This is a genomic window from Paraburkholderia sp. J10-1 (genome assembly GCF_905220165.1).
Classification (GTDB): Bacteria; Pseudomonadota; Gammaproteobacteria; order Burkholderiales; family Burkholderiaceae; genus Paraburkholderia.
In genome coordinates this window covers 282442-379253 of the sequence record NZ_CAJMYW010000009.1, presented here as the reverse complement: position 1 = coordinate 379253, position 96812 = coordinate 282442, and the positions used below count along the sequence as shown (strand labels likewise).

The following is a 96812-nucleotide window of genomic DNA, read 5'->3' as shown; positions in this document are numbered from 1 at the left end:
TGCATCGACCGGTTGAATCCGCCGCCGCATTGCGTCTCATGACTCAACGCGGCGAGCGTATCGGCAGCTCTCGGCCGCGTCAGCCGATGCAAACGGTCGGCAGTGCGGTCTCGATTACCGAATTCGCGTCACGGTAGACCCTATGCGCTGTCGATCCCGGTCGCCATGAGAATACGCGGTCGATAGAGGCGCCCTCGTACAGAACCGCCGAAAAATCGTCAATGGCAATCGAATCAGGAATCGCACTAGCCTGGAGGGCGGCGTGTAGCGACGCGCGTCTCTTCGGGTCGCTGTTGTAGTGAACAGCGCAGCCGCCCGGTAGTAAGCCCAAACAGTTGAGCGGTCGGTACGTCGGCCCCCAGAATGAGTCAGTGAGACCGGCCTCAAACCAGCACATGGCACCAGCGCTCATGCCCGCAACTAGAACGCCGTTTTCCCAAGCCTTCCGCACCGCCGTGTCGACTCCCCACTCGCGCCAGACGGCGAGCGCAGACCTGGTATTGCCGCCACCAACGAATATTGCGTCCTGATCTAGAAGTCGTGCAGGAAAATCGGCGACGGGAATAGACCTGGCCTCGGGTTGGCGAAAGAATGCAAGGTGGGAAGTGTCGCTGCCTAAGTCGCCGTAGGCGGCGTGGAAGTTGTCCAAATGCGCCGGGAGGTCACCACTGGGCGTCGCGAGATAGCAAATGTTTGGTCGTGCCTTTCCTGTGAGGCTGACGATGTGTTTGTCGATGGGCGATGGCCCTTCTTCCATCATGAACCCACCACCACCTATGGCAAGGATGCGGCGCATGGATGCTCCGGTCGTTGATTGACGGTCGTAGTCAGCCCTTGAGGCCGACTAGTCTGGCGATTGTCAGCGATTTAGGTGTCTGCGTCGAATGTCCCAAACTGGCCGGCTAGCGCCCGATGTCCGAGCCCGGCGGTCGCCACGGCCGCGGACTCTCATGCAAAAGGCATAAAGCGACCCTCAAGAGACACTGAGCAATCCCGATAACGGACATTCCTCTAGCCCTGCGAGCAGGAGTTTACGGTTCCCTAAATGGCTATCCCAGTCTCGGCGAACCGTTTCTTGAACTCTGGCAACTTTGCAATGATCCTATCGAGATCGTCCGTGCGTTTGGGAAACAGCGTGTTGAAATCGTCGCTTTGATAACGCTCGACAAAATCAAAATCCCCGTACAGGATGTGAGCGATACAAACCATCACCCCCTTGAATTTTTCCATCTGATCGTAAGGCGAGTTGACATGGCGCGTCGTGTACTTCGCTGGCAAGCCTTTCAACAAACCATCCTCACTACCAAGTTCGTAGTGGTTGTCAATGAACGCAATTCCATCCTGCATCGTCGCAATCAATGCGCAACGTGCCTCCGTAATATCCAATATCCTGCCTTGAGCGATCTGGCTTGGCTGACCAACGGATAGAAATTCCTTGCGATCCTGCACAATCCAAAATCCTAAGCGCAGTTCTTCTGGTGTTTGCTGGAGCAGATGTGAAACGGTCTGGAGATTAACAATCGAGGTAGACGCGTTGGCCCCAAAGACGTATTTGCACAACTTTTGCGCGCGTTTGTTGTCGATGCACACGCTCGGTTGCACAGGCGTCGTTCCGCGCTCAAAGCCAAACCCGGGGTCTATAACTAAATCCGTATGCTTCAAAGTCCTATTCTTGAACTGTCCGGACACAAAGCTCCAACCAGAAAACTGAGAAGAAACCTCGTCACAAATTTCGTAAAGTTGAGCTTTGAAAGTTCTCATAGTCCTTAGATTTCTAGCCGGCACAAGGGTTTCGAACGTAACTTTACGCAAATTTCGATCACCAGCGATCAGCTACTACTAGCAGGAATCGGATCGTTTGTCGACAAGCTACATGGGGTTTCGAATGTCTCTTCATGCCGCCGACTGATGCTATATGAGCGGCGCCGGATATAGCGACCATGGTGGCGTCAAAACGCTCTCCAGACCTCGGAGCCAACGAATGCGTAGTGTTCCGGCCCGGAGGCTGGCCCAAGTAGAACTGCGGGCCATTCGATGCACGGATGGTAGATATACATGGGCAGGGCGAAGTACAGGCTGCGTCTCACATCGACGATTGTCGTCAGCCTTTCGAACTTACGCTCCATCCAACTGAATGCTACGAAACTCGAGCAAGCAGACATCGAGAATATGCAGCCCCACGCGTAGCCGGGCAACTGGCGGCCGTCCACTATGGCCGTGTGAAACGAGTCGCCATGCGGCGGTTCCCCTTCATATTTCAGTGCTATCTCGTAGCTGCCGTCCGGCGGTAGTAGTACATATTCACCCATGCCAGCCCAGTGGCTAAGCTCTTTCTCCGTAAACTGGATTTTGTGCGATTCCATCTAGGTTCTTGAACACCGCGAATAAAGAAGATAGAGGATTGTCGACGATTTCCGCGGCGGCGTCGAAGGACCGCTTGTGGCCGCTCGCGGTTAGTTGGTGATGTTTTCGCGTATCGATTTTGGATCTTTCGGTTCCCAGTATCCACCACTGCCGTGATACGTTTCTGCGTGCAACCAGAACTTCTCATCGCAATGCAGGCAGCGAAAATGGTACTCGACGACGTCGTCCCACACCGCGCCTTTCGCGAGTTCAACGAACGAGACAGAGACACAAGGGCTTTCGGGAATCACTTCTGCGATTGTTTTATCGGCGATGTTCTCTCCAGCGATCTGTATCGCTTTGCGTAGCTCGCGAGGATGTCTGATTGCGTAACGAACGCAAAGGTCCGCACATTGATTACATGCCACAGAAGGCTCCGTCAGGATTCCGGTACTTTTAGCGGGGGAAATCGGTCGGTATAAGCGAAGGCGATGCGCGGAATTGTCGACGATTTGAGGGACCATGTCGACTGACCGCTCCTGGCCGGCTAGCGCCCGATGTCCGAGCCCGGCGGTCGCCACGGCCGCGGACTCTCATGCAAAAGGCATAAAGCGACCCGGAGCGGTCTTTCGATAAAACCAAAAGCGGCCACTCCTCGGACGCATCGACTCCATCGCTCCGAAGACCCTGAGCGCCGAATCAGCCTCGTTTGGCCGGCACGCTGAAGTTGCCAGAGGGGGCGCTCCGGCCACAGAAACTGCGACTGTTGGCTCATCCACAGACGCGACGTCAACAATATGATTTAGACAAAGGGCGGCCCAGTGCCTGTATGGGCCGGGATAGTCGGCACAGGCCCACGAAGCTCGCTTGAGATACTCCAGGTAGGTGGACGACTTATATTCAACAAAGAGACGACCGGTGCAGATGGAAGTCTCCGGCTCCGGCAACGCGAAGCTTTCATTAAGCACGGAATAGCCGACGTAGCTACGCCACGTGATGTCGAAGATACGGCAACCGCTGCAATGCTCGATCGTTCTCGCCTGAGCGAGTATCTCCTTCACGGGTTCAAGTGGTTGTGCATCAAGGATCGCCGTCGGTACCGGACCGCCGTCCGTGGCCTCAAGCACTCGCATTGCTAGCTGATTGTCGGCTGGTTCAAGCAGCTTATCGAGATAGAGGTATTTGCAGTCGGCAAAAATATCGGTCAAGTGCGGCATCGGTAGTAGTTCCAACTGGCATTGGTCGAGGTGATTTTCGTCGATTTTCGGCGACACGTCGAACGGCCGCTCCTGGCCCGCACCATGTCTTACGGGCGATCGTGCGTATTCACGCTAATTTCGTAATTTTATGCACCAGCTCGCCATCCAGGATGGAATCCATTGCCACGCCCGCGATATGGTCCGTGGTCTGCGGTAGCGACCTGATAAATTTCTGCACTGCGTCGGGTGCCACGTTGTAGGTAGGCTTCCTTACGCGTAATACGTATCCGTCTTCACTTAGGGGTGCAAGGATCTCGTTCACACTGTTCTGAAGGACCAGGCATTTGTCTTTCTGGTGAACCCCATTGGCCAGTACCGGTGCGAGTTCATCCCTAATGATAAGCAGCATATCGACCTCAGGAATGAGTTCTGGAATCCCGTCGCCCCAGACTACGACCGTGTGTAGTTCTACTCCGATCCATATCTCACCTTCGACCCAATCTCCGCTGCGTATAAACCTCTGGGGCCTAGCCTCGCAAAAGACCTTGATTCCGAAGTCTATGGCCCACACCTCCGGCGTCGCAAAGACGACGTCTGCAATGACGTTGTAGACGGAAGCGTGTTTCCTCTCGCATTGCATTACACGCGTGGAAGAAGGCACCAGCGCCGAGCCTTTGAACTCAAGGGCAAGTTTGTACGATTCCCCGACCTGGAAGTCACCGTAATTTCCGTCCTGGATAATTCACGAGTTAAGGCCGACGACGAGTTCGTTCACTTGCACTGAATGGCTGATTTGATGGGACGATTGTACCTGTTGCGGCTGTAGCGACTGCCATGTCGTCTGAAAACGTCGATCGGCGTCGATTGTTAGCGATCTACATAGCGCCGTCGAACGTCCTGTAGTGGCCGGACAGCGTCCGCGCGCTGTCCGGGGCTCCAGCTTCGAGTGACCGAGCAGCAGCTGCACCGCCCGCAGGTTCTTCGTACGGCGGTAGATCAGCGAAGCCTTTGTGCGTCGCATTGTATGCGTTCCGTAAGCAGCGTCGTCCAGTCCGATCGACCGGATCCAGCGATGTACCAGCCGGGCGTACTGGCGTGTCGACACATGCGGCGATCCGTGGATTCGGCTCGGAAACAGATAGTCACCCGACGCGAGAGCTGCCGCCTGGATCCACGCTTCCACGCTCGCACGTGTCTGTTCGGTGATTTCAAACTGCACCGGCCGCTGCGTCTTCTGCTGCATGACGGTTGCTCGCGCCGCCACACGTGAGCCGTGACAAACGTCTGAGACGCGCAGCCTTGTGAGATCGCATGCCCGAAGCTTGCTGTCGATCGCCAGATTGAACATTGCCAGGCCCCGTGTGCTTCCCGCGAGTTGCAAACGGATACGAATCGCCCAGATCTCTTTGAGTTTCAGCGGTGGCTTCTGGCCGGTCAGCTTTCCCTTGTTCCAAGGCACGCGCCGCGCGCTGCCGACGTCAATGGCTTCCATGACGATTCTCCTTTCGACGGAAGGAGGTTCAGTCTGAGGCAATCGTCGGCGGACGATATCCGACCCGGAGCGGTCCCTCGCTTTTCCCAAGACCGGTCATTGGGGCAACGCGAGTCGTTGGCGGATCGCGCTGAGTCACTCGGGTAGTGGTTGATCGCCCTGCCAATTGATGTACGCGGAGGTACCCATCGCCTCAATATTGGGCATTTCACTGACATGCACGTGCTGGAAAAAATCCAAGCAATGGCGCCAAGATGATTTTCCGGGGTCGGCCTCGATCCAGCACGAATATCCGAAGTGCTTCCAATCTAGCGAACCATCGTCATTGCAGCGCCGAAGAAGCTCATGCGCGATTGCCTCACCCCAAACCAAGGCTTCTTCCGCTGATGCTGCTTTGATAAAAATTCCGCTCGTCGATTCATAGTCTTCAATCAATCCGCGCTCGAAGAGTTGCCGGGGTTCAGGCTCGTGGTACTGGAAAATGACGAGGTATTCGTGTGTCATGTAGCAGAAGGTCGGTTTAACAACTTCAAATCATTGTCCTGCCGTAGATTGCAGATGATTTCCACAGACGAGTCGTCCGACTGATTGTGGCCGAACCCGCCTGATGTGGCTCTATTGCACTACACCGCGTGTTTCATTCTTCACACGGAGAAGAGTCCGCCGGGACGATGGTCCAATGGTATCGCTCGACCAGTTGCGTGGCTGCGGACCGCACTCTATCGTTCCACTGCGCTTCAGCCGCCCGGATACGGACATCTTCACGCGCTAAAGCTTCAGGCGCCCAGTAGGCTCTAACTTCGCCAACAGGCAGGTCGTCAGTCTCCGACGCGATCGCACGGAATAATTGAAATTCCGGCTCTTCTTCGACCTTGGTCCATCGTGCTAATGGCAGCATGGCCCTCGCTGTTTCAATGACACCCAGACGACCTTCAAGAAAATCTGACGCTCTAGCGCGAATCTTTCGGCAATGCTTGCGCCAACGCTGTTCGTTCGTAATTCCGCTAGGGATTTCTATCTCACGATCCATGGTGGAAGGGCCGCTCGATTCAAGCAAGGGATTGGGTACTTGCAGGACATCAGCTATGCCGATAAGCCTTGCACCCTCCGCTACTTCAATGCGTCGACCAATCCAAAAGGATTGAGGGTATGCCTCCGGCGAGAGAAGCCACACCTCCGCGTGAGCCTGCTGTCCTGTCTCAACGCGCGAAACATCCATGAATTCGTGGTGGGCAGACGACCAGTAATCGGGCTTCACCTTGTAGATTGGTTTGTAACCAGAAATCACGTACTTCGGCGAGGCATCCGCTCTGAGCGCTGTCAGGGCGAAGTTAACAATCAGGTCAGGCGAACGGGGCGGGCGAGTCATGTCTATGCCTCTGTTCAGTACGAGCGTCTACCAATTGTCGCCAATCTACGACTGGCTGTCGAACGTCGCATATTGGCCGTGAAGACTCACTCGTCAATAGCGAGAGGAGACATTCGCTGGCACCGGTTTGCGAATGTCCGTGAAGCGAACTTCAGCCGCCGCACAGCCGTTGATCGGCGGCCGTCGGCTTTGGCCGATGGCGTGCGTATCGCATCCGTCAGGTTCCGCCTGAGTATTGCAGCGATTCAAACGGCAGGTTTCCCCGCTGGCGGAACGGCAGGTCATGGCCCGGTTCACGACTTGGCGGACGGAAGGGACGCGCGCTCTCCTATCCGGGTCTATTCTCGCTATCCAGTGCTGAAAATGCTTCCTGGAGTAGCGCTTCCTGATCGGCAAAGCGCTGCTTGTCGCGTGTGCGAAGTTTGCGCAGGTTTTCGATCTTCCAGCGTATCGCGGGCATGTCGCTCAGATGGGCGTAGGGCATCAGTGCCCAGTCCGGGGCCAGTCTGACGAGGGATAGGAGAAATTCACGATGCTTCGCGCTCAGCGCGCGTGGCAGATCGTGGTGAAGCTGTGCCTGGACTTCCTCGAGCCGGGAAAGGCTGACCTCGTCGACGGTCATGCCCACGAATCCTGCCTCGTATTCGTGCGCCAGTGAATGTGGCTTCGCAAACAGAACTTCGTGAACGGGGCGGTTGTGGCCAGCGAGGTAGCCAACGAACGCGGCAACGCAATCATCGCACAGGCCACCGTACGTCTCGTACATGTGCTGCACATCGAAGATGTCACGCGGATGCTGGCGGTCCAGCGCCGCAACCAGCTTGCTGCCGTACAGTTCTGCGTCGGCGAGCGTGGGCACTTCGAAGTCGACGCGGAACATTTCCTGTGCGCGCGGAACGACCGGGCGCATGAAGGTTGGCATCAGGGTGCCCCGGAAGACATAGTTCACTTCCACCTTGACCTGCGTATCGGCGGAAGCCACTGTCAATTTCACGTCATCGCCCTTGTTCTTGCCGCTGGCGCCAGCGACCGTGACGTGATAACCCTGCCGCTCAATCGCCTGTTTTGCGCGCGCAAGTTCCGTGTTGATGATCGCCAGTGCTTCGGCCCGGTCGGGGTCGTGCGAGCGCATAATCACGTCGATATCGACAGACAGGCGGGGCAGGTCCTGCACGAACATGTTAATCGCCGTTCCGCCCTTCATGGCGAAATGCGGCGTGTCGAAAACGTCGGGCGCGATCGCCAGCATAAGGCGAACGGTGTTGAGGTACTGATCGTTCATCTGTTCACATCTGATTGGAAATGGGCACGCTATGCCTTCAGGTTCAATGAAGGCGTGCCCTTGCGGCTGCTGGACCAACGCTTACCGGGGCCAAGCCTGTCGACGTGGCGCTGCAGATCCTTGCCCCAGGCAAAGCCGCTGGCTTCTCCAAGATCCCGCACCAGCTTGACGACCTTCACCCTTGTGCAATGGGATAGCAGGGTATCCAGTACCTTTGGGCGCAGGTTGCGCAACGACGATGCGATATTGATGGCCTCTTCGAGGGACTGTCCTTTTGCGAGGCGCTTGCCGACATCGCTCGCGAGCTCGAGCAGGGCACGCTCGGGCTCGGCAACGAGGATCGAGGGATCCTGGTTGGGAAGCGGCGAGATCGCAAAGCCTTCCGGCAGATTGTCATCGAACAGGCGCGTCGTCTGCAGCGTATGGGGCATGTGCTCGCCGACCCACTCGGGTATGACGTAGGGACGTTGGGCCCAGAGCACGACACGCTCGCGAAAACTCATGTTGTGCCGCACGCCCTGCCAGTCGAGCGCCGTCCTGCCGCCGACATGCAGGCCCTTCACATGCCGGCTGAGGTACGCGAGTACGCCGTCGCGCGTCGGCGTGTCCCCCGCAAGGAGGTAGGCGCCTTTCGAAAGGCGCTGAAGCCACCCGGCGCTCACCAGGTAGGTGGTCTGCTGGGCGCTGACGCCGCAGTCGCGGAGCATCTGTGGATCAAGCGGCTGTCCTCGGGGGACGCCTTCCATGAGCCGCTGGAGTGTTTTGCTGGCCATAATCGTCGGGGGGGCATGATTTTTTTGTGACTACACAAAGAAATCAGCAGTTAAGGACATTAAATCATGCAAAATCCGGAGATGGATCGCTGTGTCGACGTCCGGGAGACGCGTAATCAGTGTATTCGATCGGGACGAAAGGCGCATGATTTATTCGATGTTCTGTCGGTAAAATTTGTATTTAGATAGAAAAAATCATGAAATGCGTGAACCGGCCAAAGCTGGCGCGAGGTGCCAGGCGCAAAGGGACGGTTGATTGAAACGAATAATCGGTGGCCCGCTAGAAAGGTGGCGCCTTCGGCGGCAGGCATTCCCCGGCAACTGCCGAACGCGGACCGTCGCACGTCCCCGAAGCCGGTTTACGCGAGGCTGGCCTCATTCGTGGAATGGGCAAACGCATCGTATTTGGCGCCATTCGCGCCGGGCCAGCTGGACGAATGCGACCAGGCGCTCTTCCCGTTCACCTGGCAGGGCGGCCGGCTCTGACCTGAGCATTTCTCCTGGGTTCTCCTCACGAGCGATATGTAATGTGGAGATTCGCATGGTGAACAGCTTGAGGCGTCATGCACGCCAGGAGAGTCGGCGGTCTGGACGCCTGCTGGCTTGCAAGGCGACGGACGCCCAGTGGGACGTGTATGGGGGAGGGGCGGCCATTGCGTACAGTCGATCGACGACGGGTCATCGATTGCGGACGTTCAAATGTCGCCGTTCGTAAGGCCGCATCAGGTCGCTCTTCAGTCAATCACACCGGTGCGACTCTATGAATGTCAGTTCTCACTGTGATCCGATGCGTACTCTCGACCCGGTGCGGATAAGCAAGACGGGGTTCTGCACCGGCTGTTAGCGACCGCGCGAGCAAGCCAGCGGTTGGAGACAGGTGGCGGACCATCGGCGGCACCAGATGCTCAATGATAAGTCTCATCGCGCAGCAAAGCTTCGGCATGAGGCACCAACATGCGCGCAGAAATTCGCGCGTCCTTGCCCACTGCGTGAATGCCGGCAACCTGACTGTCCTGGGAGACTGGGCGGCGACCTCTGCTTCAGTCGCCGCCGTTTGCGCTCATGGCAATGTGATCTTGCGGGTGAATTCGGCCGTCACGTTGGCATTCGTGGCGACGCCGAATAAGGGGTAAATAGTTTTGGGTCCACTAGCGGCCAGACCCATGTAGTCGCCGAGGAAATGGCCACCCGCTACGGGTGCGTCAAGGATGTTGAACGAGGCGTCAGTCAGTTTCCGTTCGTTACCCCAATTGGCGGAGTTCGTGCACGCAGTGGCGGTCGAGCAGAACACCGCGAAATAGTCGCTGCCCTCGAAGCCCACAGGCGTGTTCGTGTCATTACGAAAGTCGTAGTAGGTCACCACGATCGTATTGCCGTCGCCGGACGGCACTATCGCCGGAATGTAAGCCTGCTGACGGCAGGGGTTCGTACCGTTCGGCGGCGTCTTGTTGATCATCACGGGTGTTGACCAGGTCGCCCCGCCGTCATCCGACTCGCTGAAGACGATCCCGACGATCGGAATCGATCCGGTGGACGTGGTGCAGGTCCCGGACGAAAAGCGGTCGTCCTGCCAGGCAAGATAGATAGCCCCCGAAACCGGGTTCACAGCGACACTGTAGAGAATGGCGGCGTCGCGTATCGACTGACCGCTGTCAGGTGTCACCACGCCGGTGACCACGCCGCCGACCGTATGAATATCGTTGGTGAACGTCGGCCCCGACCAGTTCGCGCCTTTGTCCGTCGACTTGATATAGCCGATGCTCAGGGGCGATGGCGTGACGTTGATCGCGGTGAAGAAGTCGAGCAGGGTACCATCAGGCAGCACGCGCACCATGTTGTCGATTGTCTGCGCGTTCGTGCCCGGCTGGTAGATCGGTGCGGCTGTGCTCCATGTCACTCCATTGTCGGTGGACCGTGAGAAGAAGCTCGGGCCGGTGAAACTGAATTTGGAGAAGGGGGCACCACCCGCGCACGGCGGGGTCCCACATGTCGAAGAAAGGCCCGCCAATTGGCGCGCGATCTCAACACCGTCATTTTGAGCGAGCAGTTGGGCGCCTTCCTTCGTTGGCGGGAACACGCTCAGCTGATCCCAGACCGCATAGACGTATTTGTTCGCGGTCGGATCCGCAGTGAGCGAGTTCTTGTCATTGAGCATGTGCGGCGAGTTGGTGCGGATCAGCGTAACGGGAGGCTGCCACGTCGCGCCGTGGTCGGTGGAGCGGCTGACCAGCATCCCGCTATTTCGGGCTCCGAAAGGAGTCGTCGGCTGCGCGGGGTCCAGTACCAGAGAGAAGAAGAAGGCCGTTCCGTCTTGCGCAAAATCTACCCAGGGATCGGAAGCTCGCCGGAAATTGCCTCCGGTGCACGCAGTCACGCCGGACGGAATCGAATTCGACCAGGAACTGCCCGCATCGCTGGAGACGACGCCGACAAGCCCGCGTGATCCGCCGTCGATCCAGCGATCCTGCTGGTGGCCGACGAGGAGGCGAGACGGGTCGGTCGGATCGACCGCAATCCATGGCTCGATTGAGGTTGCAGGATACAGGACGCTGCCGAATGCCGACTGTTGCGCGTTCACCTTGTCTGCCGTGCATCCGCTAAATGGGTCGCCCGCAGCTACCTGTACTAGCGAACCCAGCGTTTGCGCATGTGCGCCTGGGCCGATCGAGCACACCAACGCAATGACGCAACCGCCTGCCATGCCATTGAAAGTTGATCGGGATAAGCGTCTGATATTGATTTTCATTCTGAGCCTCGCGAAAAGGGGAAAACGCCTGTGCATTGCCCACCGCAAAACCAACGCTTGCTACCGTCCACCAGGACATACAGCGATGCATCTACCAAAACACACTAGGTCGAGAGAGCAGAATTTGTGTGAAAAAATCATTACGGATTCCGGTTCATCACATGGCGCCCCCGCTACGATTGGCGTGGTACGAGGTTTGCAGAACAACCGTCAAAGCATGTATGCGCTTGCAGAAGCATGTCACTTGATATTCACAGGGTTTGCTTGCACCGATAGTTTATTCGGAGTACGTATTTAATATTGAATCGAAGCGTTCTGCATTGAACGGTCCATTTCGACTGCAGCCGGGTTGTAGATGATTGTGACTTCGATTACGGCTCCGACCTCCGCGACCTCGACACACGGCGTTTTGCCGTAGCATCGGCGTTTTTTTGCTGCCCGAGGGTGACGAACGGATGGCATTGAAACCTGGCGTTCGTGGTCGCAGAAAGCGGCCTCGGGTACCTGCCTTTGAAACTACGACGAGCCGACTGTCGGCAATGGGGCGTAAGTACGCGTTCGCCGATGTGAGAGTCGCCGCTCTGGAGCCGGATCGGGCGAACGGCCGGTTAGCACCGTGCAGTCGCCCGACGAGGGGCGATAGCTGGACGTCCGGCTTCCTCTGCGGGGGTGGGACACCGCATCGAAACCGACGAGCGCGAAGAACACCACGGCCGAGCCGCGCCGCTCATGCCAAAAGCTCCCGAACTGACCGATGTTCGCCAGAATGAATGGATGCTGATTGAAGGTGCCCGTCGCGGTCGTGCCATCGGCGAGCTTGGCGACGGTGCCGGACGAGGCGTCCAGATCAGGCGGAATATTGATGCTGGCGTTATACGGCAGATCAGCAACGAGTTCGTCCGTGACACCCATCATGCGCCGCGGCGGCAAAGCTGCTGACAACGCACGGCACCGTGGACCAGACCGTCAGCACGCGGGCAACAGGGATCTACTACCAGTGCTTGCTGATCAGGATGGGCTTCGAGTCGTTCGTGCGTTTCTATGGGATTGCCGGGTTGCAGCACGCAGTGGGCACCGAGTTCAACGCTTCGTGGGATTCGCTCACAACGCTGCAGAACTTGGTCGAGCACGGGACGGCGCCGGTGCACCGGCTGGTCACCGATACCACAGGTGTGCCAGGCCGCGCGCGGCCGCTGTCGCGTGCGAGGCTGTATCGATGGGTAATCAATTGTAGTTTTCAATATAAGGCATATTTACGGATTGCATTTGATGGATCGGCGAAGGCCGGCTAGTTCCCGACCTTCTCCGATTCGACCACCAGGTCCAGCACATAAACGACCGATGGCCCGTCGATGGGTGAGTTAGTGACGGTGTAGCGCATTACGCGCAGGACATTGCGAATTCCAGGGGTGTGGGTATAGCCCTCGATATCCTGATACAGCGATTGCCATTCACCAGGCGTGCCGGTGGCCAAACCCTGTTCGTCGAAGTGACGTTCGCGTACCAGCAAACATTGCTTGTCCGGAAACAGTGGATGCTGGCACGGTACGGACTGTGCGGCCACTTCGAGGAAGGTCATTTCACCGGGGCCGCCGAAACGCGTCTGCGCCGTGGGTACGCCGGTGAAACTCAACGTGTCGCCACGGTCGGTAACTAGCTGCATGCGCGGTGTGTTGCCACGTGTCAGCAGGTTCATGCTGAGGCTGCCCTGCAGCCGCTGTGCAATGGCGCTATCGAGCGCGGCGCGGGCGGGATCCGGGCACGCCACCATGGTGCTCACCATCTGGCCAATTTGCAGCCGTCCTTTCTTGATGCTGTAACTGGCGCCCATGTTGTTGCAACTATTGACCACGTTCAGCCGGTCAGCGCTGAAGTCCAACTGCACGGGCTTGTTCGTGTCGGCGAACAACGCATCGATGCGTTTGCCTTTGCTATCGAATGCGTCGTTGAGTTGCCAGTGGTACTGGGTGAGGATCCCGGTGCCGACTGTCGACGCCGCGCTTGTGGGGACGGGGGCGGAAGCAGACGTTATCGCTGGCGTAGCCGGGGCACCCGTTTCATGGATCGGCGAGCAGGCGGCAATAGCGAATGTCAGCAAGAGCAGGTGGCATTTCACGTCGGTACCTCTGCTGGTCCAGTGGGTGTTACAGGCGGCTCGGATCGCTCACCGGAAGAACTGACGATCTAACGCATGGTACAACCCGGAGCCGCCGCACCGGGTTGACATAGCCTCCACGTCCCGTGCCCCTGGTCGCCATCGGATCCGATGCCCGAACAAAAATAAAAATGCAATTAGGGTTCAGGCCACTTGCCTCACCATTTTCAGTGCCTAAAACTTCGCCTTAATCCGGTTAATCAGACACGTGTCCGGTATATCGGACAATGTGGATGCATAAGCCAGTGGGTTCCGAGGCCTGCCGAGAGCGCTGGAACCGACGCATCCGTGCCGGAATACCCACCTCCGATTAGGGCCTGTACATGAAACTTGCAAAACACGGCGTCAAGACTGCCTTCCTGTTCGCTGTTGCTGGACTGCTCGCGTTGACGGGCTGCACCAAGGTGTCTACGCCCGGACAAGCCGGGGCGGCCTCCTCGTCGACGCTACAGGCCGTGCTGCAGCGTGGCACGCTGCGCGTTGGCGATTGCCTGACGTTCGCGCCCTTCGGTTTCTATGACAAAGACGGTCAACCCGACGGCTACGACGTGGATCTCGCAAAGGAACTCGCCAAAGAAATGGGCGTAAAGCTCGAGATCGTAAACACGACGAGCGCGAACCGCATTCCGAACCTGCAGACGAGCAAGGTCGATGTCGTGTTCTGCAATTTCACGCGCAATCTCGAGCGCGCAAAGGTCGTCGAATTCACGACGCCCTATGTCGTCGCCAGTGAGGCGCTGCTGGTCAAGAAGAGCAGCGGGATTCAGTCCATCAAGGATATGAGCAATCGCACGATCGCCACGGTCAAGGGTTCGACGAATGGCGACGAAGTGCGGGCGTTGAACATGGCGGTCAAGATTCAGGAATACGACAGCTCGCAGGCCGCGATCCTCGCCGTGAAGCAGGGCCAGGCTGACGCGATGATCGAAGACAACAATTTCCTGGCCTATCAGGCGAAGCTCGACCCTGAACTCGCTGTCACCAATGAATCTCTCGTTCCGCTCGAGTACAACGCGTTTGGCGTCAAGTCCGGAGACCAGGCGTGGGTCAATTACCTGAACCTGTTCCTCTTCAACATCAATGCGTCGAAGCTGAACGCGCAACTTTACAAGAAGTGGTTCGGCACCGACCCGCGCTACGCGCTGAATCCGCAGCTCTAAGTGGCGCGTGATGCTAGCAGCGCAAGAGACTCAAACGAGTTGGAGAGGGAAATGAGTTACGAATGGCTGACACTATGGGGCTACGTGCCTGACTTTCTGCGGGCAGGCTGGCTGACGCTGCAGGTGACCCTGCTTGCGTTCGTATTGGCGGTGTCGCTCGGCCTGCTGGCCGCGCTTGCCAGCATCAGTCCGGTCGCGCCGTTTCGATGGTTCGCTCGCGGCTATGTCGAAATCATCCGCAATACGCCTGTCCTGTTGCAGATTTTCATTGTGTTCTTTGGCTTGCCTTCGGCTGGCATTTCACTGGACGCGTACTGGGCTGGCGTGATTGCGCTGGGGCTCAACGTCGGCGCCTACCTGTCGGAAGTGTTTCGTGCGGGCATCCAGTCTGTGCCGCGTGGCCAGCTGGAGGCCGCCGGCATTCTCGGGCTGGAGCGCAGGCAAATTTTCACGGAAATCGTGCTGCCGCAAGCCGCGCGGGCGGTATATCCCGCCATCGTCAACTACCTGATTCAGTTGCTGCTCGGCACATCGCTCCTGTCCGCCATCGCGCTTCCGGAGTTGACTGGAACCGCGACCGTGATCAACTCGCGAACCCTTCTCTACATTCAGACGTTCGCTGTGACGCTTGTCGCCTATCTCGTGCTCAGCAACGCACTGTCCTGGTTGGCGAGCCAACTCGGAGCGCGCATGTTTCATCCCCCCCTTCTCATCCGGCCTCGCGCCCGCTCAGGGGGCTTCTGGATCCGCCGAACCAACCGAGCTTGATCTTCGCATCGGAGCTGGATTATGTCCGTTGAACTGCTGAAAACCAGTCTTTCCATCCTGCTGCAAGGGTTGGTGACGACACTGCTGCTTTCCGTGGCGGCCATCGTATGCAGTACCCTGATTGGCCTTTTCGCCGCTGTTTTGAGGTCGTTCGGACCGTGGGGCACGTCCCGCATCGCGAAGCTCTATACGGAGCTGTTTCGCGGTACACCCGTGCTCATCACCTTGATGTTCATCTACTTCGGAGTGTCCTACTTCGGGTACGCCATCGACGTGTTCGCGGCCGGGGTAATCGGGTTGAGCGTGTATCAGGGCGCCTACATTGCCGAGGTGTTCCGGTCCGGCATCGAATCCGTGCCCAAAGGGCAGTGGGAGGTGTCGCAAATTCTCGGTCTCTCGAAGGTCCAGGCGTTTTCCTCAGTTGTGCTGCCCCAGACCGGGCGGATTGTGCTGCCCCCGCTCGTTGGTCAATATCTTTCGCTCATCAAAGACACGTCGATCGTCAGCATGATTGGTATGTCCGAACTGATGCACGGTGGCCAGGCCATCGTGGACCGGGTTGGGAAGCCTGTCGAAATTTACGGACTCGTCGCACTCATTTACTTTGCCGTGTGCTTCCCGCTCTCACAGTGGGTGCGCCACCATGACCGCAGGAGACTGTCGTGAGCGATCAAACTCAAACCAGGCCCATCATTTCACTCACGGGCGTCAGCAAGTCGTTCAGTTCGACCCGGGTGCTGAGGGAAATCAATCTCGATGTCCGGTCAGGCGAAGTTCTGGTGCTGATCGGAGCGTCTGGCTCCGGCAAGAGTACGGTGCTGCGCATCATGGCGGGACTCGAAACGTCGGATTCGGGCGAAGTTTGGGTCAACGACGTTCCGCTTCATGACCCGCGCCGTGCACGCGAAATTCGTGGTCACGTAGGCATGGTTTTCCAGCAGTTCAATCTTTTTCCGCACAAGACTGCGCTTGGGAACGTCACGCTCGCGCTCATCAAGGCTCGCAAGATGAATCCCGCCGACGCGCGCAAGCGCGCGATGGAAGCGCTTGACCGTGTTGGTCTCGCGGAACGCGCAGAGCACTATCCGAGTCAGTTGTCGGGTGGCCAGCAACAGCGGGTAGCCATTGCCAGAGCGCTTGCGGTCGAGCCAGGCATCATGTTTTTCGACGAGGCGACATCGGCACTCGACCCGGAACTGGTTGGCGAGGTCACTGAAGTCATGCGCGGCCTGGCGCGCGACGGCATGACGATGGTGGTTGTCACCCACGAAATGGGCTTTGCTCGCAAGACCGCGGACCGCGTTGTGTTCATGGACAAGGGCGTGATCGCCGAGCAGGGCCCGCCCGAGCAGATTTTCGTCAATCCTTCGAACGAGCGCACGAAACAGTTTCTTCACAGGGTACTCGACCATTGACGCTGAAACCCGCACGTCGCTCTTGCGAAGGTTCGCGTACGGTAAACTCAGCTGTGTTTTCAGTGAATCGACTTTACGAACGCCTTGATGGAGTGAATGCATGGCTGTTGGAGAATCATCGCGCGCCAGAGGCGTAGACCGCGTCGTCGAAATTTTTCGGCAATTGCATATAGCCCAGCGGCCAATGACGATGCGCGAGTTGATCGATGCAACCGGTGCGCCTCGTTCGAGCATCTATGAACTGGTTACGATTCTCACCGGGGTTGGCTGGCTCGAGACCACCGCGGATGGTAGCGTGTTTTTTGGGCGCGAAATGCACTACTACGGGTCTGACTATGCAACTCACAACGATTTGATCAGCCGCTCTCATCAAGCCATTCTGGCGTTGGTCAGGAAGTATGAGGAGACTACGCAGTTGTGCATGCTCGAGGGCAATAAATATACCGTCGTGTTGTCGGAGAGCAGCGCGCGTCCTTTCAACATTAGTTCGGACATTGGCGTGAGGGTGCCGATTCCATGGACCGCGACCGGACGCCTGTTGCTTGGCCACCTGAATGCGGACGAGATCCGGGAGCTAATTCCCGGCGACGATTTCGTCCTCGACAACGGGGTTCGCATCGACTTTAACGGGTTCTTTCAGGAAGTGCAGCTCGCGAAAGAGCAGGGCTATTGCTGCACAGAGGGTTTGTCGAATGCTTTTCGGCTCTGCATGGCGGCGCCTGTCCGCGACCGCGCAGGCTTTCCGATTGCGGCGCTCTGTTTCATGACGAGTCGCGACACGAGCCCGGAGAGGCGATCCGCGATGCTCGAAGACCTTCTGCAGTCGGCGAAGGCGTTATCGCTTAGATAGTCCCGGGTGCGTTGAAAGCAGCTCGGCCATCAATCAGACAAGGTGAGAAGGAGTGAGAGTGTGAAGCGTTATGGCGTAGAGGGCGGTAAAGGAACGGGTGGCCAGCACATGCCATTTGCACGTGCTGTCGAGGCGAATGGCTGGTTATTCGTTTCCGGTCAGACGCCGATGGAAAACGGCGAAGTCATTAATGGTGGCATCGTTGAGCAATCGCATCAGGCGCTGAAGAACGTATTCGCGATCCTGCACGAAGCGGGGTATGGTGCGGAACACGTCGTGCGCTGCGGGGTTTGGCTCGATGACCCGCGCGACTTCGCTTCTTTCAACAAGGTGTTTCGTGAGTACTTTGGCGAGTATCCGCCCGCACGCGCGGCGGTCGTTTCGAGCATGGTGATCGACTGCAAGGTGGAAGTCGATTGCGTAGCCTATAAAGCACCACAAATCTAAAAGCGCGAGTGATCGCCGGCACCGCATCAACCCGGCATGCGCGTCTCGCCAACGCGCAAGGCCGGTACCCGGTATTGCGTCAAGCCAACACACTAAAGCTTCGTTGACTTCTGCGTGACACGCAGGCCCGTGATGCTCCAGAATGAAGCTGTGTCGTTGCGGCCCGCGGTGCGACGGCGGGTCGACTCGCGCTGGCCGCATTCTCCCGTTCACTGGTGAGAGGGCGCTGGTTGCGCGGCGCCAATCGACAAACCATTGACGTGGCCAGCGCGCGGCTCGGGAAGCACAGGAAGAGGACCGCTGGCGCCTTTGGACGTCAGCAACACGCGACGATGTGGTTCGTTGACCGCGAGTCGGGACTCTCGCTCGAAGAGGCGAACGTGATGATTCGCGAGCTGAAAACCTGGCCTTTGCTCGATGGCTGTCGCGGGCGGCAGAATGGCGATGTTTCCGCGCTCGCGTCGGCGATCGTAGCTTTCTCGCCGATGGCGTTACTCGGCGATACGCTGCTCGAGGCAGAAATCAACCCGATCTTCGTGCTTGCCGAAGGGCAGGGCGTGCGGGTGGCAGATGGCGTTGCCGTTCTTGCAGACACAAGCCACGCGGGCTGAAAAATCACACAGTTCGTAGCAGGTGACGACCGGCCTCGGCCGGTCGATATTCCCGCCCGCGCTAGTGCAGTATCTTCGAGAGGAAATCCTTCGCGCGGTCGGACTTCGGGCGCTCGAAGAACGCCTCCTTGAGGTCGTCTTCCACGATATTCCCGCGGTCCATGAAGATCACCCGATTCGCGACTTTCCTGGCGAAGCCCATCTCGTGTGTGACGCACATCATCGTCATGCCTTCCTGCGCCAGTTCCACCATCACGTCCAGAACCTCATTGATCATCTCAGGATCGAGTGCCGAAGTGGGCTCGTCGAACAGCATCGCAATGGGATCCATCGACAACGCGCGGGCAATCGCCACACGCTGCTGCTGTCCGCCGGAGAGCTGAGCGGGATACTTGTCCGCATGGGCGCGCAGGCCAACACGGTGCAGTAGCCGCAGCGCCTTGTCGGCCGCCTCATCACGCCCTCTGCCCAGGACCTTCATTTGCGCCAGCGTCAGGTTCCCCGTAATCGACATGTGCGGAAACAGTTCGAAGTGCTGAAAAACCATCCCGACTTTCGAGCGCAGCCGGGAGAGGTTGGTCGTTCGATCGCCCACTGACTCGCCGTTGATCCTGATCTCGCCGTTCTGGAACGGCTCGAGTCCATTGACCGTCTTGATGAGCGTAGATTTGCCAGAGCCCGACGGGCCGCATACGACGACCACTTCGCCCTTTTTCACTTCAGTTGTACAGTCGGTCAGCACCTGAAACTGACCATACCACTTGGAAACATTGCTGATAGAGATCATTTTGAAACCTGCGTCTGGGCGTGTTGGCTAGGCAGTGTCGCGTTTTTACGTTGAGTTCACCGATGCCGGCCGGCCTGGTAGCGATGCTCGAGCGTGCGCGCATACCAGGTGAGCGGAAAGCACATCGCGAAGTACAGCAGCGCGACCATCGCGTAGATCGGGAACGGACGGAACGCGGCGTTCGTGATCATGGTGCCGGTCTTGGTCAACTCGGTGAGCCCGATGATCGATGTCAGCGCGGTGCTCTTCACGACCTGCACAAGAAAGCCGACGGTGGGCGGCACGGCGATCTTCCATGCCTGCGGCCACACCACGTAACGCAACTGCTGGGGCCACGTCATCCCGAGACTAGCCGCCGCCGCCCATTGCCCTCGCGGTATGGCATCGACACACCCGCGCCAGATGTCGGCAAGATAAGCGCCCGTATACAACGTGAGCGTCACGGTGGCGGCGAGCCAGGGCGACACGTCCACACCGAGCAGAGGCAAGCCGAAGAATCCGAGAAACAACTGCATCAGCAGCGGGGTACCTTGAAACACCTCGACGTACAGCATCACGACGCGTCTCAGCCACGGCACCGGCGACACTCGCATTGCCAGCAGCACGAGACCCGTCAAACCACCGCCGACGAAGGCAGCGAGCGAAAGCAGGACCGTCCAGCGCGCGGCGAACAGCAGATTGCGCGCGATGTCCCATAAGGTGAACTCGACCATTACGAACGCTCCGTTGGAAGAGGGGAGGCTGCCGCGCGGGCGCGCAACGAAAGCAGTGTGCGCAGACGCCCGCGCGGTGTGCTGCCCGCGCCGCGAAGCGCCTTGCCAGCAAAGAGGCCTTTGCCCAGCCGGTTGATCAACAGCCGCATCACGATGGAGAGCAGGAGATAGATGACTGTGACGATCACGTAGCTCTCGAACGAGCGGAAATTGCGCGACTGGATATAGTTTGCTGCGTAGGTCAGGTCGGGCACCGAGATCTGAGACACGACGGCGGAACCGAGCATGACGATCAACACCTGGCCGAGCAGCGCCGGGAAGACGTTGGCAAGCGCCTGAGGCAGCACGACGTAGCGGAACACCTGGCGGCCCCGCAGGCCGAGCGCCATCGCAGCCTGACTCTGCACGCGCGGAATCGAGTCGATGCCGGCACGCACGATCTCCGTCGCGTAGGCGCCCAGATTGACCGTCATGGCCAATACCGCCGCCTGCATCTCGTCGATCTGTACCCCAAGACTCGGCAGTCCGAAAAATACGAAAAAGAGCTGCACGAGAAAAGGCGTATTGCGTATCAGCTCGACATAGGACGCAATCAACGCGCGGCTCCACTTCGGTCCCGCGACGGCAATGCTCGCGCCCACGATGCCGACCACGCCGCCCAGTATCGTGGAGACGGCCGTGAGGCCAAGCGTTACCTCGACGCCACGCGCGAGCATGCCCGCGTACAGACCGAAGTCACTGAAATCAAACGTATAGGTCATCGCGGCGCCTTCCGTATTTCAGGGGAGGAAAACACGTCCAACATTAAAGATTCGTCGGCAGCGGAGCGCGCAGCCACTTCTGCGAAATCGCATTCATCGTGCCGTCTTTCTTCGAAGTGGCGATGGCCTCGTCGACTTTCTGCATCAGGCGCGGCTCGTTCTTGTTCATGCCGACGTGATCCGGCGAACTGAAGAGCGAGAACTTCTGTTCGGGATCGTTGGCCGGATGACGCGCCATGATGGTTGCGCCGACGTCGTTGCCAACCACGAGCAATTGCGCCTGACCGGACAGAAACGCGGAGATCGCGCCGTTCTGATCGTCAAAGCGCTTGATGGTCGCCGTGGGCGGAGCCACTTTCGACACGCTCAGGTCTTCGAGTGTGCCGCGCGCGACAGCTACTGTCTTGCCGGCCAGGTCTGCCGCATTCTTCACGGGCAGCGCCTTGGGGCCGAATACCGCGAGATAGTAGGGCGCGTAAGGCTGCGAGAAGTCGATCACCTTGGCGCGCTCAGGGGTCTGGCCAACCGAAAGCAGCAGGTCGGTCTTGTGATCCGCGAGGTATGCCATGCGGTTGTCGCCTGTCACCTGTACGAGTTCCACCTTCGCGTTCAGCGCCTTGCCGATCAGGTTGGCCACATCGATGTCGTAGCCTTGCGGCTTCATGTCGGGGCCGATCGAACCAAATGGCGGATAGTCCTCAAAGACGCCGATACGCACGACGCCCGATTTCGCGATCGTATCGAGCGCGTCGGCATGCGCGAGCGGGGCGAACGTGCAAAGGCCGGCCATGCCGGTAAGCGCCACGCAAGCGGCGGTGCGCGCCAGCAGGCGCTGCATGGGAAGAGTGATGAAGGCCGGGGTGTTCATGACGGTATGGCTCCTGTGACTGCTCTATTGAGGGGAAATAGCGTTCAGTGGACGCTGCGCGCCGCAATCAGCCTGCAGGCGTGGGCTGGCAACTCCGCAAGCACGGGTATGCCGATCGCGATGTCGGGCGTCTCGCGCGGCGTTGTCGCCGCAGTCAGCGTGAAGCCGTCGCAGTCGATGGTCGCCTCGATCGATGCGCCCACATCGCGCACGAACAAGACCTTGCCGGCCACCGTATTCGGCCCCGGGGGCGACGCCGCGGGGCGCACACAGATGTCCTCCGGCCGGATCAGCAGGCGGATATCGCCTGCCGGTCCCCGCGCACGCGATGCGGCGCTCACGGCGATCGTCCGGCCGCCGGGCAGTGCGATCCGGTCCGTGCCATCGAGCGTCACCGGCAGGATGTTGCCGAGACCGATAAAGTCTGCGACGAATTCATTGACGGGATCGCGGTAGATGTCGAGAGGCCTGCCGACCTGTGCAATGCGGCCCTTTTCCATCACGACGATCTCGTCGGCCATCGTCATTGCTTCGCGCTGGTCGTGCGTGACCATGATCGTCGTGATGCCAAGCCGCTGCTGCAACAAGCGGATCTCGACCTGCATCGCTTCGCGAAGCTTCGCATCCAGTGCCGACAGCGGCTCGTCGAGCAGCAGCAGTCTGGGCGCCGAGGCGATCGCACGAGCGATCGCGACGCGCTGCCGCTGCCCGCCCGAGAGCTGCGTAACGGGCCGGTTCGTCATATGCGGGAGCTGGATCATCTCGAGCAGTTCGGCGACGCGCTTCGCCTGTGCGCCGCGCTCGACGCCGCGCAGTCGTAACGGATACGCAACGTTCTCGGCGACGGTCATATGCGGGAACAGCGCGAGTGACTGGAACACCATCCCGAAGTCGCGCCGGTTCGCTGGCACGTGGGTCAGATCACGGTTCGAGAACATCACGGAGCCCGAGGTCGGCGTCTCGAGCCCCGCGATCATCCGCAGCAACGTCGTCTTGCCGCAACCGGACGGTCCGAGGAAAGAGACCAGTTTGCCGTCCGCGACGCTCAGGTCGACGTGATCGACGGCAAACGTGTTGTGGAAGCGCTTCGTGACGGCCTGGAGTGAGAGTTGGGTCATGAGAACTCCTTATTGCGCATTCATGTACGGGCGCGGATCAGATTGCGACGCCTTTGTCGCCGACGAGCTTTTCCAGCAGCCAGATCAGAGCAAAGTCGACCATCACGATCACAACGGCGAACGAGAACACGGTCGGGTCCAGCGAAGAGACGGTCCGGCTGTAGAGCCACACGGGCAACGTCATCGTGTTGATGCTGTACAGAAAGAACGTCACCGTGAATTCGTTGAACGAGATGATGAACGCGAACAGCATGCCGGCGAGGATGCCCGGGCGCATGAGCGGGAGCACGACATCGAGGAGTGCGCGATGCGGACTCGCGCCCATCACGAACGCGGCTTCCTCGAACTCGGCGCCGACTGACGCGACCGAGGCAGCGCAGTTCTTCACGGTGAACGGCAGGGCGAGGATCACGTGCGCGATGATGAGCCGAAGCACGCCGAGGTCCGTCGGCAACACATTGAAGACCAGCAGGAGCGAAAGGCCCAGCATCACCAGCGGATACACGAGCGGCAGCGCGACCAGTTGCTCGACGATTGCCTTGCCGCGAAAGCGGTAGCGCGACAGCGCATACGCAGCCGGCACCGATACGGCGGTTGCGATCAGCATCGTCGAGACGGCGACGATTAGGCTGGTCGTCAACGCGGTGCCCATCGAAAGCGCGTCCCCCGCGTCTGGCGACACGAACGTGTGCCACGCCGCGTGATACCAGCGCAGGCTGAGGCTCTGCGGCGGAAATTCGAGCGTGTCTGAATTGCCGAACGACATGGTGATCAACGTCAGTATCGGCAATGCGGCGAGAAAGAGCACGATCGTCGCAAGGAGACTGGTGACTCGCCCGAGCCGGCCGGGCATCGTCGCGGGAATACGAAGGGTGCTCATGCGCGGGACTCCCCATGACGTTGGAGTCTGTGTGCGAGCCGCTGCGAGATCGCCATCACCGTGAGCGTCGCGACCATCAGCACGACGCCCGATGTCGACGCGGCGGGCCAGTTCAGCAGCGGTGCGACCTGGTCGTGCACGAGCACGGCAAGCATCGGTACACGGCGTCCGCCGAGCAGCAGCGGCACCGCGAATGCGCTCGCGTTATACGCGAACACGAGCAGCGCGCCGGACACGAGCCCCGGCATGGCGAGCGGCAGCATGACGTGGCGCAGCGTCTGCCAGCGCGTGGCGCCCATGGTCGCCGCCGCCTCTTCGTACGACTGCGAGATCGCACGCATGGCGCTCGATATCGGCAGTACGGCGAGCGGGAACGCGGTCTGGATCAGGCCGAGCAGCACGCCGTTCTCGCGATACAGCCACAGTATCGGCCGCTGGATGACCCCGGCGGACAGCAGCACGTGATTGACGAGCCCCGCCGGCCCGAGCATGACGAGCCAGCCGTAACCCTGCAGCAGCAGGTTGACGAGCAGCGGCAACAGCACACCGGCCAGCAGGAGCCGCCGCGCGAGCCGCGACTGCGTGCGCGCCATGGCCAGCGCGACCGGAATCGCGAGCACCACGGCGCACACCATGCTCTGGAACGCGAGCTTGAGCGTGAGCCACAGCGAGCGCAGGAAATACGTGTCGCCGAGGTCCACATAGTTTTGCAGCGTCCACGTATGCCACTCGTTGCCCGATACGCCGAAGCTCATGCGCAGGACCACGATCGTGGCGGCGACGAGCACGGCGAGAAACGCGAGAATGGGCGCGAGCAGCAGCAACGGTGGCACGCGGGGAAGTGCAGGCGGCATGTCGTGTTGCGCGCGGGCGTCGTCGCTGGATGCCGCTGCGCCCGCGCGGCTCGAAGAGAGTGCTGGCATGACCGTCAGGCCGCAAAGAGCTCGGTATAGCGCTTGATCCACGCGGACTGAACGGCGGCCAGCGCCTTGTCGTCGTGCAGCACCGCCTTCTCGGCAATCTGCTGGGGCGACGGCACGAACGCACGGCTTTCCACCGGGATCATCGCTTTGCCGTTCACGGGACCGTTGAGCACGTCCGCGGCCATGCGGCCCTGAACGCCCGCATCGAGCGAATGGTTGATGAACGCATGAATCAGGTCGATGTCGCCGGGGTGCGCCTTCGGAATCACCGTGAACATCAACTGGGTCGCGAAGCCCTCCTTCATGCCGTAGGTCACGCCCATCTTGTACTCCGGCTTGCGGATCTGATCGGGGAAGAACGCCGGGGAATAGATGCCGCCGATATCGAGCGAGCCGGTGCGGAACAGATCGGCCACCTGGTTCGGGTTCTCGCCGAGCGTCATGACGCGATCCTTCAGTTGCGCGAGCTTCGCGAACCCAGGTTCGATGTTCTGCTGCGAGCCCCCGTTCATCTTCGCCGCGATGATCGCGAGATCCACGGCCTCGGCCCATTCGGGTGGCGGCAGGAACAGGCGTCCTGAATATTTCGGATCCCATAGCGCCTCGTAGCTCGCGGGAGGCGCCTTGACGGTCGACGTGTTGTAGATCAACCCGTCCGACCAGAGCAGGTAGCCCACGCCGAATCCGTTCGCGCCCGTGCGGTACTGCGGCGCGACCTCCTTGAGGTTCGGCAGCTTGTCCAGGTCCGGCTTCGTCAGCAGGCCAGCTTCGCCGAGACCCGACGCGCCGACGCCGGCCAGCGTGATCACATCGTAGGTCGGCCGATCGCCGGAGGCTTTCACCTTGGCGACCATGCCGGAGGTGCCGTCCGCGCGGTCGGCGATCACCTGCGCGCCGGTTTTCGCGCTGAATGTGTTGGCTATGTTGCGCAGGGCGGCAGCACCGGTGTCGTCGGACCACGTCAGCAGTCGCAGCGTCTTGCCGGCAAAGTGCTTCTCCTGTGCCTTCGCGGTGCGGATAAGCGGCATCGGCAGCGCGGACACTGCCAGCGCAGCCCCCAAAGTCTTGATGGCTTTCCTTCTAGTCAATTTGGAGTCCTGCATGATTGTCTCCTGGATCAATCGTGTGTCTGGGTGTCCGCTCTGGCCGCCATTCGGTAACGCGGCGGGTCAATCAACTGTAGGTGGGTCAAAAACACGCAGCAAACGAAATCTCTGCATGCGCGCCATGACGTAAGCTCATGCGCCGCCGCTGTTCTGCGCCGCGTGAGGCGGCTCCGCTGCTGGCATCAGGATTTGTTTGATTTCCTGGAACGCCGCGAGCCCGAACGGACCCAGTTCGCGGCCAACGCTGCTGCGCTTGTAGCCGCCCCATGAGGTCTGAGGAAAGATCAATTGTGGTGCATTGATCCAGACGACGCCGGCTTCGAGTTCGCCGGCGATCTTTTTGCCGCGTTCGGCGTCCCCGGTGACGATCGTCGCGACGAGGCCAAACTCGGTGTCGTTCGCGGCGCAGACGGCCGCTTCGTCCGTGTCGAAGCTGCGCACGCAGAGCACAGGCCCGAAGATCTCCTCGCGCCACAACACGCTGTCGACCGGGACGTCGACAAATATCGTCGGCTTCACGAAGTATCCGGGACCGGCCGGCGCCTCGCCCTCGATGACGAGGCGCGCGCCGTCGGCTTTGCCGCGCTCGATGAATCGCTTGACGCGCTCATACTGGGTGCGATTCGTGAGCGGCCCCATTTGCACACCTGCCGTGAACGGATCGCCGACCACGGTGCGCGTCGCACGATCGGCGAGACGAGCGACAAGCTCGGCCTGGACCGATCGATCGACGAGCACGCGCGACGTCGCAGAACACATCTGCCCCGCGTTGAAGAATCCGCCCGCCATGACGAGATCGGCGGCCATCTCGAGGTCCGCGTCCGCGAACACGATGATTGACGACTTGCCGCCGAGTTCGAGCCCGACGCCCTTGATCGTATCGGCTGCTGTCTTCATCACTTGCGTACCCACAGCGGTGCTGCCCGTGAACGAGACTTTCGCAATGAGCGGGTGCGCGGCAAGGGGCGCGCCGACCTCCGTTCCGGTGCCGGTCAGGACGTTCACGACGCCGCGAGGGACACCGGCCTGCTCGATGATGGCGGCAAGCTCCAGTTCGGGCAGCGGCGTCACCTCGGAGGGTTTCAGCACCGCGGTGCAGCCCGCGGCGAGCGCCGGCGCGAGCTTCCAGGCGGTGGTCACCATCGGGAAGTTCCACGGCACGATCAGCGCGACTACGCCGGCCGGTTCTCGGCGGATCTGCGCCTGGTAGGCGCTGCTGGGGATCGCGATGCCGGATGCGCCGGTTTGATCCAGTTGTTCCGCGAGCTCCGCGTAGTAGTTGAACGTGGCGACGACGTCATCGACATCGATCTGCGCCTCGGCCAAGGGTTTGCCGTTGTTCAGCGACTGAAGCGAGGCGAGACAGGCGCGATGCGCCTCGACGCCGTGCGCGATCGCCCGAAGGACAGACGCCCGTGCGGCACCCGTCGTGCGCTTCCAGGCAGGCAGCGCACGGGCCGCCGCCCGTACCGCGCAATCGACGTCATCGGGGCCGGCCGCCTCGACCTCGGCAATGATCTGCTCAGTCGACGGATTGACGACAGGCAGACGGCGCCCGCTTTCCGCCGCGCACCAGTAGCCGTCGATATAGAGCTGGGTGCGCAGCGAGCCTGATGGCTCTAGAGCCGCCCGCGCTAAACTTTCTGCGTTCATGCCGGCACCTTTGCAAACCATTCGGCTTCGCTGACCTCGATCACGGTCGGTACATCACGCACCGCCGCGTGCCGCAGTTGCGCGGCCAGGGACTCGGGGCTGTCTGCCTGGCAGGCAGCGCATCCAAAGCCGCGCGCGAGCGCGATGAAGTCGGGCGTATGAATGTCGACGCCAACCGGAACGATGTTGCGTGCAGTCATGTACTTGCGGATCTCGCCATAGCCGAAGTTGTTCCACAACACCACGACGGCCGGGACTCTCGCTTCAACTGCGCTCGCGAGTTCTGGTAACGTGAACTGCAGTCCACCGTCGCCGATCAGGCATACGACGGGTCGCTCAGGTGCCGCGAGCTTGGCGCCGATGGCCGCGGGCAGGCCGTAGCCGAGCGTCCCGTAGCCGGTCGACGAATTGAACCAGGAGCGCGGTGCCGGTGCGTCATGCACGAAGTTGCCGGCGTAGACGGGACTTGTCGAATCCCCGGCGATGATGACGTCGGGGAGCGCATCGACGATGGTGTCGATGAGGCGCCGCTGCGCAATCGTTGGGGCATCCCACGTGGCGGCAAGCGCGCCGCGAACGGCCGCCACGCGGGCCGCCCCCCAGTCGCCGCCTTCCCCGGCGCGCACCGTGCGTTCATGGAGCCTCATCGAGAGACTGCCTAGCGCTTGTTGTGCGTCGCTTGTGATAGGCACGTCCGCACGGAAGTTGCGCGCCAGTTGCTGAGCGTCGATATCAATGCGGATCAGGCGGCCGTCGATCGCGAAGCCGCCATCGAACACCACGTCATAGTCGGTTTCGCCCAGTTCGGTGCCGACCGCGAGCACCACGTCCGCTTCCCGGATCAATGCGCGGGTGGGCGGCAAAGACTGCGTCGAACCAACCAGCAGCGCATGGGAAGGGGGCAGCAGGCCCTTGGCATTGGTCGTGAGTGCGACTGGCGCCTGCAGGCGTTCGGCAAGTTCACGCAGTTCCGCTGCGGCGCCTACCGCTCCGCCACCCGCGAGGATCAGCGGCCGGCGCGCACTGGCAAGCAGGTCGGCGGCCGCGGCGAGGGCGGCTGCGCTCGCTGCGGGTTTCGCTGGCAATGCGGCGCGGCGGCCGGGAACGCGGGCCGCCGGCGCAACGATCACATCGAGGGGGATTTCGATGTGCACCGGCCTTGGCCGCGCGCTTTCGAATACGGCGAACGCGCGGGCCAGAACCTCAGGCAATTCGGCGGCATCGAAAAGCGTGTGAGAGAACGCCGCCAGACCCGCGAATACGTCGCGCTGTGACGGTAACTCGTGCAGACGTCCGGCTCCCGTGCCCAACTCGCGTCGCGCGTTGACGCTCGAAATCACGAGCATCGGGATCGAGTCGGAGTAGGCCTGGGCCATCGCCGTTGCGATGTTCGTCATGCCCGGTCCGGTGATGATGAAGCACACGCCCGGCTTGCCGGTCACGCGCGCATAACCGTCGGCCATGAAGCCCGCGCCTTGTTCGTGGCGTGGCGTCACGTGCCGGATTGCCGAGGCTGCGAGGCCCCGATACAGTTCGACTGTATGCACGCCGGGAATCCCAAACACGTATTCGACGCCATATGCCTCGAGTAGGGAGACCAGTGCTTCGCCACAGGTTTGGTCGGGTATAGGCAGCCGATTCGTCGTGCGATTGCCGGCCTCATCCAGGCGGGCAGGGTTGTCGGGGTAATTCATCGGCTGTCGCGTTCCTGTCTGGTGTGAGCCGGCAGGGGGTGCCGGTGGATATTGCCCGATACCTGCTCAGGGGCGCATGCACGCGCGATGGATGCCGATCCACTAGCCTTGAGCATGTACACCGTTTTGCTGAGGCCATTTTCAGCGCCGGCGTGGGTGCGAACAATCGATAAGTTTTCATGAGGTGCATGAACTTGCCTCATGGACTGATGAAAACCCGTATGGTGGATTTCTTCACGCGCATCGGGGCGCGTGGGGGCGTTAACAACGAGAAACCCATGCCGAAGATGGCGTGCCAAGGCCTGCGGAGATCGTCGATTGGCGATTTGGCTCGAACACAGACAGACAATGTTGCCCAAAATTTTTCAACGAATATAAGAATCGCGCCCCATCATCCAGTTGACGCTTGGGCAATTCGGTTCGGCGGTTCAAGCGGAGATGGTCCGTCCTGTTCCCTCGAGGATGGCCAGAAAGACAAGCTGCTGATCAACGAAGACTGTGCCGCGGTGCCCGGAAGATCAGGGCGCAATTCGGCCTCGATCTGATGGATGCTCGGCAAGCTGGTTCCGCGCGCTCCTGAGCGCCTTCCGCCAACGCCAGGAAATTAAAGATGTAGGGATCCTTCAATGCTTCTCGGGCAAGAGCGGATTGAGGTGTGGAGGCAGGCGTTCGGCGATATTCGTAACAGCATTGCCAGCCCGGCTACATGCATCCGTTTCGACCTGCGCGACGAGCATAGCCCTCGATCAACCGTGTTCGAGCGTCTTGGTGGCGTACCAATCGCGTTGGACGGGGTCCTTGACCTTGTCAGGCAAGGTGCAAAGGTGCCGCCAGGGCAATTGTGCAGCAGGCTGCTGCACAAATTGCGGGTCCGGCCAGGCTTGGGCGAGCGCGCGCATGTGTTTCAGGTTGCGCGGCGAGAAACCCCGCATATCCGGAAAGGCGACCTTCAGGTCACGTGCAAGCTGTTCGACGATGCCGGCTCCCCATCCCTGGCTGCCAGTACAGCTTAGTCAGTTCGCAGTTGCACGCTCGACGCGCAGCTTCAACTCGTACAGCCAGCGGCGGTAATCTTCACTCGCAGCGAGGTTTTTTGAGGTCATCTGACATGCATTCCTGACTTCGCGCCGCCGATCGGTGCCGTCAAGCTTGACTACCGCAACCCGCAGTCGTCTTGATGGGGCTGGATGATAGCGCCAGAGAACATTATGTTAATTAATTATTCAGACCGTTGTTTTGGACTGCCTCACGCCAGTTGAGGCATTGGACGAGCCTGCCCGCGTGCGGGGGGCATATTCCTTCTATTAAAATTTCAGGGACAGAATGTCCGTCTGAAGCTATGTCCGTGCGGGAAATATGGCAAACTATGTGCATGGTTCATGCACATAGGAGGTGCACATGAATAATACGCCTGTGGTGCAACCCGATGCCATCAAGCGGGCCGCTAAAGCACACGCCCCATCAAAGGTTACGCGCAAACCCACCAACGTTTCGCTTCCGACGGATCTGCTCGAGCGTGCCAGGGAACTGAACGTCAACGTTTCGCGGGCAAGCGAACGCGGCTTGCGCGAAGAGGTTCAGGCGGCCGAGGCTCGTGCCTGGGCGGAACGGAACGCGGACTTCATCGCGGAAATGAATGCACGTATCGAGCGTGACGGCTTGCCCCTGGAAGAATATCGGATGTTTTGATGGCGCGTTTTGATCTATACAACAACCCCTCGACAAGATCCGGGACCAGGTCACCGTTCCTGCTCGACGTGCAAAGCGATCATCTCGGTAATCTCATATCGCGCGTAGTCATTCCATTAACGCGCGTAGCCGGAAATTACACAGCGAGCAAGGTTGCGCAGGATCTCTCGCCCATCATTGAGATCGAGGGAGAATCGTTCGTGCTGGAAACGCCGTTGCTCGGCGCGTTCAGGACGATTGATCTCGGCCCCGCAATTGGCACGCTCAAGGATGAACAAAGCCGGATCAGTGCCGCGCTTGACCGTCTCTTCGGCGCTTACTGATCCCACTTAATCACCGTCGACAACGCAAAAGTGATAGCGGCAGCATCGGCGACCGGCCCCTGCCATGTCACGGTACCAATGCTTGCCGTGACACGGCCCCACCTGGGGGCGGCGTGTCCAATACCCAGATTCGATTGACCTGTTCCGAAGCGGTCTTCAGCGTAGCGCCTGGTCATGTTCAACGCTGTCGGCGAGCGCGAGCAACAAGGCCGCGCCATCGCCGCGCCATCGCGGCGACCAGTCGAGCTGTTGAAACCTGGCCAGACAAACGCAGCAAGCCGCCTCATCAGATTTTCAGGCGCGAAACCTTGGTGCCGGAGAGCGACACGTCGCCCATCAGACCGGCATTGGTCAGCACGATCACTTCGACGGGTGCGGTGGCCGTCGTCGTATCGATCTCTCCATTCGCACCGACCTTCAGCAGCGCGACTGACCCTTCGCCGCCGACCGACCAGCCTTTGGAATTGCGAAAGCTGTTGAGCGCGTCATGGGTCATGAAGAGGAAGATGACGTCCTTTTGCGCAGCGGATGGTCATTCGCAACGAGTGCGACCAATCGGAAGCAGAGCAACGGGTGAAAGTCGACGCCGTGTTCGCCATCCCGCAGGCTTGATGTCCGATGCCTGCCGGATGGCGACGGCCAGCACGCGATCCACGACCGCCAGGCAGATCCTCCGTACCGGAGAAGGCCGGATGCGGGGCAGAGCGGGTTCAGCCAGTTTCGCATGCGATACTGTCGATGCGAGGATGCGATGGTCGATACGCAAACACTGCTGACCTGCATTGCCTTTCTCGTGGTTGCGCTGCTTTACGCCAGCACCGGCCAGGCTGGGGCTTCAGGATACATCGCCGTAATGGCACTGGTCGGATACGAGCCTGACAGCATCAAGCCCACTGCGCTTGTCCTGAATATCCTGGTTTCCCTTGTCGTAAGTTGGCGCTTCATTCGAGACGGGCATTTCAACTGGCAATCGTTCTGGCCGTTTGCTTTGCCCGCCGTGCCCATGGCGTTATTAGGTGGCTATATAACGCTGGAAAAGACCTGGTTCGAATATCTACTTGGCGCACTTCTCTTAGTCGCTGGCACGCTGTCGCTGGTGCGCAGGCCAATGGGCGACGACATTGTGCGACCACCCCGCAAGCCCGTCGCGGTGGCTTGCGGAGCAGTTATCGGCCTTGCCTCGGGGCTAACCGGGGTTGGCGGCGGCGTCCTGATAGCACCGCTCCTGATCTTCTTTCGGTGGTCAACCATGCGTGCGGCTGCATCCGTTTCCGCGCTGTTCATCTTCTGCAATTCGATTGCGGCGCTGGCCGGTAATTGGAGCGCCACAAATCACCTTCCACATGGAATCGGTCGACTGGCGTTGATGGTGATCATCGGAAGCTGGCTAGGAGCACATCTGGGTAGCCGTTGGCTATCGACTCGTCAAATTCGTGTCCTGCTGGGTGTTGTATTGATCTGCGCCAGCGTGAAGCTGCTCCTGCCTGTTTGAATCACTGCAGCTGATTGACTGCTTCGTCCGCCGAAATGCGATGCAGATAGGCGATACGTCAGTGACGGCTGCTGGAGCGGCGACGCTGATGCGAGTCCATCGACCCTGCTATGCAAATGGCAACGGGCCTTCGAAAAGCCCGATGTAACACAGATGCGAAACCGCTGGCTGGCTGTGTCCAGCCCAACGGTGCAGCAGGTATGCGGGTGGTTCGAGATAAGAAGCGGGCTCCGCGTCTGCTTCGACGCGCAACGCGATCTGCGTTGTCGTGCTTGGGCACGTGAGTACGGGAACGTTCCCAAGGCGCGTCTGCATGGACCGATGCACGTGCCCGGCGAGAATTCGATCGACATTGTCATGGCGTGCAAGAACCTTTGCCAATGCGTCCGTGCTTCGCAAACCGTAGACGTCCAGATAGGGGATGCCCGTCATGAACGGCGGGTGGTGCATGACGACGACGACCGGTCGATCTCGATGCCTGGAGAGTTCAGTGTCCAGCCAGGTCAGGGTGTTGGCGTCCAGTTCACCGTGATGTAGCCCTGGAACGGATGTATCTAGTGCCACGAGGCGTAGTTCGCCTACGTCTATCGCGAACGACAGCGTCCCCTCCTTGGGTAGCCACGCGTGATCCGAAAACGCGGCCCGCAGACGGTCACGGTTATCGTGATTACCTGGTAAAACCACGAACGGATGCTTCAGCGCGCCAAGCAATTCTCGAAGCTTCAGATACTCAGCGGCGGTACCTTCGTCCGTGAGATCGCCTGAGATGACTACGAGGTCCGGCTTGGGTCGCACGCGGTTCAGCGAATCGACCGCTGCCGAAAACATGGCATTTGAGTCCACGGCATCCTGGTACAGCGCGCCGTGTGAACGGACGTGAATATCGGATACTTGTGCAATGACTGTCACTCGGCTCTCCGGTGGTTTCGACGGGCATGTACGTGGACGAAGAGCGATTTTAGGTCGGACAAAATACCTTATCGAGCGAGCTTTGGCGGGCAGTGTCACGACTCCACGCGTTCTCTATCGCGTGATCGAGCGGCCGATTCGGTACGACGAGCGGACATCGGGAGGTGTTGCACGAAAGCCCCCTTGTGGCCGACCGCTGCCTGATGCGGTCGGCAGCGGTCTATCTCGAACGGACTTCCGGGCTACCATGGCACGAATGGATCTTTGAGGGGCCTTGCGGCGCGAACTAAAGCGTTCTCGTTGAACGACGCCTAACAGAGAGAAATTTGACGTTCGATCGACTGTAAGTTAGGGCTCCATATAGCGACGAGCCAGCGCCTCATACAATGGAGGCGCAAACAGCTTTGACACCTGGCTCGAAATCAACGCGGTGGCCATCAACGAGATCACCAGCGCATGTCCGTTGATCATTTCGATCACGATGACGAATGCCGTGATCGGGCTCTGCGTGACGGCGGCGAGATACCCGACCATGCCCAGCGCGATCAGCATCGGCAACTGCATCTGACCGGAGATCATGTGCAGCGCGTTGCCGATGCCCGCGCCGATCGCCAGCGACGGCGCGAATAGCCCACCCGGTGTGCCTGGCAGATACGAACCTACCATCGACGCCATCTTCAGCACCGGATACGTGGCGCCGAGCTGAGAATGACCTTCGAGCATGCCACGCGCTTCCGCATAGCCGCTGCCAAACAGATGACCGCCGCTGGCCACGCCGACTACGGCAATGAACAGACCGCATAGCGCGCCGAACACCACCGGGCGTTCGCTTCGGAGCGCCAACAGCTGGGCGGGCATCCACCGCCTGGTGTTGAGCAGCAGCCAGCAGAACACGCCGCCCGCGAGTCCAGTGATCACACCCACCACAACCACCGCGACCGCCAGCAGATCCGGCAGACTGCCGCCGATCACAATGGTGCCGAAATACACATAGTTGCCCTGGAGCGCCAGCGAAACGACACCTGCAAAAATGATCGCCGTGATGATGATGCCGCTGGTGCGCGCCTCGAAGCTGCGTGTGAGCTCCTCTATCGCGAAGACGACGCCCGCGAGCGGCGCATTGAATGCCGCCGACAGGCCGGCTGCTGCTCCCGCGAGTGCGAGCCGGTGTTCGAGGCCGACGCCATACATGCTACGCAGCCGTACCGGGTAGAAGCGCCGTAGGCTGAACATCAGCGCGGCGCCTACGTGAATGGTCGGGCCTTCGCGGCCGATGGTGAATCCGCCGAGGATCGCAAGGAACGATAGCGCGATCTTGCCGGCCAGAATGCGGAGCGTGAGCAGACGCGGACCGAGTGCGCGTACATTGTGCAATGTTGCGATGACCTGCGGGATGCCGCTGCCTTCTGAACCCGGGAACCAGCGGCGCGTGGCCCAGACGCTGAGCGCGGCGATCGCCGGCGTGACGAGAAGCGGCAGCCACCAGATCTGGGCAGTCATCCGCACGAAGACGTCGTAGCCGAAGTCGATGAGCCGCGCGTACATGACTGCCACGAGCCCCGTCGCCACGGCGCCGAGCCAGAACACACCGAAATACAGCCAGCGCCGTCGACTACGCAGAATCCTGCGACGGTCGATAAGAGTCGAAAATTGCATGGGAATGCCACGAAAGGGCCATTTAAGGCACATTGTGACATAAATCGACGAGGCATCCCGGCGCAGCGCCCGGCCGGGTATGTCTGGCGCTAGCGGCCCGCCTCGTTGAAAATCCAGCCGAACGCGCCGTAGATCGACTTGTGCTCGGCCGCGAGATCGAGCAGGAACTTCTCACCCTTGGGTGTGAGATGAACCTGCACCTGGCGGCGATCGGCGAGATCGGGTTTGCGCGTCACCAGCCCCGCTGCTTCGCAGCGTGATACGAGCGCCGCGGTTCCATTCGGTGCGGCCTGCAATCGCTCGGCGAGTTCGCCGACGGTGGCCCATTGGCGGCCGGGAAAACCGCGCACGTGCAGCAGCAATTGATATTGAAGCGTGGTGATGCCCGCGGCGTTGGCGATCTCTTCCGAGGCGCGTAGAAATTTGCGCAAGTCGTAGCGGAACGCCGACATCACTTCGAGGTCGCGCTTGCCCGGGAGCTTACGTCTGGGTGTTTTGGCTGGATTCATGTCTGTCCATGGTGACCTGCCGGTCGCGACACAGGCTGCGTGCAAGGCAGGCTACTGCCGCCCGATTGCGCAAAGGAGGCGGCGAGTTGGCCGCAGGGAGATTACCATGCGTGTGTTTGTAGCCATGGGGGCCGGGTGACAAGTGCACCATAGATGGTGGGTCGCCGTCCATGACAGGTCGACCAGAGGCCTGGTGTGGAGCAACCGGCGAACCCTTCGGTAAAAGTGGACGCTCGAGCGACCAACGTTGCGTGCAGCTGAACGGTTGCCTATTGCCGCACTGCACCTCCGTATCGGCAATCGATCCACTGGGCGATTGCTGTGCTGCGCAAGGAGAGACCAACCACGGAATCCGAATTCTCATTTCCGCTCGTGACCCGGCAATCTGGCCCGACGATTGCGCCAATTTTTTGCTGTAACACGCGTCAACTGTCGCGCGCATCCAGCGCCCGAAACCCCACCCATGGCGGGACTTACGGTGGACCTGCGACTGCGTCAAAACGCGCCCTTCCAGAAAAACCTCAGGTGGGGAGGGGGACTGCGGTTTTCGGCCCTGCTTTGCCGCGTGCGCCCTCACCCCGGGCTCGATACTGTCTCGCCCGACACCGTGTCAGGCCTGCCACGGTTCTCAGGCCGCCCCGCTGACGGGCCGCGACCCCGAGCGTGCTGGCCGCTCTGGCGTGTGGTGGCGTTTCGGCCTGATCCGGCTTGTATGCGGTCATGCGTTGATTAAGGTGGACCGAACGTTGTGGCAACAAGCTCGAATGAGGAAGTCAGCGTGAGAGTGCTCGAGCGTAATCGCTGACGCCTTGGCGCATTTTTGTGCCGGGATGCCACACGGATTTGGTTGGTTGATTGGTTGATCTACCCGTAAGCCCCGCTTCGGCGGGGCATTTTTTTGCACTTCACAGGATTCGCGCACTTCTCATCTCTGGCCAGGCGGCCTCGTTGTGATATCACTTTACGATTGCACATCGAAGGGTCTGAATTCGGTGTAAATCTACAGTGACGCGCAGCAGAGCGCCTCTGGCACGCGTCTACCCACAGCAGCGACTACTTCGGCGGCACTACCTGACCCCGGACCTCGCCATCCGGATGGTCCTTCGTGTGGACATTGATGTATAAATTGCCCGCGACGAAGTCCTTCGCCTGATCTGGTGTCAGCGTGCTGGCACCCTGGATGGGGCCGTCAATGGGAGTGCTGGTGCCACCCACTTTCGTCAGCCAGACGACAGCTTCGCCGTTCTTTCCTGCTGTCCCGAGGTGGAAATGCGCCATCGTCACTGGACTCGAGAGATTGCTGCACGTTACATTCCAGGTGACCTGGCGTGTGTCGGGATCGTAGATGAGCCTGGCGTCGCACGTGCCCCTGGTTTGTACGGGAGGCACCTGCTCCGATCCCTTGAGCGGTACGGAGAATGACATGGGCGCGGCAAGCGCCACATTCACCGCTGCGGCGCAGGCGACGCCGGCAAGCGCGAGAATGGCGCACCTGAACCTGGATACATTCATCTGTTATCTCCTTTGGGCTACCCCCGACCGGACACGTCGCATGCAACTTCATCCAGTGCGAGGGTTCAGCGTTCAAAGACGGACTAGTGCTGGGGGGGCAGAGACACCCGGAGTCGGGGCGAACGCGTTCGCAAACACGTAATGCCGTTCGAGCTGGCCGCAACTCCACCGCCGAGCGCGGCCAACGCGTATGCCGTGGATCGCAGGGAGCGCACGGCGACGTACAGCGCAATACGGCGTGCGGCGTTCAGTAACCACCGCCAGATGAACTGGTTGAACTGCTCGAGGCGCCGTTGCCGCCTTGATCCGTATCGCCGCTCGCGGCCACGGATCCGGAAACTGCAGCCATTCCGAGGCAAACGAGACACGCAAGAACCATCCGACGCAACTTCATGGTGATTTCCTCCTGGTGGAAGCCCGCAGGAAGTCCCGCGACGGAATATCCAGCAAGCCGTTAGCGGCAGTCTTACCAACGATGCCGAACTGAGGGAGCATTGCCGACGCGTCGCGCGATTCATCGCGAACGCAGGCGCCGATATAGTCATCAAACGCAGCGCATCGATGCCTTATTCCTCACGCGCAACGACGAAGTGAGTTCCCTTGGTGAGCAGTACCGTACGGACGAGTTATTCGCCAGTCGCAAAACAACGTCGACGACGCCGAGCAGCCCGACCCAGAGGAAGGGCAGGCGGGTTTGAAAAGGGCTTTGGAGACACCTTCGGCCACCCCAAGTGGTGACCGAAGAGCGCAACTAACCGTCAGTTACACGCTGTGCACCGGCGGCGCCTGACGGCGCGAGAACAGCGAGTTCGGCAGAGCGCGCGCTTATGGCGCACAAGGGCGGGGCGGACGGTTCCGGCCGGGCGGTGCCGGTCGAGGCGGGGTTCCCGGGGAGCCTCCGGGCAGGAATCAAATATCGCACCCCATATTTTGGCTCAAACGCAACCCCGATAGTACGAGTTATCAGACTTGACGAGGTTCGCTAACGTCGGATTTTTGGCCGCCGACGCTCACGCAAGGAAAGGTGTGTCTACGTGGCAAGCAAAGTTGTATCTGTCAGCTGACGGCTCTCTGGACGGCTGATCGAGCCGGCGCGCGCGCCGGACCTCGTCGCCGTGCAGGTTAGAGCGACATCGTGGCGATCGACGCATCGCGCAGGTTGTCCCGCACCGTCACCAGTTCCGCATTATTCGCGAGCGCATGCGAGGCGAGGGCTCGCAACCGGTGCAAACCGGCGCGGCGCAACTTGTGGACGAACGCCTGGCGCTCGGGTTCCAGGGGCCGGGCTGCTGTCGGAATACCGTCGCAGGATCCGCCAGAGCCGCAGGCCTGCGATAGACGCTGCGTCGTCGTCCAGGTTCGCGATCTCGGGCATACCCGGTTTCCAGCGCTCGGGGGCCCAGCTTGCCCACTTTTTTCGCCCATGCGGCACACCAGCAGCCAATGGTCTCCGTGTTCATCTGTGCGGATATCCCCGAGTCTCGCGTCAACGAGCTTTGCGGCGCGTGCCGCCTGTCAGAAATCCGCGATCGATGGGATCGCAGACGCGAGCAACATCCAGCCTGCATTGACGGGGGCACGACCACGCACTGAAGGTCGGTAAACCAGATCCCCTCGCCTGATTGGTGCGCTGGTTAGCGCACACACGCCGCGCCCTCGGGCTCGTGTCAACCGCCAGGGCTGCTCTGCGTAGCAACCTGCGGTTGAATCCTTCAAGCAGACCGCGATTACGACGTCAGAATGACGTCCGACAACGGTTAGATTGGTGGTGGCAGGTGTCGTCCTGGCGGGAATCTGAACTTTCGGTAGATGTCTCGCGATCACACTCCGCGCGCCCTGGTGACCCCTGTCTTCGGAGACTTCCAGCATATGCGCCAAAAGTGCAAGCGCGTAACCCCAGGCATCGGCAGGTAAGCGTTCATTCATGACTGGCCCCAGGCAACTGGCGATGAGTTAGCTCGAAGCCCGGGCGTTCGACGTGGCCTGCCGTTCGATCCTCGGGTCTCCGGCGACAACCTGGCCTGACTGAAGATGCGCACGCACTCTGCTGGCTCACGTTGGTAAGGTCGGGCTGTCGCGACCATGAAGCATTTGCCTACCATGTCCGGAAGCGCCATATCTTGATATGGCCCGGCGGAAGTCCACGAAGAAGTTCCCCGACAGCTCCATCGAGTGAGTCGAACACAGCGCACCGACGCGGCACGATTCAGCTCGCCGGTGCGTTCGTGACTGGGTAACGGCCGCAGTGACGTGAATCCATCGTATCGGCTGGCCGGCGGCGTTTCTGGTCCCTGGGTGCCATGGGCAGGGACGACGGTTGACTGAACGTGCCACGAGAGGCGGCAGAAATTGTTCGACGAATGATCCGGACACGTGCCGTCGAAGCGAAGACACTCTATACTCGATTCCGCGTGATATTTGCGAAGCGTAAGTAGCCGGGGACTTGCGATGACAAATACGATAACCACTTCTCTTTGCCGTTGGTCCACCAGCGAAGTCGCACCGGCCATGCGGTTCGACTACTATGCGAACGCCCTGTCCACTGCACTTACGCCGATGCTGCTGATAGCGGGCAACAGTCGGACGTTTGAATCGCATATGACCGCAGCGCAGGCAGGACCCGTTTGCGTGATCCGGCAAAGCGGTTCTTCGCACAGTGTTCGCCGGGACCCGTTCCACGAAGACCGGGCGCTGGAGCACTCGTGGCATTTGATCGTCAATCTCTCGTCCGCGTGGAATACACACCATCGTGAGGCGGTGCGCCTGCTGCCAGGCGAGATGATCATCGTGGACTCGCGCATGGACTTCATGGTCGAGATCACGGGGCGCTACGATGTCGCGCACTTCAAATTTTCTCCAGCCTGGCTGCGCCAGTGGGTACCGGCGCCTGAAGCGCTGGTTGGGCGCCGGATTGCTTCGACTTCCGGATGGGGGCGTGTGCTGGGCGCCTATCTGGCCGAGCTTTCGCCCGAGGCGATCGAGGCATCGCCGTTGCCCGTGTCGGTCCTGACCGATCACATCGGCGCCCTGCTGGCGCTGATCGCCGCAGAGCGCGATCTACCCCCCGCTGTGGCGCAGCGCCGCGACGACTCGCTGCATCGGCGCATCTGCGACTGCATCGCCCAGCGCAGCGCCGAGCCGGGCATCTGCGCCGCGGACATCGCGAGAGAACTCAAAATCTCCGTGCGAAGTTTGCACCGCACGCTCGCGGCCCACAGCGAGACGTTCGGCAAGCTCCTGATCGACCGCCGTGCGGCGGTTGCCATGCGAATGATTCGCTCCAGCGTCTGCCGGCGGCTTAGCCTCGCGGAGATAGGCCGGCGCGCCGGGTTCGCAGATCCTTCACACTTCAGCCGGGTCATCTCGGCCCGCTACGGCATGACGCCTTCGCGAATACGGGATGGGGAACAACGCTCGCCCGATGACGCTGAACAATCTTCTGGCTCGTGAACAGAATCGGCCCTGATTCCGGGGCGTCGTCAACGCTGCGGTGCTTAAACCGTGGTGGTTGCGCGAGCAACCACTTGACCCTCTCTGGCTGTCTGCCAGTTGGGCAATAAAAAGGGTCTTCCAGTATGGCCGACTTCCTGAATCACCTTCGCATATTCGTTCGTGTCGTTGAGGCAGGGTCGTTTACCGCGGTAGCAAAAGAGAACGACTCCACCGCTGCCCAGATTTCCCGCGCAGTGTCTTCGCTGGAAGAGGAGTTGCAGGCGGTCGTATTGCATCGCACGACGCGCCACCTTTCCGTGACCGACGTGGGCGCGCGGTTCTACGAGCGGGCAAAGGCTATCCTCGGGGAACTCGACAACGCGACGGACGAAGCGCGCAACGCAACGCAGAAGCCATCGGGGCGCATCCGCGTGCATTCGGCGCCCGGGCTCGCGTACAGCTGCGTGGCGCAGGTGCTCGCGAGTTATCAGCAGGCATTTCCCGATGTTTCCGTCGAACTCAAGGTCGAGCAGAGCATGCCGAGCCTTGTCGAGGACGGCTACGACCTGTCGATCGTCTCGGCTACCCAGTTGCCGGACTCTGCCTATATCTCGCAAGCGTTGGGCGCCGCGTACGCAGTGCCGGTTGCCTCCGAGTCATATCTCAAGCAGCGTGGCTATCCGCGAAAGCTGACCGATCTGGCCAATCATGCACTGCTGCAACTCGAAAGCCCCGTCGCGCCGCCCGACGAATGGCATCTGCAACAGGGCGCGGCCACCCATGTCTGGACCATTACGCGTACGCCGTTCCGGGCAAACTCGCCCGAGGCGTTGCGGGCGGCGATTCTGGCCGGAGCGGGCATTGGCACGCTTGCCACCTATTCGGTGGCTGACGATCTCGCGAGTGGCAAGCTCAGGCGCGTTTTGCCGCAGATCCATCTGCGTCCGTTCACGGTTTATGCCGTCTATCCTTCGCGGCGCTACCTCGACGCCAAGGTGCGCACCTTGCTCGCGCATCTGCGTGCAACGCTGTCTCCCGCATTGGCACGGGCAATGGAGATCTGCGAGGCCCACGCCGACGCAGCCGTCGCTTCCAGCGCGCGGCGGAGCAGTCGGACAAAACAGCAGACGAAGCGCAAGTAGGGCAGCCTGGCCTCATACGCGCAGGCGTGTACATGATTCCGTGCACGCGCAGCAAAATTGATTATCGCGCGACCCGTCTTAATCGCCGACGGCTTCATTTCTAGACTCCATTCCAAGCCGATGATCGTTCGATCGTTCATCGACGGATTCTCAATCCGATACTGGAGTTATCAAATGAAGCCCACCTTGCTCTCCTGCCTGCTCGCGGCCATGCTGGCCGCCCCCGCTGCAGCCTTTTCACAGTCAATCATCACGCGTGCACAGGTCCGCGACCAGCTCGTGACGTTCGAGTCCGCCGCCGCTCCAGGAGCGCCGGGCGATGCGCACTATCCGGACGCCGTTCTTGCCGCCGCCAACGGCGGTGTGAAGCCCGCAACGGCGTCGCGTGCCTTCGGCGACCAGGGTGGCGTTGCCGCCGGTTCGAGCGAAGCGGGCCGGCGCGCGCAGCGCGCGGTTTCCGGCGACGTGAACGACGTTCCCGGACTCAAGCCAATCTACTTCGGCCAGTGAGGGAGAGGCGAATCATGCAAACAATCGACCTCGTTCATCACACGGTCAGGGCGAACGGCATCCGGCAGCACTACGTGGAGGCAGGAGATGGGCCGCCCGTGGTGCTGTTGCACGGCTTTCCGGAAACCCATTACGCGTGGCGCCATCAGATTCCGGCGCTCGCGCGGAAGTATCGCGTGATTGCGCCCGATCTCCGCGGCTATGGCGAAACCGACAAGCCGGCGAGCGGCTACGACAAGCGCACGATGGCGAATGACCTGCGCACGCTGCTGGACCATCTGGGCATCGACCGCGCCGCGCTCGTCAGTCACGATCGCGGATCCCGCGTGGCGACGCGTTTCGCCAAGGACCATGCGAACCGTCTGGACCGGCTCGTGGTGATGGACAACGTGCCAACGCGGGTCGTGGCGGAGCAACTGGACGCCCGCATCGCCCGCGCATACTGGTTCTTTCTGTTCCACCAGGTGCCGGACCTGCCCGAAACGCTGGTTGCCGGCAACGAACGCGCGTGGCTGCGCCACTTCTTCTCCGACTGGTGCTATGACCCGAATGCGATCAGCGGGGACGCATTCGAGGCCTACGTGCGCGCTTACGAAGCCCCCGGAGCGGTGCGTGGCGCGATGGCCGACTATCGGGCGAACGCCGAGGACGTTGCACAGGACAAGGTGGATGCCCACATTCCCATCAGCGTCCCGACACTGGCTTTGTGGGGCGCCGAGTTCTACGCGGTCGGCAAGATGTTCGACATGGAAGCCGTCTGGAAAGGCATGGCAACCGATGTGCGCACCCATGCGATCGAGCGCGCGGGGCATCTGCCGCACGAGGAGCAACCGGAGCGGGTCAATGCACTGCTGCTCGACTTCCTGGAGGGATGGAAGGGCTAAGCGCGGCGTAGCGGTGCAGACGGCCATTGCGCTGTCGCGCCAGCGAGCCTCGCGCAACTTCCTGATATCGCCATGAGCCACGAACTCGCTTTTGCCCTGGTGCCTTTTCTCTTTTCGATGGGTGCCGGTTATCTCGCCGGGCGGCTGAGCACGACGCCCATGCCGCTCGTCGCCATCAACACGATGCTGGTGCATTACGCGTTGCCCTTCGCGCTCTTTGTCTATACCGCGCGGATGCAGCGCGAGAGCCTGGGTGCGCATCTGGCGCTCATTGTCGTGCTGACGATCGTGATGATCGTGCCGTATGCGATCTCGCTCCTGCTTTCGCGGTACGTCTTTCGTTCGGATCTCGCGCAGGCGGCCGTCAAGGCGGTCACGGTCGGCATGCCGAATTTCGCTTCCGTTGGCTTGCCCTTGCTACGGGCGGTGTATGGAGAAGGCGCCGATTTGACCGTTGCCATCGCGGTCACGATGGGAGCGGTCATCATGTCGCCTGCCGCCCTCATCCTGCTCGAGCGCGCGCAGCATCGTGACGGACAGGCGCTGCTCGGCAAAGCGCTGCGCAATACTTTCGTCAAGCCGGTCGTGATCGCGCCGATCGCCGGCTTGCTGGTGTCGCTGTCCGGTTGCGCACTGCCAGCACTCCTTACGCAGTCTCTGGGGATCATTGGAAACACGACTGCCGGACTCGCCCTTTTCTCGACGGGACTGATACTCGCAGCACAACCGTTCCGGCTCGACGCACAGGCACTGGTTGGCGTTTTGCTCAGCAATGTCGTGCAGCCCCTGCTTGCCTTCGCGCTTGTCTGGCTGCTGGCGCTTCCGCAGCCGTTAGCCGGCCAGGCCATTCTTCTGTCGGCGATCCCGTGCGGTTCGTTCAGCATCCTGTTTGGTCTGTCTTATGGGGTAAAGGACACCTCGGCGGGCACGACGCTGGTCGTGTCGAGCGTGATGTCGGCCCTGACACTCGCGGGCACGATCGTCTTACTCGGGCGGCTTTGATCGCTCATCAATTACTTTATTAAGGATTGCAATTCAAAATGAAACGAACTTTCCTGATTACGGGTGCAAGCAAAGGTATCGGGCGTGCGCTGAGCGAGCGTCTCGCGCGTGATGGCCACAATGTGGTCGGCCTCGCGCGCAGTTCCGGTGACACGACTTTTCCTGGCATGCTCGTGTCCGTCGACCTGACTGACCGGGAGGGGACACAAGCGGTGTTGTCCGATCTCGACGCGCGCTTCGAATTCGACGGCGTCGTCAATAACGTCGGGTTCGTTGAGCTTTCGCCGCTCGGCTCGATCGATCTCGATGATCTCGACAGTGCGATGCGCGACAACCTGGCACCCGCCGTGCAAACGGTTCAGACCTTGCTACCGGGAATGCGCAAACGCGGCTGGGGTCGTATCGTGAATCTTTCCAGTCTCGTTGTGCTGGGCGTGGCCCAACGTTCGACGTATGCCGCCGCGAAAGCCGCGATGATCAGCCTGACCCGAACGTGGGCGCTTGAACTCGCCGATACGGGTATCACCGTCAATGCGGTCGCACCTGGGCCGACCGAAACCGAGATGTTCCGCGCGAATACACCGGAGGGCAGCGAAGCGGAGCGCCGTTTCCTCTCGATTGTTCCTATGAAGCGGCTGGGGCGTCCCGAGGAACTGGCGGCATCCATCGCGTTCCTGCTGGGCGAGGACGCGGGATTCATGACGGGGCAGACGCTTTTCGTCGACGGCGGCGCGTCGATCGGGAAGTCGATGATCTGATTGGGATGCTGGACGCGGAGGCCTCCCAGGAGGCCTCCGCGTTTGCCGCTATTCCGGTTGGCCGAGAATATGAATGAGGTTCCCTTCGGGGTCCTGGATCATCGTCGAGGAAATGGTGGGCGTGAGTTGCGCCTGCGCCCAGACAATCTCTACGCCAAGCCTGGCGAAGCTGGCAGTCGTACCCGCAAGATCGCCGCTCTCTAGCACCAGCGCTTTCCAGCCCGTTTCGTCCAGGTGCTCCGGTGGCGGTGTGCGCTTCGCGGCGACCTTGGGTGTGCCAGGGCGGGAGACGAGTTCGAGCCGGAAGCCCATGCCGTCGAGCATGGCGTAGTCCGCGCCAACGGTATCGAAGTGGCCCCTCGCCGCGATGACGAGGCCGAGTACCTCGACATACCAGGTGGCCATGGCATCGAGATTCTCAACGGCGAGCGCGATATTGTTCAGACGCAATGCGGGCGCGGCCGTTGCCGGCTGCAATTGTGCGGTATCCATATGCGAAGTTCCATGTTGAACGGACGCCATCGAGTGCAAAGCCGCGATGCTTCAGCGAAGCATCAAACGTTTTGGGGGAAGAGTGCGCGGCGCGTTTCTTCGTCGAAGTCCGTCTTCAGCGTAAGCCGTTCCTTGAGTGCGAGCGCGCGCGTTGCAGCGGGACGTTTGCCGATCTCGTCTACGAGGTGCTTGACGTTGGTGTAGTCACCCAGACCTTTTTCACCAAGGATGTAGCCGGTGAAATTTGCCCAGCCCCACAGCGCCATATCCGCGATCGGATAGTCGTCACCTGCCAGATACCTTGTCTTGGTAAGCCGCTCGTCGAGCACGCGATAGTGGCGCTCGACTTCCTTCAGGTAACGGTTGCGCGCATAGGGCAAGGGCTCCGGGGTGTGGTGCTGGAAATGCACGGCCTGACCGGAGAACGGCGAGAGCCCTGTTGCCACGAACATTAGCCACGAAAGCATTTCAGCGCGCGCGGCAGGATCCGCAGGCACGAACTTGCCGTGCTTCGTGGCGAGGTGCAGCAGGATGGCATGCGAATCGAAGACGGTCACGCCTTCGTCGGCAATGGCCGGCACCTTGCTGTTCGGATTGACGTTGCGGAATGCTGGCAGCTGCTGTTCGCCCTTGAACGTGTCGACGGCGATCAGATCGAACGGCAATTCCAGTTCTTCGAGCAGAAGGGCGGCCTTCATGGGATTGGGCGATGGGTGGAAGTAAAACTTGATCATTGAGGTTTCCTTTGTCAAGCAGGAGAGAAGGTCGGTCGGAGATGAAGGAGTTCATCAAACCCTGCGTGGGTCGCGCAGGCTACGAGACTGAGCGCGTCTCACTGACGTCATGGTGGACGCGCTGCGCGAGATTGCCGTTCGACGGGGCTGATGCAATCGTTCGACGGTATCGAACGTGTCGTTGCGAGGGCGGGTGACGGAGGGAGGTGAAGGCTGCCGGCTGAGGTACCGGCTGAGGCAGATGAGAAACCGGCGGCACACGCAATGCGCCGCTGGTTCCCCTGCGCCTGCTTTCAGCTTTACGCAAAAAAGTCGATTAGCGCGCGAGCGATCGTTTCCGGATCGTTTTCAGTCGGAATATGGCCGGCCGCGGGGATACGCACGAGCGAGGAGTGCGGTATTTCGGTCACGAAACGCTCGGCGTGCTCGATCAGCTGGAACGTATCGTCTTCGCCCCAAATCAGCAGCTTCGGCACGCTGGACGCGCGCAGGGCGGGAACGAGATCCATCGTGTAGTGGCTGTATGCCGCGCCCGCCAGAGCAAGCCACGAGCGCGTCACGCGGGGCTCGGTCCACGGATCGAGATAGTCGGCGATTTCCGCCTCGGTGGCGGGGCGTCCTAGCGCGGTGATCACCGACGTGCGTCTCGCAGCGAGCACATCTGCAGGCGTCGTCGCAGCGGCGACTGCGGGGTCGCGAAAGCGTGCGACCCCGGGGACCGGCCAGGAGTCGAACATCACGGCGTTCATGAGCGCGAGACGGCTCACTTCGAGCTTGCCGTCAACGAGCACCTGTTGTGCAACGCCGCCGCCGATGTCGTGGCCGGCAACGCCGACCGGTCCGTTTATGCCAAGCGCCTGTACGAACCGAACTGCCCAGTCCGCGAGCGCAGGAATGGAGGCGGTCGCAACCGATAATTCACCGGCGGAGCGGCCGAAGCCCGGAAAATCGACGGCGATCGGGCGCAGGCCCGCAACAGCCAGATCGTCGATGACGGGTTGCCAGACCCGGCTCCAATAGGTGCCGTGGAGCATGAGCACGACCGGGCCACGGTCGCCGGCGCACAGATAACTGGCGGCGACACCGTCCACTTCTACAGTCTTTCGTTGCATGATCAGAACCTCTTGATGGCGCGATTGCAGCGCCGGTATGTCTCAACGGATAAAGCGCCTGACGTAGTCCGTACCAAGTCCGATTGCCTCGTAGTGCTTGCGGGCCGTTTCGATCTTGGTGAAGACATCCTCGTAGCCTGTTGCGTTGCCTTGAGGATCGACGTAGGTGTAGCCACCTGTCACGTGAAACCACGTGATCATCTCTTCGACGCCTTCGGGCACGAACAGCGTATGCGTTTCACCTGCCGGCTCGTGCGCATACGAGCCTTGTTCGGCGACCCAGTCGTGTTCGAGGTAATACCAGCGACCGCGCAAGACCATGGCATGCACCGGACCGGTGTGACGATGACGCGAGAGCACGCCGGACTGGCGCACGCGCAGCAGATTGACGTAGTAGCCCTGGCTCGCGTTGAGGAGCAGGGGCTTGAACGATACGGTCTTCGTCGTGGGCACCCACAGGTTGTCGTCCTGCAGCCACTGGTCGAGCACGCCAGCGTGAACGAGGTCTGCCGACATGTCGGCAGGCTGCGGATGTTGATAGGGGATCGCCAGTTCGTCCGGCTTGCGTGTTGTTGCTTCGCTCATGATGATGTCCTTGTCAGATCAAACAATGTTCTGTTGCGCATCACGCGCTCAAACCGCCTCTACCTGCGCGACAGACCTTACGGGCCCAAGACCGCGCAGCAGTTGTCGGTATGCTGCGCCGCGCTCGGTCAGCGTTTCGTCGCTGATGGAGCCGTTCCGTGTCAGCGGGCCGATGTTGTAGGTGACGAACGGACGTCCATATTCCATGCCGGCGAGGTGCGCAGTCTGTTCGAACGGCGCAAGCAGCGTATCGACAATGTGTTCACCATGGCGCTCCAGCAACGCCGGCTTGAGATACGGCCGCGTGACGCCTTCGGCCCAGATGTGTTCGCGGGAGGGCGGAAAATAGCGTTCGCGAACACGCCCGATCGTGACGGCAAGCTGGAGCGTGCGGCCGTCCAGTACCATGGATTTATCCGGCGCGCTGCCGAACAGCGTGTCGTTGACAACGTCGTCGAGCCACTTCTTGAGCAATGGCGGGCAGCTGTACCAGTACATCGGAAATTGCAGAACGAGATGCCCATGTTCGCGAATCAGTTGCTGTTCCCGTGTTGCATCGATGCGGAAGTCGGGGTACAGCTTGTACAACTCACGCACGGTGATATCCGGTTCCTGGGCGATTGCATCGCGAAGGGCCTTGTTGCCGCGCGAGTGTTCGATGTCGGGGTGTGCGACGATCACTAACGTCTTCATCTTTCATCCTCGATGGGTTTCGGATTCAACGTCGCCGACTATACTGGGGTGCCGAACGCTTGATTAGCCATCCGAACGCCAAATCACTTTACGAGCTCTTCAAAAGATGGACAGGATTGACGCGCTGCGCACGCTGATCGAAGTGGCCGAGATGGGCAGCTTTTCCGCCGTGGCAAGACAGCGCGCGATCGCACCTTCGTCGGTGACGGTGGCAGTCAGGCAACTCGAAGGCGAACTCGGCACGACGCTGATCACGCGCTCGACACGACGCCTCGTTTTCACACACGAAGGCTTGCTGTTGCTGGAAAGTGCTCGTCGTATCGTTGCCGAATGGGACGCAGCAGTTACGGGGTCGAGAGAGGAGGGCCCGTTGAGCGGGCCGATACGGGTGACGGCAACGAATGATTTCGGGCGCGCTCAGTTGCGAGCGCTGCTCGACCGGTTTCAGGCCCTTCATCCCGGTGTTCATATCAGCCTGCTGCTCAGCGACAGCACCGTCGATCTGATTGATGAGCATATCGATCTGGCTCTGCGCAATGGCCCGCTCCTGGATTCCGGCTTGCACGCGCGGCTCCTCGTGCGCGGCGAGCGGCTCGTGTGCGCCTCGCCGCACTACTGGCGTACGCATGGCAAGGCCAAAGTGCCCGACGACCTGACGGGCCACAACTGCCTGATTCTTGCGCGGCCAGGCGCGCCGCTCGCGATCTGGCCATTTTGCATGGCAGGCAAGGCACACAACGTCAAGGTTTCAGGCGATCGCCAGGCGAGCGACGGCGGCGTGCTCCGCGAGTGGGCGTTAGAGGGCGTGGGCGTCATCATCAAGAACCGTTGGGATATTCGGACGGAACTCGCGTCCAGGGCGCTGGAGACAGCGCTGGAGGAATACGTCGCGGAGCACGTCGATTTGTATGCCGTTTATCCGGCCGAGCTACCGGCGCGGCGCGTGACAGCGCTCATCCAGTTCCTCGCGGACGAACTTGCCACAGGATAAGGTCGTCGTGACTTTGCGCACGCAACGACTCATCCACCAATGCGGGCTAGCGTGAAATCGGCTTCTTGATCGGGTCGTGGGGCCCCGCGAGCGCGAACACGACGATCTGCGCGGGTTCTGTGTCGCTGGCATTCCTCGAAACGAGATGATGCGCGCCAGGCGGCTCGTACCAGGCTTCGCCGGGACCATAAGTCCTTGCGGGCGAGCCTTCGAGTTGCGACACGACGTGGCCAACAGTCACGTACGCGAAAATGGAACCCGGATGCATGTGTGGCTCAGAAGCCTGACCAGGTGCGAATGTCACGGTGGCGATATCGACGTTTTTGCCGGGTAGCTCCGGAATCGGTTGCTGCATCAACGGCTTGATGGCTTCCTCGCCAGCACCTTCTGCCATGGCGGTCTGAATGCCAGCGAGGGACAGCGTAGCGGCTGCGAGTGAACAATAAAGGACTGCAAACCGAAAGGCTTTCATCTCGGCTCCTCAGGCTGGCGTTTTGCGGAATGCGATGGCGAAACGGTTCCAGCTGTTGATTGCGCAGATCAGCAGGGTAAGATCCACCACTTCGGCGTCGCTGAAATGCGGTTTGACGCATTCCCATGCAGCGTCCGGCACATGACTCTGCGCAACGAGCGTGACCGCCTCGACCCATTCCAGCGCGGCGCGCTCGCGTGGCGTGAAAAACGGCACCTCTCTCCATGTCACCAGCGTTGCCAGCCGGCGGTCGGTTTCGCCGTTCTTGCGGGCGTCGCTCGTATGCATGTCGACACAGTAAGCGCAGCCGTTGATCTGTGACGCGCGCAGGCGCACAAGCTCGATCAGCGGCTTTTCAATCGTACTCTTTCCAATCCGCTCTTCCAGCGCGAGCAGCGCCTTGATGGCTAGCGGGTTGGCCTGATAGAAGTCCAGACGTGGTTGCATGACAGCTCCTTCGAATGAGCCGAAGGCGGCGCGCGGACGTGGTACGCCTTTCGGATTTTGGAATGTGGCAACGCTGACGCAAGCCTATCGTATCGGCCGGCTTCCTCGGATTCTGGCCGCTGCGTGCCAACGATGCGCGCTGCACTTGCCTGGGCGTGCCAGGCGCCTGTCGAAAGGCAAGCGCATCGCTCGCCTTGATCGCGTGCCCTGGCACGCCCAGTCAACTGCAACCGTCGACGACGGCGCCTGAAGGCCAGTGCCTTCGCGGAAAGGTCCATACGATTGGCCAGCCTGAGCGCTATCTGAAACTGCCGGTAAATCCGTAAGGGATGGCGGATTAACAGGGCTCTCAATCTCGTACAGCAAATCGCCGGAGGTGGCTAATGTCCCAGCGTATCGTTGTCATCGGAGCCGGGTTTGCCGGCATGTGGAGCGCCCTGAGTGCAGCGCGCCTGCTGGATGCACAGGGCAGGACCGACGTGGAAATCACGCTTGTTGCGCCCGCTCCGCATTTGCATGTACGCCCGCGCCTGTACGAGGAGGGGCCGGCCAACTTCAGGGCGCCGCTCACGGGGATTTTCGACGCGGTGGGCGTGAAGTTCGTGCAGGGAGCGGTAGAGCGCATTCAGGTGCCGACTCGTACGGTTGAGGTCGTTAGTGAGGATGGACGACGCGGGACGCTCAATTACGATCGACTCGTGCTCGCGAGCGGCAGCCGGCTCTTCAGGCCCGCTATCCCAGGTCTTGCCGGGCACGCGTTCAGCGTGGACCAGACCCACGAGGCGGTTGAACTGGAAGCGCATATCCTGAAGCTGGCTGAACGGCCGGAATCGCTGGCGCGCAACACGGTGGTGGTTGTGGGGGGCGGCTTTGCAGGTATCGAAACGGCGGCTGAGATGCCGGCTCGCCTGCGTGCCGCGCTGGGCGAGGATGCGGATGTGCACGTGATTATCGTCGAACGCAACGAGGCAATCGGGCCCGATCTTGGCCCAGGGCCCCGGCCGGTCATCGGAGAGGCGCTTCGCGAGCTTGGCGTGACATGGAAGCTCGGCTCGGCCGTCGCATCGATGGATGACGAGAGCGTTGTCACCGCGGATGGAGAGCGTATCGAATCGAGTACGGTGGTCTGGACCGCCGGACTGCGAGCAAGCTCGCTTACGGAGCAGATTCCCGGTCGACGGCATGCGAGCGGTCGTCTCTATGTGGACCGTTACCTCGCGGTTGACGGGGTGACGGGTGTCTACGCGACCGGCGACGTGGCGTACGCCGCCACGGACGACGAAGGCAATCACACGATGATGCCGTGCCAGCACGCGATGAATCTGGGCCGCTCAGCGGGGCACAACGTCGCAGCAGATTTGCTTGGCCTCGAGCCGATTCCCTATAGCCAGCCCAAATACGTGACGTGTCTTGATCTTGGCCCCAGGGGCGCGGTCTATACCGAAGGCTGGGAGCGCGACGTGAAGATGAAGGGCGTGGAGGCGAAGAAGCTCAAGCGCCAGATCAATTGCGAATGGATTTATCCGCCGGGCGCAGATCGCACGGCAGCGCTCGCTGCTGCGGATCCGCTTCGCATCGTCGTCGCGTGATCGTTCCGGGTCGTGGCGACTTGCGGGACTTTCCGCAAACCAGGCCCGGTGTTGGGGGGACGGGGAGTGCCACTAACACGTGCTTCCATTCCTGGGCGCTTTCGCCAGCCAGATAACAACTAGCCGGTCGTGTGCAGCGAGGCTGACGATGAATTCATCCGGGTCACCAGAAGGCGTCGCCCCCCTCAGTGGCGCGCGCTTCATGATTGGCACGTTCGCAGTCGCCCTTGCCACCTTCATGAACGTGCTCGATTCGTCGATCGCAAACGTTGCGATCCCAACGCTCTCGGGCAATCTCGGTGTGTCGGTGGACGAGGGAACGTGGATCATCACGCTCTTTGCCGCTGCTAACGCAGTGGCAATTCCGCTTACGGGATGGCTGACACAGCGCGTGGGCCAGGTGCGCCTGTTTGTCTGGGCGATTCTGCTCTTCGTAGCGTCTTCAGCTGCGTGCGGACTGGCGCCCAACCTCGCTGTGCTTCTCGTGGCACGGGTTGTTCAGGGCGCGGTGGCCGGGCCGTTGGTGCCTCTTTCACAGGCTCTCCTGCTTGCCTCGTTTCCAAAGGAGAAGAGTGCGAGTGCGCTGTCGCTATGGGCGATGACGGCGACAGTAGGGCCGATTGCCGGACCCGCGCTGGGCGGCTGGATTACCGACAGCTATAGCTGGTCATGGATCTTCTACATCAACGTACCCGTGGGGCTCTTTGCTGCGGGTGCGATCTGGGCGATCTACCGCGACCGCGAAACGCCGTCGCGCAAGCTGCCGATCGACAAGGTCGGCGTGATCTCGCTGATCATCTGGGTGGGATCGCTCCAGGTCATGCTCGACAAGGGTAAGGACCTCGACTGGTTCAACTCGCCACTCATCTGGACGCTGGGTATCGTTGCCGCAGTCACGTTCGCGTTTTTCGTGATATGGGAACTGACCGACGAGCGGCCGGTGATCGATTTGCGGCTCTTCAACGGCCGGAATTTTCTTGGTGGGACGATAGCGATTTCAGTTGCCTACGCGGTCTTTTTCGCCAACCTGGTGATTCTCCCTCAGTGGATTCAGGGCTTTTTAGGCTATCGCGCCGTTGACGCGGGGCTGGCAACAGCACCACTCGGCATCTTCGCGGTCATCCTGGCGCCAGTGATGGGCAAGATCATGCCTCGCTCGGATATGCGGGTGCTGGCGACGCTCGCATTTTTAGGATTCGCGGCTGTGTTCTACATGCGCTCGCTTTACACGACGGAGGTTGACCGTTACACGCTTGTGCTGCCGACGCTCCTGCAGGGTATACCGACAGCCTTGTTCTTCACGCCGCTCACGGCGATCATTCTTTCAGGGCTTCCTTCCGAGAAAATCCCCGCTGCCGCGGGGCTTTCGAACTTCGTACGGATCTTCGCGGGCGCAGTGGGCACTTCGCTCGTCAGTACCGGGTGGAACAATCGCACGATCCTGCATCACGCGCGCCTCATGGAGCAGGCGAGTGTCGATAATCCGACGTTTACTGGCGCAATACAGAATCTCGAGCGAACGCTCAATGTCGGAACCCCGCAAGCGCTCGCGTTCTTTGAAAGCTCACTCAACGCTCAGGCAACGATGCTGGGTCTTAATGACATTTTTTGGCTCTCTGCGGTCATTTTCATTGCGATCGTGCCTCTGATCTGGATGACGCGGCCCACGCAGGATGCCAGTAACAGCGCGGTCGCGGCGGGTGCCCATTGAGGCCGACCGAGGCAGCGGAAAAATCACATATCTTTGGCGATCGCAAGCTCAAAACTGGCAGTTGTGAGTTGTTACCTGCGTATTGCGCTGCATACCAGAAGGCGTTCTGGATATCGTGCTGGCATGGAGCAGGCAACGCACCGCCCAGCTGCGTATATCGAGCCGCGAACACTGTGTCATCGGAAACCACAGTCCTCACGTCGACCGTTACGACATTAGTTGTATCGCGCATCGCGATACAACTTTACTTGCAGGGCTGCTCCCCGATAGTCACAACTTTCCTTGGAACGGGAATTGGCGCTCCGGCCTTGTCCGGCGGCGCTAACAAGGAATTGCTGCGAAGCAGCACGGTAAACACAACTTTGCTTTTGTGAGCGTCGAGCGCGTCAGGCGGGACGAGAGGAGAGGGCGCGCGCCGCCGCTGCGGGATTCTCTCCGCGGTGCGGAGAAAATCGGGACATACGGGCGTGCGCGTTGCGGCGCGGCCCGGTTTCCGCCAGGATGGAGGCGCCGCGCACCCGACCGGCGCGAGCCAGATAAGAACGTTTCCCCGCATGGCCGACCGCCTCGAACTCGTTGCCCTCGCGCTGCCCGCTGGCTGCGCACCCGAAAGTCTGGCGCCGTCCGTCGCGGCGTTCGTGGCCGCCTGCTGGCCAGGGATGAGCCGCGCCCAGCTGCTGGACCGGGCGCGGCGCCTCGCACTGCGCGTCTCTCTGCGCGCGCGCCGGGAGCCGGGCCCCGACGGCACACGGTTGTATGCACTGGTCCTCATCATCGGAGGAGTGCAGGCTGAGCTCGTCGCCCATGTACGGCGCCTGGCCCGTCGCCGCGGCGCCCGGCGCGCGAAGGTGTCGCTGCCGTCGGCGCGGGATGCCCGGCAGGGCGGGCTTTTTTGACCCGGTCGGCAAAGTCGTAACCGTGACGGCAGGTAGCGGGAACCATGGATTTGCGGCCCACTGTTTGGTGCCCGAATCGCGTGAAAAGCGGAACGAGCGCATGACTGAACTTCTTGGGGACGGTGGCGATCCGGTGGCGGCCGTGGTTCGGTCATTCAGCGAAGTGCGCGCGAGCGCAAGACTTTGCCAGCAGCATGTGCGAGCAGGGCGCGTCAGCCCCGGCCGTGTTATGACGGACGATCGGCGAGGCTGGAGTGGCGCAAGTGGCGCAACGGCAACCCATCAGCGGCGCTGTCGCCGGGTGCGATAATACTCCGCTTCGCGGATGGTCTGCTGGTTGAACCGAACGTCTCTTCTTCTCCGATATCACATGCTCACGACGCTAGATCAATTGAACCACTGGCTTTCCGCGCCTGCTGAAACGGAACACCTCGAGTTCAAGGAGGCGAAGGAGCAGTACGATCTAACCAAACTGAAGCGATACTGCGTCGCACTGGCGAACGAAGGCGGTGGGACTCTAATTTTTGGCGTTACCGACAAGCAACCGCGACGTGTGGTTGGTACCTCAGCCTTCCAGGATACCGCAGACATCGCCGGAAAGCTGTTCAATGCGCTGCGATTTCGCGTCGACGTCGAAGCATTCGAGCATGCGGACGGGCGAGTCCTGATCTTCCACATTCCCGGTAGACCAAACGGGACCGCCTACAGTCTCGAGGGAGCGTACTGGATGCGCTCGACCCACGAACTGGTGCCGATGTCAGAGGATCGCCTGCGCGATATCTTTGCAGAGGGTAAGGAAGACTGGCTTTCCCAGCCCGCCAAGCAGGACTGCACCGCCGAAGAGGTCATTTCGCTTCTGGATTCGCAGGCATACTTTGATCTGATGCGAATGCCATACCCGACCAATCAAAGTGGTGTTCTCGCACGTCTGGAAGGCGAGCAGCTCATCCGCCGGGTGGGGGAAACATGGGTCATTTTCAACCTTGGTGCCATTCTTCTGGCGAAGCACCTTGATGCATTTCCGTTGTCGGTCTCAAGAAAATCGTTTCGTCTGGTCGTGTATGAAGGAACCAGCAAAATCGAAACAAAGCTGGACCAGGTCGGCAAGAAGGGATATGCGCTGGGCTTTGAGGCACTGCTCTCGATGCTACATGGACTGGCTCCGAAGAATCACGTTATCGAGCAGGCACTGCGCGAGGAAGTGCGCATGTTCCCGAAGCAGGCTCTTCGGGAACTGATCGCGAATGCGCTCGTGCATCAGGATTACTCCCTGACGGGAATGTCGGTGATGATCGAGATGTATGCCGATCGCGTAGAAATCTCCAATCCGGGGATCCCGCCAATTCCCCTTGAGCGGTTCATTGACGAATATCGTTCCCGGAACGAGCGACTCGCGGATCTGATGCGCAGGATGGGGATTTGCGAGGAGAAGGGAAGCGGCATCGACAAGGTGATTTCGGCTTCCGAGATGTATCAACTCCCAGCGCCAGACTTTCGCGTCGGTGATGTGCGAACTACGTCGGTCATGTTTGCGCACAAGGACTTTAAAGACATGAGCAAGGCGGATCGCGTCCGGGCGTGCTACCAGCATTGCGTGCTCGAATACGTCAATAACCGACGCATGTCCAACCAGAGTTTGCGTGAGCGCTTCCGGCTGCCGTCATCGAAGGTAGAGGTCGTTTCCGTGATCATCAACCAGACGATCGAGGCCGGAAAGATCAAGCTTGACGATTCCGAGTCCACCTCCCGGCGCTATGCTAGATATGTCCCTTATTGGGCATAGGGAACCTGGGCTCATCTAAAGGCAAACCGATATCGACTTGGCTTGATGGAAAAAATCCTTAAAAATCAAGCGATTCCAATCTAAACGCAAAACTACCTTTTAGGTAGCCGAACGCCTTAAGGTCAATCGGGGTCGCATCATGTGCGACTGAGCCGATCTTCGGAGGGTCGGGCATATACGCCCACCCGGAATTGACCGTGGTTCAATCCCGGCGACGGCCAACCCCCGCTAACCTAATGACAGCACGGGCGAGAACGGCGCCGCAAGCTTGCACCCGGCTATCGCCAAAACCGCTGCGTAGCCAGCACCGCGATTGCTCGTCGCGTTCATGTCGCACGAAGGACTGGCTCGCGCGGCCAGTCTATCTTGATCAGCGATCTTGACCTGCTGTCGTGCCTGTTCATGGCAGCTCTCCTCGGCAGCGTGATCGGTTTTGAGCGTGAGCGCCTGAACTGGGCGGCAGGCCTGCGCGCGCACATGCTCGTTTGCGTCGGCGCGGCGCTCATGTCTGGTCTCGGCGTTCGGTTTTGCCGACGTGCCGTGCGCGAAGAACGTCATGCTCGATCCGTCCCGGGTCGCCGCCCAGGTGGTTTCCGCTATTGGCTTTCTTGGCGCGGGGTCGATACTTCTGCGTGGTGAAGTGGTGCGCGGTCTGACGACGGCGGCGAGTCTCTGGTCGGTCGCCGGTATCGGACTTGCAGTCGGCGGCGGCATGTACACGGCTGCCATTGGCGCGACGGCCATCATCATGGTCATCCTGGTCGGTGTGAAGCCCCTGGAGCGGCGCTTTATTGCTGTGCGTCAGCTCGCAACATCCAGTTGCTCGCCGAGCACGGGAGCGTCTCGCAGGATAGCGTTCACCAGGCACTTGGCACGGGGAGCGTTCGCGTCAAGCAGTTCATCGCCCAGCAGTCGGAGGATGACGCCGATCTCGACGACGTGCAGATTGCACTGTCGCGGGTCACGGCAAACGAGTTTTCGACGATCTGCGCGCGGCTCGAAGCCATGTCGGGCGTCCGGGAGTGCCGGCGCGAGAAGTAAGGCGGGGAGACAGTCATGACGCGAAGCTACGATTATGAGGGCTTTACGCTCGAGATCGCCGTTGAGTCCGATATCCGCATCGGGCCGGCAAGGGCCGAACCAACCCGGTCGGGGTACGTCGCTGTTGTCAGGATCTTTCAGGCAGCCAGTCCCGTCGCGGTGTTTTCCCCCCTGCGCTTCGGTGAAGCGGGTGGCCGTCCCTTCGCAACGGAGGCCGACGCACTCATGGGCGGATACAGTGCGGCGCGCAAGATCATCGACGACCTGTTCTGCCAGGACCGGCATTGAGCGTGGCTCGGCAGGCGGGAGGACGTCCGCTTGGCGCCGGACCTCACCCTGTCCGGGACACGGCGTAACTTCAACGCACGCAAGACCAGATTCGACCCGGTCAGTGGCGCATCGACGAACGCGCGTTGCCCCGGCGTTGCGGCCTGCCACCATCGTTCGTGGATCCCACATATTGGGGAAATTCCTGAATCATGTGTAATATTGGCATCGATTTAACAAAGTTAGAATAAAGACTCTAGATCGGCGCGACACCGCCCGAAGGGGCTCTGTCCTGCGCGTCCATGCCGGTCACCAGCCGCAGTGGCAGCGGCCAGGCCTCGTCCGCAAGAACCTGAGAGACATTCCTTGAGCACTCCTGAGCAGATGCTGTTTGCCACGACACACGAATCCAGCGCGGTGAACCTGGCCATCCTGAACGGCCAGCTGTTTGCCAGCCTCCATGCGCTGGCGCGACTGAACATCGAGACATGCAGGCTGGTGTTGTCTGGCGCCGGCCTGCATTGGGAAAACGTGCTGCGGGCACAGACGCCTGAGCAGTTCGCCTGCCGTCAGGCCGCCACATGGCCCTGGCTTGCCACGCAGTGCGCCGGGTACACCCGTGGCTGGATGGACATCGCGTCGGAAGCGACAGCGAACTTCAGCCGAAGTGCCGGCGACAGCCATGACGGGCACGTGCGCCACCTGAACACCACGCTCGATGGTATGGCGAGGTGCGCACGCGGAGTCGATGCGATGTTGCGAGCGCTGGATCCGGTCCCAGTCGTAAAGGATGGTGTCCCGGCAAGCCAGCCGCTTCCGGATTCACGGGATATCGCACACGCCAATCCCGACGGTGCTTCCAAGACATTGCCCGCAGCGACACGAAAAAGTCGATCCCCCGGGCGACGCCAGTCGTCCAGATAGCCGACGCTCCTTAATGTCTGCCCCGGTCCGGTCGCACGCCACACGGTGATCACCAGACCGGACTACCGTTCATCAAGTCCTCTCCGGGAGGGAAACGCCGTGTTGAGCCCCCACGAGCTGGCCACGTTGCTGCTGGTCAAGGATGCGCCTGAGCGGATCGAGGCGGATCGTGCCGAACTGTGCGCGCTTCGCGCGCTCCAGTTGATTGCGAACGATCCACCAGAACCGGGCTTTCCGGTGCCTCGCGTCACACCGCATGGTGACGCATTTCTGCGCGCGATCGCGCGGGTGCGCTGACCGACACTCAAGGACACATAGCCCATTATCCAGTCGGTCTATCTGCCAATATTCGTTAAGCGTGCCGCCCACGCGATCGGGTAGCGACCCTGACGAACCTGAGGAGGTTGACGTGGATCCATCCTGGCTGGCAATGCTTGTCGGCGCAATCGTTCTGGTGATCGCATCATGCGGCGTCGTCGCTCACTATCGCCGTGAACGGCGTCGTGCCGACCTTCTGCGCAATCTGGATCATCACGAGTGGTGTCGCTGGACCCGCTCACGGCACTGAATGCCTTTGCGTTGCATTTTTGATTCAAGAAGTGACACTGCAGGCCGGTGATTTCAGGCCAGACGCGGGAGGGGCGGGCAACGCGGCGGCGTACAAACACACAAACAACGGGGAATCCATCGTGAGCTACGATTTCGTAGAAAAGGATCTGGCGCACATCCGCAACGTGCTCAATTATCTCGAGCACTCAGCCGGCTACCTGCACGCGTGTGAAACCGGGGCAGCGATTGACCTGCACTGGTGGCGGGCCAGGATACAGGCCGTCCTGGCCATGCCACTGCTACCCATTCACATCGAGAGACAGGCGAGGGACCTGCTTTCCCGCCTGGACCATCTGCCAGATCAGTCTGGACTGCGAACGAATGACGCCCGGTGAGGGTCGTTGACACCTCGTCTGCAGGTATTTTCTCAACGTGGTGGGCCTTGGGCGCGTGCGGCGGCGTGGTGCATTGTGGCCTCGCTACGCACCAGACGGGAGGCATCTGCTCGCGTGCGGGGCATCCTCGCAAGGGAGCGGTCCTGCGGATGACGCCGGGGCGTCGGAGTTCATCCGGACTGGCGCAATGGCGTATTTCTTGCTCCTGGACTGGCTGGCCGACGATGGCCATAGATATGGTCCCCGCCTCGTGGGGGAGCGGTTGCAGACGGGACAACGGCGTCTCGAAACGCGAAGGTATGGAGTGGTTCCATACGCGCGCTTCGGGACGCTTTTTTTTCATCCATGGATGACGCAACGACGCGGGCACGAAGGATGGAGCATGTGGGAGACAAATGCGTACGAGATGGATGCAGTTCTTCGCAACCGTAGTGGGTGGCGGTGAGGCGCCGCCGCGCAATACGGTGGCTGACGTTCAAGACCGCGAGTTCGAACCGAAAGAGGACAGGTCGCGCGAGTCGGCTGACTGGCGTCCGGCGGCACTGCGGACACGGCGCGCTCGCAGACGCGCCGCTTTTCGCGACGGGACGCGGCCGGCGCGGCAACCGGTCCGCAGGACGTGCGGGAAAGCGCGTTGCTCCTGAAACTCGTGGCTGCGGGATGATCAGCGCAAGGGTGTCACGCGTGCGCACGGTCGCGGACGTCGTCCGCGGTGGCAGGGCGCTGGCTTGCAGCGAGCAGCAAGCGCCTTTCGAGGTGTTCACTCGCGCGGGCGACGATCTCGACGCGGGTCGTGGCGAGCTGGCGATCATACTCGTTCACCACGGTCGTCAGCTCACCGATTAACGAATCAGGGAGGTTCCAGTCTCCCGTCCTGTCTGCCCCGGCAAGCACCTTATCGAGATTGTGCCCGACGCGGTCAATGTCGCGGAGATCTAGCCTGCCGAATCCGGCGCGGGTGATGTAGCCGGTGATGAGGACAATCTGGGACATGTGATTCACCAGTGCCCGGCCTGCCTCGCCGTTGCGCAGCCGCTCGAGCGCGATCCGCGTGCGCAGCGCAAGATTGGTTGCTTCACTTCGGGACATGGGAAGGAGCAGTGCTTTGGAAAGCGCCCTGGAAGACGGCTGGCGAAGGGATCGGTGCTTGTTGCTGCTGGACATGTCCAGGTCTCCGGCGCAAGAGGTTTGAGCTCGCCACGTTCTCGATGATCTTCCCGAGGGGGGCGTGAAGGCCGCCTGAATAAACGGGTGGCCTCAGTATTCGGGCGGATTGTCGGCAGCAGGAGCTTAAGGGAAGCTTAAGTGTGCGTTAAGCGATGCGGGTCGAGAATGACGACGTCTCTGGAGAGGTCACGCCATGCGCCTGTTGCTGGTAGAAGATGACGCGGTGCTCGCCGGGTCCGTGGTGGAGGCGATGCGGTGCGCGGGCCACGGAATTGACTGGGTGCGTGAACGATGTGAGGCGGAATTGTCGTTTCGCGACGACACGTACGACCTGCTTGTGCTGGACCTGGGGCTGCCGGGAGACGCAGGGCTCGACCTGCTGAACCAGTACCGGACGCGCGGTGGCCGCGTCCCCGTGATCATCCTGACGGCGCTGGACGCGGTGCAAAGCCGTATTCGCGCGCTCGACGCCGGTGTGGACGATTACCTGATCAAGCCGTTCGACTTTGAGGAACTCGCAGCGCGTGTACGTGTTCTGATGCGTCGTCGAACCAGTCTTGCAGCGCAAGCTTGTGCATACGATGGTCTTCTCCTGAACCGGGCTTCCCATGAAGCGAGCCTCCATGGCGTGGCGCTCGACCTGGTACCGCGCGAGTTCAGTCTGCTCAGGGCGCTCATCGAAGAACCGCACCGGGTCTTCACCCATCGTGAGCTTTTAGGGAAGATGTACGGCCCGGACGACGCAATCGACAGCAATGCGCTCGAGGTGCATGTGCATCGCCTTCGGCAGAAGATCGGTGCAGAGCGGATCGTGACAGTGCGGGGCATTGGGTACCGCCTGCGGAAGCTCGCATGACGCAGCTGTAGCCGGTACTGGCGCAGGCGAAGGCGCCGCAATATCGACCGGCCGCACCTGAACGATCCGTATCGCGTTTTGCCGGTGCTTTCACACCGGAGCGCGGCCCCGCTATCGTTCCTGCCCCCGCAGCCCGGACAGCACAGCTGCGGCGTCGCCTCGCCGGTTCCGGACGGTGAGCCTGTTGCGGTACGGCCGCCGGGCCCTCGGCGCGGCTTACTTCGATTTCGGTGGCCTGCCGGTCTTGACCGGCTCGACCGCCTTGACGGCCGCAAGCAGGCGCTTCGTCGGCCCGGATGCCAGCAGAAGCAGCCCTGCGCGGACGAGTTCGCTCTTTTTCACGGCGACACCCGCGTCGAGGCATCGCTGTTTGAGCACCGAGAGCTGTTCGTAGTCCGCCCTGGGCATCGTGAAGATGTCGCGCACAACCTTTTCCCGTTTGACATGCTCCCTGCGGTGCCCGGCAACGCGTCCGGGAGACGCTTCCACGGGCGCTGCCTTCTGGCCCTGTGGCTTTGATCCCCCGCGCCGGGCCTTTGCTGGTTGCCCGGCCTCCCCGGTTGCCGTTGCCTCAGCGGACCCTTCGCCCGGGGGCGTACCCTGCCGCTTGCCGCTTCTGCTCCTGGTTGCCTGTTGTTTCATGGTTTTTTCAGGTTTGACAAACCGTATAAACAGTTTATCGTTTTTTGGTAAGAGGGAGATTTTCAATGCCAGACAAGCACATTTCCAGCCAGTTCGATGCTGAACTTGAACACCTGTCGTCGAGATTCTTCGAGATGGGGGGGCTGGTTGAATCACAGCTGAACGATGCGATGGAGGCGCTCAGCCGCTTCGACATGAATCTGGTCGAGAAGGTGATTGATGAGGAGCATCGGCTCAACGCAATGGAAGTCGAGATCGACGCCGAGTGCAGCAACGTCATCGCGCGGCGCCAGCCCATCGCATCCGATCTGCGGCGACTGATGGCCTTCTCCAAGGGCATCAGCAATCTCGAACGCGCAGGCGATGAAGCACGCAAGATCGCAAAACGGACGAGGAAAATCGCGAATGATGCGACGGGCCGGAATCTGAATATCGCGGAAATCCGGTCATCCGGTCAGAGGGCGGCAACCATCTTCCACGACGCGCTCGCGGCATTCGCCCGCCTCGATACGGTTGAGGCAGCCCGGATCATGCGCGAGGATGAGGCGATCGATGAGGAGTACCGCGCGTTTGTGCGCAAGCTGCCGACGTACATGGCGGAGAATCCCCGCGTCATCTCTTCCGCGCTCGACTATGTATCCATTGCGTCGGCGATCGAGCGCATCGGCGACCATGCAAAGAACCTGGCGGAGCTCGTCATTTATGTGGCCAAGGGCAAGGATGTCCGTCACGTTTCGCGCGCCCAGCTTGAGCGCGAAGCCCTGGCGCGTTGAGGCGATCCCAGGCGCGCCATTGTGCCGGAGCACTTCAGTCAGGACGTTGCGGACCGCCCGGTCACGCGCAGGCGGCAGCCACCGGACAGGCCACTCGAACCCTTCGAGCGCATTGACAGACTGGCTGTGCGCTGGCGCACCAATGTCACCGGAAATTTTCTGAACAATGGTGTGTGCACATCCGTGCCGCCTGCGGCGCTGATGCACACGGAGGGGTCGTGACACGCCGGAGCGTGTGCGGAAAGCCGGCAATATGACGGTACAAGTGGAGCACGGGCATGCCGACGACATTCACGCTGATCGATCTTGCGGGTTCCATCGCGCTGCTTGTGCTCGGCACGCAGATGGTCCAGACGGGCATGCAGCAGGCGTTCGGTGTCGCGCTTCAGTCGCTTCTTGCGCGCTCGCTACACGACCGGGGGCACGCGTTCATTGCCGGTATGGGGTCCGCCGCCGTATTGCAAAACGGTGCGGTAACCGGCTCGATGACAGCCGGTCTTGCTGCGCAGGGGCGCGTTGGCCTTGTTCCGGCGCTGGCCGTCATGCTAGGGGCGAACGTCGGTGCGACGCTGATTGTGCAGGTGCTGTCCTTCGATGTGGCGGCGGTCTCGCCAGCGCTGGTACTGGTCGGTGTGCTGATGTTTCGCAAGGCGTCGAACACGCGGGCACACGATCTGGGTCGCGCGTTCATCGGACTGGGCCTGATGCTGATTGCGTCGCATGAACTGCTCGATCTGATGACCGAGTACGAAGACGCGCCCAGCCTGCGCGTGCTGCTGGGCGCCGCGTCGACTGTTCCGCTGGTGGACGTGCTGCTCGCCGCGAGCCTGAGCTGGGCTGCAGACTCGACCGTTGCTGCGGTCCTGCTGGTCGCGTCCCTGTGCGCCAAAAACGTCGTGCCGCCGGATACCGCATTCGCACTGGTGGTCGGTGCGAACCTGGGCGCTGCGATCAAGCCCGTGCTCGAATCGGCGGTTACTGACGATCCTGCATCAAGACGGCTCCCGGTGGGCAACCTGCTCATCCTGCTGATCGGGGCCGCTCTCGTGCTTGCCGCGCTCGGGCCGGTCGGACTGTTCATGGTCTCCCTGCAACCCGACAATGGACGTGTGGTCGCGGACTTCCACACGCTGTTCAATGCAGTTCTGGCCGTGCTGTTCCTGCCACTGCTGTCCCCGTACGGCAACCTCCTAGGCCAGCTGATGCCGGCACTCATCAAGGTCACTGACCCGGCAGGATCGGCTCATGGCGATCAGGCGGGTATGCCGGTCACGACGGAGGCACATGACCGTCCAATGCGCCCGGCATGGCGCATCGGTGCCGATCCCGGTGAACTACTGGTCGGAGGCAGTCAGCGTTTGCAAGAGCGCGATCACGTTCCCGTTCCCGGAAAAGACGCGTATCGCACGGGCGTACCGGAACGGGGCGACACCGGCGCAAGGGACAAGCCGCCGTCACGCGACACGATTCACGATGCAGAGGACGAACGGCGGGCCAATGCCCACGCAGGACCCGATATACGCGACCCGTCCACTCCGCGCGTCAGGGTCGGCCTTGCTGAAAACGGGCGCCGTACGGTGGACGGTACAACGGGCCGCAGTGTGCGTATGCGCTACGAGCCCGCCCGATCGGTCTGGCTGACACTGCAGGACCTCCGGATCGTGCGGCAGGCAGAACCGACGGGAGACGAGGGGCAGTCGGTCCTGGCGACATACATACAGGGAACTGCGCATCTGGACGACGCAGATCTGTGTGTGGTCGGCGAACCGCAGACCAGGCAACACGCCGTCAGCGTCACGTTCGCAGTTCGTGAGCTCAACGAGGGGGATCATCGGGGCCTTCGCGAATGGCAGGATGAGCTGGGCATCGCGTTTTCGGATGTCCCGCTCGGCACGGCCAGACTTGGCTACAACACAGCGGATCCTGAGATACAGGAGCCCGGCCAGTGGTGGGCATCGTTCCACGTGCCAGCAAGCAGCATGCAGGGCCTTATCGAGAGTATCGACGCCGCACGACTCGCGGACGTCAAACTCGCGCTGTCCATGAGGCATCTTTATTCGAACGCACCGGAAGCCGCAGTGACGCAGGGTGACCCCTGCGTGTTTCTCAGGCCAGACAGCGTCAACGCAACAGGTCTGCCCGAAGTCGCGACAGGATACGTCACCCATATGGCATTCGAGCAGGCCAGGCTCAGGCTTTGCGAGTCGGATGGAATACGTCCACGTGACAATGATGCGCTACCCGGCGGCGGTAACATTCAGGAAGTCGAAGCAGTTCGCCTGCTCGGTGAGAAAGTGGGAAGTCTGGTTGTTCTGGTGAAATGGCTTGCCGCACTCATTGCGGTGCTGCTTGCTGTATTTGCATTCGCGAGGCATTGACTGCGGGTGCCTGCCGCAGCAGTTTACCGGTCATGCTGCGGATTCAAATCAGGCTTATGACCGGGAGTTCATTGCGACCTGACGCCGGAATGGGAGTCACCCATCCTGAAAGCGGGGCACCCGTTGTGAGTTTCATGGACTGCTCGCAGTGAACAGCGACGGTGTCGGGGGATACGCAAATGAAAATGTCTCACAGATTGCGGTTTGATGCGGCCGGGCCAGTTTGGGGGCTGATTATGGGGATGCTCCTGATGGCGATCGGGATTGGCATCTGGGTCTTTGTGAAGTCATCGCAACCCGGCGATTTCTTCGATGAATCGCTTGCGATGGCAGCAATGCTTGTCGGCGCCTTTCTGGCTGTTTATGCCGGAAGGGAGATCAGACACGGACATCGATGGTTCCACAAGCGGTAGCCGCGGCAGCACCCGTGGAAGCTAATCCGGACCAAAGCCGGCAGAAGCCCTGTCAAAGGATGCCGGGCAGCGCGCGGATCTCGCGCGCCGAGCGGATTTTCCTCTTTTTTTTCCCGCCAGATTACGCCTGAAGCGCTGGTACATTGTCGTGGTGTGGCAGGCGCAACCGTTGCCGGTATGCCCCAGCCTGTGGCTGGGGCCCGACTCCCTGAGCTACGTTTCGATTTCTCAAAAAAATATAGCACGTGCACTGAAACCTGGAAGCATGAAAGAGAGAGCAACCGTTGTGTGCTGGCAGCGCGAGAGAATTCTCCTCGTGGAGCGGGGGCGAGCCAGGTGGTCGCTACCTGGCGGTACGATCCGGCGCGACGAGTCGCCGGTCGATGCTGCCCGACGCGAGCTCAGCGAAGAAACCACGCTTGAAGGTCACAAGCTGGGATGCCTGTTCCAGTTCGGCGGCCTGAACAAACGCCATCACGTGTTCTTATGCGTTCTGCCCGATGATGCAAGACCGCGTCCCTGCAACGAAATCGTGCGCTGTCGCTGGTTCAGTCCTCGCAAGGTAGGGACACTCGTGGCCAGTGTGCCAACGCGGGCGATTGTCGCGTTGCTTTTCGCATCAGGAGGGACTACGTCGGGTTTCGTTTCCCCGACATGATGCTCGCGGGAGCATGTCGCTGGCATGGAAAGCGCGCCGCCAAACGATACCAGCTTGGCTGGAGTTCGAGGGCTCGCTGCCCGGATGCGTGTGGCACGAGCCCCCCAAACTGCTGTAAATGCCATGCGGCTGACGTCACGCCGGCAAATCTGCGCGTTTTGCGCCCTTCGTCATTCCTTCGTGTGCAGACTGTCCAGCGAACGTTTGCGCAGCCGGGTTTCGTGAAGCGCTCCCGCAGCGTCAAGTACGGGATACGCTGTTGAACAGAAGAGGGAATTCAGCCTCTTCATGTTGCTGATCAGATCCAGGTGCAGGGCGCTGGTTTCCACACTGCGAAGCGCCTGTCCCGCAAGCCGGTCCAGATGCTTGTGAGAATACACTCGCTCCAGATCGCGAAAACGCTCTTTTTCGGCAAGAAGCTGCTCGGCACAACGTAGATCGTTGTTGAGGAAAACAGACAGTCCGAGCCGCAGATTGCTCACCAGTCGCGCGTGCAGATCGTCGAGTTCCCCCAACCCCTCCTCAGAAAAGGCGAGTCGCTGGGATATCTTCTTCTCTTCGATGTCGCCAACGATGCGCTCGATGATGTCGCCGGCGTGTTCGAGATTGATTGTGAGGGAAATGATGTCGGTCCAGCGGCGGCTCTCGGCCTCGTCGAGCTGTTCACGCGAGATCAGCGTCAGGTAGTTTTTCACTTCGGCGTACAGGTGGTCAACGTCATCGTCCATTCGCATGGTTTCGCGAGCGACAGCGAGATCATTGCGTCGGAGCAGTTCAGAAACGTTCTCCAGCATCACGCTGACGATGTCGCCAATCCGGAGTACCTCACGCGAGGCGTTCGCCAGGGCAAGACCCGGCGTGACCAGCCCGGCGGGATCGAGATGCAGCGGGCGCGGTTCAGCTGTCGTCGATGGACGGTCAGGCAACAGCTTCCGGCTGATGGCGGCAACCCTGTCGACCATGGTGAGGCAGGCGCAGCATCGCACGGTGTTGTAGATGAGGTGGAAGCCGACTACCGCTTCACGTGGATTCGCGATGATTACCGGCAATGCGCGTGCAAGTAGCGATGCGAACGGCAGGATAATCAGTGCACCGAGCAGTTTGAAAGCGAAGCTTCCCGCGGAGAGGCGACGGGCCGCTGCGTTTTGAGGCCATGCACTGATCAGCGCGAGCAGTCCGCTGCCAAGATTTGCGCCGACTACGAGACACAATGCGACCTTCAGCGAAATGACGCCGGAAGAGGCGAGCGTCGCGGTCAACAGGACAGCGGCGAGGCTCGAATACGAGAGCATTGCAAAGGCCGCGCCGACCAGCGCATCGAGCACGGTGTCGCCGGTCAGGGCACTGAACATCACCCTGACACCCGCGCCCTGCATCATGGGTTGTGCGGCTTCCACAATCAGATGAAGGGCCAGCAGGATCAAACCGAGTCCGATAAGCGCTCGCCCCGTCTGACCTGCGCGCGTCTGCTTGCGGGTGAGAAAAAGAGGCACCCCAACGAGAATCAGCAGCGGCGAGAGCCAGGACAGATCGAGCGTCAGCACCCGCGCCATGAGAGCGGTGCCAACATCCGCGCCCAGCATGATGGTCAGTCCGCTCGCCAGCGACACCATGCCTTGCGCAGCAAACGACGTGATGATAACGGCGGTGGCATTACTGCTCTGCACGAGACTGGTGACGCCCACGCCGGCGAGGAAGGCCTTCAGCCGGCTACCCGTGCTACGACCCAGTATCGCGCGAAGGTCCGCGCCGAACACACGCAGGATGCCGGTACGTACGATGTGTGTACCCCATACCAGGAGCGACACACCGGAGAGCAGATTCAGAAGGATCAACACGATAGTCGACGGCTACATCATAGTTAATGCGCACTGTTGTGGGGACAACCCCATAACAGCGCTTGATGTGGCAATAGTGCCACATGGATTGACGATATTCGACTGGACTGGACCAGGGCCGCGCATTAAAGCAGCCGGGTTGCTATCCACCATCCCGTTGCGGCCAGCGCGGCTGAAGCGGGGATCGTGAGAACCCAGGCCCAGACGATATTGCACGCAACACCCCAACGGACGGCGGACAGCTTGCGCGTTGCACCGACTCCTGCAATCGCCCCCGTGATAGTGTGCGTGGTCGATACTGGAATGCCGAACCCCGAGGCGAGAAACAACGTGAGCGCCCCTTCCAGCTCTGCACAAAAACCACCGACCGGCTTGAGCTTCGTGATCTTTTGCCCCATCGTCCGTACGATGCGCCAACCGCCGAAAAGGGTCCCAAGGCCCATCGACGCGTAACATGCCGCGGCCACCCAGAACGGTGGCGCATCGGCGCTCTGCGAGGCATATCCCGTTGCAATCAATAGCATCCAGATAATGCCGATTGTCTTTTGCGAATCGTTACCGCCGTGTCCGAGGCTGTAAAGACCTGCAGAGAGCAGCTGCAGCTTCCGGAACCGGCGATCCACCTTGCCTTGCGGCACACGGAAATATATCCAGGCGATGCACAGCATGAAACACCCATTGAACAACGCTGCGAATGCAACTGCCTGATGAGGCTTCAGAACGCCGGTGGACACCACGGTCGCGATGGAGTTCGCTGCATCGTGGAACCCGTTCATGAAATTGAAGACGAGGGCTATCGCGACGAGCAGGATCACCGTCCAGATGACGAGTTGAATCGTGTGCATGTTCTGACTTGATCAGGCGTTTTCGAGCACGATGCCCTGGATTATCTTGGCGGCGGCCTCACACTTGTCGGTAATTGTCTCGAGCAATTCATAGACGCTCTTCAGCTTGATCAGTGTCTTGACATCCTCCTCCTCCCGGAACAGTCGCGAGATCGCGATGCGCAGCAACCTGTCAACGTCTGATTCAAGCTCGTCGATCTCCTTGCAGCATCGCAGGATCTGTTGCGCCTGTTTCATGTCAGAAAGCATGCTAACCGCCTGCTGAACCTGAATTGCCGTTCGTGTGCTCAGGCGCGCAAACTCGGTCGCGTCATCGGGCAGCGCCTGCACGTCGTAGAGCGTGATGGTGTTTGCGACGTCCTCAATGACGTCGATGATGTCGTCCAGCGTGTTGATAAGCTGCTGGATTTCGTCGCGATCAAGTGGCGTGATGAATGTCTTGTGCAACAGGTCGTTGCACTCACTCGTGAGCTTGTCGGCGGACTTTTCGATGACTTTTATATTGCGCCGGTGACGCTCCGCATCCTCAAGATTCTCGATCAGCTTTTCGAGAGCCTGGCTGCCATCCACGATATAACGGGTGTGAGCATTGAAGAGCTCGAAGAAATTACCGTCTCTGGGCATGAACCGGCCGAACATAGGGGTCCCCTCGGGATTAACGGCACGCCGCTCGCTCCGTCACACAAATGACACATATTACCGTTGTTTGGGTTATGTCCGGTTGCGCCAAAATACGGTGACTTCCGCTCCACAAGGCAGGGGGGCGGCGAGCATCTGATCAGCATGAACGGCCCGGACTGCGTTACGCATCCTCAATGGGAGGCGGGTGGGCCGAAACGACGGCATGAAGGACATCCGGCGCGCGTTCACTGCGATGCCAACTGAACGACCATTTGAAAAGGTGAAAGCGTTTCGATAAGGTCATGCTGCATGGCCCTGCCGATCGAGCGTGACGCGGACTCTCGGCGCCCGAATGACCGCTTTCGGAGGATTCTGTTGAAAAACTCGCCCCGGACGCCCCTGTGACGGGCTTGGGGATGGGCCGACGCGACTTTTCCCATCCATCCAAACGTCGCGGGATGGTTCCTGGACCACCCAAGTGGTCTTCAGGCCACTTGTGGTTCAGTCGCCACGTCGCGTGGTGCCAACCGCTTTGCCATTCGTCGCAAGTTCTGGGCAGTTGCGGCTGACAGGAATTCGTCCTGCGCTCCGTTTATCCCCCTCAGTCTTAAGCGATCCAGTTTCAGAATTCTCTTCAGATGCGCGAATAGCATCTCTACTTTCTTTCGCTCTCGACGCGACTGCCTATACTCGGGTGCTTTTGATATCCTGCGCGCCACTTCTCGCGCATCTTCGTGGATGCTGCGGGCGATATTGCGGAACAGCATATTCGGGCAACACTGCTCCTTCATTGCACATCCACCGCAATCGTGCTGGCTCGATCGATAGATGACCGTGTCGGCCTTCGTGATGTGCGTTCGCGGATTCGTATACGCCCGCCAGTCACTGCGCATCGGGTGACCGGCGGGGCAGCGATACTCGTTGTTCCGCGCGTCCCACACGAACGCCTCCCGTTCAAATGTGCCATCGCGTCGGACCTTGTCCCAGACTGGAACGTGAGGCGCAATCTGCTTCTCATCAACCATTCAACCGAGCATTGGTGCCGTACCGTAAGCTGTATCTCCAACGAGACGTTGAGGTTTAATGGAAAAGCGCTGTTCAACGCGTTCGATCATGGTCTTGGTTGATCCGACTTCCTCGGCCCGATTCGCTGGTGTGGCCTCGACATCCAGAATGATCCCGGCATGCAGGTCTATCAGGCAGTTGGTCGAATAGGCAAAGAACGCTGGACCGCCAGGCGCCGCGGTCCAGCGTGCTGCCGGATCGGTCAGCGAAACACTCTTTGGTGAGGGCGTTGCGCCGGAATTACTCGTTTCTTCATCTGCACTCCGATTGAATTTATCCAGGGCGACGATGTATTCACGCACGGCGCGGCTCGGGCCATCTCCCTTGTTCCAGTCAATGCTCTGAGTCCCCGGCACCGCACGGCTACGATTGGCGTCCGCTTCGATGACGCTTGCATCGATGGCAAAGCCTTCTCCTCGTACAAGTCCTTCCGCCATGCAGCGACGCAAGACCGTCTCGAATACATGGCGCAACACTTCGCTGTCGCGGAAGCGGCCATGCCGATTCTTGGAGAATGTCGAATGATCCGGAATCGTATCTTCGAGACCAAGGCGGCAGAACCAGCGATAGGCCAGATTCAGGTGAATCTCTTCGCATAGACGACGCTCGGAGCGGATGCCAAAGCAGTAACCGACGATGAGCATTCGAACTATCAACTCGGGATCTATCGACGGACGACCCGTGTTGCTGTAATACGGGGCGAGGTGGTCGCGCAAGTCACTGAGATCAAAAACCCGGTCGATCGCTCGTAGCAGATGATTCGACGGCACGTGATCTTCGAGGTTGAACGAGTAGAAGAGTCGCTCCTGCGGACCACCTCGTAGACCCATCATGGCTGGCACCTCCCGTCGATCGCTTACATCCCAGGATAGGCGCCAACCGTACAAATTGCTGAGTTTTTCAACAGAATCGGAGTAATGCCGCCATGTGAGTGTCTCGACGGCGTATCGGACGAGGGTCTCTTCATGGCCGACGACAGTCGCATACATCGAGAAGGCTCATTTGCCTTAGCTCCAAAGTTCAACGATCACAACATCCGTATCGCCACGCGCGATCAAATCCATCTGCGCCTCTTCCCGGATGGCTACACCGTCTCGCGGTGCGAGCCGGATAGGCCCCGCGTCGAGCTGCCCGTGATCTGCGACCAGATAGGCTGAGCCCGGCTTCGGTAACACGTGGCTTATTGTCGCGCCTTCGCGCAGGGTGGCGACACGCACGCGTGCGTCGGCATTGATGGGCAGCGCGCCTTCGCGCACATCTCGAGGATCGCCGCTCGCCAGCGTCACGAAACGGCCTTCGCGACATTCGCGCGAACAAACGCGCGTTGACCAGCGTGGCGTACCGCCCGGCGTGCGCGGACGCAGCCAGATCTGAAACACGCGCGCGGCGACATCTTCCTCGTTACGCTCGGCGTGATGAATCGTTGCGCCCGCACTCATCACCTGCACGGAATCGGCGACGAGCCGGGCGCGATTGCCCGCATCGTCTTCGTGCGTGATCGCGCCCGAGCGCACCCACGTCACAATCTCGACGCTGCGATGGGCATGCAGCCCGAAGCCCGAACGCGGCGCGAACTCATCGTCGTTCCACACGTAGAGCGGGCCGAGCGGCGTATGTCCCGCGCGTCCGGTCTCGCCCACGCGAAAATGCAGCCGCGCATCGAGCCAGTCGCTCTTGATTGCGCCGAGAGTAAGAAAAGGGCGATGTTCGATCATGATGAAACTCCGTTCGGGCGCACGGACGTGAAAGCCCCCATCCGTGCGCCCACGCCTCGTTCAGATCTGCTGCTGGCCGCCATCGACGAACAGTTCAATGCCGTTCACGAAGCTCGCATCGTCCGAAGCGAGAAACAGTGCGGCGCTGGCGATTTCGCCGGGCTCGCCCAGACGTCCCATCGGGATTTGCGCGGCCAGGTAATCGGCGAGCCCCTGGCGCTGGGCAGCGTCGTCGCCGGCCAGGTCGAGCAGGCCGGGCGTGCGGGTCGCGCCCGGGCTGATCGTGTTCACGCGGATCTGGCGATCCTTGAGGTCGAGAATCCAGTTGCGTGCGAACGAGCGCACCGCAGCCTTCGACGCCGAATACACGCTGAACGCCGCCGTGCCTGCGCTGCCCGCCGTCGAACCCGTAAGAATCACCGATGCACCCCTGGCCAGCAGCGGCAGGGCCTTCTGCACCGTGAACAGCACGCCCTTCACGTTGCGGTTGAAGGTGTCGTCGAAGTGTTCTTCGGTGATGTTGCCGAACGGCAGCATCGATCCGCCGCCTGCGTTGGCGAACAGCACATTCAGACGGCCCTGTTCTTCCTTGATCTGCGCATACAGCGCGTCGAGTTCTTTCAGCTTCGTGGAATCGACGCGCACGCCAGTCGCCTGGCCGCCCGCTTCGCGGATGCTCTTGACGGCGGCATCGAGTTCGGCCTGACGGCGGCCCGTGAGGTAGACGTGCGCGCCTTCGGTGGCGAAGCGCTGCGCGGTGGCGAGGCCAATGCCGCTGGTTGCGCCGGTAACGAGTGCGATCTTGTTTTCGAGTTTGCGTGCCATGGTCGTGCTCCTTTCGTTTCGTTCGTAGAGGTGGGTACTGGCTGGTTCGGTGTTGCGTGCTGCGATGTGTGAAGAATATCGACGGCCCGGTCTTTTCGAAATAGAATTGATTGCAACCTAACGTTGCATAAATGAAAAGACGAGGGGAAATGGCGAGACTGCCTGATTTCGAAGGACTCGCGATGTTCGCGAAGGTCGCCGAGGAGGGATCGTTTGCGGCGGCGGCGCGCGCGATGGGCGTGTCGGTGGCGACGGTCTCGCGCGGCGTGGCCCGTCTGGAGGACCGGCTGGGCGCGCGGCTTTTCAACCGCACGTCGCGCCAGCTCTCGCTGACCGAGTTCGGCCGCACGATCTGCGAGAAGGCTGGCGAGATCTACCGGCAGGCGGAAGAGGCCGAAAGCGCGGCGCGCGAAATGTCGGTGCAGCCGCGCGGGCTGGTGCGCCTGGCCGTGCCGATGTCTTTCGGGCTGCGCTGGGTCGCGCCGCTGCTGCCGGGGTTCTTCCGCGCTTATCCGGAAGTGTCGATCGACCTGCATCTGTCGGATGCGTCGGTCGATCTGGTCGCCGATGGCTTCGACGCCGCGCTGCGTATTGCTGCGTTGCCCGATTCGTCGCTGGTGGCGCGGCGGCTATGTGCGGTGACCCAATACGTGGTGGCGTCGCCTGAATATCTGGCGCGCGAAGGGCGGCCGGCCCATCCGCGCGAACTGGCGGATCGGCCGTGTCTCTCGTACGCGTATCGCGCGCGTAGCGATGTCTGGCGTTTCACGAACGACGCGGGCGAGGAGGAGCCGGTGATGCCGACCGGCCCGCTGCGCGTGACGAATTCCGATGCGCTGTTGCCCACTTTGCTGGACGGTCTGGCGATTGCCGAACTGCCCGAATTCATCGCCGGCGAATATCTGGCCGATGGCCGGCTCGAAGCGATCCTCACCGACTGGGCGCTGACGAAGGGCGGCCTTTACTTCGTCACGCCGTCGGCGCGCGCGCGGCCTGCAAAGGTGGCGGCGCTGTCCGATTACTTCGCCGGGCATCTTTCCGATCCAGCGTGGCGATGGCCCAAGCCCTGAAGCGGCGACCCATCATTGCAGTTATGCAATGATGGGTTTTAAACAATTCTATTTCGCAAATATCTCCCGATCCGTATTCTCCTTTCGATCGGCTGCACGACATCGCGTCGCAAGCCACTCAACCACACGGAAAGGAGAATCACGATGAACACGCAAGCCACCCCGAACACGCCCGATACCGCAACCGTCGCCTTCCTCGATGCGCTCAACAGCGGCACCGGTCCGGCCATCGAAACGCTCACGCCCGCCGAAGCGCGCGAAGTCCTGGCAGGCGCCCAGCGCAGCGTCGAGGTCGACGTCTCGGGCATCGATGTCACGCGCAACACGATCGAGCAGGACGGTCTGAGCGTGCCGCTCGTCGTCGTCAGGCCGCAGCATGCGCGTGGCTTGCTGCCCGTGTTCATGTTCTTCCACGGCGGCGGCTGGATTCTCGGTGACTACCCGACGCATGAACGCCTCGTGCGTGACCTCGTGGTGCAGTCGGGCGCGGCGGCCGTGTTCGTCGAATACACGCCTTCGCCCGAAGCGCGCTATCCGGTTGCTATCAACCAGGCCTACGCCGCAACGAAGTGGGTCGCCGCGCATGGCGAGGAAATCGGCGTCGATGGCGCGCGGCTCGCGGTGGTGGGCAACAGCGTGGGCGGCAACATGGCCGCGGTCGTCAGCCAGATGGCGAAGGACCGTAATGGCCCGGCGATCCGCTTCCAGGGGCTCATGTGGCCGGTGACGGACCACGCATTCGACAACGCCTCCTACGACGCTTTCGAAAACGGTTACTTCCTGAGCCGCGACATGATGAAGTGGTTCTGGAACGCGTACACGACCGACGCAGGTGAGCGCAACCAGCGCTACGCATCGCCGCTGCGTGCCACGTTCGACGAGTTGAAGGGCTTGCCGCCCGCGCTGATCCAGACGGCGCAGTTCGACGTGTTGCGCGACGAAGGCGAAGCCTACGGACATCGGCTCGACCAGGCGGGCAACGACGTGACGACGACCCAGTACAAAGGCACGATTCACGACTTCGGCCTGCTCAACGTGCTCGCCGCCGACGCACCGACGCGCGCCGCCATGCAGCAGATGGCGACGGCATTGAAGACGCGCCTGCAATAACGCGCACCCATCAACACTGATATCGAGAGCCGATCATGAACAACGCCAGACAACTGCTTGCCGCTTACCTCGAATCGACTCGCGACCCGCGCGCGGCTGCCGCATTATTCGCCGACGATGGCGTGCTGGAACTGCCCTATCTGAAATCGCTCGGCATCGATGGCCGTGCGCAGGGCCCCGAAGCGATTGAAGGTTTTATCGCTTCACTGCTCACGAAAGTGCCCGATTTCGAATTTAAAAACGTGCGTTTTCTGATCGAAGCGCCGGAGCAGGTCTTCGCCGAATATGAAGTTGAAGCGCCCGTGCCGTCGACGGGAAAAATCTATTGGCAGATGTACGCGGGGCGGTTCGTGGCGCGCGACGGCAAGATCGCGCTGTTGCGGGAGGCACTGGATACGGTAAGGGCGGCAGACGCGTTCGAGATGACCCGTGCCGTCTGATGATGACATTGATGAAAGGCAGCTTTGTCGCTACGGTCCTTGGAGCTGGCATTCCCGATCGCCGGACTCTTGGGTCGCTTGTCTGCCGCGTTGTGAAAATCATTGAAAGGCCTCCTGGCCGCCCAGAGAGGGGGCGCAGGGGGCGCCATCTTCCGGCTATGCATGAAGGCCGGTTCAGCGCCGGCACTAGCGTTCGTCGACAGTCTGATCGCGTGTCAGGCCGAGAGGAAAGTGCAGGGTGAACATTCGCGGGTGCCCTGAGACGCTCACCCGCTCGTTCACGAAGTCGATGTCATCCCGATCATCGATTGACGGCAGGCGGCGCCGCCGCAGTGACATGCGTACATATTCCGGACGTCCGCTGTGACATCGCCATCGATTGCGAGACCGTAGTCGATGAAGAGTTCGTCACCGGCCCGGATGGCGGCGAGTGTATGAATAAAAACCCGATCGCCGGCTTCGATTGCTTCGCAGTTCGGTGTGCATGCATGGTTCAGGAAGCGCGCGCTGTTGCCGCCGCGGCTGCCATCTATCACCCGACCGTCGGAGAGACCGAAAACAAAGGTGTGACCGTTCCCGGACTGCTGACGGGCGGCGGCACGGCGCCAGGTGGTCACCTCTCCCTTGTACTCGATAAGCCGCTCGCCCGCGGCGATGGCTTGTAGCGCGAACAGCCCTTTGCCATGGACAGAGGAGCGTCGTGCTGTGATGCGGCGCAGTCGCATGGTGCCATTTCCTTCGTTATCGCATGCCGGTCATTTTTGCTGCTTTCGCCTGGAAGCATACTGCTCCAGCAGCCCGCATTCAATGCAGGCCGTCGCATCGTCCGCAAAAAATGAGTCAAACGCCGGCGTCTCACCAGGCTTCGCCCAAACCCTGCATCCGGGACGACCGGTTGATGGTCACGATCTGCGTTGATGTGGCAGGGCGAACCTGATCCGGATCTCGCATGATGGCGCGGCGCACGCCTTGTGAGCGGCGTGGGGTTCCGAACATGTGCAAGCCTGGCGGAACATGGCGTACAAGGAGCGAATGGGTCATATCGACCGAGGCTGTGTGGAAACACGGAACTCGGAATCTGAGGGTGCAGACTCCATGCTGCGTTGTCGCGGCCCATCGCTAGGCCAGGAATGCTGGCGTAATTTCGAGGCCTAGTTGCGGAACATGCCCACCTTGTACTGGGAACCGTAGGTGCTTCACGCACCCACCAGCCTCATGGCCTTCATAGTTTTCTGGAATCCAAGTATCGCTATTACGCGCTTGAGGTTGTATGCCAACACATGCAGGCTCATTTCGGTACTCACGTTGGCAAACCGGCGAGTCAGGAAGTGCGTGTAGCCCATCGAGTGTTTGAACGTCCCAAGCACATGCTCAACTGTTCGCCTTCGCACCGTCATAGCATCCAGCATCCTGTCCAGCCTTCTTCGCCGTGCCAAATAGTTTGCCGACGATATCGCCGAAGATGCTCATGAAGGACCTCCGGAAGTAAAAAGGGGAGCGCGTGATCCGTGCTGCCGGCGCGCACCTGCGACGTTACGCGCAAGGTATGTGCGTTGATGTGAACGAGATTGCCAGGGAGTGTCAAATCCGGACGCAGCCATTCGACTCTCGAACAGGTATCGCGTCGACGATTGCGCAATGAAGGCGACGTGCATGGACTCACGCGCCTGCCAACGGAATGCGTCTTGCATCTCCCCGAACTGAGCGAGGCGCGGCCGAGTTGAGATCACCGAAAGGTGGGCTGCCATGAGCAGGCTGCGAAACACGGACCTCCACCGGTGCGAGAATCGAAGGCACCAACCTCCTTAACCTCACACCGGCGAGGCGCACATGAAAACGATCATCGAAATCGAATTCACCAGCGAGCAGATAGCTGTTGGCTATAACGGTCCAAGCATCCTCGCAGTGCACGAGACGGGGGATCCGTTCCCGCGAGGTGGCGACCTGATCGAACTTGAGGTCGGCGACGCCACGGAGCGGTTCAGGGTGGTCGAGCGTGTGCTTTCGTTTCGCACTGACGCGCTGCACATCATCCTGATCCTCGGGCGTTGACGCGTCTGAAGGGACAGGACACCTCGCACCCGGGATCAGTTGCGGCGTATTACGCCTGGGAATACGCACAGCATTTCGTACGCGATATTGGCGCCAAGCAGCGCGGTGGTGCCGAACGGATCGTATGGCGGCGCGACTTCCACCACATCAGCGCCCACCAGATCGAGCCCCCATGCGCCGCGAACGATTTCAAGCGCCTGCGGAACCGTCAATCCCGCGATCTCCGGCGTACCGGTACCGGGCGCGTAAGCCGGGTCGATTCCGTCAATATCGAAACTCAGATACACGGGTCCGCCTCCCACGCGCTCGCGCACCTCTGCCATCAGCGGTTCGAGCGAGCGGTTCCAGCACTCCTCGGCCTGTACCACGCGAAAACCCTGCTCGCGACACCAGTCGAAGTCTTCCGCAGCGTAGCCCGTGCCTCGCAGACCGATCTGCACCACACGCTGGCAGTCAAGCAGCCCTTCTTCGACCGCGCGGCGAAACGGTGTGCCGTGCGCAATCTTCTCGCCCATCATCGTGTCGTTGACGTCCGCGTGCGCGTCGACGTGAATCAGGCCGACCTTGCCATGCTTGCGATGAATGGCACGCAGGATCGGTAGCGTGATCGTATGGTCTCCGCCTAGCGTCACCGGCTTCGCGCCGTGCCGAAGGATCGTGTCGTAGGCCGTTTCGATGCGGGTGATCGAATCGGGCAGGTTGTACGGATTGATCGCGATATCGCCGATATCCGCAACACGCAGCGAGTCGAATGGCGCGGCGCGTGTCGCCATGTTGTACGGCCGCAGCAGGACAGATTCGGCGCGAATCTGGCGCGGCCCGAAGCGCGCGCCGGTGCGGTTCGACGTGCCCAGATCGAACGGCACGCCGACGAAGCACGCGTCGAGCCCTTCGGCGTTGGGCACGTTGGGCAGTCGCATCATCGTGGTGATCCCACCGCAGCGAGGCATCGCGTTGCCGCTCAGGGGTTGGAAAAACTCGGTAGCCATCATTTCTCCTGTCGCATTCGGTGAAGGAATGTTCTGCGCGATGGCGAGAGCCGAACAATCGATAAATTTTCATGCCGTCCATGTCCGCCAGTCATGAACTCGCGTAAACCCTTGCGCTCTGCCATCGCGATGGTTATGCAAGAAGCTCATGCACCTCATGAAAACTTATCGATTGTCCGATTCACATGGCACCTCCGAGAATTGTTTGGACAACGACGCAGATACGGGCCGGGCGACTCGCCCCGCATCCGCATCTGGCGGTACCAACCAGGAACGCGAGAACCCATGAACTATCCGGAATTCACGGCCCGCTTCGAGGAAGCGGGCGCGAGGCCAATCGAATGGCCCGATACAAGCCGCCTGACCTGCGGAGAGGCGCTCGTCACCCAGCTTGAGGGTTATGGCGTCCAGTACGTTTTCGGGATTCCGGGCGTGCATACGGTCGAGCTGTATCGGGGTCTCGCCGCATCGTCGATTCGTCACATCACGCCGCGCCATGAGCAGGGCGCGGGCTTCATGGCCGACGGCTATGCACGCGTGACCGGGAAGCCCGGCGTGTGCCTCATCATCACCGGGCCGGGGATGACCAACATTGCGACCGCGATGGCGCAGGCTTATGCCGACTCCATTCCGATGCTGGTGATATCGAGCGTCAATGCACGCCGCGAACTCGGTAACGGCGACGGACGCCTTCACGAGCTGCCGTCGCAGCGCGACGTGTTCGCCGGGCTCACCGCGTTCTCGCATACGGTGCTCGATGCGTCGGAGTTGCCCCAGGTGCTGGCCCGTGCGTTTGCCGTTTTCGGCGGGGCGCGGCCGCGACCCGTGCACATCGAGATTCCACTGGACGTGATCGTCGCGCCGGCTCGCGGCATGAACCTGTTGCCTGCCGCGCTGCCAGCGAAGCCGGCAGGATGCCCGGCGGCCCTCTCTGCGGCGGCGGACCTGCTCGCCACGGCGCGCCGGCCGCTGATTCTCGCAGGCGGCGGGGCGCTGCACGCCGCGACCGAACTGCAGGAAATCGCCGAGCGCCTGCAAGCGCCGGTTGCGCTGACGATCAACGCCAAGGGACTGCTGCCCCAAGGGCACCCGCTGCTGATTGGCTCGACGCAATCGCTGCCGGCCACGCGGGCGCTCGTGCGCGAAGCGGACGTCGTGCTCGCGGTCGGCACCGAGCTGGGCGAAACCGACTATGACGTGGTGTTCGACGGCGGCTTTTCGATCGATGGCCGGCTGATCCGCATCGACATCGACGCGCAGCAACTCATGCGCAATTTCAGTCCCGAAGTCGCCATTGCCGCCGATTCGCGGCAGGCGCTTGGCAGCCTGTCGACGCGGCTGCATGAATGCACCACGTCGGCGCGCCAGTGCGACTGGGGTGCACAGCGGGTCGCGCTCGCGAGGCGAGCCGTGGAGGCCGGCTACGACGCGCCAACGCGCTCGCAGAAACGCCTTGTCGATACGATCACTGTCGCGTTGCCGCACGTCATCATTGCGGGCGACTCAACGAGCCCGGTGTACGCAGGCAACTTCGTGCACGATGCACCGGCGCCGCGTTCATGGTTCAACTCGTCGACTGGATACGGCACGCTGGGCTATGGGCTGCCTGCGGCGATCGGTGCGAAGCTTGCCGCGCCCGATCGCCCCGTGGTCTGCCTGATCGGCGACGGCGGCCTGCAGTTCACGTTGCCGGAGCTCGCCAGTGCAGTTGAAGCCAGAGTGCCCATTGTGGTGCTGTTGTGGAACAACTTCGGCTATGGCGAGATCCGCCGGTACATGACGATGCGCGACATCGTGCCCGTTGGCGTCGATATTCACACGCCGGACTTCCTCGCGCTGGCGCGCGGTTTCGGTTGCGTGGCTTCGCGCGTGGATACGCCCGAGGTACTTGCTGAACAGTTGCAACAGGCAATGTCGCGCGATGTCCCCACCGTCATCGAAGTGAACGAAGCCGACTGGTTTGCGCGGGTGCCGGCATGAAACAGCATGAATGGCTCGAGCCTGGCGCTGCACTGCGTACGCAGCTCCTTATCGATGGGCTCTGGTGCACGGGTGAGGGCGGACAGCGTCTGCCGGTGGTCAATCCATCGACCGAAGAAACGGTTGTGGAGGTCGAGGCAGGCAATGCAGCCGATGTCGATTGCGCGGTACGTGCCGCCGCACGGGCCTTCCGCACCTGGAAAAAGACCACGGGTGCGCAGCGCGCCATGTTGCTTCGGGCGATTGCTCGCGGCGTGAACGATCTGCGCGAGCATCTGGCGGCGCTCCAGTCGCTCAACAACGGCAAACCGCTGGACGAAGCGCGAATCGACGTGAGTGACGTCGCCGCCACGTTCGAGTACTACGCGGGTCTGGCTGAACAGCTGGACGAGGTCGGCGAGTCCGCGGTCGCGATTCCCAGCGACGAGTATCGGGCGGCCATCCGGCGCGAACCAGCAGGCGTAGTCGCACTAATCGTGCCGTGGAACTTCCCGATGGTCACTACGGCGTGGAAGCTCGCGCCCGCGCTTGCGGCCGGCTGCACGGTCATTCTCAAGCCTTCCGAAATAACGCCGCTGCCCGAGCTGGAACTCGCGGCGATCATCGCGGATGCCGGTGTGCCGAGAGGCGTGCTCAATGTCGTGACGGGCACGGGCACCGAAGTGGGGGCGCCGCTTGCCGCACACCCGCTTGTGGCGAAGGTGTCCTTCACCGGGAGCACTGCGGTAGGCGCTCAGGTCATGAGAACCGCGGCGGATACGATCAAGGGCGTGAGTCTGGAGCTGGGCGGGAAGTCCTCCATTATCGTGTTCGCCGACGCGGATCTCGACCTCGCCACCGACCTGGTTGCGGGCGGCGCGTTCTTCAATGCCGGCCAGATGTGCTCGGCCACTTCGCGTGTGCTGGTCGAGAGATCCATAGCGGACGCGTTGGCCGCGCGTCTCGCAGACCGCGCAACACGCATGGTCGTGGGCGATCCCTTCAAGTCCGGCGTACAGATGGGGCCGCTCACCAACCGCGCGCAGTACGAACGCGTGCAGCGTTACATCGCGCGCGGCAAGGCCGATGGCGCGCGCCTCGTGATCGAAGGCGAGGCGCCAGCCGGTCCCGGCTACTTCGTAAGACCGACGATGTTCGTCGATATGCCAATGGAAAGCCCGCTGTGGCGCGAAGAAGTCTTCGGCCCCGTGCTGTGCATGCGCAGTTTCGATACCGAAGACGAGGCCATCGGTGCCGCCAACGATACCGAGTTCGGCCTGGTCGCCACGGTCGTCACGCGCGACGCCGGGCGGGGCAGGCGGGTGGCGGAAGAACTGGAAGCGGGCGTCGTGTGGATCAACGCGCCGCAGGCGATCTTTCCTCAGACCTCATGGGGCGGCTACAAGCGCAGCAGCATCGGGCGCGAACTGGGTCCGTTCGGGCTCGCGGCCTTCCAGGAAATCAAGCAGGTTCTCGTGCCTGCGGGTTCCCTCGCCAGTCCGGAATGCGTTCGCGGCGCATGAGCATTTGTCATGGCGCGCATGCAGAGATTTCGTTTGTTGCAGGTTTTTGAGGCACGTAGAGTCTATTCACACCGCACGTTTGCGTGATTTTTGGTAATGGCAGCGTGCTTCAGGCGGCGGCCGTACGGTTCAATCAGGAGATGACCATGCAGGGGATCAAGCTCGGGAGAAGGCAGGCCATTAAGGCAATCGGCACGGCTCTGGCGGCATCGGCGTTGCCCATGCCATTCATCAGTACTGCCAGGGCACAGGAGAAGAGCTACGCAGGCAAGACCCTGCGGCTGCTCACCTGGTCTGACGATACCGGCGCGGCGGCCCTGCGCAATATCGCGGCCACGTTCAGCCAGAAGACCGGCGCGCAGGTGATTGCCGACCGCGCAGACGGCACGTCCGGGATGGTCGCGAAGCTCAAGGCGGCCGGCGACCGGCCGACCTACGACGTGATCACGCTTGCCGGGGTCGGCGCTTCGGGTCTTGCCGATGCAGGTCTGCTGATGAAGCCGGACCTGAACAAGCTGCCCAACCTGAAGGACGTCGCGCCGCAATACCGGACAGGCGCCAACGGTTTCGGTGTCGGCTACCTGCTGTGGTCGGACGGTCTCATCTATAACACGTCCACCGTGAAAGCCGCGCCCTCGACCTACGAAGCACTTTGGGATCCGAAGTATGCGGGGCGCCTGTTCCTGCCGCCGCCCGAGTGGGCCGAAGCGGTTGATTTGGCGATCATCGCAGCGAAGATGGCTGGCGGCTCCCAGCAGAATATCGATCCGGGCTTCAAAAAGCTCGCCCAGTTGAAGGATCGCGTGCTGACGCTCGGCGAAAACCCGAACCAGGTCGCCGATCTGTTCCGCACCGGCTCGCTCGATATTGGCGGCATCTACGCGCCGGCATTCTTCCCGGAGCAGATCCGCAAGCCCGAGTACAAGATGGCCGTGACCTACGGCATGAAAGAGGGTTTCGCGACCCAGCTGATGTTTACGGTGATTCCGAAGTCGCATCCTGGCGATAGCGATCTCATCCACGCGTTCATTAACCATTCGCTCGACGCGGGTGTGCAGGGCCGCATGGCTGCCGACGTGCTCAACGGTCCCGTGAACTCCCGCGCGATCATTCCTGCCGAAAGCCGCGCCTTCGTACCGTCGCCGCAGCAGATCGCCGAGAAGGCCGTGCTTCACGATGACAAGGCGCTCGCCGCGTTGCAGCCTGCGTGGATCAAGCGTTTTACCGAGATCTTTTCCGCGTGAGCGCCATGTCAGCACTCTCTTCACGCCGTGCGGGCACGCCGTCAACTGCCGGCGAATCGTCAGCGCGGCACAGCACTGCCACGGCGCTGCCGCGCGTGCCGCCATTGCTGCTCCTTGCGCCGATCCTCGCGTTTCTCGCCGTGCTGATCGCGGCGGCACTCGCGGTTCTGCGCATGAGCTTCGGGGTCCAGGGCAACGAGTGGCATGCCTTCACCCTGCAGAATTACGTGGACCTTGGGGACGCCTACTTTCTGCGCTCGCTCTGGCTGACCTTGCGGCTTGCCTTCCAGAGCATGATCGTTGCCGTCGTGCTGGCGATTCCCGTCGCACTCGCAATGGCGCGTACGCAGTCGCGCACCGCGCGACGCCTCCTGCTCGCCGGCGTGCTCCTGCCGCTGCTGGTCAACCTGCTGCTGCAGGGCTATGGGTGGCTCGTGATGCTCGGGCCCGCTGGACTCGTCAATCACACGCTCATGAGCGCGGGCCTGATCCAGCGCCCCGTGCTGTGGCTGTATCGCGAGAATGGTGTGCTGCTCGGACTGATACAAACGGCATTTCCCCTCGCTGTACTGCCGATCTCCAGTGCAATGCGCGCGGTGTCGCGCTCATACGAGGAGGCGGCGGCTACCCTAGGCGCGAGCCGGTGGCAAACGCTGCGCCACGTCATGCTGCCGCTGGCGATGCCCGGCATCGTATCAGGCGCGTTGCTCGTGTTCGCGTACAACGCCAGTGCGTTCGCAGTGCCATTGCTGCTGGGCGGCCGCCGGGTGCCGATGCTCGCCGTGCTGGTGCACGACCAGGTGGCGCCGCTGCTGAACTGGCCCGCCGCATCCGCCTCGGGTGTCGTTCTGATGGCCGCGACGCTTGCGGTGATGGCGATTTCGCAACGACTGGTGCGCAACCTGCAACGCCACGCGGAGACCCACTCATGAACGCCCTGCGTATCCCCCTGACGATGCCCGGTCGACTTAGCCGCGTGACGGGACTGCTGGCAGCGATCGTCCTCTTTCTCGCCGCGCTGCCGATCCTGACGATGATCACGATGTCGTTCGGCAATTCCGGCACGCTCGAATTTCCGCCGCAGAGCTTCGGCTTTCACTGGTATCGGGCGGCATGGCACACCTTCGTGTCGCCCGATGCGAGCGATGTGCTGTCCATGGGCACTGCGCTCACGACGAGCCTCATTGTCGCTGTTTCGACGATGTTCATCGCCACCGCCGTTTCCGCGCCCGCTGCCCATGCGCTGTCGCGTTACCGCTTTCGCGGCAAGGCCGTCATCGAGCAACTGGTCGCGCTGCCGCTGGTGTATCCGCTCGTGATGCTGGGGCTTTCGCTTCTGCTCGTTTTCAACGTCCTGCCGGTGGATCTGGGCGTCGGGCGGCTCATCATTGCGCACGTGATCCTTGCGCTGCCGTTTACGGTGAAGAACTGCGCGGCATCGGTTGCGTCTATTGGACCGGAGTTCGAGGAGGCGGCCTGCGTGATGGGCGCAAGCCCGCGGCGTGCGCTCGTCGACGTCGTGCTGCCGCTCATGCGCCCCGGCATTCTCGCCGGCATGCTGTTTGCATTCATCATTTCGTTTAACGAATTCACGGTGACGTTTTTCCTCTACGGCATCAATACGATGACGCTGCCTGTCTGGCTTTACAGCCGCACGGTTTCGTCACTTGACCCAACAGTATTTTCATTCGCGGTCTTCATCGTCCTGATCGACTTTGCCTTGATCTGGCTGCTCGAAAAGCTCGTCGGCGACGAAGGCGTGGCGCTTTGATTGCCGCTTCTCTCGCGATCCATGGGCACAAAGGAACTCTCATGACCCATCTGTCATTGCAGGCCGTCACCAAGCGTTTTCACAACGCGTTCGCTGTCGACCACGTCGATCTCAACGTCCCGGACGGGAAGCTCGTGTGTTTTCTCGGCCCTTCGGGTTGCGGCAAGACGACCCTGCTACGCATCATCGCGGGCCTGGAAACGCCCACGTCCGGCTCGGTGACGTTTGCGGGCCGCGACCTCACGCACGTGCCGGCCAACCGGCGAGACTTCGGCATGGTGTTTCAGTCGCTCGCGCTGTTCCCGCATATGACCGTGGCCGAGAATGTCGCCTATCCGCTGCGCTTGCGCGGCGTCGACAAGAGTGCGCAAGCCAAGCGTGTTGCCGAACTGCTTGAACTGATCCAGCTTCCGCATATGGTTAACCGGCCAGTGACGCAACTTTCCGGCGGGCAACGTCAGCGTGTGGCGATCGCGCGTGCGATTGCCTCGTCGCCGAAGCTGCTGCTGCTCGACGAACCCCTCTCGGCGCTCGACGCGAAGCTGCGCGAAGCGATGCAGGTCGAGATCCGGCTGCTGCAACAGCGGCTCGGCATCACGACGATCATGGTCACGCACGACCAGCGCGAGGCGATGACGATGGCGGACGAGATCGTGGTGATGCAGAAAGGGCGCATCGCCCAGGTCGGCAGGCCGCTCGACATTTATCGTGATCCCGTGAATGAATTCGTGGCGGACTTTATCGGCCTCGGCAACATTTTGCCCGTGACCCGCGAAGGCGACGACGGTATCGCGCTGCCGGGCGGGCAGCGAATCGCCGTGAATACAACTATACGCATGCCGGAGCGCGCAGGCGACATTCGCCTCCTCATTCGCCCGGAAGACGTGTGTCTACGGGCCATGTCTGCGAATCCGGGGCCGAACGCCGTTGCCGGCAAGGTCACGTTCGTCCGCGACGTGGGCGCGCAGATCGAAGCGACGATCGATTGCGACGGCTTCACGCTCACTGCCGCCACGACGCCACGCGAGACGCCGGACCTCAAAGTGGGTCGTCCTGTGCTCGCCGAGATGCCGGCCCACGCGTGCAGGCTGATTCCAGCGCACACCGCGCACTGAAACCTCGCATTGAGATTCTTTACCCCCCACAAAAGCAGTTGGAAGGAGAGACCCGTCATGAGCACCACTATCGTCACCACGCGTTCCGTGCAGCGCCTTGCGGCCCGCACTGTCGCCGCTTTCGCGTTTGCCGGCATGGCTGGCCTCAGCGCGTTCGCCCCGCTCGCGCATGCCGATGCGCTCGACACGATTGCGAAATCGGGCGTGGTGCGTGTCGGCGTATTCGAGGACTATCCGCCGTTTGGATCGATCGGGCCGGACATGAAACCGCAGGGCTACGACATCGATGTGGCCAATCTGATCGGCAAGGCCTTGAACGCGAAGGTCGAACTCGTGCAGGTGACCGGCGACAACCGCATGGCCTATCTCGCGGATCACAAGGCAGACATGCTGCTCTCGGTTGGCCAGACGCCTGAGCGCGCGAAGGTCATCGACTTCTCGCAGCCGTATGCGCCGTACTATCTCGCGGTATTCGGGCCGAAATCTCTGGCGGTGAAGAATGCGGGCGACCTGGCCGGCAAGACGGTTGCCGTGGCGCGCGGCACGCTCGAAGATCTGAGTGTGTCCAAGGTGGCGCCGCCTTCCGCGGTCATCAAGCGTTTCGACGATCCCAATGGCGCGATTTCGGCTTTCCTGTCTGGTCAGGCGCAACTGCTCGTGGTCGGCAACGATGTTGGCGCGACGATCATGGCCCGCCATCCCGCTAACGATCCGGAGCAGAAGTTCTCCTTGTTCAGCTCTCCGGATCACGTTGGTCTGAACAAGAACGAGCCGCGCCTGATGCAGAAGGTCGACGACGCCATCACGGCCGCGAAGAAGGACGGCTCGATGAACGCCATCTCGCTCAAGTGGCTGCGCGCGCCGCTGCCGGCCAGTCTTTGATGCGCTCTGGCCTCCGCTTACCTGAACGATAGACGGCGCAGCGATGACTTATACATTCGACTTTAGTGACTTCGGTCTGTACGCGGGCATGCTCGCGCGTGGCGTGGAGGTGACGCTAGGCCTCACGGCGGTTTCCACCGTGCTGGGTGGCGCGCTCGGGATCGCCGGCGCGAGCCTTGCCGTCGCGGGGCCGAGGTGGGTGCGCGCACTGGTGGCGTCCTACGTCGAGCTGATCCGCAATACGCCCTTTCTCGTGCAGCTCTTTTTCGTGTTTTTCGGGCTGCCGGGTCTGGGCGTGCAGATCAACGAGATGCAGGCGGCGGTATTGGCAATGACCGTCAATCTCGGTGCGTACGCAACCGAGATTGTGCGCGCCGGCATCGACTCGATTCCTCGCGGCCAGCGCCAGGCGGCGATGGCGCTAGGGCTTCAGGGGCGGCAGGTGTTCCGCTTTGTCGTGCTGCCCCAGGCGCTCGCCAACGTCTTCCCGGCGCTGCTGGGGCAGGTGCTGATCGTGATGCTTGGCTCGGCCGTCGTTTCGCAGATTTCGGTGCCAGACCTGACCTATGCAGCCAACTTCATTCAGTCGCGTAACTTCCGCTCGTTCGAGAGCTACGTGATCGTCACTGTGATCTATCTCCTGCTGTCGATCGTGCTGCGGCTGCTTATCAACCGGCTTGGTAAGAGCCTTTTTGCCGGGCGCACGGCACGCGGCGCCAGCGCGTCACGCGCGCGCCTGCGTTCATGGTTTTCCGGTCGCGCCCGCATGGCGGCATCCGGCCTTCCTAAGGGGCGTTCGTAATGGTCGAGTTCACTCTCTGGGATATCGCGCGAAACCTGCTGCTCGCCGCGCGCTGGACCGTTCTGCTCTCGCTTTGCGCATTCGTCGGCGGCGGCGTGGCGGGCTTCGCGCTGCTGGCGATGCGCGTGTCGCCTCTGGCCTGGCTGCGGCGCATCGCGATCCTGTACGTCGAGCTGTTTCAAGGCACGCCGCTTCTGATGCAGCTCTTTCTCGCGTTCTTCGGGCTCCCGCTCGTGGGCGTCGAAGTCTCGCCGTGGCTCGCAGCAACGGTGACGCTGACCCTCTATACGAGCGCTTATCTGGCCGACATCTGGCGTGGGTGTGTCGAAGCCGTGCCACGAGGGCAGTGGAGCGCCGCGGCCAGCCTTGGCATGACATGGCCTCAGCAACTGCGTTACGTTGTCTGGCCGCAGGCATGGAAGATCGCCGTGCCGCCGACGGTCGGCTTTCTCGTGCAGGTCGTCAAGAGTACGGCGCTCACGTCGATCATCGGCCTGACCGAGCTGACCAAGACAGGAACCATGATCACCAACGCCGTGTTTCGTCGGTTCCCGATCTACGCAATGGTCGCGCTGCTGTACTTCGCGATGTGCTTTCCGCTCACGTGGTATGCGCGTGTGCTCGAAGGGCGCTACGAGCGCAGCCGCCACCGCTGATCGCATGAACCTCAACTCATTTCAGAAGCAGGTTTCGACATGATTTCCATTAGCAACGTATCGAAGTGGTACGGCCAGTTCCAGGTGCTTACCGAGTGCACGACGGAAGTGAAAAAAGGCGAAGTCGTCGTGGTGTGCGGACCGTCCGGATCGGGAAAATCGACGCTCATCAAGACAGTCAATGGCCTCGAGCCGTTCCAGGGCGGCGAGATACGGATCAATGGCGAGTCGGTTGGCGACAAGAAGACCAACCTGTCGAAGGTGCGCTCGAAAGTGGGAATGGTTTTTCAGCATTTCGAACTGTTCCCGCATATGTCGATTACCGAGAACCTCACGCTCGCACAGGTGAAGGTGCTGGGTCGGCGCAAGGACGAGGCGGCTCAAAAGGCACTGGGGCTGTTGCATCGCGTCGGCTTGCGCGCCCACGCGGACAAGTTTCCCGGTCAACTCTCCGGCGGCCAGCAGCAGCGTGTCGCGATTGCCCGTGCACTGTCGATGGACCCGATTGCGATGCTGTTCGATGAGCCGACTTCCGCACTCGACCCAGAGATGATTAACGAGGTGCTGGACGTGATGGTCGAGCTCGCTCAGGAAGGCATGACGATGATGTGCGTCACGCATGAGATGGGGTTCGCGAAGAAGGTGGCAAACCGCGTGATCTTCATGGACCAGGGGTGTATCGTCGAAGACGATCTCAAGGAGGCATTCTTTGCGCAGCCGAAGTCGAGTCGCGCGAAGGACTTCCTTTCGAAAATCCTGCACTAGGACATGCCCGCCAAACCGGCCGCCCGAACCCCATGCGACGCCTTCCTCCGCTCAACGCACTTCAGGTATTTGAAGTGGCTGCCCGCCACCGCAGCTTCACGCGTGCTGCGGAACAACTGTGTATCACGCAGGGGGCGGTAAGCCGGCAGATTCTCAGCCTGGAGGATTACTACAAGTTTCCGCTCTTCATAAGGGGCAAGAAAGGGCTGACCTTGACGGCCGAAGGCGAGATGCTGCTACCAGTCGTGAGGGAGGGGCTCGCGCGCATCGAAGACATCTCGCTGCGCTTGACGCGGTAGCGCACGGATCTCGCCATGAAGGTGCCGACCTGCATCATGCGCTGGATGTTGCCGAGAATCATGCGGTTTCAGGCAGAGCACCCCGACTTGCTGGTACAGATCACGACAACCTGGCAGCATGACGTCGACTTCCAGGTCGAGCCTTTCGACGCTGCGATCATTTACGGTTCATCGCCCGGTGTTGATGTTCACGCGGTGCCGCTTTTCGATGAGCAGATTACCCCTGTATGCGCGCCGGAACTGCTGAACGGCAAGCCCCTCGCACAGTTTGACGATCTCTCTCATTTCACACTGCTGCATCCAACCCGAGACCATCGGGACTGGAAACAATGGCTCGACCAGGTCGGCGCGAATCAGGTGGACGCGAACATCGGACCGAGTTTCGAAACGCTCGATCTGGCGACAAACGCCGCGATGCAGGGCTTTGGGATCGCCATCGGGGACCGGACGCTGGTCGATGACGACCTCACGGCGAGGCGACTTGTCATGCCGTTCGACAAGGTGATCGAAACTGGCGCTCGCTATTATTTTGTCTATCCCGAGTGCGTGGCGGATCAGCCAAAAATGAGACTCTTCAGCGAGTGGATTGCGCTGAATCGCGAACGACAAGTGGTGATTGCGCCTGTAGCGGGGAACCGCTGAAACCGTCGGGTCGCACATTTCATCCAGCAACGGCCGTAGGCTTACCGAGGGGAGACCCTCAGGCCCGTGCCGTCGCTTGACCTGCTTTATCGCGTTCGAGGTGGATAGTTGAGCGCGCAGACGTGCAACTGAATGCACGAGCCTGCTCAGTACGACGAGTTTCAGCGAACCCGGGGCGAGGCTGGCCGGTTGTCGTTCATTCGGAATTGTCAACGAATTACAGGCGAGTGTCGAATGTCCCAAACTGGCCCGAAATGGGAAGTTTGGAGCCCGTTCAGACATGTCAACCTCCTGCGCGGCCCCGATTTTTGAATCCAGTGGTCAGCGATTCAACAGCCCGCGTTGGCGGAGTTCTTCGGCAAGCACCTTGTGCCCGGTAAAGACATGTCCGGTCAGGCCTGCCTTACGGGCGCCAGCCACATTCGCTTCAAGATCGTCAATAAATAGCGATTCCGAAGGAGCCGCACCCAGCGAGTCGATGCACTTCAGGAAGGTTTGAGTCGATGGCTTCGCGGCACTGAAGGATGCCGACGCGAACACGTTCCTGCCAAAGAGTTCCGCGATAGGTAGGCACAGGTAGGCGATGTTGTCTGTCACGAGTCGTGGGTTATTGGTCAGAACGGCGATCCTGCACGTCCTGGATACCGTCTCAGCCAGCGCGAGTACCTCGAAGTTCGGAGACATCGACTCGCGACGGGCCAGCAGCCAGTCGTCACGCGACACCCTGCACCCGAGCAGCTTGCCGGTTTCGCGCAGATACGAATCATCATCAATCAATCCAGCGTCGGCTTTCGCTTCCAGTCCGGAACCCCATATCGTTTGCGCGACTTCGTCGAATGGGCGACCCGACAGCGACGCGAGGCATCTGACACGAGCGGATCGGTCATAGTGTGCGAGGACATCGTCCATGTCGAACAGGACAAGTGAGATTGGCATTCTGAAATCAGGACGGTTTGGAGGGCGGTATATCGTTGCGGGCCACCAGCGACTAAAACCTGGAGCCTTGGACGATTGTCGACGATCCAGTCATCATTGTCGAATGACCGCTTGCGGGGGCGACTTTCACGCCGTGGCTTTAAGCTCCAATGTCGCGAGACGCAAGAGTCGATGTCGCATGCTTAAGGCTACCCAGAGCGGAGCATCCACCTACCGTCTGATGCCGCTCGAAGCGCGGCTCGCTCAATTGCAGCCGTATCAAAGCACTGGCGAAATGTGGGCAGTTGATCCGTTCCGGCTGGCATCGGAAGTTGACCACACACCTGGGTAGTCCCTTCATAACCGCACGCAGAGTTCAAGGCCTGAATGTCCAGCACCGTTGTCGCACCGGTGGCCACGCAATCATTGAGCGTGCCGCCAGTCAAGATGACTTGATTCGCGGCCCGTGCGTGCTCGGGCGTTTGTGATGTGCTGCACAATCGGAGCGCGACGCCGACCGAGTACGTGACGATCGTGAGATTGGTGAGCTTCGCGAATTAACGAGAATGGCGATTGCCGTACCGGCATCGACGAATACTGTCTGACCGTCGTGAATGATGCCGACCGCGGGCCTGGCAACCGACGTCTTCACCCGGACGCGCATGCGGGTGTGTGCGTAGGTACCCGTGCCTCATTATCGGCGGGCATGGCACCCCCATGAATGCGCCGCCCTTTTCCAGGTCGAGCAGGTCGCGGCGCAGCGTTTTGCGCGACACGCCGGGATCCTCCATGATCCTCTCGTTCGAGACACGGCCCAGCATCGACAAGAGGCGCATATCTGCTCGTACGAACAGCTCAATCGTGGGATCTGGCAATCGGGGTTCCGTCGGCGCGACGGTATGCCGCCTGCATCCGCCAAAACGCGAAGTTACACGTTTTCGACAGCTTGCAAAATTCTGGATTTAAATCTAGCCTGCACCAGCAATCGGCGGATCTCTTCAACGCACTACCTTCCATTCGGGAACAGCGATGACGATGAAGCGTATCTGGGCGTGCCGTGTCCTTTCGATCTCTGCAACGGCTGGACTGGCTGCGGGCGGCAGTAATCCTGCATCGGCTGCGCCACCGGACGCGCTCGTGGCAGCCGCCAGGCAGGAAGGGCAGTTGACCACGATCGCCCTGCCGCATGACTGGTGCGGGTACGGCTCGCTGATCGCCGCATTCCAGAAAAAGTATGGCATCCACGTCAACGAGCTCAACCCTGATGCAGGCTCGGGGGACGAGATCGAAGCGATCAAGGCGAACAAAGGCAACAAGGGACCACAAGCGCCCGACGTGATCGATGTCGGTCTTTCGTTCGGACCATCCGCGAAAAAAGAAGGCCTGTTGCAGCCTTACAAGGTATCGACGTGGGACTCGATCCCGGCAGCTTCCAAGGACGCGGAAGGGTACTGGTACGGCGACTACTATGGCGTGCTTGCGTTCGAAGTCAACGCGGACATGATCGACAAGGCGCCGGCCGATTGGGGCGATCTGCTCAAATCGGACTACCGCAATGCTGTCTCGCTCGCCGGTGACCCGCGCTCGGCGAATCAGGCCATTCAGGCCGTCTATGCCGCCGGCCTTTCGCAAAGCAAAGGTGATGCAACGAAGGCCGACCAGACGGGCCTCAAGTTCTTCGCCGATCTGAACAAGAGCGGCAACTTCGTGCCGGTGATCGGCAAGGCCGCATCACTGGCGCAGGGCACGACGCCGATCATCGTGCGTTGGGATTACAACGCGCTTGCCGATCGGGACACGCTCAAAGGCAACCCGAAGGTACAAGTCATTGTGCCGAAGACAGGCGTGGTGGCTGGCGTCTATGTGCAGGCGATCAGTGCCTATGCGCCTCATCCGAATGCCGCGAAACTGTGGATGGAATTCCTCTACTCTGACGAAGGGCAGCTCGGTTGGCTTGCCGGTTATTGTCATCCGATGCGCTACAACGAACTCGTCGCGCAGAAGAAGGTGCCGGCAGCGCTGCTCGCGAAGCTGCCGCCTCCATCGGCCTACGGCAACGCGGTCTTTCCGACGCTCGATCAGCAGAATGCCACGAAGGACGTCGTGACCAAAGGCTGGGATCAGGTCGTTGGCGCGAACGTGAAGTAGGCACGCGAGATCGCCGGGATGAGCGCATCTCCGCAGCCAGACGCCTCGGCCCCGGACTTGCTGACGCCTGCCGGGCCCGCGCCGAAATCCGGTCCCGTGCGCGACAGCGGCGGTGCAAGCTGGCTGACTTATGCTGGCGTCGTGCCGTTTTTCGCATTCGCGCTGCTATTTCTTTTATTGCCCACCGCGCTTCTGATGATCGGCGCGTTTCAGGATGCGCAGGGGCACTTCACGCTGGCGAATCTTCGCGAGCTGTTCGAGCCGGCCGTGCTCGATGCCTACTGGATCAGCGTGAAGGTGAGCGTCGCCTCCGCGACCGGCGGGGCGATCTTCGGCGCGCTGCTCGCGTGGGCCGCGGTGCATGGTCGGTTACCCGCGTGGATCCGCCCAACGCTCATGACCTTTTCTGGCGTCGCGTCCAACTTCGCGGGAGTGCCACTCGCCTTCGCGTTCATCAGTACATTGGGGCGCGTGGGTCTCGTGACGGTGCTCGCACGGAAATATCTGGGCTTCAATCTCTATTCCACCGGGTTCAGCATTCTGAGCTTCCTCGGGCTGACCATTACGTACCTTTACTTCCAGATTCCGTTGATGGTGCTCATCATCACGCCGGCGCTCGATGGCCTGAAACGCGAGTGGCGCGAAGCGTGCGACTGCCTCGGCGGCACGGCGGCGCAATACTGGCGATACGTCGGTTTGCCGGTCCTCTGGCCGAGCTTTCTGGGTGCGGCCCTGGTGCTGTTTGCCAACGCGTTCGGCGCGGTCGCCACGGCTTACGCGTTGACTGGCAGTTCCCTCAACATCGTTCCTATCCTGCTGTTTGCGCAGATTCGCGGCGACGTGCTGCATAACCAGAATCTCGGTTACGCCCTCGCGCTCGGCATGATCGTAGTCACGGGCCTGTCCAACGGTGGCTACATCTGGTTGCGTGCGCGAGCCGAAAGGGGACGCTGATGAAATCGCAATCGCGCGCGGGCGCGTGGGTCACCGTGATCATCGGCACACTGTATTTTTTGATTCCGCTCGCCGCGACCTTCGAGTTCAGTCTGCGGATGCGTCGCGACACGTACAGCTTCGATGCGTACCGCGTTGTCCTGGGAGACCCCCATTTTCAGGCTTCGTTCGGCTATTCGGTATTGATGGGGTTGCTCACCATCGTGATCGGCGTGCTGCTCGTCGTGCCGACGGCGTATTGGGTGCAACTGCGCTTGCCGAAGCTTCGGCCGGTCGTGGAGTTCATCACCTTGCTGCCGCTCGTGATACCGGCCATCGTGATCGTCTTTGGCTACCTGCGTATCTACAGCAGCAGTTCGATTTTGCCGTTCACCAGTAACGAACGCGCAACCGATCTGCTACTCGTATTCGGTTACGTCACGCTGTCGCTGCCTTTTATGTACCGCGCCGTCGATTCGGGTATGCGCGCCGTTGATGTACGCTCGCTGACCGAGGCTGCCGAGTGTCTCGGCGCGGGCTGGGCGACGATCCTTTTCCGCGTGATTTTCCCGAACGTGCGCTCGGGAATTCTGTCTGGCGCGTTCCTGACGTTCGCCGTGGTGATCGGCGAATTCACGATCGCGAGCCTGCTGGATCGCCCGGCGTTCGGACCGTATTTGCAGTTGATCGGCGCGAACCGCGCTTACGAGCCCTCGGCGCTGGCGATCATCGCCTTCATTGTCACGTGGGCATCGATGGGTTTGATCCAGGTGTTCGGCTCGGCGCGCGCGCTGGCCGGCCATAAAACTTGAGCCGGTGAGGCCGCGACCCATGGCATTTCTCGAGATCGACAATCTCCACAAGGCGTTTGGGGCGAATGTTGCGGTGCATCAGTTCGACATGAGCATCGCACAAGGCGAATTCATCACCTTTCTCGGCCCGTCGGGCTGCGGCAAGACGACCGTACTGCGCATGATCGCCGGATTCGAAACGCCCACGCGCGGCGCGATCCGTCTGAATGGTCGTGACGTCACGCGTGTGCGCACGCGCGATCGCGCCGTCGGCATGGTGTTCCAGTCCTATGCGTTGTTTCCGAACATGACGGTGGCGCAGAACATCGGCTTCGCGTTGAAGGTCGCAAAGCGTTCAGAGAAGGAGACGAGCGGGCGTGTTGCAGAGATGCTGGAACTCATCAAACTGCCGCATCTCGCCGGGCGCTATCCGTGGCAATTGTCCGGTGGGCAGCAACAGCGTGTGGCCTTGGCCCGTGCGCTCGCGAGCAAGCCTCAAGTGCTGCTGCTCGATGAACCGCTTTCCGCGCTCGACGCAAAAATTCGCGTCTCGCTGCGCGAAGATATACGGGCACTGCAGCGTGAGCTCGGCATCACCTCGATCTTCGTCACGCACGATCAGGAAGAAGCGTTGTCGATGTCGGACCGCATCGTCGTAATGAACGACGGGCGTGTCGAGCAAGTGGGGGCGCCGCTCGATATATACAATTTTCCGCGCACACGCTTTGTCGCGACGTTCGTGGGAACGCTCAATATCCTGGCCGGGCGTGTGATCGATCCTGCAACGGGGCGCATTGCCGTTGACGGTCAGGAACTCGTGACATCGCGGCCGCTCCCATCAGACGATGCCGGCAAGGAGCGTGTGCTGGCGTTGCGTCCCGAGGCAATTCTGCTGGAGCCGCCATCGAGCGACCGCAACTCGCTGGCGGCGACGGTTGAAGAGATCAGCTTCCTCGGTTCCGTGGTGCGTATTCGCGCGCGGGTCAGCAGCGCAATCGTCACCCTCGATGTATTCAATGATCCGAACCGGATCCTGCCCGAACGCGGGCAGCCAGTTGCGCTTGGCTTTTCGCACGACAATCTGCTTGTGCTGGATGAGAACGTGCACTAGCAGGGATTGCTGATCGATAGTCTGGAGCACGCTGACATCCACAACCAGAACGCGTAGAAGGCCGGGAAGAAGGCCGACAAGCCCCCGCGTGAAGCGATGGATCCGTTGCCAAAGACTTTCATCACGCCGTTCAATCGCAGAGCGCGTGCAGTTGGCACCGAGCCTCGAAACAAACGCCCCACATCCT

Annotated in this window: 95 protein-coding genes and 7 pseudogenes; 52 read left to right on the top strand and 50 right to left on the bottom strand. The window is 61.0% G+C overall.

The features are described 5' to 3' along the window. Nucleotides 1-79: 79 nt before the first annotated feature. From U5A65_RS27200 to U5A65_RS27140, 13 genes and pseudogenes are all read right to left on the bottom strand, one after another. Nucleotides 80-796: a peptidase E gene (locus U5A65_RS27200; protein ID WP_321948460.1), complete on the bottom strand. Its 717-nt coding sequence runs from the start codon at nt 794-796 to the stop codon at nt 80-82. Between the two features lie 245 nt (nt 797-1041). Further along, nucleotides 1042-1761, bottom strand: a complete 720-nt coding sequence (locus tag U5A65_RS27195; protein WP_321948459.1) for a hypothetical protein — start codon at nt 1759-1761, stop codon at nt 1042-1044. Between the two features lie 188 nt (nt 1762-1949). Then, entirely contained in the window at nt 1950-2363 is a 414-nt protein-coding gene (locus U5A65_RS27190) for a hypothetical protein (protein WP_321948458.1), read from the bottom strand. A 90-nt stretch (nt 2364-2453) separates the two neighbouring features. After that, entirely contained in the window at nt 2454-2867 is a 414-nt protein-coding gene (locus U5A65_RS27185; RefSeq protein WP_321948457.1) for a hypothetical protein, read from the bottom strand. Between the two features lie 69 nt (nt 2868-2936). Beyond that, entirely contained in the window at nt 2937-3617 is a 681-nt protein-coding gene (locus tag U5A65_RS27180; protein WP_321948456.1) for a hypothetical protein, read from the bottom strand. Between the two features lie 52 nt (nt 3618-3669). Next, nucleotides 3670-4203 carry a hypothetical protein gene (locus U5A65_RS27175; RefSeq protein ID WP_321948455.1) on the bottom strand — a complete coding sequence of 178 codons (534 nt, stop codon included), beginning with the start codon at nt 4201-4203 and terminating at the stop codon, nt 3670-3672. 273 nt (nt 4204-4476) lie between these two features. After that, nucleotides 4477-5034, bottom strand: a pseudogene (locus tag U5A65_RS27170) (tyrosine-type recombinase/integrase); the annotation flags it as partial. A gap of 135 nt (nt 5035-5169) precedes the next feature. Next, a complete protein-coding gene (locus U5A65_RS27165) occupies nt 5170-5538 on the bottom strand; it encodes a hypothetical protein (protein ID WP_321948454.1) in 369 nt (122 codons plus the stop codon). 133 nt (nt 5539-5671) lie between these two features. Next, nucleotides 5672-6403, bottom strand: coding sequence for a hypothetical protein (locus U5A65_RS27160; RefSeq protein ID WP_321948453.1), 732 nt, complete (start codon nt 6401-6403; stop codon nt 5672-5674). Nucleotides 6404-6731: 328 nt separating this feature from the next. After that, nucleotides 6732-7685, bottom strand: coding sequence for a nucleotidyl transferase AbiEii/AbiGii toxin family protein (locus U5A65_RS27155; RefSeq protein WP_321948452.1), 954 nt, complete (start codon nt 7683-7685; stop codon nt 6732-6734). A 29-nt stretch (nt 7686-7714) separates the two neighbouring features. Continuing rightward, nucleotides 7715-8458 (bottom strand): type IV toxin-antitoxin system AbiEi family antitoxin domain-containing protein, encoded by a 744-nt coding sequence (locus tag U5A65_RS27150; protein ID WP_321948451.1) that lies wholly within the window; start codon nt 8456-8458, stop codon nt 7715-7717. A 1060-nt stretch (nt 8459-9518) separates the two neighbouring features. After that, entirely contained in the window at nt 9519-11204 is a 1686-nt protein-coding gene (locus tag U5A65_RS27145) for a sialidase family protein (RefSeq protein WP_321948450.1), read from the bottom strand. A 516-nt stretch (nt 11205-11720) separates the two neighbouring features. Then, complete coding sequence (locus U5A65_RS27140) at nt 11721-12146, bottom strand: hypothetical protein (protein ID WP_321948449.1); 426 nt, start codon at nt 12144-12146, stop codon at nt 11721-11723. Between the two features lie 11 nt (nt 12147-12157). Between U5A65_RS27140 and U5A65_RS27135 the strand changes: the two genes are divergently transcribed. Beyond that, nucleotides 12158-12496, top strand: a complete 339-nt coding sequence (locus U5A65_RS27135) for a tannase/feruloyl esterase family alpha/beta hydrolase (protein WP_321948448.1) — start codon at nt 12158-12160, stop codon at nt 12494-12496. Here U5A65_RS27135 and U5A65_RS27130 read toward each other — a convergent pair. Beyond that, nucleotides 12493-13320 (bottom strand): META and DUF4377 domain-containing protein, encoded by an 828-nt coding sequence (locus U5A65_RS27130; RefSeq protein ID WP_321948447.1) that lies wholly within the window; start codon nt 13318-13320, stop codon nt 12493-12495. The genes U5A65_RS27135 and U5A65_RS27130 overlap by 4 nt on opposite strands. A gap of 362 nt (nt 13321-13682) precedes the next feature. On the opposite strand from U5A65_RS27130, the gene U5A65_RS27125 reads away from it, so the two are divergent. From U5A65_RS27125 to U5A65_RS27095, 7 genes and pseudogenes are all read left to right on the top strand, one after another. Continuing rightward, nucleotides 13683-14519, top strand: coding sequence for a transporter substrate-binding domain-containing protein (locus tag U5A65_RS27125; RefSeq protein WP_321940150.1), 837 nt, complete (start codon nt 13683-13685; stop codon nt 14517-14519). A 51-nt stretch (nt 14520-14570) separates the two neighbouring features. Continuing rightward, a complete protein-coding gene (locus U5A65_RS27120; protein WP_321917019.1) occupies nt 14571-15287 on the top strand; it encodes an amino acid ABC transporter permease in 717 nt (238 codons plus the stop codon). 21 nt (nt 15288-15308) lie between these two features. Continuing rightward, nucleotides 15309-15953, top strand: coding sequence for an amino acid ABC transporter permease (locus tag U5A65_RS27115; protein ID WP_321917018.1), 645 nt, complete (start codon nt 15309-15311; stop codon nt 15951-15953). Further along, nucleotides 15950-16702, top strand: a complete 753-nt coding sequence (locus U5A65_RS27110; RefSeq protein ID WP_321948446.1) for an amino acid ABC transporter ATP-binding protein — start codon at nt 15950-15952, stop codon at nt 16700-16702. The genes U5A65_RS27115 and U5A65_RS27110 overlap by 4 nt, the downstream gene beginning before the upstream one ends. A gap of 100 nt (nt 16703-16802) precedes the next feature. Then, a complete protein-coding gene (locus U5A65_RS27105; protein ID WP_321917015.1) occupies nt 16803-17552 on the top strand; it encodes an IclR family transcriptional regulator in 750 nt (249 codons plus the stop codon). A gap of 60 nt (nt 17553-17612) precedes the next feature. Further along, nucleotides 17613-17999 carry a RidA family protein gene (locus tag U5A65_RS27100; protein WP_321948445.1) on the top strand — a complete coding sequence of 129 codons (387 nt, stop codon included), beginning with the start codon at nt 17613-17615 and terminating at the stop codon, nt 17997-17999. 353 nt (nt 18000-18352) lie between these two features. Then, a pseudogene (locus tag U5A65_RS27095) lies at nt 18353-18610 on the top strand (acetate--CoA ligase family protein); the annotation flags it as partial. Between the two features lie 61 nt (nt 18611-18671). Here U5A65_RS27095 and U5A65_RS27090 read toward each other — a convergent pair. From U5A65_RS27090 to U5A65_RS27045, 10 genes are all read right to left on the bottom strand, one after another. Beyond that, nucleotides 18672-19397, bottom strand: coding sequence for an amino acid ABC transporter ATP-binding protein (locus tag U5A65_RS27090; protein WP_321948444.1), 726 nt, complete (start codon nt 19395-19397; stop codon nt 18672-18674). A gap of 56 nt (nt 19398-19453) precedes the next feature. Beyond that, on the bottom strand, nt 19454-20110 hold the full coding sequence (locus U5A65_RS27085) for an amino acid ABC transporter permease (protein WP_321948443.1): 657 nt from the start codon (nt 20108-20110) through the stop codon (nt 19454-19456). After that, nucleotides 20110-20871 (bottom strand): amino acid ABC transporter permease, encoded by a 762-nt coding sequence (locus U5A65_RS27080; protein ID WP_321948442.1) that lies wholly within the window; start codon nt 20869-20871, stop codon nt 20110-20112. Before U5A65_RS27080 ends, U5A65_RS27085 begins: the two co-directional genes overlap by 1 nt. 43 nt (nt 20872-20914) lie before the next feature. Continuing rightward, the gene (locus tag U5A65_RS27075) at nt 20915-21739 is read right to left on the bottom strand and encodes a transporter substrate-binding domain-containing protein (protein ID WP_321948441.1); all 825 of its coding nucleotides are present in this window, start codon (nt 21737-21739) and stop codon (nt 20915-20917) included. Nucleotides 21740-21783: 44 nt separating this feature from the next. Then, complete coding sequence (locus tag U5A65_RS27070; RefSeq protein WP_321948440.1) at nt 21784-22857, bottom strand: ABC transporter ATP-binding protein; 1074 nt, start codon at nt 22855-22857, stop codon at nt 21784-21786. Nucleotides 22858-22894: 37 nt separating this feature from the next. Next, nucleotides 22895-23737, bottom strand: a complete 843-nt coding sequence (locus tag U5A65_RS27065; RefSeq protein ID WP_321948439.1) for an ABC transporter permease — start codon at nt 23735-23737, stop codon at nt 22895-22897. Then, nucleotides 23734-24660 carry an ABC transporter permease gene (locus U5A65_RS27060; RefSeq protein WP_415765679.1) on the bottom strand — a complete coding sequence of 309 codons (927 nt, stop codon included), beginning with the start codon at nt 24658-24660 and terminating at the stop codon, nt 23734-23736. The genes U5A65_RS27065 and U5A65_RS27060 overlap by 4 nt, the downstream gene beginning before the upstream one ends. Before the next feature lie 5 nt (nt 24661-24665). After that, a complete protein-coding gene (locus tag U5A65_RS27055) occupies nt 24666-25763 on the bottom strand; it encodes an ABC transporter substrate-binding protein (RefSeq protein WP_321948438.1) in 1098 nt (365 codons plus the stop codon). Between the two features lie 135 nt (nt 25764-25898). Further along, entirely contained in the window at nt 25899-27419 is a 1521-nt protein-coding gene (locus tag U5A65_RS27050) for an aldehyde dehydrogenase family protein (protein ID WP_321948437.1), read from the bottom strand. After that, nucleotides 27416-29113, bottom strand: a complete 1698-nt coding sequence (locus U5A65_RS27045; protein ID WP_321948436.1) for a 5-guanidino-2-oxopentanoate decarboxylase — start codon at nt 29111-29113, stop codon at nt 27416-27418. The genes U5A65_RS27050 and U5A65_RS27045 overlap by 4 nt, the downstream gene beginning before the upstream one ends. Nucleotides 29114-29301: 188 nt before the next feature. Here U5A65_RS27045 and U5A65_RS27040 point away from each other — a divergent pair, with 188 nt between their 5' ends. Beyond that, nucleotides 29302-29658 (top strand): hypothetical protein, encoded by a 357-nt coding sequence (locus U5A65_RS27040; RefSeq protein WP_321948435.1) that lies wholly within the window; start codon nt 29302-29304, stop codon nt 29656-29658. A gap of 201 nt (nt 29659-29859) precedes the next feature. Here the strand turns inward: U5A65_RS27040 and U5A65_RS27035 are convergent, their stop codons facing one another. Next, nucleotides 29860-30066 carry a DUF1016 N-terminal domain-containing protein gene (locus U5A65_RS27035; protein ID WP_321948475.1) on the bottom strand — a complete coding sequence of 69 codons (207 nt, stop codon included), beginning with the start codon at nt 30064-30066 and terminating at the stop codon, nt 29860-29862. A 445-nt stretch (nt 30067-30511) separates the two neighbouring features. Here U5A65_RS27035 and U5A65_RS27030 point away from each other — a divergent pair, with 445 nt between their 5' ends. Beyond that, nucleotides 30512-30802, top strand: coding sequence for a type II toxin-antitoxin system CcdA family antitoxin (locus U5A65_RS27030; protein ID WP_321940172.1), 291 nt, complete (start codon nt 30512-30514; stop codon nt 30800-30802). Then, nucleotides 30802-31125, top strand: coding sequence for a CcdB family protein (locus tag U5A65_RS27025; protein ID WP_321948434.1), 324 nt, complete (start codon nt 30802-30804; stop codon nt 31123-31125). The genes U5A65_RS27030 and U5A65_RS27025 overlap by 1 nt, the downstream gene beginning before the upstream one ends. A 286-nt stretch (nt 31126-31411) precedes the next feature. Here the strand turns inward: U5A65_RS27025 and U5A65_RS27020 are convergent. After that, nucleotides 31412-31651: pseudogene (locus tag U5A65_RS27020) on the bottom strand (YSC84-related protein); the annotation flags it as partial. 225 nt (nt 31652-31876) lie between these two features. Here U5A65_RS27020 and U5A65_RS27015 point away from each other — a divergent pair. Beyond that, entirely contained in the window at nt 31877-32617 is a 741-nt protein-coding gene (locus U5A65_RS27015; RefSeq protein ID WP_321948433.1) for a sulfite exporter TauE/SafE family protein, read from the top strand. Nucleotides 32618-32725: 108 nt separating this feature from the next. On the opposite strand, the gene U5A65_RS27010 is transcribed toward U5A65_RS27015, so the two are convergent. The 5 genes from U5A65_RS27010 to U5A65_RS41000 form a co-directional block, all read right to left on the bottom strand. After that, the gene (locus U5A65_RS27010; RefSeq protein ID WP_321948432.1) at nt 32726-33526 is read right to left on the bottom strand and encodes a phosphodiesterase; all 801 of its coding nucleotides are present in this window, start codon (nt 33524-33526) and stop codon (nt 32726-32728) included. Between the two features lie 348 nt (nt 33527-33874). After that, on the bottom strand, nt 33875-35182 hold the full coding sequence (locus U5A65_RS27005) for a chloride channel protein (RefSeq protein ID WP_321948431.1): 1308 nt from the start codon (nt 35180-35182) through the stop codon (nt 33875-33877). Between the two features lie 89 nt (nt 35183-35271). Continuing rightward, nucleotides 35272-35691, bottom strand: a complete 420-nt coding sequence (locus U5A65_RS27000; protein WP_321948430.1) for a MarR family winged helix-turn-helix transcriptional regulator — start codon at nt 35689-35691, stop codon at nt 35272-35274. A 1053-nt stretch (nt 35692-36744) separates the two neighbouring features. Beyond that, nucleotides 36745-37203, bottom strand: coding sequence for a CHRD domain-containing protein (locus U5A65_RS26995; protein WP_321939429.1), 459 nt, complete (start codon nt 37201-37203; stop codon nt 36745-36747). Between the two features lie 1515 nt (nt 37204-38718). Next, nucleotides 38719-39072 (bottom strand): DUF3331 domain-containing protein, encoded by a 354-nt coding sequence (locus tag U5A65_RS41000; protein ID WP_415765693.1) that lies wholly within the window; start codon nt 39070-39072, stop codon nt 38719-38721. A 639-nt stretch (nt 39073-39711) separates the two neighbouring features. On the opposite strand from U5A65_RS41000, the gene U5A65_RS26990 reads away from it, so the two are divergent. The 6 genes from U5A65_RS26990 (at nt 39712) to U5A65_RS26965 (ending at nt 44931) form a co-directional block, all read left to right on the top strand. Next, on the top strand, nt 39712-40653 hold the full coding sequence (locus U5A65_RS26990; RefSeq protein ID WP_321948429.1) for a helix-turn-helix transcriptional regulator: 942 nt from the start codon (nt 39712-39714) through the stop codon (nt 40651-40653). Nucleotides 40654-40778: 125 nt separating this feature from the next. After that, the gene (locus tag U5A65_RS26985) at nt 40779-41777 is read left to right on the top strand and encodes a LysR family transcriptional regulator (RefSeq protein WP_321948428.1); all 999 of its coding nucleotides are present in this window, start codon (nt 40779-40781) and stop codon (nt 41775-41777) included. 174 nt (nt 41778-41951) lie between these two features. Next, nucleotides 41952-42287 (top strand): DUF4148 domain-containing protein, encoded by a 336-nt coding sequence (locus U5A65_RS26980; protein ID WP_321948427.1) that lies wholly within the window; start codon nt 41952-41954, stop codon nt 42285-42287. Nucleotides 42288-42301: 14 nt separating this feature from the next. After that, nucleotides 42302-43171 carry an alpha/beta hydrolase gene (locus tag U5A65_RS26975; RefSeq protein ID WP_321948426.1) on the top strand — a complete coding sequence of 290 codons (870 nt, stop codon included), beginning with the start codon at nt 42302-42304 and terminating at the stop codon, nt 43169-43171. A gap of 72 nt (nt 43172-43243) precedes the next feature. Beyond that, nucleotides 43244-44173, top strand: coding sequence for an AEC family transporter (locus U5A65_RS26970; RefSeq protein WP_321948425.1), 930 nt, complete (start codon nt 43244-43246; stop codon nt 44171-44173). A 38-nt stretch (nt 44174-44211) separates the two neighbouring features. Further along, complete coding sequence (locus tag U5A65_RS26965) at nt 44212-44931, top strand: SDR family oxidoreductase (protein WP_321948424.1); 720 nt, start codon at nt 44212-44214, stop codon at nt 44929-44931. Between the two features lie 48 nt (nt 44932-44979). Here the strand turns inward: U5A65_RS26965 and U5A65_RS26960 are convergent, their stop codons facing one another. The 5 genes from U5A65_RS26960 to U5A65_RS26940 all read right to left on the bottom strand — a co-directional run bounded on the left by U5A65_RS26960 (nt 44980) and on the right by U5A65_RS26940 (nt 48535). Next, entirely contained in the window at nt 44980-45423 is a 444-nt protein-coding gene (locus U5A65_RS26960; protein ID WP_321948423.1) for a VOC family protein, read from the bottom strand. 62 nt (nt 45424-45485) lie between these two features. Next, nucleotides 45486-46157, bottom strand: a complete 672-nt coding sequence (locus U5A65_RS26955) for a glutathione S-transferase family protein (RefSeq protein WP_321948422.1) — start codon at nt 46155-46157, stop codon at nt 45486-45488. Nucleotides 46158-46456: 299 nt separating this feature from the next. Continuing rightward, on the bottom strand, nt 46457-47269 hold the full coding sequence (locus U5A65_RS26950) for an alpha/beta hydrolase (protein WP_321948421.1): 813 nt from the start codon (nt 47267-47269) through the stop codon (nt 46457-46459). A gap of 42 nt (nt 47270-47311) precedes the next feature. Next, nucleotides 47312-47854 (bottom strand): 2,4'-dihydroxyacetophenone dioxygenase family protein, encoded by a 543-nt coding sequence (locus tag U5A65_RS26945; protein WP_321948420.1) that lies wholly within the window; start codon nt 47852-47854, stop codon nt 47312-47314. A gap of 48 nt (nt 47855-47902) precedes the next feature. Further along, on the bottom strand, nt 47903-48535 hold the full coding sequence (locus tag U5A65_RS26940) for an NAD(P)H-dependent oxidoreductase (RefSeq protein WP_321948419.1): 633 nt from the start codon (nt 48533-48535) through the stop codon (nt 47903-47905). 118 nt (nt 48536-48653) lie between these two features. Here U5A65_RS26940 and U5A65_RS26935 point away from each other — a divergent pair, with 118 nt between their 5' ends. Further along, complete coding sequence (locus U5A65_RS26935; protein ID WP_321948418.1) at nt 48654-49538, top strand: LysR family transcriptional regulator; 885 nt, start codon at nt 48654-48656, stop codon at nt 49536-49538. Between the two features lie 46 nt (nt 49539-49584). Here U5A65_RS26935 and U5A65_RS26930 read toward each other — a convergent pair whose 3' ends face one another. Both U5A65_RS26930 and U5A65_RS26925 read right to left on the bottom strand, forming a co-directional pair. Further along, the gene (locus U5A65_RS26930; RefSeq protein ID WP_415765669.1) at nt 49585-49932 is read right to left on the bottom strand and encodes a cupin domain-containing protein; all 348 of its coding nucleotides are present in this window, start codon (nt 49930-49932) and stop codon (nt 49585-49587) included. An 87-nt stretch (nt 49933-50019) separates the two neighbouring features. Next, nucleotides 50020-50457 carry a carboxymuconolactone decarboxylase family protein gene (locus U5A65_RS26925; RefSeq protein ID WP_158763166.1) on the bottom strand — a complete coding sequence of 146 codons (438 nt, stop codon included), beginning with the start codon at nt 50455-50457 and terminating at the stop codon, nt 50020-50022. Nucleotides 50458-50840: 383 nt separating this feature from the next. On the opposite strand from U5A65_RS26925, the gene U5A65_RS26920 reads away from it, so the two are divergent. From U5A65_RS26920 to U5A65_RS26880, 9 genes and pseudogenes are all read left to right on the top strand, one after another. Continuing rightward, nucleotides 50841-52046: an NAD(P)/FAD-dependent oxidoreductase gene (locus tag U5A65_RS26920; protein ID WP_321948416.1), complete on the top strand. Its 1206-nt coding sequence runs from the start codon at nt 50841-50843 to the stop codon at nt 52044-52046. Between the two features lie 148 nt (nt 52047-52194). Further along, nucleotides 52195-53757, top strand: a complete 1563-nt coding sequence (locus U5A65_RS26915; RefSeq protein ID WP_321948474.1) for a DHA2 family efflux MFS transporter permease subunit — start codon at nt 52195-52197, stop codon at nt 53755-53757. A gap of 554 nt (nt 53758-54311) precedes the next feature. After that, the gene (locus tag U5A65_RS26910; RefSeq protein WP_321948415.1) at nt 54312-54653 is read left to right on the top strand and encodes a hypothetical protein; all 342 of its coding nucleotides are present in this window, start codon (nt 54312-54314) and stop codon (nt 54651-54653) included. A 370-nt stretch (nt 54654-55023) separates the two neighbouring features. Beyond that, nucleotides 55024-56436: an ATP-binding protein gene (locus U5A65_RS26905; RefSeq protein WP_321948414.1), complete on the top strand. Its 1413-nt coding sequence runs from the start codon at nt 55024-55026 to the stop codon at nt 56434-56436. Nucleotides 56437-56802: 366 nt separating this feature from the next. Continuing rightward, nucleotides 56803-57477: pseudogene (locus U5A65_RS26900) on the top strand (MgtC/SapB family protein). A 15-nt stretch (nt 57478-57492) separates the two neighbouring features. Continuing rightward, entirely contained in the window at nt 57493-57765 is a 273-nt protein-coding gene (locus tag U5A65_RS26895) for a hypothetical protein (protein ID WP_321948413.1), read from the top strand. Between the two features lie 345 nt (nt 57766-58110). After that, nucleotides 58111-58668 (top strand): phasin family protein, encoded by a 558-nt coding sequence (locus U5A65_RS26890; RefSeq protein WP_321948412.1) that lies wholly within the window; start codon nt 58111-58113, stop codon nt 58666-58668. A 126-nt stretch (nt 58669-58794) separates the two neighbouring features. Beyond that, nucleotides 58795-58965 (top strand): hypothetical protein, encoded by a 171-nt coding sequence (locus tag U5A65_RS26885; RefSeq protein ID WP_415765665.1) that lies wholly within the window; start codon nt 58795-58797, stop codon nt 58963-58965. Between the two features lie 194 nt (nt 58966-59159). Next, nucleotides 59160-59612 carry a hypothetical protein gene (locus U5A65_RS26880; RefSeq protein WP_321948411.1) on the top strand — a complete coding sequence of 151 codons (453 nt, stop codon included), beginning with the start codon at nt 59160-59162 and terminating at the stop codon, nt 59610-59612. A gap of 678 nt (nt 59613-60290) precedes the next feature. Here the strand turns inward: U5A65_RS26880 and U5A65_RS26875 are convergent. Then, nucleotides 60291-60776, bottom strand: a complete 486-nt coding sequence (locus U5A65_RS26875) for a hypothetical protein (protein ID WP_321948410.1) — start codon at nt 60774-60776, stop codon at nt 60291-60293. A gap of 196 nt (nt 60777-60972) precedes the next feature. Between U5A65_RS26875 and U5A65_RS26870 the strand changes: the two genes are divergently transcribed. Continuing rightward, nucleotides 60973-61635: a response regulator gene (locus tag U5A65_RS26870; RefSeq protein WP_321948409.1), complete on the top strand. Its 663-nt coding sequence runs from the start codon at nt 60973-60975 to the stop codon at nt 61633-61635. Nucleotides 61636-61851: 216 nt separating this feature from the next. Here U5A65_RS26870 and U5A65_RS26865 read toward each other — a convergent pair whose 3' ends face one another. Next, on the bottom strand, nt 61852-62124 hold the full coding sequence (locus U5A65_RS26865) for a hypothetical protein (protein WP_321948408.1): 273 nt from the start codon (nt 62122-62124) through the stop codon (nt 61852-61854). A 218-nt stretch (nt 62125-62342) separates the two neighbouring features. Between U5A65_RS26865 and phoU the strand changes: the two genes are divergently transcribed. The 4 genes from phoU to U5A65_RS26845 all read left to right on the top strand — a co-directional run bounded on the left by phoU (nt 62343) and on the right by U5A65_RS26845 (nt 66499). Then, entirely contained in the window at nt 62343-63050 is a 708-nt protein-coding gene (phoU, locus tag U5A65_RS26860) for a phosphate signaling complex protein PhoU (RefSeq protein WP_321948407.1), read from the top strand. Between the two features lie 278 nt (nt 63051-63328). Beyond that, nucleotides 63329-65428 carry a Na/Pi symporter gene (locus U5A65_RS26855; RefSeq protein ID WP_321948406.1) on the top strand — a complete coding sequence of 700 codons (2100 nt, stop codon included), beginning with the start codon at nt 63329-63331 and terminating at the stop codon, nt 65426-65428. Between the two features lie 179 nt (nt 65429-65607). Beyond that, nucleotides 65608-65841: a hypothetical protein gene (locus U5A65_RS26850; RefSeq protein WP_321948405.1), complete on the top strand. Its 234-nt coding sequence runs from the start codon at nt 65608-65610 to the stop codon at nt 65839-65841. A gap of 265 nt (nt 65842-66106) precedes the next feature. Then, the gene (locus U5A65_RS26845; RefSeq protein WP_321948404.1) at nt 66107-66499 is read left to right on the top strand and encodes an NUDIX hydrolase; all 393 of its coding nucleotides are present in this window, start codon (nt 66107-66109) and stop codon (nt 66497-66499) included. A gap of 170 nt (nt 66500-66669) precedes the next feature. Here U5A65_RS26845 and U5A65_RS26840 read toward each other — a convergent pair whose 3' ends face one another. The 6 genes and pseudogenes from U5A65_RS26840 to U5A65_RS26815 form a co-directional block, all read right to left on the bottom strand. Then, on the bottom strand, nt 66670-68337 hold the full coding sequence (locus U5A65_RS26840) for a Na/Pi cotransporter family protein (protein WP_321948403.1): 1668 nt from the start codon (nt 68335-68337) through the stop codon (nt 66670-66672). Nucleotides 68338-68462: 125 nt separating this feature from the next. Further along, nucleotides 68463-69182 (bottom strand): inorganic phosphate transporter, encoded by a 720-nt coding sequence (locus tag U5A65_RS26835; RefSeq protein ID WP_321948402.1) that lies wholly within the window; start codon nt 69180-69182, stop codon nt 68463-68465. Between the two features lie 12 nt (nt 69183-69194). Next, nucleotides 69195-69821, bottom strand: coding sequence for a DUF47 domain-containing protein (locus U5A65_RS26830; protein ID WP_321948401.1), 627 nt, complete (start codon nt 69819-69821; stop codon nt 69195-69197). Nucleotides 69822-70288: 467 nt separating this feature from the next. Beyond that, a pseudogene (locus U5A65_RS26825) lies at nt 70289-71701 on the bottom strand (IS1182 family transposase). Nucleotides 71702-71875: 174 nt separating this feature from the next. Continuing rightward, nucleotides 71876-72583 (bottom strand): pirin family protein, encoded by a 708-nt coding sequence (locus tag U5A65_RS26820; RefSeq protein ID WP_321948400.1) that lies wholly within the window; start codon nt 72581-72583, stop codon nt 71876-71878. A gap of 60 nt (nt 72584-72643) precedes the next feature. Next, nucleotides 72644-73408: an SDR family NAD(P)-dependent oxidoreductase gene (locus U5A65_RS26815; RefSeq protein WP_321948399.1), complete on the bottom strand. Its 765-nt coding sequence runs from the start codon at nt 73406-73408 to the stop codon at nt 72644-72646. 149 nt (nt 73409-73557) lie between these two features. Here U5A65_RS26815 and U5A65_RS26810 point away from each other — a divergent pair, with 149 nt between their 5' ends. The 3 genes from U5A65_RS26810 (at nt 73558) to U5A65_RS26800 (ending at nt 76028) form a co-directional block, all read left to right on the top strand. Further along, on the top strand, nt 73558-74478 hold the full coding sequence (locus U5A65_RS26810) for a LysR family transcriptional regulator (protein WP_321948398.1): 921 nt from the start codon (nt 73558-73560) through the stop codon (nt 74476-74478). A gap of 144 nt (nt 74479-74622) precedes the next feature. Next, nucleotides 74623-75588 (top strand): alpha/beta hydrolase, encoded by a 966-nt coding sequence (locus tag U5A65_RS26805; protein WP_321948397.1) that lies wholly within the window; start codon nt 74623-74625, stop codon nt 75586-75588. Between the two features lie 35 nt (nt 75589-75623). Next, a complete protein-coding gene (locus U5A65_RS26800; RefSeq protein ID WP_321948396.1) occupies nt 75624-76028 on the top strand; it encodes a nuclear transport factor 2 family protein in 405 nt (134 codons plus the stop codon). 278 nt (nt 76029-76306) lie between these two features. Here the strand turns inward: U5A65_RS26800 and U5A65_RS26795 are convergent, their stop codons facing one another. Continuing rightward, nucleotides 76307-76753, bottom strand: a complete 447-nt coding sequence (locus tag U5A65_RS26795; protein WP_321948395.1) for an SET domain-containing protein — start codon at nt 76751-76753, stop codon at nt 76307-76309. A gap of 471 nt (nt 76754-77224) precedes the next feature. Next, nucleotides 77225-77461, bottom strand: a pseudogene (locus U5A65_RS26790) (transposase); the annotation flags it as partial. A 397-nt stretch (nt 77462-77858) separates the two neighbouring features. Between U5A65_RS26790 and U5A65_RS26785 the strand changes: the two are divergent. After that, the gene (locus U5A65_RS26785; RefSeq protein WP_321948394.1) at nt 77859-78080 is read left to right on the top strand and encodes a hypothetical protein; all 222 of its coding nucleotides are present in this window, start codon (nt 77859-77861) and stop codon (nt 78078-78080) included. Nucleotides 78081-78115: 35 nt separating this feature from the next. Here the strand turns inward: U5A65_RS26785 and speB are convergent, their stop codons facing one another. After that, complete coding sequence (gene speB / locus U5A65_RS26780; RefSeq protein ID WP_321948393.1) at nt 78116-79069, bottom strand: agmatinase; 954 nt, start codon at nt 79067-79069, stop codon at nt 78116-78118. 285 nt (nt 79070-79354) lie between these two features. Here speB and U5A65_RS26775 point away from each other — a divergent pair, with 285 nt between their 5' ends. From U5A65_RS26775 to U5A65_RS26725, 11 genes and pseudogenes are all read left to right on the top strand, one after another. Beyond that, entirely contained in the window at nt 79355-81049 is a 1695-nt protein-coding gene (locus tag U5A65_RS26775) for a 5-guanidino-2-oxopentanoate decarboxylase (protein ID WP_321948392.1), read from the top strand. Next, complete coding sequence (locus U5A65_RS26770; RefSeq protein ID WP_321948391.1) at nt 81046-82551, top strand: aldehyde dehydrogenase family protein; 1506 nt, start codon at nt 81046-81048, stop codon at nt 82549-82551. The genes U5A65_RS26775 and U5A65_RS26770 overlap by 4 nt, the downstream gene beginning before the upstream one ends. A 146-nt stretch (nt 82552-82697) precedes the next feature. Continuing rightward, entirely contained in the window at nt 82698-83795 is a 1098-nt protein-coding gene (locus U5A65_RS26765; protein ID WP_321948390.1) for an ABC transporter substrate-binding protein, read from the top strand. Nucleotides 83796-83800: 5 nt separating this feature from the next. Then, the gene (locus tag U5A65_RS26760) at nt 83801-84727 is read left to right on the top strand and encodes an ABC transporter permease (RefSeq protein WP_321948389.1); all 927 of its coding nucleotides are present in this window, start codon (nt 83801-83803) and stop codon (nt 84725-84727) included. Next, nucleotides 84724-85566 carry an ABC transporter permease gene (locus tag U5A65_RS26755; protein WP_321948388.1) on the top strand — a complete coding sequence of 281 codons (843 nt, stop codon included), beginning with the start codon at nt 84724-84726 and terminating at the stop codon, nt 85564-85566. Before U5A65_RS26760 ends, U5A65_RS26755 begins: the two co-directional genes overlap by 4 nt. A gap of 41 nt (nt 85567-85607) precedes the next feature. Further along, nucleotides 85608-86681, top strand: coding sequence for an ABC transporter ATP-binding protein (locus U5A65_RS26750; protein ID WP_321948387.1), 1074 nt, complete (start codon nt 85608-85610; stop codon nt 86679-86681). 57 nt (nt 86682-86738) lie between these two features. Continuing rightward, nucleotides 86739-87563 (top strand): transporter substrate-binding domain-containing protein, encoded by an 825-nt coding sequence (locus tag U5A65_RS26745; RefSeq protein WP_321948386.1) that lies wholly within the window; start codon nt 86739-86741, stop codon nt 87561-87563. Nucleotides 87564-87606: 43 nt separating this feature from the next. Further along, entirely contained in the window at nt 87607-88365 is a 759-nt protein-coding gene (locus U5A65_RS26740; protein WP_321948385.1) for an amino acid ABC transporter permease, read from the top strand. Beyond that, nucleotides 88365-89021 carry an amino acid ABC transporter permease gene (locus U5A65_RS26735; protein ID WP_321948384.1) on the top strand — a complete coding sequence of 219 codons (657 nt, stop codon included), beginning with the start codon at nt 88365-88367 and terminating at the stop codon, nt 89019-89021. Before U5A65_RS26740 ends, U5A65_RS26735 begins: the two co-directional genes overlap by 1 nt. Nucleotides 89022-89060: 39 nt before the next feature. Then, on the top strand, nt 89061-89786 hold the full coding sequence (locus U5A65_RS26730) for an amino acid ABC transporter ATP-binding protein (RefSeq protein ID WP_321948383.1): 726 nt from the start codon (nt 89061-89063) through the stop codon (nt 89784-89786). 32 nt (nt 89787-89818) lie between these two features. After that, nucleotides 89819-90727: pseudogene (locus U5A65_RS26725) on the top strand (LysR substrate-binding domain-containing protein). A 321-nt stretch (nt 90728-91048) separates the two neighbouring features. On the opposite strand, the gene U5A65_RS26720 reads toward U5A65_RS26725, so the two are convergent. Beyond that, nucleotides 91049-91663, bottom strand: coding sequence for an HAD family phosphatase (locus U5A65_RS26720; protein ID WP_321948382.1), 615 nt, complete (start codon nt 91661-91663; stop codon nt 91049-91051). A 1008-nt stretch (nt 91664-92671) separates the two neighbouring features. Between U5A65_RS26720 and U5A65_RS26715 the strand changes: the two genes are divergently transcribed. From U5A65_RS26715 to U5A65_RS26700, 4 genes are read left to right on the top strand one after another with little or no spacing between them, the layout of a single operon-like run. Beyond that, the gene (locus U5A65_RS26715; protein WP_321948381.1) at nt 92672-93790 is read left to right on the top strand and encodes an ABC transporter substrate-binding protein; all 1119 of its coding nucleotides are present in this window, start codon (nt 92672-92674) and stop codon (nt 93788-93790) included. A gap of 18 nt (nt 93791-93808) precedes the next feature. Then, a complete protein-coding gene (locus U5A65_RS26710; RefSeq protein ID WP_321948380.1) occupies nt 93809-94744 on the top strand; it encodes an ABC transporter permease subunit in 936 nt (311 codons plus the stop codon). Further along, on the top strand, nt 94744-95535 hold the full coding sequence (locus tag U5A65_RS26705) for an ABC transporter permease (RefSeq protein WP_321948379.1): 792 nt from the start codon (nt 94744-94746) through the stop codon (nt 95533-95535). The genes U5A65_RS26710 and U5A65_RS26705 overlap by 1 nt, the downstream gene beginning before the upstream one ends. Nucleotides 95536-95554: 19 nt before the next feature. Then, the gene (locus tag U5A65_RS26700; RefSeq protein WP_321948378.1) at nt 95555-96625 is read left to right on the top strand and encodes an ABC transporter ATP-binding protein; all 1071 of its coding nucleotides are present in this window, start codon (nt 95555-95557) and stop codon (nt 96623-96625) included. Nucleotides 96626-96812 lie beyond the last annotated feature (187 nt).

Bases quoted from the DNA above. Each gene is read 5' to 3' on its own strand.
- U5A65_RS27200 (WP_321948460.1), bottom strand. From the start codon at position 796: ATGCGCCGCATCCTTGCCATAGGTGGTGGTGGGTTCATGATGGAAGAA.
- U5A65_RS27195 (WP_321948459.1), bottom strand. From the start codon at position 1,761: ATGAGAACTTTCAAAGCTCAACTTTACGAAATTTGTGACGAGGTTTCT.
- U5A65_RS27190 (WP_321948458.1), bottom strand. From the start codon at position 2,363: ATGGAATCGCACAAAATCCAGTTTACGGAGAAAGAGCTTAGCCACTGG.
- U5A65_RS27185 (WP_321948457.1), bottom strand. From the start codon at position 2,867: ATGGTCCCTCAAATCGTCGACAATTCCGCGCATCGCCTTCGCTTATAC.
- U5A65_RS27165 (WP_321948454.1), bottom strand. From the start codon at position 5,538: ATGACACACGAATACCTCGTCATTTTCCAGTACCACGAGCCTGAACCC.
- U5A65_RS27160 (WP_321948453.1), bottom strand. From the start codon at position 6,403: ATGACTCGCCCGCCCCGTTCGCCTGACCTGATTGTTAACTTCGCCCTG.
- U5A65_RS27155 (WP_321948452.1), bottom strand. From the start codon at position 7,685: ATGAACGATCAGTACCTCAACACCGTTCGCCTTATGCTGGCGATCGCG.
- U5A65_RS27150 (WP_321948451.1), bottom strand. From the start codon at position 8,458: ATGGCCAGCAAAACACTCCAGCGGCTCATGGAAGGCGTCCCCCGAGGA.
- U5A65_RS27145 (WP_321948450.1), bottom strand. From the start codon at position 11,204: ATGAAAATCAATATCAGACGCTTATCCCGATCAACTTTCAATGGCATG.
- U5A65_RS27125 (WP_321940150.1), top strand. From the start codon at position 13,683: ATGAAACTTGCAAAACACGGCGTCAAGACTGCCTTCCTGTTCGCTGTT.
- U5A65_RS27120 (WP_321917019.1), top strand. From the start codon at position 14,571: ATGAGTTACGAATGGCTGACACTATGGGGCTACGTGCCTGACTTTCTG.
- U5A65_RS27115 (WP_321917018.1), top strand. From the start codon at position 15,309: ATGTCCGTTGAACTGCTGAAAACCAGTCTTTCCATCCTGCTGCAAGGG.
- U5A65_RS27105 (WP_321917015.1), top strand. From the start codon at position 16,803: ATGGCTGTTGGAGAATCATCGCGCGCCAGAGGCGTAGACCGCGTCGTC.
- U5A65_RS27090 (WP_321948444.1), bottom strand. From the start codon at position 19,397: ATGATCTCTATCAGCAATGTTTCCAAGTGGTATGGTCAGTTTCAGGTG.
- U5A65_RS27085 (WP_321948443.1), bottom strand. From the start codon at position 20,110: ATGGTCGAGTTCACCTTATGGGACATCGCGCGCAATCTGCTGTTCGCC.
- U5A65_RS27080 (WP_321948442.1), bottom strand. From the start codon at position 20,871: ATGACCTATACGTTTGATTTCAGTGACTTCGGTCTGTACGCGGGCATG.
- U5A65_RS27075 (WP_321948441.1), bottom strand. From the start codon at position 21,739: ATGAACACCCCGGCCTTCATCACTCTTCCCATGCAGCGCCTGCTGGCG.
- U5A65_RS27070 (WP_321948440.1), bottom strand. From the start codon at position 22,857: ATGACCCAACTCTCACTCCAGGCCGTCACGAAGCGCTTCCACAACACG.
- U5A65_RS27065 (WP_321948439.1), bottom strand. From the start codon at position 23,737: ATGAGCACCCTTCGTATTCCCGCGACGATGCCCGGCCGGCTCGGGCGA.
- U5A65_RS27060 (WP_415765679.1), bottom strand. From the start codon at position 24,660: ATGCCAGCACTCTCTTCGAGCCGCGCGGGCGCAGCGGCATCCAGCGAC.
- U5A65_RS27055 (WP_321948438.1), bottom strand. From the start codon at position 25,763: ATGCAGGACTCCAAATTGACTAGAAGGAAAGCCATCAAGACTTTGGGG.
- U5A65_RS27050 (WP_321948437.1), bottom strand. From the start codon at position 27,419: ATGAACGCAGAAAGTTTAGCGCGGGCGGCTCTAGAGCCATCAGGCTCG.
- U5A65_RS27045 (WP_321948436.1), bottom strand. From the start codon at position 29,113: ATGAATTACCCCGACAACCCTGCCCGCCTGGATGAGGCCGGCAATCGC.
- U5A65_RS27040 (WP_321948435.1), top strand. From the start codon at position 29,302: ATGAACTTGCCTCATGGACTGATGAAAACCCGTATGGTGGATTTCTTC.
- U5A65_RS27030 (WP_321940172.1), top strand. From the start codon at position 30,512: ATGAATAATACGCCTGTGGTGCAACCCGATGCCATCAAGCGGGCCGCT.
- U5A65_RS27025 (WP_321948434.1), top strand. From the start codon at position 30,802: ATGGCGCGTTTTGATCTATACAACAACCCCTCGACAAGATCCGGGACC.
- U5A65_RS27015 (WP_321948433.1), top strand. From the start codon at position 31,877: ATGGTCGATACGCAAACACTGCTGACCTGCATTGCCTTTCTCGTGGTT.
- U5A65_RS27005 (WP_321948431.1), bottom strand. From the start codon at position 35,182: ATGCAATTTTCGACTCTTATCGACCGTCGCAGGATTCTGCGTAGTCGA.
- U5A65_RS27000 (WP_321948430.1), bottom strand. From the start codon at position 35,691: ATGAATCCAGCCAAAACACCCAGACGTAAGCTCCCGGGCAAGCGCGAC.
- U5A65_RS26995 (WP_321939429.1), bottom strand. From the start codon at position 37,203: ATGAATGTATCCAGGTTCAGGTGCGCCATTCTCGCGCTTGCCGGCGTC.
- U5A65_RS41000 (WP_415765693.1), bottom strand. From the start codon at position 39,072: ATGCTGGAAGTCTCCGAAGACAGGGGTCACCAGGGCGCGCGGAGTGTG.
- U5A65_RS26990 (WP_321948429.1), top strand. From the start codon at position 39,712: ATGCGGTTCGACTACTATGCGAACGCCCTGTCCACTGCACTTACGCCG.
- U5A65_RS26985 (WP_321948428.1), top strand. From the start codon at position 40,779: ATGGCCGACTTCCTGAATCACCTTCGCATATTCGTTCGTGTCGTTGAG.
- U5A65_RS26980 (WP_321948427.1), top strand. From the start codon at position 41,952: ATGAAGCCCACCTTGCTCTCCTGCCTGCTCGCGGCCATGCTGGCCGCC.
- U5A65_RS26975 (WP_321948426.1), top strand. From the start codon at position 42,302: ATGCAAACAATCGACCTCGTTCATCACACGGTCAGGGCGAACGGCATC.
- U5A65_RS26970 (WP_321948425.1), top strand. From the start codon at position 43,244: ATGAGCCACGAACTCGCTTTTGCCCTGGTGCCTTTTCTCTTTTCGATG.
- U5A65_RS26965 (WP_321948424.1), top strand. From the start codon at position 44,212: ATGAAACGAACTTTCCTGATTACGGGTGCAAGCAAAGGTATCGGGCGT.
- U5A65_RS26960 (WP_321948423.1), bottom strand. From the start codon at position 45,423: ATGGATACCGCACAATTGCAGCCGGCAACGGCCGCGCCCGCATTGCGT.
- U5A65_RS26955 (WP_321948422.1), bottom strand. From the start codon at position 46,157: ATGATCAAGTTTTACTTCCACCCATCGCCCAATCCCATGAAGGCCGCC.
- U5A65_RS26950 (WP_321948421.1), bottom strand. From the start codon at position 47,269: ATGCAACGAAAGACTGTAGAAGTGGACGGTGTCGCCGCCAGTTATCTG.
- U5A65_RS26945 (WP_321948420.1), bottom strand. From the start codon at position 47,854: ATGAGCGAAGCAACAACACGCAAGCCGGACGAACTGGCGATCCCCTAT.
- U5A65_RS26935 (WP_321948418.1), top strand. From the start codon at position 48,654: ATGGACAGGATTGACGCGCTGCGCACGCTGATCGAAGTGGCCGAGATG.
- U5A65_RS26930 (WP_415765669.1), bottom strand. From the start codon at position 49,932: ATGGCAGAAGGTGCTGGCGAGGAAGCCATCAAGCCGTTGATGCAGCAA.
- U5A65_RS26925 (WP_158763166.1), bottom strand. From the start codon at position 50,457: ATGCAACCACGTCTGGACTTCTATCAGGCCAACCCGCTAGCCATCAAG.
- U5A65_RS26920 (WP_321948416.1), top strand. From the start codon at position 50,841: ATGTCCCAGCGTATCGTTGTCATCGGAGCCGGGTTTGCCGGCATGTGG.
- U5A65_RS26915 (WP_321948474.1), top strand. From the start codon at position 52,195: ATGAATTCATCCGGGTCACCAGAAGGCGTCGCCCCCCTCAGTGGCGCG.
- U5A65_RS26910 (WP_321948415.1), top strand. From the start codon at position 54,312: ATGGCCGACCGCCTCGAACTCGTTGCCCTCGCGCTGCCCGCTGGCTGC.
- U5A65_RS26905 (WP_321948414.1), top strand. From the start codon at position 55,024: ATGCTCACGACGCTAGATCAATTGAACCACTGGCTTTCCGCGCCTGCT.
- U5A65_RS26895 (WP_321948413.1), top strand. From the start codon at position 57,493: ATGACGCGAAGCTACGATTATGAGGGCTTTACGCTCGAGATCGCCGTT.
- U5A65_RS26875 (WP_321948410.1), bottom strand. From the start codon at position 60,776: ATGTCCAGCAGCAACAAGCACCGATCCCTTCGCCAGCCGTCTTCCAGG.
- U5A65_RS26870 (WP_321948409.1), top strand. From the start codon at position 60,973: ATGCGCCTGTTGCTGGTAGAAGATGACGCGGTGCTCGCCGGGTCCGTG.
- phoU (WP_321948407.1), top strand. From the start codon at position 62,343: ATGCCAGACAAGCACATTTCCAGCCAGTTCGATGCTGAACTTGAACAC.
- U5A65_RS26855 (WP_321948406.1), top strand. From the start codon at position 63,329: ATGCCGACGACATTCACGCTGATCGATCTTGCGGGTTCCATCGCGCTG.
- U5A65_RS26850 (WP_321948405.1), top strand. From the start codon at position 65,608: ATGAAAATGTCTCACAGATTGCGGTTTGATGCGGCCGGGCCAGTTTGG.
- U5A65_RS26845 (WP_321948404.1), top strand. From the start codon at position 66,107: ATGAAAGAGAGAGCAACCGTTGTGTGCTGGCAGCGCGAGAGAATTCTC.
- U5A65_RS26835 (WP_321948402.1), bottom strand. From the start codon at position 69,182: ATGCACACGATTCAACTCGTCATCTGGACGGTGATCCTGCTCGTCGCG.
- U5A65_RS26830 (WP_321948401.1), bottom strand. From the start codon at position 69,821: ATGTTCGGCCGGTTCATGCCCAGAGACGGTAATTTCTTCGAGCTCTTC.
- U5A65_RS26820 (WP_321948400.1), bottom strand. From the start codon at position 72,583: ATGATCGAACATCGCCCTTTTCTTACTCTCGGCGCAATCAAGAGCGAC.
- U5A65_RS26815 (WP_321948399.1), bottom strand. From the start codon at position 73,408: ATGGCACGCAAACTCGAAAACAAGATCGCACTCGTTACCGGCGCAACC.
- U5A65_RS26810 (WP_321948398.1), top strand. From the start codon at position 73,558: ATGGCGAGACTGCCTGATTTCGAAGGACTCGCGATGTTCGCGAAGGTC.
- U5A65_RS26805 (WP_321948397.1), top strand. From the start codon at position 74,623: ATGAACACGCAAGCCACCCCGAACACGCCCGATACCGCAACCGTCGCC.
- U5A65_RS26800 (WP_321948396.1), top strand. From the start codon at position 75,624: ATGAACAACGCCAGACAACTGCTTGCCGCTTACCTCGAATCGACTCGC.
- U5A65_RS26795 (WP_321948395.1), bottom strand. From the start codon at position 76,753: ATGCGACTGCGCCGCATCACAGCACGACGCTCCTCTGTCCATGGCAAA.
- U5A65_RS26785 (WP_321948394.1), top strand. From the start codon at position 77,859: ATGAAAACGATCATCGAAATCGAATTCACCAGCGAGCAGATAGCTGTT.
- speB (WP_321948393.1), bottom strand. From the start codon at position 79,069: ATGGCTACCGAGTTTTTCCAACCCCTGAGCGGCAACGCGATGCCTCGC.
- U5A65_RS26775 (WP_321948392.1), top strand. From the start codon at position 79,355: ATGAACTATCCGGAATTCACGGCCCGCTTCGAGGAAGCGGGCGCGAGG.
- U5A65_RS26770 (WP_321948391.1), top strand. From the start codon at position 81,046: ATGAAACAGCATGAATGGCTCGAGCCTGGCGCTGCACTGCGTACGCAG.
- U5A65_RS26765 (WP_321948390.1), top strand. From the start codon at position 82,698: ATGCAGGGGATCAAGCTCGGGAGAAGGCAGGCCATTAAGGCAATCGGC.
- U5A65_RS26760 (WP_321948389.1), top strand. From the start codon at position 83,801: ATGTCAGCACTCTCTTCACGCCGTGCGGGCACGCCGTCAACTGCCGGC.
- U5A65_RS26755 (WP_321948388.1), top strand. From the start codon at position 84,724: ATGAACGCCCTGCGTATCCCCCTGACGATGCCCGGTCGACTTAGCCGC.
- U5A65_RS26750 (WP_321948387.1), top strand. From the start codon at position 85,608: ATGACCCATCTGTCATTGCAGGCCGTCACCAAGCGTTTTCACAACGCG.
- U5A65_RS26745 (WP_321948386.1), top strand. From the start codon at position 86,739: ATGAGCACCACTATCGTCACCACGCGTTCCGTGCAGCGCCTTGCGGCC.
- U5A65_RS26740 (WP_321948385.1), top strand. From the start codon at position 87,607: ATGACTTATACATTCGACTTTAGTGACTTCGGTCTGTACGCGGGCATG.
- U5A65_RS26735 (WP_321948384.1), top strand. From the start codon at position 88,365: ATGGTCGAGTTCACTCTCTGGGATATCGCGCGAAACCTGCTGCTCGCC.
- U5A65_RS26730 (WP_321948383.1), top strand. From the start codon at position 89,061: ATGATTTCCATTAGCAACGTATCGAAGTGGTACGGCCAGTTCCAGGTG.
- U5A65_RS26720 (WP_321948382.1), bottom strand. From the start codon at position 91,663: ATGCCAATCTCACTTGTCCTGTTCGACATGGACGATGTCCTCGCACAC.
- U5A65_RS26715 (WP_321948381.1), top strand. From the start codon at position 92,672: ATGACGATGAAGCGTATCTGGGCGTGCCGTGTCCTTTCGATCTCTGCA.
- U5A65_RS26710 (WP_321948380.1), top strand. From the start codon at position 93,809: ATGAGCGCATCTCCGCAGCCAGACGCCTCGGCCCCGGACTTGCTGACG.
- U5A65_RS26705 (WP_321948379.1), top strand. From the start codon at position 94,744: ATGAAATCGCAATCGCGCGCGGGCGCGTGGGTCACCGTGATCATCGGC.
- U5A65_RS26700 (WP_321948378.1), top strand. From the start codon at position 95,555: ATGGCATTTCTCGAGATCGACAATCTCCACAAGGCGTTTGGGGCGAAT.